101 protein-coding genes and 1 riboswitch (2 of these 102 only partly in view) are annotated in these 112231 nt (G+C 68.1%); of the genes, 59 read left to right on the plus strand and 42 right to left on the minus strand.

Annotated features, from left to right (window positions below; genetic code table 11):
- On the plus strand, positions 1 to 870 hold the 3' portion of the coding sequence (gene gntK / locus SFB74_RS02700; protein WP_432729129.1) for a gluconokinase. The gene continues 690 nt to the left of window position 1, outside the view; the window shows 870 of its 1560 coding nt (coding positions 691–1560); its start codon lies beyond the left edge, outside the window; it ends in the stop codon at positions 868 to 870.
- Positions 871 to 934: 64 nt separating this feature from the next.
- Positions 935 to 1936 (plus strand): helix-turn-helix domain-containing protein, encoded by a 1002-nt coding sequence (locus SFB74_RS02705; RefSeq protein ID WP_432729130.1) that lies wholly within the window; start codon positions 935 to 937, stop codon positions 1934 to 1936.
- 39 nt (positions 1937 to 1975) lie between these two features.
- Here the strand turns inward: SFB74_RS02705 and SFB74_RS02710 are convergent, their stop codons facing one another.
- The 3 genes from SFB74_RS02710 to SFB74_RS02720 form a co-directional block, all read right to left on the minus strand.
- Positions 1976 to 2980 (minus strand): sodium:calcium antiporter, encoded by a 1005-nt coding sequence (locus tag SFB74_RS02710; RefSeq protein WP_432729131.1) that lies wholly within the window; start codon positions 2978 to 2980, stop codon positions 1976 to 1978.
- Positions 2981 to 2998: 18 nt separating this feature from the next.
- Positions 2999 to 3200, minus strand: a riboswitch (yybP-ykoY riboswitch).
- A 60-nt stretch (positions 3201 to 3260) separates the two neighbouring features.
- On the minus strand, positions 3261 to 3671 hold the full coding sequence (locus SFB74_RS02715) for a GFA family protein (protein ID WP_432729132.1): 411 nt from the start codon (positions 3669 to 3671) through the stop codon (positions 3261 to 3263).
- A gap of 2 nt (positions 3672 to 3673) precedes the next feature.
- Entirely contained in the window at positions 3674 to 4387 is a 714-nt protein-coding gene (locus tag SFB74_RS02720) for a YebC/PmpR family DNA-binding transcriptional regulator (protein ID WP_432729133.1), read from the minus strand.
- A gap of 105 nt (positions 4388 to 4492) precedes the next feature.
- On the opposite strand from SFB74_RS02720, the gene SFB74_RS02725 reads away from it, so the two are divergent.
- A complete protein-coding gene (locus SFB74_RS02725; RefSeq protein WP_432729134.1) occupies positions 4493 to 6196 on the plus strand; it encodes a M14 family zinc carboxypeptidase in 1704 nt (567 codons plus the stop codon).
- Between the two features lie 7 nt (positions 6197 to 6203).
- Here the strand turns inward: SFB74_RS02725 and SFB74_RS02730 are convergent, their stop codons facing one another.
- A complete protein-coding gene (locus SFB74_RS02730) occupies positions 6204 to 7121 on the minus strand; it encodes a LysR substrate-binding domain-containing protein (protein WP_432729135.1) in 918 nt (305 codons plus the stop codon).
- Positions 7122 to 7225: 104 nt separating this feature from the next.
- Between SFB74_RS02730 and SFB74_RS02735 the strand changes: the two genes are divergently transcribed.
- The 7 genes from SFB74_RS02735 (at position 7226) to SFB74_RS02765 (ending at position 15191) form a co-directional block, all read left to right on the plus strand.
- A complete protein-coding gene (locus SFB74_RS02735) occupies positions 7226 to 8635 on the plus strand; it encodes an aspartate aminotransferase family protein (RefSeq protein ID WP_432729136.1) in 1410 nt (469 codons plus the stop codon).
- Complete coding sequence (locus SFB74_RS02740) at positions 8632 to 10971, plus strand: N,N-dimethylformamidase beta subunit family domain-containing protein (RefSeq protein ID WP_432729137.1); 2340 nt, start codon at positions 8632 to 8634, stop codon at positions 10969 to 10971. Before SFB74_RS02735 ends, SFB74_RS02740 begins: the two co-directional genes overlap by 4 nt.
- The gene (locus SFB74_RS02745) at positions 10968 to 12266 is read left to right on the plus strand and encodes an MFS transporter (protein ID WP_432729138.1); all 1299 of its coding nucleotides are present in this window, start codon (positions 10968 to 10970) and stop codon (positions 12264 to 12266) included. The genes SFB74_RS02740 and SFB74_RS02745 overlap by 4 nt, the downstream gene beginning before the upstream one ends.
- 80 nt (positions 12267 to 12346) lie before the next feature.
- Positions 12347 to 13183 (plus strand): isocitrate lyase/PEP mutase family protein, encoded by an 837-nt coding sequence (locus tag SFB74_RS02750; RefSeq protein WP_432729139.1) that lies wholly within the window; start codon positions 12347 to 12349, stop codon positions 13181 to 13183.
- A gap of 42 nt (positions 13184 to 13225) precedes the next feature.
- Positions 13226 to 13972, plus strand: a complete 747-nt coding sequence (locus tag SFB74_RS02755; protein ID WP_432729140.1) for an energy-coupling factor ABC transporter ATP-binding protein — start codon at positions 13226 to 13228, stop codon at positions 13970 to 13972.
- Complete coding sequence (locus SFB74_RS02760) at positions 13965 to 14558, plus strand: energy-coupling factor transporter transmembrane component T family protein (protein ID WP_432729141.1); 594 nt, start codon at positions 13965 to 13967, stop codon at positions 14556 to 14558. Before SFB74_RS02755 ends, SFB74_RS02760 begins: the two co-directional genes overlap by 8 nt.
- A gap of 39 nt (positions 14559 to 14597) precedes the next feature.
- Complete coding sequence (locus tag SFB74_RS02765; RefSeq protein WP_432729142.1) at positions 14598 to 15191, plus strand: biotin transporter BioY; 594 nt, start codon at positions 14598 to 14600, stop codon at positions 15189 to 15191.
- A 10-nt stretch (positions 15192 to 15201) separates the two neighbouring features.
- Here SFB74_RS02765 and SFB74_RS02770 read toward each other — a convergent pair whose 3' ends face one another.
- A complete protein-coding gene (locus SFB74_RS02770; protein WP_432729143.1) occupies positions 15202 to 15690 on the minus strand; it encodes a DUF6314 family protein in 489 nt (162 codons plus the stop codon).
- Between the two features lie 189 nt (positions 15691 to 15879).
- Between SFB74_RS02770 and SFB74_RS02775 the strand changes: the two genes are divergently transcribed.
- Positions 15880 to 16260, plus strand: a complete 381-nt coding sequence (locus SFB74_RS02775) for a helicase SNF2 (RefSeq protein WP_432729145.1) — start codon at positions 15880 to 15882, stop codon at positions 16258 to 16260.
- Positions 16261 to 16345: 85 nt separating this feature from the next.
- On the opposite strand, the gene SFB74_RS02780 is transcribed toward SFB74_RS02775, so the two are convergent.
- Positions 16346 to 17002 carry a hypothetical protein gene (locus SFB74_RS02780; protein ID WP_432729146.1) on the minus strand — a complete coding sequence of 219 codons (657 nt, stop codon included), beginning with the start codon at positions 17000 to 17002 and terminating at the stop codon, positions 16346 to 16348.
- A gap of 265 nt (positions 17003 to 17267) precedes the next feature.
- On the opposite strand from SFB74_RS02780, the gene SFB74_RS02785 reads away from it, so the two are divergent.
- The 5 genes from SFB74_RS02785 to SFB74_RS02805 are packed head-to-tail and all read left to right on the plus strand — an operon-like array spanning position 17268 to position 23060.
- Positions 17268 to 17873: a DUF6891 domain-containing protein gene (locus SFB74_RS02785; RefSeq protein WP_432729147.1), complete on the plus strand. Its 606-nt coding sequence runs from the start codon at positions 17268 to 17270 to the stop codon at positions 17871 to 17873.
- Positions 17870 to 19678: a VanW family protein gene (locus SFB74_RS02790; RefSeq protein WP_432729148.1), complete on the plus strand. Its 1809-nt coding sequence runs from the start codon at positions 17870 to 17872 to the stop codon at positions 19676 to 19678. Before SFB74_RS02785 ends, SFB74_RS02790 begins: the two co-directional genes overlap by 4 nt.
- 13 nt (positions 19679 to 19691) lie before the next feature.
- Positions 19692 to 20288, plus strand: coding sequence for a hypothetical protein (locus SFB74_RS02795; RefSeq protein WP_432729149.1), 597 nt, complete (start codon positions 19692 to 19694; stop codon positions 20286 to 20288).
- A 45-nt stretch (positions 20289 to 20333) separates the two neighbouring features.
- Positions 20334 to 22022 carry an FxLYD domain-containing protein gene (locus tag SFB74_RS02800; RefSeq protein ID WP_432729150.1) on the plus strand — a complete coding sequence of 563 codons (1689 nt, stop codon included), beginning with the start codon at positions 20334 to 20336 and terminating at the stop codon, positions 22020 to 22022.
- A 45-nt stretch (positions 22023 to 22067) separates the two neighbouring features.
- Entirely contained in the window at positions 22068 to 23060 is a 993-nt protein-coding gene (locus SFB74_RS02805; RefSeq protein ID WP_432731864.1) for an LLM class flavin-dependent oxidoreductase, read from the plus strand.
- A 6-nt stretch (positions 23061 to 23066) separates the two neighbouring features.
- On the opposite strand, the gene SFB74_RS02810 is transcribed toward SFB74_RS02805, so the two are convergent.
- A complete protein-coding gene (locus SFB74_RS02810) occupies positions 23067 to 24803 on the minus strand; it encodes a long-chain-fatty-acid--CoA ligase (protein ID WP_432729151.1) in 1737 nt (578 codons plus the stop codon).
- Positions 24804 to 24991: 188 nt separating this feature from the next.
- Here SFB74_RS02810 and mnmA point away from each other — a divergent pair, with 188 nt between their 5' ends.
- Positions 24992 to 26104, plus strand: a complete 1113-nt coding sequence (mnmA, locus tag SFB74_RS02815; protein ID WP_432729152.1) for a tRNA 2-thiouridine(34) synthase MnmA — start codon at positions 24992 to 24994, stop codon at positions 26102 to 26104.
- A 22-nt stretch (positions 26105 to 26126) separates the two neighbouring features.
- On the opposite strand, the gene SFB74_RS02820 is transcribed toward mnmA, so the two are convergent.
- From SFB74_RS02820 to SFB74_RS02830, 3 genes are all read right to left on the minus strand, one after another.
- The gene (locus tag SFB74_RS02820) at positions 26127 to 26615 is read right to left on the minus strand and encodes an NUDIX hydrolase (RefSeq protein ID WP_432729153.1); all 489 of its coding nucleotides are present in this window, start codon (positions 26613 to 26615) and stop codon (positions 26127 to 26129) included.
- A gap of 11 nt (positions 26616 to 26626) precedes the next feature.
- Positions 26627 to 27055, minus strand: coding sequence for a DUF4019 domain-containing protein (locus SFB74_RS02825; protein WP_432729154.1), 429 nt, complete (start codon positions 27053 to 27055; stop codon positions 26627 to 26629).
- Positions 27056 to 27141: 86 nt separating this feature from the next.
- On the minus strand, positions 27142 to 27855 hold the full coding sequence (locus SFB74_RS02830) for a response regulator transcription factor (RefSeq protein ID WP_432729155.1): 714 nt from the start codon (positions 27853 to 27855) through the stop codon (positions 27142 to 27144).
- A 455-nt stretch (positions 27856 to 28310) separates the two neighbouring features.
- Here SFB74_RS02830 and SFB74_RS02835 point away from each other — a divergent pair, with 455 nt between their 5' ends.
- The 10 genes from SFB74_RS02835 to SFB74_RS02880 all read left to right on the plus strand — a co-directional run bounded on the left by SFB74_RS02835 (position 28311) and on the right by SFB74_RS02880 (position 39547).
- Complete coding sequence (locus SFB74_RS02835) at positions 28311 to 29441, plus strand: Re/Si-specific NAD(P)(+) transhydrogenase subunit alpha (protein WP_432729156.1); 1131 nt, start codon at positions 28311 to 28313, stop codon at positions 29439 to 29441.
- 23 nt (positions 29442 to 29464) lie between these two features.
- On the plus strand, positions 29465 to 29794 hold the full coding sequence (locus SFB74_RS02840; protein ID WP_126022260.1) for an NAD(P) transhydrogenase subunit alpha: 330 nt from the start codon (positions 29465 to 29467) through the stop codon (positions 29792 to 29794).
- A complete protein-coding gene (locus tag SFB74_RS02845) occupies positions 29791 to 31215 on the plus strand; it encodes an NAD(P)(+) transhydrogenase (Re/Si-specific) subunit beta (protein ID WP_432729157.1) in 1425 nt (474 codons plus the stop codon). The genes SFB74_RS02840 and SFB74_RS02845 overlap by 4 nt, the downstream gene beginning before the upstream one ends.
- A 99-nt stretch (positions 31216 to 31314) precedes the next feature.
- Positions 31315 to 32994, plus strand: a complete 1680-nt coding sequence (locus tag SFB74_RS02850; RefSeq protein ID WP_432729158.1) for a long-chain-fatty-acid--CoA ligase — start codon at positions 31315 to 31317, stop codon at positions 32992 to 32994.
- Between the two features lie 63 nt (positions 32995 to 33057).
- The gene (locus SFB74_RS02855) at positions 33058 to 34062 is read left to right on the plus strand and encodes an ABC transporter permease subunit (protein ID WP_093203740.1); all 1005 of its coding nucleotides are present in this window, start codon (positions 33058 to 33060) and stop codon (positions 34060 to 34062) included.
- Positions 34063 to 34070: 8 nt separating this feature from the next.
- The gene (locus SFB74_RS02860; protein ID WP_432729159.1) at positions 34071 to 34985 is read left to right on the plus strand and encodes an ABC transporter permease subunit; all 915 of its coding nucleotides are present in this window, start codon (positions 34071 to 34073) and stop codon (positions 34983 to 34985) included.
- Positions 34986 to 35004: 19 nt separating this feature from the next.
- Positions 35005 to 36030 carry an ABC transporter ATP-binding protein gene (locus SFB74_RS02865; protein ID WP_432729160.1) on the plus strand — a complete coding sequence of 342 codons (1026 nt, stop codon included), beginning with the start codon at positions 35005 to 35007 and terminating at the stop codon, positions 36028 to 36030.
- Entirely contained in the window at positions 36027 to 37067 is a 1041-nt protein-coding gene (locus tag SFB74_RS02870; protein WP_432729161.1) for a dipeptide ABC transporter ATP-binding protein, read from the plus strand. The genes SFB74_RS02865 and SFB74_RS02870 overlap by 4 nt, the downstream gene beginning before the upstream one ends.
- Positions 37068 to 37128: 61 nt before the next feature.
- Positions 37129 to 38763, plus strand: coding sequence for an ABC transporter substrate-binding protein (locus SFB74_RS02875; protein WP_432729162.1), 1635 nt, complete (start codon positions 37129 to 37131; stop codon positions 38761 to 38763).
- Between the two features lie 40 nt (positions 38764 to 38803).
- On the plus strand, positions 38804 to 39547 hold the full coding sequence (locus tag SFB74_RS02880; protein WP_432731865.1) for a 5'-methylthioadenosine/adenosylhomocysteine nucleosidase: 744 nt from the start codon (positions 38804 to 38806) through the stop codon (positions 39545 to 39547).
- On the opposite strand, the gene SFB74_RS02885 is transcribed toward SFB74_RS02880, so the two are convergent.
- Together SFB74_RS02885 and corA are read right to left on the minus strand one after the other, a co-directional pair.
- Entirely contained in the window at positions 39540 to 40304 is a 765-nt protein-coding gene (locus SFB74_RS02885) for a YoaK family protein (protein ID WP_432729163.1), read from the minus strand. The two genes, SFB74_RS02880 and SFB74_RS02885, sit on opposite strands and share 8 nt — an antisense overlap.
- 75 nt (positions 40305 to 40379) lie before the next feature.
- Positions 40380 to 41366 carry a magnesium/cobalt transporter CorA gene (gene corA / locus SFB74_RS02890; RefSeq protein ID WP_057593823.1) on the minus strand — a complete coding sequence of 329 codons (987 nt, stop codon included), beginning with the start codon at positions 41364 to 41366 and terminating at the stop codon, positions 40380 to 40382.
- Positions 41367 to 41606: 240 nt separating this feature from the next.
- On the opposite strand from corA, the gene SFB74_RS02895 reads away from it, so the two are divergent.
- From SFB74_RS02895 to hprK, 4 genes are all read left to right on the plus strand, one after another.
- Entirely contained in the window at positions 41607 to 43727 is a 2121-nt protein-coding gene (locus tag SFB74_RS02895) for an ATP-dependent helicase (RefSeq protein ID WP_432729164.1), read from the plus strand.
- 364 nt (positions 43728 to 44091) lie between these two features.
- Positions 44092 to 44421, plus strand: coding sequence for a ribosome hibernation-promoting factor, HPF/YfiA family (hpf, locus tag SFB74_RS02900; RefSeq protein ID WP_125948955.1), 330 nt, complete (start codon positions 44092 to 44094; stop codon positions 44419 to 44421).
- Positions 44422 to 44610: 189 nt separating this feature from the next.
- Positions 44611 to 45078, plus strand: a complete 468-nt coding sequence (locus SFB74_RS02905; protein WP_019655574.1) for a PTS sugar transporter subunit IIA — start codon at positions 44611 to 44613, stop codon at positions 45076 to 45078.
- A gap of 96 nt (positions 45079 to 45174) precedes the next feature.
- On the plus strand, positions 45175 to 46134 hold the full coding sequence (gene hprK, locus SFB74_RS02910; protein ID WP_126022249.1) for an HPr(Ser) kinase/phosphatase: 960 nt from the start codon (positions 45175 to 45177) through the stop codon (positions 46132 to 46134).
- Between the two features lie 63 nt (positions 46135 to 46197).
- On the opposite strand, the gene fur is transcribed toward hprK, so the two are convergent.
- Positions 46198 to 46617 carry a ferric iron uptake transcriptional regulator gene (fur, locus tag SFB74_RS02915; RefSeq protein WP_019655576.1) on the minus strand — a complete coding sequence of 140 codons (420 nt, stop codon included), beginning with the start codon at positions 46615 to 46617 and terminating at the stop codon, positions 46198 to 46200.
- Between the two features lie 95 nt (positions 46618 to 46712).
- Here fur and SFB74_RS02920 point away from each other — a divergent pair, with 95 nt between their 5' ends.
- The 4 genes from SFB74_RS02920 (at position 46713) to SFB74_RS02935 (ending at position 49490) form a co-directional block, all read left to right on the plus strand.
- On the plus strand, positions 46713 to 47282 hold the full coding sequence (locus SFB74_RS02920) for an outer membrane protein assembly factor BamE (protein ID WP_432729165.1): 570 nt from the start codon (positions 46713 to 46715) through the stop codon (positions 47280 to 47282).
- A gap of 222 nt (positions 47283 to 47504) precedes the next feature.
- A complete protein-coding gene (gene dapB, locus SFB74_RS02925; protein WP_218088291.1) occupies positions 47505 to 48269 on the plus strand; it encodes a 4-hydroxy-tetrahydrodipicolinate reductase in 765 nt (254 codons plus the stop codon).
- A gap of 27 nt (positions 48270 to 48296) precedes the next feature.
- Positions 48297 to 48992 carry a MotA/TolQ/ExbB proton channel family protein gene (locus SFB74_RS02930; protein ID WP_432729166.1) on the plus strand — a complete coding sequence of 232 codons (696 nt, stop codon included), beginning with the start codon at positions 48297 to 48299 and terminating at the stop codon, positions 48990 to 48992.
- Positions 48993 to 49016: 24 nt separating this feature from the next.
- Complete coding sequence (locus SFB74_RS02935; protein ID WP_125948961.1) at positions 49017 to 49490, plus strand: ExbD/TolR family protein; 474 nt, start codon at positions 49017 to 49019, stop codon at positions 49488 to 49490.
- Between the two features lie 104 nt (positions 49491 to 49594).
- Here SFB74_RS02935 and SFB74_RS02940 read toward each other — a convergent pair whose 3' ends face one another.
- The 6 genes from SFB74_RS02940 to SFB74_RS02965 all read right to left on the minus strand — a co-directional run bounded on the left by SFB74_RS02940 (position 49595) and on the right by SFB74_RS02965 (position 61627).
- Positions 49595 to 52078 carry a glycogen/starch/alpha-glucan phosphorylase gene (locus tag SFB74_RS02940; RefSeq protein WP_432729167.1) on the minus strand — a complete coding sequence of 828 codons (2484 nt, stop codon included), beginning with the start codon at positions 52076 to 52078 and terminating at the stop codon, positions 49595 to 49597.
- The gene (gene glgA, locus SFB74_RS02945) at positions 52075 to 53568 is read right to left on the minus strand and encodes a glycogen synthase GlgA (RefSeq protein WP_432729168.1); all 1494 of its coding nucleotides are present in this window, start codon (positions 53566 to 53568) and stop codon (positions 52075 to 52077) included. The genes SFB74_RS02940 and glgA overlap by 4 nt, the downstream gene beginning before the upstream one ends.
- Positions 53569 to 53578: 10 nt before the next feature.
- A complete protein-coding gene (gene glgC, locus SFB74_RS02950; RefSeq protein ID WP_432729169.1) occupies positions 53579 to 54901 on the minus strand; it encodes a glucose-1-phosphate adenylyltransferase in 1323 nt (440 codons plus the stop codon).
- Positions 54902 to 54992: 91 nt separating this feature from the next.
- Positions 54993 to 57086: a glycogen debranching protein GlgX gene (gene glgX / locus SFB74_RS02955; RefSeq protein ID WP_432729170.1), complete on the minus strand. Its 2094-nt coding sequence runs from the start codon at positions 57084 to 57086 to the stop codon at positions 54993 to 54995.
- Positions 57087 to 57762: 676 nt separating this feature from the next.
- The gene (gene glgB, locus SFB74_RS02960; RefSeq protein ID WP_432729171.1) at positions 57763 to 59934 is read right to left on the minus strand and encodes a 1,4-alpha-glucan branching protein GlgB; all 2172 of its coding nucleotides are present in this window, start codon (positions 59932 to 59934) and stop codon (positions 57763 to 57765) included.
- Positions 59935 to 59953: 19 nt separating this feature from the next.
- Entirely contained in the window at positions 59954 to 61627 is a 1674-nt protein-coding gene (locus SFB74_RS02965) for an alpha-amylase family glycosyl hydrolase (RefSeq protein WP_432729172.1), read from the minus strand.
- Positions 61628 to 61758: 131 nt separating this feature from the next.
- Between SFB74_RS02965 and SFB74_RS02970 the strand changes: the two genes are divergently transcribed.
- Genes SFB74_RS02970 through SFB74_RS02980 form a run of 3 tightly spaced genes read left to right on the plus strand, consistent with a single transcriptional unit; the run spans position 61759 to position 64350 of the window.
- Positions 61759 to 63234, plus strand: coding sequence for an NAD(P)-binding domain-containing protein (locus SFB74_RS02970; RefSeq protein WP_432729173.1), 1476 nt, complete (start codon positions 61759 to 61761; stop codon positions 63232 to 63234).
- Positions 63235 to 63247: 13 nt separating this feature from the next.
- A complete protein-coding gene (locus tag SFB74_RS02975) occupies positions 63248 to 63751 on the plus strand; it encodes a CMD domain-containing protein (protein WP_432729174.1) in 504 nt (167 codons plus the stop codon).
- Positions 63748 to 64350, plus strand: coding sequence for a peroxidase-related enzyme (locus tag SFB74_RS02980; protein ID WP_432729176.1), 603 nt, complete (start codon positions 63748 to 63750; stop codon positions 64348 to 64350). The genes SFB74_RS02975 and SFB74_RS02980 overlap by 4 nt, the downstream gene beginning before the upstream one ends.
- Here the strand turns inward: SFB74_RS02980 and SFB74_RS02985 are convergent.
- Positions 64342 to 65424: an NAD/NADP octopine/nopaline dehydrogenase family protein gene (locus SFB74_RS02985; RefSeq protein ID WP_432729177.1), complete on the minus strand. Its 1083-nt coding sequence runs from the start codon at positions 65422 to 65424 to the stop codon at positions 64342 to 64344. The genes SFB74_RS02980 and SFB74_RS02985 overlap by 9 nt on opposite strands.
- Positions 65417 to 66391, minus strand: coding sequence for a Bug family tripartite tricarboxylate transporter substrate binding protein (locus SFB74_RS02990; RefSeq protein WP_432729178.1), 975 nt, complete (start codon positions 66389 to 66391; stop codon positions 65417 to 65419). Before SFB74_RS02990 ends, SFB74_RS02985 begins: the two co-directional genes overlap by 8 nt.
- 160 nt (positions 66392 to 66551) lie before the next feature.
- Between SFB74_RS02990 and leuS the strand changes: the two genes are divergently transcribed.
- The 7 genes from leuS (at position 66552) to gshB (ending at position 76785) form a co-directional block, all read left to right on the plus strand.
- Complete coding sequence (gene leuS / locus SFB74_RS02995) at positions 66552 to 69182, plus strand: leucine--tRNA ligase (RefSeq protein WP_432729179.1); 2631 nt, start codon at positions 66552 to 66554, stop codon at positions 69180 to 69182.
- 40 nt (positions 69183 to 69222) lie between these two features.
- On the plus strand, positions 69223 to 69744 hold the full coding sequence (gene lptE / locus SFB74_RS03000; protein WP_432729180.1) for an LPS assembly lipoprotein LptE: 522 nt from the start codon (positions 69223 to 69225) through the stop codon (positions 69742 to 69744).
- Between the two features lie 22 nt (positions 69745 to 69766).
- The gene (gene holA / locus SFB74_RS03005) at positions 69767 to 70840 is read left to right on the plus strand and encodes a DNA polymerase III subunit delta (RefSeq protein ID WP_432729181.1); all 1074 of its coding nucleotides are present in this window, start codon (positions 69767 to 69769) and stop codon (positions 70838 to 70840) included.
- An 81-nt stretch (positions 70841 to 70921) separates the two neighbouring features.
- Positions 70922 to 72223 (plus strand): glutamate-5-semialdehyde dehydrogenase, encoded by a 1302-nt coding sequence (locus tag SFB74_RS03010; RefSeq protein WP_432729182.1) that lies wholly within the window; start codon positions 70922 to 70924, stop codon positions 72221 to 72223.
- Between the two features lie 102 nt (positions 72224 to 72325).
- Positions 72326 to 73651, plus strand: coding sequence for a glutamate--cysteine ligase (gene gshA, locus SFB74_RS03015; protein WP_093203815.1), 1326 nt, complete (start codon positions 72326 to 72328; stop codon positions 73649 to 73651).
- Between the two features lie 171 nt (positions 73652 to 73822).
- Positions 73823 to 75691, plus strand: coding sequence for a potassium transporter Kup (locus SFB74_RS03020; protein ID WP_126022227.1), 1869 nt, complete (start codon positions 73823 to 73825; stop codon positions 75689 to 75691).
- Positions 75692 to 75825: 134 nt separating this feature from the next.
- Positions 75826 to 76785: a glutathione synthase gene (gene gshB, locus SFB74_RS03025; protein WP_432729183.1), complete on the plus strand. Its 960-nt coding sequence runs from the start codon at positions 75826 to 75828 to the stop codon at positions 76783 to 76785.
- An 18-nt stretch (positions 76786 to 76803) separates the two neighbouring features.
- Here the strand turns inward: gshB and SFB74_RS03030 are convergent, their stop codons facing one another.
- The 12 genes from SFB74_RS03030 to SFB74_RS03085 all read right to left on the minus strand — a co-directional run bounded on the left by SFB74_RS03030 (position 76804) and on the right by SFB74_RS03085 (position 90143).
- Complete coding sequence (locus SFB74_RS03030) at positions 76804 to 79023, minus strand: TonB-dependent receptor (protein WP_432729184.1); 2220 nt, start codon at positions 79021 to 79023, stop codon at positions 76804 to 76806.
- A gap of 113 nt (positions 79024 to 79136) precedes the next feature.
- Positions 79137 to 79904 carry a class II glutamine amidotransferase gene (locus SFB74_RS03035; protein WP_432729185.1) on the minus strand — a complete coding sequence of 256 codons (768 nt, stop codon included), beginning with the start codon at positions 79902 to 79904 and terminating at the stop codon, positions 79137 to 79139.
- A 45-nt stretch (positions 79905 to 79949) separates the two neighbouring features.
- Positions 79950 to 81068, minus strand: coding sequence for a class II histone deacetylase (locus SFB74_RS03040; RefSeq protein WP_432729186.1), 1119 nt, complete (start codon positions 81066 to 81068; stop codon positions 79950 to 79952).
- A complete protein-coding gene (locus SFB74_RS03045) occupies positions 81065 to 82120 on the minus strand; it encodes a branched-chain amino acid ABC transporter permease (RefSeq protein WP_432729187.1) in 1056 nt (351 codons plus the stop codon). The genes SFB74_RS03040 and SFB74_RS03045 overlap by 4 nt, the downstream gene beginning before the upstream one ends.
- 12 nt (positions 82121 to 82132) lie before the next feature.
- Positions 82133 to 82999, minus strand: coding sequence for a branched-chain amino acid ABC transporter permease (locus tag SFB74_RS03050; RefSeq protein ID WP_432729188.1), 867 nt, complete (start codon positions 82997 to 82999; stop codon positions 82133 to 82135).
- Positions 83000 to 83015: 16 nt separating this feature from the next.
- Positions 83016 to 83714, minus strand: a complete 699-nt coding sequence (locus tag SFB74_RS03055) for an ABC transporter ATP-binding protein (protein WP_125948984.1) — start codon at positions 83712 to 83714, stop codon at positions 83016 to 83018.
- Positions 83701 to 84462: an ABC transporter ATP-binding protein gene (locus SFB74_RS03060; RefSeq protein WP_432729189.1), complete on the minus strand. Its 762-nt coding sequence runs from the start codon at positions 84460 to 84462 to the stop codon at positions 83701 to 83703. The genes SFB74_RS03055 and SFB74_RS03060 overlap by 14 nt, the downstream gene beginning before the upstream one ends.
- A 19-nt stretch (positions 84463 to 84481) precedes the next feature.
- The gene (locus SFB74_RS03065) at positions 84482 to 85792 is read right to left on the minus strand and encodes an ABC transporter substrate-binding protein (protein WP_432729190.1); all 1311 of its coding nucleotides are present in this window, start codon (positions 85790 to 85792) and stop codon (positions 84482 to 84484) included.
- Between the two features lie 117 nt (positions 85793 to 85909).
- Positions 85910 to 86893 carry a Bug family tripartite tricarboxylate transporter substrate binding protein gene (locus SFB74_RS03070; protein WP_432729191.1) on the minus strand — a complete coding sequence of 328 codons (984 nt, stop codon included), beginning with the start codon at positions 86891 to 86893 and terminating at the stop codon, positions 85910 to 85912.
- A gap of 40 nt (positions 86894 to 86933) precedes the next feature.
- Positions 86934 to 88403 carry an amidase gene (locus SFB74_RS03075; protein WP_432729192.1) on the minus strand — a complete coding sequence of 490 codons (1470 nt, stop codon included), beginning with the start codon at positions 88401 to 88403 and terminating at the stop codon, positions 86934 to 86936.
- A gap of 85 nt (positions 88404 to 88488) precedes the next feature.
- Positions 88489 to 89496 (minus strand): helix-turn-helix domain-containing protein, encoded by a 1008-nt coding sequence (locus tag SFB74_RS03080; RefSeq protein WP_432729193.1) that lies wholly within the window; start codon positions 89494 to 89496, stop codon positions 88489 to 88491.
- Positions 89497 to 89615: 119 nt separating this feature from the next.
- Positions 89616 to 90143: a MarR family winged helix-turn-helix transcriptional regulator gene (locus tag SFB74_RS03085; RefSeq protein WP_432729194.1), complete on the minus strand. Its 528-nt coding sequence runs from the start codon at positions 90141 to 90143 to the stop codon at positions 89616 to 89618.
- A gap of 147 nt (positions 90144 to 90290) precedes the next feature.
- Between SFB74_RS03085 and SFB74_RS03090 the strand changes: the two genes are divergently transcribed.
- From SFB74_RS03090 to SFB74_RS03120, 7 genes are read left to right on the plus strand one after another with little or no spacing between them, the layout of a single operon-like run.
- Positions 90291 to 91733 (plus strand): NAD-dependent succinate-semialdehyde dehydrogenase, encoded by a 1443-nt coding sequence (locus tag SFB74_RS03090; protein WP_432729195.1) that lies wholly within the window; start codon positions 90291 to 90293, stop codon positions 91731 to 91733.
- A gap of 30 nt (positions 91734 to 91763) precedes the next feature.
- Positions 91764 to 93143, plus strand: coding sequence for an aminotransferase class III-fold pyridoxal phosphate-dependent enzyme (locus SFB74_RS03095; protein ID WP_432729196.1), 1380 nt, complete (start codon positions 91764 to 91766; stop codon positions 93141 to 93143).
- Positions 93140 to 94390: a Tm-1-like ATP-binding domain-containing protein gene (locus SFB74_RS03100; RefSeq protein WP_432729197.1), complete on the plus strand. Its 1251-nt coding sequence runs from the start codon at positions 93140 to 93142 to the stop codon at positions 94388 to 94390. The genes SFB74_RS03095 and SFB74_RS03100 overlap by 4 nt, the downstream gene beginning before the upstream one ends.
- Positions 94387 to 95058 carry an HAD-IA family hydrolase gene (locus tag SFB74_RS03105; RefSeq protein ID WP_432729198.1) on the plus strand — a complete coding sequence of 224 codons (672 nt, stop codon included), beginning with the start codon at positions 94387 to 94389 and terminating at the stop codon, positions 95056 to 95058. The genes SFB74_RS03100 and SFB74_RS03105 overlap by 4 nt, the downstream gene beginning before the upstream one ends.
- A gap of 11 nt (positions 95059 to 95069) precedes the next feature.
- Positions 95070 to 96461, plus strand: a complete 1392-nt coding sequence (locus tag SFB74_RS03110; RefSeq protein ID WP_432729199.1) for a transaminase — start codon at positions 95070 to 95072, stop codon at positions 96459 to 96461.
- Positions 96458 to 97252 (plus strand): SDR family oxidoreductase, encoded by a 795-nt coding sequence (locus tag SFB74_RS03115; RefSeq protein WP_432729201.1) that lies wholly within the window; start codon positions 96458 to 96460, stop codon positions 97250 to 97252. Before SFB74_RS03110 ends, SFB74_RS03115 begins: the two co-directional genes overlap by 4 nt.
- The gene (locus SFB74_RS03120; RefSeq protein ID WP_432729202.1) at positions 97249 to 98019 is read left to right on the plus strand and encodes an SDR family NAD(P)-dependent oxidoreductase; all 771 of its coding nucleotides are present in this window, start codon (positions 97249 to 97251) and stop codon (positions 98017 to 98019) included. The genes SFB74_RS03115 and SFB74_RS03120 overlap by 4 nt, the downstream gene beginning before the upstream one ends.
- 3 nt (positions 98020 to 98022) lie before the next feature.
- Here the strand turns inward: SFB74_RS03120 and SFB74_RS03125 are convergent, their stop codons facing one another.
- Together SFB74_RS03125 and SFB74_RS03130 are read right to left on the minus strand one after the other, a co-directional pair.
- Positions 98023 to 99162 (minus strand): ABC transporter substrate-binding protein, encoded by a 1140-nt coding sequence (locus SFB74_RS03125; RefSeq protein ID WP_432729203.1) that lies wholly within the window; start codon positions 99160 to 99162, stop codon positions 98023 to 98025.
- A 65-nt stretch (positions 99163 to 99227) separates the two neighbouring features.
- A complete protein-coding gene (locus SFB74_RS03130) occupies positions 99228 to 100739 on the minus strand; it encodes a DHA2 family efflux MFS transporter permease subunit (RefSeq protein ID WP_432729204.1) in 1512 nt (503 codons plus the stop codon).
- A 134-nt stretch (positions 100740 to 100873) separates the two neighbouring features.
- On the opposite strand from SFB74_RS03130, the gene SFB74_RS03135 reads away from it, so the two are divergent.
- Positions 100874 to 102175 carry a zinc-binding metallopeptidase family protein gene (locus SFB74_RS03135; protein ID WP_432729206.1) on the plus strand — a complete coding sequence of 434 codons (1302 nt, stop codon included), beginning with the start codon at positions 100874 to 100876 and terminating at the stop codon, positions 102173 to 102175.
- On the opposite strand, the gene SFB74_RS03140 is transcribed toward SFB74_RS03135, so the two are convergent.
- On the minus strand, positions 102166 to 102396 hold the full coding sequence (locus SFB74_RS03140; protein WP_432729207.1) for a cysteine-rich CWC family protein: 231 nt from the start codon (positions 102394 to 102396) through the stop codon (positions 102166 to 102168). The two genes, SFB74_RS03135 and SFB74_RS03140, sit on opposite strands and share 10 nt — an antisense overlap.
- Entirely contained in the window at positions 102393 to 103652 is a 1260-nt protein-coding gene (locus tag SFB74_RS03145) for a 6-phosphofructokinase (protein ID WP_432729208.1), read from the minus strand. The genes SFB74_RS03140 and SFB74_RS03145 overlap by 4 nt, the downstream gene beginning before the upstream one ends.
- A gap of 349 nt (positions 103653 to 104001) precedes the next feature.
- Between SFB74_RS03145 and SFB74_RS03150 the strand changes: the two genes are divergently transcribed.
- Together SFB74_RS03150 and SFB74_RS03155 are read left to right on the plus strand one after the other, a co-directional pair.
- Entirely contained in the window at positions 104002 to 104448 is a 447-nt protein-coding gene (locus tag SFB74_RS03150) for a pilin (protein WP_432729209.1), read from the plus strand.
- A 217-nt stretch (positions 104449 to 104665) separates the two neighbouring features.
- Complete coding sequence (locus SFB74_RS03155) at positions 104666 to 105073, plus strand: tetratricopeptide repeat protein (protein WP_432729210.1); 408 nt, start codon at positions 104666 to 104668, stop codon at positions 105071 to 105073.
- 425 nt (positions 105074 to 105498) lie between these two features.
- Here the strand turns inward: SFB74_RS03155 and SFB74_RS03160 are convergent, their stop codons facing one another.
- Both SFB74_RS03160 and SFB74_RS03165 read right to left on the minus strand, forming a co-directional pair.
- Positions 105499 to 106308, minus strand: coding sequence for an enoyl-CoA hydratase-related protein (locus SFB74_RS03160; RefSeq protein WP_432729211.1), 810 nt, complete (start codon positions 106306 to 106308; stop codon positions 105499 to 105501).
- 32 nt (positions 106309 to 106340) lie between these two features.
- Positions 106341 to 106694 (minus strand): DUF2917 domain-containing protein, encoded by a 354-nt coding sequence (locus SFB74_RS03165; RefSeq protein WP_432729212.1) that lies wholly within the window; start codon positions 106692 to 106694, stop codon positions 106341 to 106343.
- An 82-nt stretch (positions 106695 to 106776) separates the two neighbouring features.
- On the opposite strand from SFB74_RS03165, the gene SFB74_RS03170 reads away from it, so the two are divergent.
- The gene (locus SFB74_RS03170; protein WP_432729213.1) at positions 106777 to 107712 is read left to right on the plus strand and encodes a LysR substrate-binding domain-containing protein; all 936 of its coding nucleotides are present in this window, start codon (positions 106777 to 106779) and stop codon (positions 107710 to 107712) included.
- Positions 107713 to 107719: 7 nt separating this feature from the next.
- Here SFB74_RS03170 and SFB74_RS03175 read toward each other — a convergent pair whose 3' ends face one another.
- Positions 107720 to 108235, minus strand: a complete 516-nt coding sequence (locus SFB74_RS03175) for a fasciclin domain-containing protein (protein ID WP_432731866.1) — start codon at positions 108233 to 108235, stop codon at positions 107720 to 107722.
- A gap of 477 nt (positions 108236 to 108712) precedes the next feature.
- Between SFB74_RS03175 and SFB74_RS03180 the strand changes: the two genes are divergently transcribed.
- The 3 genes from SFB74_RS03180 (at position 108713) to SFB74_RS03190 (ending at position 110228) form a co-directional block, all read left to right on the plus strand.
- A complete protein-coding gene (locus SFB74_RS03180; protein WP_093203900.1) occupies positions 108713 to 108940 on the plus strand; it encodes a hypothetical protein in 228 nt (75 codons plus the stop codon).
- On the plus strand, positions 108933 to 109712 hold the full coding sequence (locus SFB74_RS03185) for a hypothetical protein (protein WP_432729214.1): 780 nt from the start codon (positions 108933 to 108935) through the stop codon (positions 109710 to 109712). Before SFB74_RS03180 ends, SFB74_RS03185 begins: the two co-directional genes overlap by 8 nt.
- A 78-nt stretch (positions 109713 to 109790) precedes the next feature.
- Complete coding sequence (locus SFB74_RS03190) at positions 109791 to 110228, plus strand: EamA family transporter (RefSeq protein ID WP_093204267.1); 438 nt, start codon at positions 109791 to 109793, stop codon at positions 110226 to 110228.
- Here SFB74_RS03190 and SFB74_RS03195 read toward each other — a convergent pair.
- On the minus strand, positions 110218 to 111492 hold the full coding sequence (locus tag SFB74_RS03195) for an MFS transporter (protein ID WP_432729215.1): 1275 nt from the start codon (positions 111490 to 111492) through the stop codon (positions 110218 to 110220). The genes SFB74_RS03190 and SFB74_RS03195 overlap by 11 nt on opposite strands.
- Before the next feature lie 139 nt (positions 111493 to 111631).
- A protein-coding gene (locus tag SFB74_RS03200; RefSeq protein ID WP_432729216.1) for a malate synthase G crosses the window boundary here: on the minus strand, positions 111632 to 112231 show its final stretch. Its footprint extends 1575 nt past the window's final position; 600 of the gene's 2175 nt are visible here — the last part of the coding sequence; the start codon falls outside the window, past its right edge; it ends in the stop codon at positions 111632 to 111634.

The following is a 112231-nucleotide window of genomic DNA, read 5'->3' on the forward strand; positions in this document are numbered from 1 at the left end:
CGCGACACGCCTTTCGTGATCGGCGCCAACGACGGCGTGCTTTCCAACCTCGGCGTGAACGCGATGGCGCCCGGCGAGGTGGCCGTGACCATCGGCACCAGCGGCGCGATGCGCACCGTGGTCGACCATCCCATGACCGACCCCGAGGGCCGCACCTTCTGCTACGCGCTCGCCGAGCGGCGCTGGGTGGTGGGCGGTCCGGTGAACAACGGCGGCATCATCCTGCGCTGGGTGCGCGACGAGTTCGCCTCGGCCGAGGCCGAGACTGCCAAGCGCCTTGGCATCGACACCTACGAGGTGCTCACGCGCATCGCCGAGCGCGTGTCGGCCGGCTCCGAAGGGCTGGTGTTCCACCCCTTCCTCACCGGCGAGCGCGCACCCTACTGGAACGCCGACCTGCGCGGCTCCTTCTTCGGGCTGGGCATCCACCACCGCAAGGAGCACATGATCCGCGCGGTGCTCGAGGGCGTGATCTTCAACCTGCACAGCATCCTGCCGGCGGTCGAGTCGATCGCAGGGCGCAGTGCCCGCATCAAGGCCACCGGCGGCTTCGCGCGCTCGGGCATGTGGCGCCAGATGATGGCCGACGTGTTCGATCGCGAGGTGGTCGTGCCCGAGAGCTTCGAGAGTTCGTGCCTCGGCGCCGCGGTGCTCGGGCTCTATGCGCTGGGCCACGTCGATTCGCTCGACGCGGTCGCGGGCATGGTCGGCGCCACCCATCGCCACACGCCCAACGCCAAGAACGCCGCGCTCTACCGGCAACTGCTGCCGGTGTACCTCTCGCTGCCGCGCAAGCTCGGCGAGGAATACAGGCTGCTCGCTGCGTTCCAGCAGCAGACGGCCGTGCCACCGCCGGCGCGGCGAAGCTGACGGCCCGCGGGTCGTCGTTGTCCATCGGAGATTTGCTGGAGGAAAACCGGTCTTGCTGAACACGATGACACCCGCTTCCGTCCCTCGCGCGCATCCGCATGCGAAAGCCGCACGGCCTGCGTCGCCGCTGCAGAGGCACGGCTCGCGCGGCATGGAGGCGATCGCATGGCGCATGCCGGCGTCCCCGACGCCAGCCCGCGCGGGGGAAACGAGCGACATCTCCGCCACGGTCCGATGCGAGCCGGCCACCGCACCTGCGGCCCATGCGAGCACGACGCAATGCCTGCACGATCACGAGCTGCACCTGATCGGCACCACGCCCGCGCGCCTGCGCATCGGCAGCGGCGCGGACGAAGAGACGCACAGCTTCGCGCCCGGCACCGTCGTGCTTCTCGGCCCCCGGCTGCCGCGCAGCCTCGCTTTCGAGCATCGCATGCAGCTGGGCAGCGATGGCGGACTGGTGCTTCGCTTCAGCGACGAGCCTCTGAGGCGCGGCATGGCGCTCTTTCCCGAACTCGCCGACGCAGGGCCGCTCTTGGCCCGTGCGCGGCTGGGCGTGCAGTTCGTCGGACTGGAGGCGGGCACGCTCGCGCGCCTGCGCCGCATCGAAGCGCTGCGCGGGCTCGCACGCTTTGCAGAATTCGCCGCGCTGCTGGACGAGCTCGCGCAGTGGAGCGACTACCGCGTGCTCTCCGGCGTTGCCCTGGCCGGCGAAGGCCTCGGCGACGACGCCCGCGCCTTGCGCATGCACAAGGCGATCGACCACATCCGCGACAACTACGCCGAAGACCTGTCGCTGGCCGAAGTGGGCGCCATCGTGGGCATGCGCGAGAACGCCTTTTCGCGCAGCTTCCGCCGCAGCACCGGGCAGACCTTCACCGACTTCGTGATCGGCCTGCGCGTGGCCAGGGCCTGCCGGCTGCTGGCATCGACGCGCCAGCATGTGAGCAGCATCTGCTACGAGGTGGGCTTCAACAACGTCTCGAACTTCAACCGGCACTTCCGGCGGATCGAGGGGATGACGCCAGGCGAGTTTCGCGCGCGCCATCCGGGAGCCGCCGGCTGAAGCGCCGCGCGGTGCTCGCGGGAGCCTTCGACCAGGGGCTCACCGGAAGTACCAGACGACGTAGCCCACGAACACCAGGTACAGCGGGCCGGCGCAGACCAGCAGGCGGCTGTCCATGACGCCTTTGCGGAAAACCGACCACAGGAAGGCAACGGCCAGCATCGTGACCAGCGCGGCCACCATCAGCGGGCCGTCGAACAGCCACGGCGTGAAGAAGAGGCCCAGCGCGCTCGGGATCGTCGCCTGGATCATCATCGCGCCGGAAATGTTGGCCAGCGCCAGCCGCTCCTTGCCCTGGCGGACCCAGATCAGCGCGTTCATCACTTCCGGAAGCTCCGTGGCCACCGGGCTCAGCAGCAGCGCCACCATGTGCGCCGGCATGCCGAAGGCGGTGCCCAGCGATTCGAGCTGCATGACGAAGATGTGCGAGGCGAATGCGACCACGCCCAGCGCGGCCGCCGTCTGCAGCACGACCCAGGACATGGCCGGGCTGGTGTCCCGGGGCCTGATCTTCAGCGGCTCGAAGCCCGCCGGGCCTTCGCTGGGGCCGCCCCGGAGTTCGCGCCAGACGTAGATTGCGTAGGCCAGCAGGAACAGCACGCCGAGCCACGGCTTGACGGCGAAGACGAGGAGGCCGAGGCCGGCCTTGACCACGAAGATCGCCATGAACCAGGCCTGGTCCCGGCCCAGCCTCTTCTGGTCGACCTCCACCACGTGCCCGCGACCCGCGCCACCCGGCTTGCGGCGATTGGCGAGCAGCGCGGCTCCCACCACGGCATACGCGAGGGTCGCGAGCACCAGCGGGCCACCCAGCGCCGCGCCCACGCCGATGTCCTTTTGCGCGGGCGTGCTTCCCATCACCACCGCGGTGAAGGTGACGGCGCTTTCGGGCAATGCCGTGCCGAATGCGGCAAGCACGGTGCCGGTGGCGGTGGCACTGAGATTCAGCCGGTGGCCGAGCCACTCGACGCCGTTGACGAAGTATTCGCAGGCGAAGTAGATCGCTGCCGCGGACAGGACGAACAGAGCTGCTGTGAGGAACATGGACGTGGGGCGCCGGACAAGCAATGAACCGATGGCACAGCAGCGTGGCTCGTCCGGCTGACGGAACACGCTGTGGCCAAAGGTCTCGCTGGTCGGTCCGGAAGCCAGGCTGAAGCTGGTCCGGATCGCTGCCCACGCCATGGGATTCGTCGAATCCCAAGAATGTTGACGTGAGCTCCTTTCGCGAACGAAAGGCTGGCTACTCCCCAATGACAGGAGCCGCGATTCTCCCAGACGTCGCGGCGAAAGAAAAGCAGAAAGCGGCCGGTGGGTGCGCCGCTCAGGCTTGCGCCGGGGGCGCAGGCACGTGCGCCTCGTGCTGCGGCAGGTCGTCCGTGATCGTGAACCACGGCGCCTTCGAGCCCACGAAGATGTGCGCGCTCGGGCGGATGGAGGGCGCATCGACCAGCGTGCCCAGCGTGACGTGCACGAACTGCCCGTCGCGCACCACCGAGCAAAGCAGCGAGCCGCACTTCGCGCAGTGCAGGTCGCCCGCGTCGGGCTTGCCGTAGATCGTGAGTCCGTCCCCTCCCTGCGTGATGGCGAACTTGCCGCGCTCGATGCCCGCGAAGGGCTTGAAGGCAGAGCCGGTCGCGCGCCGGCAGTCCGCGCAGTGGCAGTTCAGCGAGTAGCCGAATTCATCCGCCACCTCGTAGTGAACGGCGCCGCACAGGCACCTGCCGGCAAGCATGCTCAACCCGCGAGGCTCACGAACACGTTCTGCACGTCGTCGTTCGCGTCGATGGCAGCGAGGAAGCTCTCGACTTCTTCCAGCGCCTCGGCGCTCAGGCTCGCCGGATCGACGGGGTTCTTCGGCTTGTAGCCCAGCTTGGCCGACAGCACGGTGAAGCCCTGCGCCGGCAGGGCGCGGCTCACGAGGTCGAGGTCGGTGGGGTCGGTGAGGAAGACGGCGGGGTGGTCTTCGCCGGCCGGCTCGAAGTCTTGCGCGCCGGCCTCGATGGCGGCCACTTCGGGGTCTGCGTCGGGCTTCGCGGGTTCGGCCTCGATCATGCCGACGTGGTCGAAGTCCCACGACACCGAGCCCGAGGTGCCCAGCTGGCCCTTGCGGAACAGTACGCGCATTTCAGGCGCGGTGCGATTCACGTTGTCGGTGAGGCATTCGACCATCACGGCCACGCGATGCGGTGCGAAGCCTTCGTAGATCACGTGTTCGTAGTGCACGGCCTCGCCCGTGAGGCCCGCGCCCTTCTTGATGGCGCGGTCGAGCGTGTCCTTGGGCATCGAGACCTTGCGGGCCTGTTCCACCACCAGCCGCAGGCGCGCGTTGGAGGCCGGGTCGGCGCCGTTGCGCGCGGCCACCACGATTTCCTTGACGAGCTTGCCGAACAGCCGGCCCTTGGCGTTGGCCGCGATGTCCTTGTGTTTGGCTTTCCATTGGGCGCCCATATGCGTTTCCTTGAATGAATATGTATTGCTTGCGGCCTTGTCTGGCTCTTTTGAAGAAAGAAGGGCTGGATGACCGGGAGGGGCGACTACTGTAGCCTTCTTCCCATGACCGCTCCACAAGACACTTCCTACGTCACGCCGTTCGAAGCCGGCAACGGCAACCAGACCGCCACCTGGGCCGAATGCATCGCCTTCTACGAGCGGCTGGCCAGAGACTTCCCCGGCGTGCTGCGCTGGGGCGAGATCGGGGTCTCGGACACCGGCGTTCCCCTTCACGCCGGCGTGGTCACTTCGGACGGCGTGTTCGACCGCGAGACGCTCGCGCGGCAGGGGCGTCCGGTGTTCTTCAACAACAACGGCATCCATCCCGGCGAGCCCGAGGGCATCGACACCTGCATGGCGCTGGTGCGCGACTTCTGCACGCAGCCCGAGAAGCTGGCCGCGCTGGGCCGCACGGTGTTCCTCTTCATCCCGGTCTACAACGTGGACGGCTGCATCGACCGGCAGAACACCTCGCGCGTGAACCAGCTCGGCCCCGAGTCCTTCGGCTTCCGCGGCAACGGGAAGCACCTGGACCTGAACCGCGACTTCATCAAGTGCGACAGCCTCGCGGCGCAGGTCTTCAACCGCTTCTTCACCGCGTGGGACCCGGACGTGATGGTCGACACCCACACCTCCAACGGCGCCGACTACAGCTACACCATGACGCTGATCCCGACCCAGCCCGACAAGCTGGGCGGCGGGCTGGGTGCCTTCCTGCGCGAGAGCATGCTGCCCGCGATCTACGGCGGCATGTCGCAACGCGGCTGGCCCACCTGCCCGTACATGAACCTGCTGGCCGAGACGCCCGACGACGGCATCGAGGACTTCCTCGACACGCCGCGCTTTTCCACCGGCTACGCCGCGCTGCACCACACCATCGGCTTCATGCCCGAGACCCACATGCTCAAGCCCTTCGCCGATCGCGTGGCCTCGATGCGGGCGCTGGTCGAGACGGTGCTCGACTTCAGCATCGCGAACGCGGCGCGCATCCAGCAGCTGCGCAGCGAAGCGAAGGCCGCCGCCGCACGGCAGGCCCGCTGGCCGCTGACCTGGCGCAACGACCGCAGCCGGCCCGCCGGCCTCCGCTTCAAGGGCTATCGCGCAGTCCGCAAGCCCAGCCTGCTGGGCAGCTACGAGCGCCTGGCCTACGACCGCAGCCAGCCGTGGGAGAAGGACATCGTGCATTTCGACCGCTGCATCGTGGGAGAGACGGCCGCCGCGCCCAGGGCTTATCTCGTGCCCCGGGCATGGCGCGAGGCGATCGAGCGGCTGGAGTGGAACGGCGTCGAGCTGAAGCGGCTCGACGAAGACCGGCTCTTCGACGCGGCGCGCGTGTACCGCATCCGCAGCGTGACTTCGCGTCCCACGGCCTATGAAGGCCACATGTTCCACGACGAGGTCGAGCTCGCCGAGAGCACCGAGCCGTTCCAGGCGCGCACGGGCGACGTCCTGGTTCCGCTGGACCAGCCCCGTGCCCGCTACGCGGTCGAGACGCTGGAGCCGCAGGCCCACGACAGCTTCTTCCGCTGGGGCTTCTTCAACAGCGTGCTGGAGAAGAAGGAGAACTTCTCGCCCTACGTCTTCGAGGACACCGCGCTGCGCATGCTGGAGGAAGAGCCCGAACTGAAGCAGCGCTTCGAGCAATGGAAGCTCGATAACCCGGCGCTGCTGGGCGACGAGCGCGCGGTGCTGGGCTTCATCTTCGCGCACGGCCGCCGCCATGCGGAGATCGGGTGGCGCCGCTATCCAGTGGTCGCGCTGATGTAGCCGGGGCTCACGCCGCCGGCCTGAACCCCGGCAGCGCATGCATGCGCCGCCGCAGCGCCTCCACGAAGGCCGTGACCCTCGCCGGCCGGTACAGCCCCGGCGGCAGCGCGACGTGCACGCCGATGGGCTCCAGCCACCAGTTGGGCAACACGCGCTTCAGGCGGCCGGCCTGCATGTCTTCATGGCACATCCATGGCGCGGCAGCGCCGATGCCCGCGCCGTTGAGGATCGCGCGGTAGCTCGCGAGCAGGCTGTCGGTGCGGATGGGGGTGTCGAGCGGCACGATGCGCGAGCGGCCCGCGCGGTTGATGAGCCGCACGTTGCCAGTCACGTACGGGATCAGGCCCACGCACGGCAGCTGCGGCAGCCGCGCCAGCGTGACGGGGCCTGTGCGCTTCAGCAGCTCGGGCGTGGCGATCAGCACGCGCTCCATGCGGCCCACCGTGCGGCAGACGAGGCCGGGGTCGCGCACCTCGCCCACGCACACCCAGCATTCGGCGCCGGAGGCCGCGAGGTCGACCACGCGGTCGGTCAGCGTGAGTTCCACGCGCAGCTGCGGATGCTCTGCGCGCAGGTCGGTCACCGTGTCGGTGAGAAAGCCGGTGCCGTAGCCGGAGGGGCCGATCACGCGCAGCGTGCCCTCGGGCCGGCTCTGCCCGCCCTGCAGCCGCTGCGACAGGCCCGACCAGCGGTCGGTGAGGTCGTGCGCCTCGGCCAGCAGCGAGCGGCCTTCGTCGGTGAGCGAGAAGTTCGCGGTGTTGCGGATCGCCAGCTTGCAGCCCAGCAACCGCTCCAGCTCCAGCAGGCGGCGGCTCACGGTGGGCTGTGTGGTGTCGAGCAGGCGCGCCGCCTTGCTGAGCGATCCGCTCTCGCCGATGCGGATGAAGGTGTGCAGCAGGTCGAGCCGGTCGTGGGTGTTCTTCATGCGCCAGACGTATAGCACTTCATCGGCCCATACGTCTACCCGCGGCGGCGGGCTCTGCCTATCGTCGTGGCCGTTCAAGACCTGCGATGAATGGATATTTCCCGATGAGCGCCTCGATCGAAGACACCCCCCGCACCGTGGGAGACACGCCCAAGGGCGGTTCCGTGCTCGGCTTCTATGCCGCCAAGGGCACGCCGCGGCCGCCGCGCATCGCGCACGGCGAAGGCATCTACCTGTGGGACACGGGCTGCCGCCGCTTCCTCGACGCGACGGCCGGTGCGGTGGTCGCGAACATCGGCCACGGCAATCCGCGCGTGCTGGCGGCCATGCAGGAGCAGGCGGCGCGCGTGACCTTCGCCTACCCGCGCTTCTTCGAGAGTGAGCAGAGCATCGAGCTGGCCGACCGCGTCTGCGCGCTGGCGGGCGAGGGCTTCGACCGAGCCTTCTTCGTCTCGGGCGGCTCGGAGGCCAACGAGTCGGCGATCAAGCTGGCGCGGCAGTACGCGGTGGTCACGGGCCAGCCGCGCCGCGTCAAGGTGATCTCGCGCAACCCGAGCTACCACGGCTCCACGCTGGGCGCGCTGGCGGTGACGGGCGATGCGCACACCCAGTCGATCTACGGGCCGATGGTGCGCGAGATGCCGAAGGTGAGCGCGCCGCTGTCGTACCGCGTGCCCGCCGGCCACACCGCCGAGAGCCACGCGCTGGCCTGCGCCGACGAGCTGGAGACCACCATCGTGCGCGAGGGCGCCGACACGGTGCTGGCCTTCATCATGGAGCCGATCGGCGGGCTGTCGACCGGCGCGGCGGTGGCGCCCGCCGTGTACTTCGAGCGCGTGCGCCAGATCTGCGATCGCCACGGCGTGCTGCTGATCTATGACGAGATCATGAGCGGCGCGGGCCGCACCGGCGCCTTCCTCGCGGCTCACCACTGGGCCGGCGCGCGGCCCGACCTGGTCACGCTGGCCAAGGGGCTGGCGGCGGGCTACACGCCGCTGGGCGCGCTGCTGGCGCCCGACCGCATCGTCGACGCGGTCGCGGGCAGCGGCGGCTTCGTGCACGGCCACACCTACTTCACGAACCCGCTGTCGTGCGCGGTGGCGAACGCGGTGCTCGGCGAAGTCATCCGGCAAGACCTGGTGAACCGCGCGCGCGACATGGGCGAACTGTTGATGGCGCGCCTGCGCGAAGTGGCGGCGCGCTCGCCCATCGTGGGCGACGTGCGCGGCAAGGGCCTCTTCACCGCCATCGAGATCGTGGCCGACAAGGCGACGAAGCGGCAGCTGCCGGCAAGCTTCAACGCGCCGGCGCGGCTCACCGAGCACGGGCTGAAGCACGGTATCGCGCTGTACAACCGGCGCGCCAACCTGGGCGCCTTCGGCGACTTCCAGATGATCACGCCGCCGCTGACCATCACGCCGGCCGAGATCGACGAACTCGCCGACCTGCTCGAACGTTCGCTGCACGGCCTGGCCGACGAGATCGCGGCCAAGGGCCTGGCCACCGCGGCATGACGATGCAACAGCAGAAGATTCTTCCGCCCCACCGCAGCCTGCAAGTGCCCGGCGTGCACGGCTACACCGACCGCAAGAGCGTGGCCGCCGGCGAGGTCGTGCGCTTCCATCTCAGCAGCGACGTGCCCTACACGCTCTCCGTGTGCCGGCTCGGCCCCGACACCGAGGGCCGCACGGCCGACACGGTGCTGCACGCCTTCGAGCCTTCGCCCGCGCGCGTGCATCCGATCCACCCGGGCTCCTATGTGCTGGTGGAGCGCGGCCTCGGCCATCCGTTGCGCGCGCTCACGCTGGAGTGCTGGGTGCAGGTGTGGAGCGTGGGCGCGCGCCAGAGCGTGATCGGGCAGTTCGACCTGCCCGCCGCCTGCGGCTACGGCCTCTTCGTCGACGAGGCGGGCCGCGCTGTGTTTCATCTGGGCGACGGCGGCGCCTTCCGTCCGGAAGGCGAGCTCGCGGGCGGCTCGCTGGTGCCGAAGCGCTGGCATCACATCGTCGCCACCTGGGACGGGCGCGAGACGGTGCTGTGGATCGATGGCGAGGCCGTCGCGCGCGGCCGCTTCGACGGCCTGGTGCAGCCGGGCAGGGCACCTCTGCGCCTTGGCGGCAGCGGCATCGACGGCCTGGCGGACGCGTTCCTCGAAGGCGACATCGTCATGCCGGCGATCTACTCCCATGCGCTGGAGGCCGATGAGGTGAGGGCGCGTTTCGCCGACCGCGGCCTGCGCACGCCGCGCGGCCGCACCGTGCTCGCCTGCTGGCCGTTGCGCGAGGAGCGCGGCGACGTGGTGGCCGATGCCAGCGGCCACCAACGCACCGGCCGCATCGTCAACCACGGCACCTGGATGATCGTCGGCCCGGCCTTCGAACCGGCGCGCGTGAACGAGTTTTCCGACGACGGCTACGACCCGCTGGCCGACCCCACGCGCGGCCACGGCCTGCGCCTGGCGAGCGACGATCTCTACGACTGCCGCTGGCCCGAGAGCCATGCCTTCCGCATTCCGGCGGACGCGAAGTCCGGCGTGTACGTGGGGCGCGTGCGCTTCCTGCTCGAGGGCAGGCCCGCCGAGTACGACATCGCGTTCATCGTGCGCCGCGCCGCGCAGCGCGCTCCCGCGCCGGTGCTGGTGCTGTGCGCCACCAACAGCTGGCTGGCCTACGCCGCCACGCCCTTCGCGAAGAACACCGCGAGCGACCCGGTGTGGCCGCGCCGCTCGGCGGGACTGGAGAACAGCCATCCCGAGGCGCCGGCCTTCTGCAGCTACACCTACCACCGCGGCGGCCAGCCGACCTACCAGGTGGGCCTGCGCATGCCGTGGCCCAACGCCAGCCCCAACGCGCTGTACGACCCCGCCGATGCGGGCTTCAGCCAGTGGACCCGGCTGGAGCGTCGCCTGCACGTGTGGCTCGATCGCTGCGGCTACGACTACGACGTGGTGAGCGATCTCGACCTGCACCGCGACCCGGGCCTGCTGAAGGCCTACGAGACGGTGTTCATCAACGGCCACAGCGAATACTGGTCGCAGCCTGCCTGCGACGGGCTCGACGACTACCTGTCGGACGGCGGCACCGCCATCGTGCTGTCGGGCAACACCATGTACCTGCGCGTGAGCTACGACGAAGACTGCACGGTAATGGAGCAGCGCAAGGTGCGCGGACCGGGCGACGAGGACGGCGCGGAATCCGTGGAGCTGCGCCCGCCCGCCGGCCCCTACGGCGAGCAGTACCACTCGCAGGACTGGGCGCGCGGCGGCCAGTTCAGGCAGGCCGGGCGCTCCTGCGCCGAGCTCATCGGGCTCGAATCGGCGGGCTGGGCCTTCGCCGACGGCGACGACTTCGGCGTGTACCACGCGACGCAGCCGAAGCACTTCCTGTTCACGCAGCCGCACGCGCTGGGCATGACGGAAGGCGCCACCTTCGGCCACGCGCCGGGCGGCGGCCTGCCGCGCGCCATCGGCCACGAGTGGGACCTGAGCGTCGCGACGCTGAACCGCATGACGCGCAGGCTGCCCGCCGGAGAGAGCCTGCCAGAGCCGCAGCGCGGCATCCAGGTCATCGCTGAGGGGCGCAGGCAGCGCCCCGGGCGCCTCGACGCGTACCTCGACTACTACTCGCAGCCGACCGACTCGCTGGACGGGCTCTCGGCCGAGATGATCTATTGGGAGCGCCCGCAAGGCGGCCGCGTGTTCAACGCAGGCGCCGTCGGCGCGAGCTGGGTGCTCGGCGCCGACCCCTGTTTCGAAGGGCTGCTGCGCAACGTGCTGCACCACTTCGGCGTCCGGCCTACGACTGGCGCGGACCTTGCAGTTCAACCACCCCTGGAGCACGCAGCACCATGAGCACAATCGCCCCACGCACGGCAGCCATGTCCGATTCCGCCGAACCATCAGCCACAAGGCAGAGCACGCTGCGGGTCATCACCGCCATCTCCATCGGCAATGCGCTGGAGTGGTTCGAGATCGTGATCTACGGCTTTCTGGCCGTGACCATCTCCAAGCTGTTCTTCCCGGCCGAGAACGACACCGTGTCGCTGCTCATCACGCTTGGCACTTTCGGCGTGACCTTCGTGATGCGCCCGGTCGGCTCGCTGGTGCTGGGCGCGTATGCCGACGCGCGCGGACGCAAGAACGCGCTGACGCTGTCGATGGCGCTGATGCTGTGCGGCACGCTGCTGATCGCGGTGGCACCCACCTTCGCGCAGATCGGGCTGTGGGCGCCGGGGCTCGTGATCCTCGCGCGGCTGCTGCAGGGCTTCGCGGCGGGCGGCGAGTTCGGCAGCGCCACCGCGCTGCTGGCCGAGCAGGACCCGCGCCGGCGCGGCTTCTTCTCGAGCTGGCAGTTCGCGAGCCAGGGCATCACCACCTTCCTGGCAGCGGGCTTCGGCATGGGGCTCAACGCGCTGCTCACGCCCGAGCAGCTGCTGTCGTGGGGCTGGCGCATCCCGTTCTTCTTCGGCTTGCTGATCGGCCCGGCGGGCCTGTACATCCGCCGCCACCTCGACGAAGGCGTGGAGTTCAAGCGCGCCGCGCAGGAAGCCACGCCGGTGCGCACCACGCTGGTGGACCAGCGCGGGCGCACGCTGGCGGCGATGGGGCTCATCATCCTCGCGACCATCGTGGCCTACACGGGGCTCTTCATGCCCACCTTCGCGGTGCGCCAGCTGGGCCTGCCGCCTTCGATGGCCTTCGCGGGCACCTTCTGGTTCGGCGTGCTGCAGTTCGCGCTGGTGCCGCTGTTCGGCAGCATGTCGGACCGCGTGGGGCGCATTCCCGTGATGCGTGCCGCGGCGCTGGTCATGCTGGTGATGATCGTGCCGCTGTTCTACCTGCTGGTGAACCATCCCTCGGTGCCGGCGCTGATGCTGGCGCTCACCGCGATGGGCGTGGTGGCTTCCGCCTACTGGGGGCCGATCTCGGCGGCGATGTCGGAGCTGTTCCCGGCGGCCACGCGCGGCACGGGGCTCTCGGTGAGCTACAGCTTCGGCGTGGCGATCTTCGGCGGCTTCGCGCCCTTCATCAGCGCCTGGCTCATCACGGCCACGGGCAGCAAGATCGCGCCGGCGTTCTACGTGGGCTTCGGCGTGGTGGTGAGTCTGATCGCGCTGCGCGCGGCGCGCGGCTACGGCGTGAAATGAAATAGCAGTTTTTTCCAAGCCGGGGTGGCGCGCCGCTCCTAAGCTGCGGCCATTCCTCAACTCCCTTGGAACGGATGGCCATGCGATCGAGCGACGCGCAGCAGAAGACAGAAGATTTCCACCGGCTTCATGCCGGCCCCGGACCGCTGGTCCTGGTGAACGCATGGGACGCCGCCAGCGCCCGCATCGTCGAGCGTGCCGGCGCCACGGCCATCGGCACCACCAGCGCGGGCATGGCCTGGTCGCTGGGCTACGCGGATGGCGAGCGCATGCCCGTCGGCGAACTGATCGCGGCCTGCGCGCGCATCTGTCGCGTGGCGGGCGTGCCGGTGAGCGTCGACATCGAAAGCGGCTTCGGCGAGAGCGTCGCAGCGGTGCGCGAGGTGGCGGCTGCGCTCGTCGACATGGGCGCTGCCGGCATCAACATCGAGGACGGCACCCGCCCCGGCACGCGCGAACTGGCATCGCCCGAGCTGCTGCGCGAGCGCATCGCCGCCATCCGCGAGCTCGATTCGCGCTTCTTCATCAACGCACGCACCGACGTGTACTTCGTGCCCTGGGACGACCCGGCCGCGCGTTTCGAGGAGGCGCTGCGCCGCGCGAAGCTCTACGCAGCGGCGGGCGCGGACGGCATCTTCGTGCCGGGCATGTCCGATCCTGACGAGATCGCGCGACTGTCCGGCGCGCTTGGGCTGCCGCTGAACGTGTACGCGGGCTATGCGGGCGCGCCGACGGCAGATGCCTTCGCGCGGGCCGGCGCGCGGCGCATCAGCCTCGGCTGCGGCCCGCTGCAGTCGGCCCTGGGGCTGGTGAACCGCATCGCCGCCGAGGCCTTCGGGCAGGGCCGCTTCGCAACGATGGGCGAGGGGATGCTGTCGGTCGGGGAGCTCAACGCGCTCTTTCCCGCCCCGGCCTGAGCCCTGCGTCGGCCGGGCGGGTTCGGGTACAGTGGGCGCCCCTTGCCGCAGCCCAGCCCGTCCGAAACCGTCTCTTCGCACAGCATCCGCCTCGATGCGGTGACGCTGGTGCGCGGCAGCCACCAGGTGTTCGAGGGGCTGACGCTGAGCCTGCAGGAGAAGCGCATCGGCCTGGTCGGCGACAACGGCGCGGGCAAGAGCAGCCTGTTCCGCCTCATCAGCGGGCTCGACCAGCCGCAGCAGGGGCGTGTGGTGGTGCATGGCTGCGACACGCAGGCCGACCGCAGGCAGCTGTCGAGGCACGTCGGGCTGATGTTCCAGAACCCCGACGACCAGATCATCTTTCCGACCGTGGCCGAGGAACTGGCCTTCAGCCTCACGGCGCGCGGCGAGACGCGGCAGGCGGCGCGCCAGCAGGCACACGAATTCCTCGCGCGGCGCGGGCTCGAGGCCTGGGCCGGGCGCGCAGTGAGCGAGCTGAGCCAGGGCCAGCGCCAGCAGGTGTGCCTGCTGGCGCTGCAGATCAGCGAGCCCGCCACGCTGCTGCTCGACGAGCCCTTCGCCAGCCTCGACCTGCTGAGCCAGGCACGGCTGGCCGCGCAGCTGGAAGAAAGCGATCACCAGATCCTCGTGTCCACCCACCTGCTCGAGCACGTCTACGACTTCGAGCGCGTGCTGTGGCTCGAGCAGGGCAAGGTGCGCGCCGACGGGCCGGGCCGCGAGATCTGCGAGGCCTATGCCGAGAACGTGCGCGAGCGCGCCGCGCTGGAGCGGAGCCGCCGTGCGTAGCCTCTATTCGGAACAGCCGACCTGGCTGCACGCGATCGCGGCGTGGGTGAAGCTCGCCGTGCTGTCGGTGTGCGGCACGCTGCTGGTGCTGGTCGAGCGGCCCGCGTACCTGGCCGCCGCCTGCGCGATGGTGCTGCTGGTTTTCGCCTCGCTCGGGCAGCCGGCGTGGCGCCGCGTGCGCATGCTGCTCGGCGTGGCGGTCGCGGGCGGGCTGATCGTCGGATTCCACTGGGCGATGGGCACCACCGCGCTCGGCGTGGCGAGCGCGCTGCGCCTGGCGAGTGCGGCCACGCTCGCGCTGATGCTCACGCTCACCACCCGCTTCGAGGACCTGCTGGCGGTGCTCGAGGCCGTGCTGCACCCGCTGCAGCGCCTTGGCGTGCCCACGGAGCGCATCGCGCTCGGCCTTGGCCTGATGCTGCGCTTCGCCGAAAATTTCTATGTGCAGTGGCAGCGCCTCGACGACGCCTACCGCGCCCGCTCCGGCCACGGCGGCGGCCTGCGGCTGCTGGCGCCGCTGACCATCCGCACGCTGCAGACGGCGGAGCGCGTGGCCGATGCGCTGGCCGCGCGGCTCGGGCGCTGATCTTCTTTTTCGTCTTTCATCTTCTCGATTGCCATCGCCATGACCACCACTTCAGGCTCCCTCGCTTCCTCCCGTTCGCTGGCGTACATCGCGCTCTTCGCGGCGCTGATGGCGGTGTTCGGCCTGATCCCCAAGATCGACCTGCCCTTCGGCGTGCCGATCACGCTGCAGTCGCTGGGCGTGATGCTCGCTGGCTGCCTGCTGGGGCCGCGCCGTGGCTTTTTGGCCATCGCGCTGTTCCTGCTGGCGGTGGCGCTCGGGCTGCCGCTGCTGCCGGGCGGCCGTGGCGGCTTGAGCGTGTTCGTGGCGCCGGCCGGCGGCTTCCTGTTCGGCTGGATGTTCGGCGCCTTCGCCTGCGGCCTGCTGATGCGCCTTGCGGCGCGCCGCATCGGTGGCGCCACCGGCCTTCCGCTGCTGGCGGCGGCGTTCCTGTCGGCGCTGGTCGGCGGGATCGGCGTGGTCTACGCCTTCGGCATCGTCGGGCTTTCGTGGATCGCCCACATGTCGCTGTCGCAGGCCGCGCTGGCGATGCTGGTGTTCATTCCGGGCGACCTCATCAAGTGCGGCATCTGCGCGATGCTCGTGCAGACGGTGATGCGCGGCATGCCGGGCTGGCGGCTCGACCGCGACTGAGCGGCTTCCTTCAGCCGGGTCGCCTCAGGACGGTGGCCGACACGTAGTCCTTGCGCGGGCCGTGCACCACGTGGCGGATGGTGAAGGAGCCGTCCGGCAGGAAGCGGTAGCTGCTGTCGTAGGTGTCGGGCGTGCACAGGTGCGTGGCCGAGCCGGCGAGCACGTCACCGTCACCCTTGCCGTCGCGCACGATGGCAATGGCGTGGAAGAGGCGCGGCGGCGTTTCGGAGAAGTGCACCGCGAAGCCGCCGGGCGCGCGCTCGAAGATGTATTCGCGGTGCCCGTCGAACTCCTTGCCGTCGGCCAGGCGGATGCGGCCTTCCTCGCGGTACTTGAGCGTTCCGGCTTCCAGCGGCGTGAAGGTGGCGACGCCGCTCATGGTGGCCTGACCCTCGATGTTGCGCTGCAGGCTCCATTCGCCCGCGAGCCGGTCGAACACGGTGTCGGGGCTGCCCCAGGGGGACAAGGGCGGAGAAGGGGCGGGGGCCGGATCGCTCATGCGGGGGACTCTACGACAGGCGGTGATCTGCCTTCCTGGCGGTTGATTGTTTCCATGGTGTGAACACCGTGGTTCCATTGTCTAAGGGTTTTTACTTAGATGACGGGCGCACAATTCTTCCCATGGACCAGCCCTTCAGCTGATCCAGACCAAGAAACAAGAACCGAACCAATTGAAGGACCAATCCAAATGACCGCCTCGAAGCTCCTCTCCGCCGTTTCCCTCGCCCTGCTGGCCGTTGCCGGCGGTGCCCACGCCGAAACCTATGAAGGCGTGCACCAGCTGACCTCGGCCGCCAGCCGCGCCGAAGTCGCCAGCCAGGCCGTTGTTGCCGCCCACAGCGCCAACCCCTACGCCACCGGTGCCAACGCCGGCCCGGCTCAAGTGATCGTCTCGACGGCCAGCCGCTCCGCCGTTCGCGCCGATGCAGTGGCCGCCGCCCGCAGCGGTGACCCGTATGCCGAAGGCGCTTCGTCGGGCGTGGCCCCGATCGTGGCCAGCTCGGTGGATCGCGCAGCGGTTCGCGCCGCAGCCCGCGCTGCCGCTCACGGCGACGCACTGCCGCTGTAATTCGCTGCAGAGCTGAAGACATAAGGCCGGGCCATGCGGAATGCATGGCCTGGCCTTTTTGCGTCTGGCGTGTGGTGGTGGGGTGTCAGCGATCAGGCAGCCGCCGCAGCGCGGCGGTGAGGATGGGCGTGCCGATGTCGTCCGCCGCGTCGCGCAGTTCGACCGACCACCGCGGGGCATCGAGCCCGGAGTCCGCGCGCAGCTCGCAGGCATAGAGCACCCGGCCGTCGCGTGCTTCCTCGCGCGAGGCGATGGCTTCGCCGCAGCATTCGCTGGCTGCGTCGAGGGTGCGGTGCCGCATCAGCCGCACGGCGATGCGCTGCGGCGCCACCGTGCGTTCGCCTTCCTGCGCGGTGGGCACCGTGGCGCGCAGGCGCAGCTCCAGTGGCTCGCCGGCGCGAAAGCCTTCGCCGCGTTCCAGCGACATGTTCTCCAGCGCCACCCGCACCCGGCGGCGCTCGCGCAGCCTCGTGACGACGGCCATCACCGCCAGCACCGAGAAGACGCCGAAGAACGGCAGCCCCACCAGCATCCAGAGCCAATGCCAGCCGCCGGCCAGCGACCAGCGCATTGCCTGCAGGCCGAACACCGCCATGAACACCAGCACCGCGAGCGCGACCAGCCAGGCGAGCCAGTCGGCGGCCGGCTTCGGCGCGCGCTCCGTGGCCTGCGGCATGCCGGAGGTCCACGCGGTGGGCAACTGATCGTCGATCGGCGGGGCTGGAAGAGGGGGCTGGTGCATGAAGAGCCGCGAGCATAGCCAGTCGCATGGCGGCTTCGCGCCGGTGCCGCCCGCAGGCCGTCCGGCAGAGCCGGCTTCGCCATAAGTCGCATTGCCTTGCCATGACGCATCCTTCATGATGCTGCGGTGCGAAAGGGTGGCTGGAAGGACATCATGCTTTCGCATTACTGCGCCACCGTGGTGCGCCCGGGTGAAAATACGAACACGCTTCCGCCAGGAAAAAAGAAAGCATGACCCGTTGCCGCGAGGCGGCAGCCCAACACGCATGGCCCTTACTCTCGACCCCGAAGACACGCGCGGACGCATCCACGACCTGGTGTGGAGCGGTTTCCATCCCGATGCCGATGTCGAGTGGATGATCACCGACGAGTACCTCGACCCCGACGAGATCACCTACGAGGACCGCGCCTGGGTCAAGGCCGAGGCCGAGAGCGCATGCGCCGCCAAGCGCGCCGCCGAATCCGGGTGGCCCGCGCAGACCGAATACGACAGGCTCGAAGCCGTGTTCGCGCAGCTGCGCAGCGAGAAGATCATCGCCCTGCACCGCGCGGGCAACACGCTTGCCGACGGCCACGACGACGTGCGCGAGCAGTGGCGCGCCGCGGGCCGCATGGACTCGGGCATCCGCGGCTGCTGCTTCTATCACGCGCAGGATCTCGAACGGGCCGTGCGCACCGGCCGCCTGCACCTGGCCTTCAGCGGCGGGATGATTCCCGAGATCGAGCAGCGCGAAGCGAACACCGTGGCCGTGGGCCACCGCATCGTCGAGCTGCTGCGAGCGGCCGGCTTCGGCGCGCAGTGGAGCGGCAGCATCGACGAGCGCATCGAGGCCGACCTCGGCCAGTGGCGCAAGAGAGGCCCCTCCGCGTGAGCGTGCAGGCCTGGCAGCCGCCGCGCCGCATCGACGCGATCGATTTCTGGCTGCGCTCGCGGCTCCTGGCCACGGCCCACGCACTGCGCGAAACGCTGCGGCCCTCGGCCCGGCGATGGAATGCCGGCAGCCACGCACTGGCCGATGCGCCCGTGCTCGCGCAATACCGCTCTCCCCTGTGGACCGATGGCCGCGCGGACGAATTCCCACTCGTCGCCGGCAAGGTGCAGAACCTGCGCGTGGCGCGGCGCGCCTTCGATGCCGTCGAGGTGCCGGCCGGTGAAGTGCTGAGCTTCTGGCGCCAGCTGGGCAGGCCGGGCGCATGGCGCGGCTTCGTGCAGGGCCGCGAGCTGCGCGGCGGCTGCGTGGTGCCTACGCTGGCCGGCGGGCTGTGCCAGCTGTCGAACGCGCTCGCCACCGTGGCTGCGCGCGCGGGCTTCGAGCTGGTGGAGCGGCATGGGCACACCGCGCGCATCGAGCAGGCCGGCGAGCCGGGCACGGATGCCGTCGACGCGACCGTGTTCTGGAACTACATCGATCTCAAGGTGCGCGCCAAGCACGCATGGCGGCTCGAAGTGGAGCTGACCGGCGCGGAACTGGTGCTGCGTATCCGAGGCCGTGGCATGCCTGCGGTGCCTCTCGCGCCCGTCACGGTGCGCCGTGCGAACGACGACGCGAACGCCGCGCTGCCGGTGGCGCGCGGCTGCCTCAGTTGCGACCAGACCGCGTGCTTCCGCCATCGCCCGCAGGTCGATGTCGGCCCGGAAGGGCTCACCGCCGCACTGCTCGACGGATGGACGCCGGAGTTCGCGCGCTACCTGCGGGAAGAGCATCCGCGCGCTCGGCGCATGCAGCCGGTGCCGATGCGGCTCGCGTTCTGGCGTCGGCCCGCAGCGGGCTGGCATCGCGAGCCGGTCGCCGACGGCGTTGCGCCCGCGCTGGCACCGTGGGCCGCGAGCCTGCGGCGCGCGCTGTGGCAGCGGCTGTGGGCACGGCAGGCGGAACGGCGGCAGGCCAGCCTGATCGATGGCCAGCGCTGGCTCGCGCAGGCTTTCGCGGCGCGGCTGAAGCCGGAGCACACGCAGCTGGTGGTCGAACAGTCGTTGTTGCCGCATCTGCAGCGCCTCGGTGCGCTCGACGGCCGACGTGTGATCGTGCTGGCCAGCGCGCTGCCGATGGCCGACATCGAGCAGCGGCTCGACGATGCTTCGCGGCGCTGGCCCGATGACGCCACCTTGCGCGACTTCCGCGCCGATCCGTCGCTGGTGCGTGCCGAGTCGCAGGCGCTTGCGCGCGCGTCGGTCATCGTCACGCCGCATGCCGAGGTGGCGCGGCGGCTGGCGGCGCTTGCTCCGCAGGCGCTGCTGGAGCGGCTCGAATGGGTGCTGCCCCAGTCCAGGACAGCCATTCGCGCCGATGCCCGGGATGCCGGTCTTCCTCTCGTCGTCTTCGCCGCGAGCGCGCTGGCGCGCAAGGGTGCGCGCGAACTCGCGGCGGCGCTGCAAGGCTGGCCGTGCCGGCTGCGCGTGCTGGGCTCGGCTTCGGACGACGCGCGGCTCTGGCAAGGCATCGGCCGCGTCGAGCACATGAACTGGCGAGGCGACTGGCTGGCCGGTGCCGATGTCGTCGTGCTGCCCGCGCACGTCGAGCATGCACCGCGTGCGCTGCTGAGCGCCGTGGCGGCGGGCGTGCCGGTCGTTGCATCGACGGCGTGTGGCCTGGGCGCCCTGGGCGGCGTACGCGAGATCGCGCCCGGCGACGTGGAAGCGCTTCGCGCCGCGCTGCGTGCGGCCTGCGCTGCCTGAACGGAGAACACACTTGGCATCGATAGAACAGGCTCGCGCAGCCCTGGCTCCGCATGGCGCGCTGCAGCCGCAGCTCGCGGCCGACCATTGGCGCGGCGAAATCCCGCTGCCCGAAGCCGTCGCGGTCTTCTACGAGCAGGTCGGGCCGCTCGGCAACTGGATCAACGAGCGCGTGGGCCATGCGGGGCTTACCGTGCCTACCGCTGGCAATCCCTTCAGCATCCCGCCGCTGTCGCGCCTGTGGCAACTGCAGGCCGGCTATCGCTGGCACGGCATCACCGGCGAGCGCCTCGCCGCGTGGCCCGGCCACTGGCTGGTGGTGGCCGACCAGGGCGCCGACCCGTTCATCCTCGACCTGAACACCGGCGCGATACAGTTCGCCCGGCATGGCGCGGGCGCCTGGGAAGAAGACGAACCGCTCTTTGCCGACATCCTGGAGATGGCCGCGTGCCTCGGCACCATCGGCCAGGTCTGGGACGAGGCGGGCGACGACATCTTCACGGACGACTATTCGGTCAACCCGGTGCACCGCGTGCGCCTGGTCGAGCGGCTCACGCCGCTGGTCGGCGCGAACCGGGCCGACGATCTCGCGGATGCCTTCGACTGGTAGAAGGCAAGCCACGGCAGAAGAAAAAACGGGAGCAGCATTTCAGACATGACCATCGATCTCCAGACGCTCAAGTGCGGCGAGTGCGGCAGCAGCGTGCTCAAGCGCACCGGCCTCAACGAATACACCTGCGAGCACTGCGGCTCCGTCACGCTGGTGGAGGACAACGTCTCCGATCGGCTGGAGCGCGTGCTCAACCAGGTGAAGAACGAAGCCGGCCGCCGCCTCGCGGCTGAAGAAGCGCGCAGGCAGGCGCTCATGATGCGCAAGGTCGGCATCGGGGTGGCCGTCGCGGTAGGCGCGGTGCTGCTCTTCAGCGTGGTGGGCGTGTTCCTCGGCAGCCGCAATGCCGACACGCGCGGCGCGTCCGCCTCGCAGCGCGTGGTGGCCGCGGTCGACCGCACCATTCCCACAGACGGCCTCAAGCTCGACGAGCCGCGCCAGGTGCTCGTGGGCAGCGGCAGCTCGGCCAGCCCCAAGCTGCTGGTGGTGGCGCGCAACGAAACCGGCAAGCCGCTGTCGCGCGCCGGCGTCCGCGCCGTGTACTTCGACGGCGACAGCAAGCTCGACGAGCGCAGCGAGATGCTGCCCGTGGCGGTGCTGGAGCCCGGCGAGAGCGCACCGGCGCTGATCGACATGCCCAGCGGCAAGAACGTCACGCGGCAGGAACTGCGCGTGCAGAAGCTGGCCGAGCCCTACAGCGCGGTGAAGGGGCCGCGCATGGTGTTTTCGCGCGTGCGGCTGGTGCAGCAGGGCGACCGCGTGCGGCTGGTGGGCCGCATCGTCAACGACCGCAAGGACGCCACCGTGCTCGGTGGCTTCGAGGTGCTGGCCACGCTGTACGACGACGCGGGACAGGTGATCGGCTTCGGCCATGGCTACGGGCAGGCCAACGAGATACAGCCCGGCGGGCGGACCTCGGTGGACGTGAGCATCGCGCGCTTCGGCCGCGCGGCGGCCATCGCGGCATGGGACTACCGCATCGGCTACAGCACGGTCGAGGCCTCGGGCTCGCGCACGCCGGTGCTGAGCAGCGGCGACCGCGTGATCCGCACCGCGGGCGGTCCGGAGTCCTTCAATTCAGAGCTGCGCCTGGGCACCGACGACCTGCTGGCCGAGGACAGCGAGCGCTTCGACGACAAGCTGCTCGAGCTGCTGCCGCTCGTGGACGGGCGCAACAACATCCAGCAGCGGCTCTTCCTGGGCGAACTCGTCAATCGCAGTGCCGACGCCGTAGTGCTCGCGCCGGGCGGCGTGATCTCGCGCTTCAGCGGCAACAAGGCGCACGGCACGACCACCATCGCGGGGCTGGCATACCTGTACCCCGGCGAGCGCTTCCCCATCTACCTGGAGCCGCAGGACATGGAGCGCATCACCGACACGCGCATCGAGTGGAAGCCGATGCGCCGCGCCGCCTTGCCCGGCCCGCGCAAGCCTCTGGAGGTGAAGGTGACGGGTACCAAGGCCGAGATCGGCAGCGTGCTGCTCAACTTCAGCCAGCGCTTTTCGTACAAGTACGTTGTGGTCAGCGGCAGCGTGAAGAACCCCGGGACGGGCATCGTCGGCAAGGTGCGGCTTTGGGTGAGCCTGCGCGACCGCAACGGGCAGCTCACCGGCTTCAAGCTGGTGGACAACCTGCCGGCCATCGCGCCGGGCGAGAGCGTGCCCTTCCAGGCGAGCGTGGAGCAGAACGGGCGCGACTTCGCGAGCGTGACCACGCTATACCAAACCGAATAGCCCCTCGGGCGACGGAATTGGGCGGTTCGCGCCATGATCGCGCCCATGATTCCGTTCTCCATCCTCGACCTTTCCCCGATCACCGAGGGCAGCGACGCCGCGCAGTCGTTCCGCAACTCGCTCTCGCTGGCGCAGCATGGCGAGAAGCTGGGCTACACGCGCTACTGGCTGGCCGAGCACCACGGCATGCCGGGAATCGCGAGCGCGGCCACCGCCGTGCTGCTGTCGTACGTGGGCGCGGGTACATCCACCATCCGCATCGGCGCCGGCGGCGTGATGCTGCCGAACCACTCGCCGCTGGTGATCGCCGAGCAGTTCGGCACGCTCGAGTCGCTGTACCCGGGGCGCATCGACCTCGGCCTGGGGCGTGCGCCCGGCTCCGACCAACGCACCGCGCGTGCCCTGCGGCGCAACCTGGAATCGGACGCCGACCAGTTCCCGCAGGACGTGATCGAGCTGATGGACTTCATGTCGAAGAGCCCGCAGCAGCCGGTGCGGGCCGTGCCCGGCGCGGGGCTCGAGGTGCCGGTGTGGATCCTCGGATCGAGCACCTTCGGCGCGCAGCTCGCGGCGCACCTGGGCCTGCCCTATGCCTTCGCTTCGCACTTCGCGCCGCAGCAGATCATGCAGGCCATCCAGATCTATCGCGAGACTTTCAAGCCTTCGGCGCAGCTGCAGAAGCCGTACGTGATGCTGGGCTTCAACGTGTTCGCGGCCGACACCGACGAGGAGGCCGAGTTCCGCGCCACCTCGTGGCAGCAGGCCTTCGTGAACCTGCGCAGCGGACGGCCCGGGCGCCTGCCGCCGCCGGTGGAGAACTACCGCCAGAAGGTCGGGCCGGCGGAGAATGCGCTGCTCGACTCGGTGCTGTCGTGCTCCGTGGTGGGCTCGGTCGAGACGGTGAAGAAGGGCGTGGAAGCCTTCGTCGCGCGCACCGGCGCGGACGAACTCATGATCACCTCGCAGGTGTTCGACCACGTCGCCCGGCTGCGCTCCTACGAGCTGCTCGCAGAGGCCTTCGGGCAGAAGAAGCCGTAGAGGGTTTCAGGCCCGCTTGCGGGCTTCTTCATCGACAAGATCCTTCTTCGAAAGCTTGCCCACCGGCGTCTTGGGCAGCTCTGCGCGGATCTCCAGGGCACCGATCATCTCGTGCTTGCCGAGGCGGTTCTTCAGGAATGACTTGAGCTCGTCGAGCGTCAATTCGGGAGCGCCATCCTTCAGCTTCACGAAGGCCTTGGGCGACTGGCCGCGGTACTCGTCGGGAATGCCGATCACGCAGACCTCGGCCACCGAGGGGTGCTCGTACACCGCCTCCTCCAGCACGCGCGGGTAGACGTTGTAGCCGCCGCACAGAAGCATGTCCTTGGTGCGGTCGACGATGTAGAGGTAGCCGTCGGCGTCCATCTTCGCGACGTCGCCGCTGCGGAAGTAGCCGTCGGCCGTCATCGACTCCGCCGTGGCCTTGGGGTTGTTCCAGTAGCCCTTCATCACGTTCGGGCCCTTGATGCAGAGTTCGCCCGCTTCGCCGAAGGCGGTGATGTCCTGCGTCGGGTCGTCCAGGCTCACGAGCTTGATGCGCACCCGCGGCAGCGGCATGCCGCACGAGCCCGCCTTGCGCAGGCCGCGCGCGGGCGTGAAGGTGCCCACGGGCGAGGTCTCGGTCATGCCCCAGCCCTCGTTGAGGTGGCAGCCGGTGAGCTCGAAGAAGCGCTGCTCCACCTCCACCGGCAGCGGCGCGCCGCCGGAGCCGCAGAACTTGAGCGATCGCAGGTCCATCTCCTTCGCCTTGGGGTGCGAGAGGATCGCGGTGTACATCGTCGGCACGCCGGGGAACACGCTGATCCGGCTGGCGGCGAGCTCGTTCATCACTGCGTCGACGTCGAAGCGCGTGTGCAGCACCAGAGCCGCGCCAAGGCGCACGCCGAGCAGCATCGCCGCGCTGAGCGCGAAGATGTGGAAGAGCGGCAGCACCACCAGGAAGCGCTCGGTGCCTTCGGCCAGGATGGGCGGATCGCCCTTGGTCGACTCGTAGTACTGCGCCGAGGCCGATGTGAGGTTGGCGTGCGTGAGCATCGCGCCCTTGGGCAGGCCGGTGGTGCCGCCGGTGTACTGCAGCACGACGATCTCTTCGGCGAGGTCGCCCAGCGGATGGGTCTTGTGCGTGCCTTCGCTCTTGAGCAGATCGGCGAAGCGCACGTGCCGTTCGTCGATGGGCACCGGGGCGATCTGGCCGGCGCCCTGCAGCTGGGCCTGCACCTTGTCGCCCATGGCACCGTAGTCGCCGAGGCTGCCGACCACCAGCGTCTTCAGGCGCGAGTTGTCGAGCAGGCGCGCCATCTGCGGGTACAGGTTGACGAGGTCGAGCGTGACGAGGATGTCGGTGCGGCTGTCCTCTATCTTGTGGGCCAGCACGCGTTCGGCGTCCAGCGGCGAGTAGTTCACCACCGTGCCGCCGGCCTTCAGCACCGCGAAGAAGGCGATCGGGTAGTGCGGTGTGTTCGGCAGGTAGAGGCCGACGTGCACGCCGGGCTTCACGCCCATGTCCTGCAGGCCCTTGGCGGCGCGCTCGACCGCGGCGCCGAACTCGCGGTAGGTGATGGCCTGGCCCATGAACTCGACGGCAGACCGGTCGGGCCAGCGCTCGACGGCCTCGTCGAGCATCTGCTCCACCGGCTTCACGGGAAGCTCCGCGTCCCAGCGCATGCCGGGCGGATAGGCGCGTGTCCAGGGAGTGCTGTCGCCGAAGGATGCGGCGGGGGAAGCTGGGGAAGGGGTGGCCATGCGTCTTGTCTCCGCTGGTTGTTGTCTGTTGCAAATCGCCTGGCGGATCTGTGCCGCCTTCATGCGGAGTCACTTTAGCGCCGGCCTTCTCGCGGCGAACCGGGCTGCTGACAAACCGGCGACACGGGTTTTCCCGATTTCCCACACGCCGGAAGCCCCTTCCACGGGGCTGGGACAATAGGGGGCTTATGGCAAAGCATCGGATCGTTGTGGGACTGAGCGGCGGAGTGGACTCCGCGGTGACGGCGCACCTGCTCAAGCAGCAGGGGCACGAGGTGGTCGGCATCTTCATGAAGAACTGGGAAGACGACGACGACAGCGAGTACTGCTCGTCGAACATCGACTTCGTGGACGCCGCCAGCGTGGCGGACGTGCTGGGCATCGAGATCGAGCACGTCAACTTCGCGGCCGACTACAAGGACCGTGTGTTCGCCGAGTTCCTGCGCGAATACAAGGCCGGCCGCACGCCCAACCCGGACGTGCTTTGCAACGCGGAGATCAAGTTCAAGGCCTTCCTCGACCATGCGATGCGCCTGGGCGCCGAGAAGATCGCCACCGGCCACTACGCGCGCGTACGGCTGAACGAAGAGACCGGCAAGCACGAACTGCTCAAGGGGCTCGATCCCTCGAAGGACCAGAGCTATTTCCTGCACCGCCTGAACCAGGCGCAGCTGTCGAAGACGCTGTTCCCGGTCGGCGAGCTGCACAAGACTGAGGTGCGCCGCATCGCCGAGGAAATCGGCTTGCCCAATGCGAAGAAGAAGGACTCGACCGGCATCTGCTTCATCGGCGAGCGGCCATTTCGCGAATTCCTGAACCGCTACATCTCCAAGGAGCCGGGCCCGATCAAGGACGACCGCGGCCGCAAGCTGGGCGAACACCAGGGACTGAGCTTCTACACGCTGGGGCAGCGGCAGGGGCTGGGCATCGGCGGCGTGAAGGAAAAGGGCGCGCAGCGCGGCTCGGGTGACCACTCGCCGTGGTTCGTGGCGCGCAAGGATGTCGAGAAGAACACGCTGTGGGTGGTGCAGGGGCACGACCACCCCTGGCTGCTGTCGTCTCAGCTGAAGGCGGACGACGCGAGCTGGATCGCTGGCGAGGCGCCGGTGCCGGGCGGCTATGGCTCGAAGGCGCGCTACCGGCAGGCCGATGCAGCCTGCGAGATGGATGCGGTGGATGGCGGTGCGAACCCGGCCGTCTTCGGCTTGCGCTTCGGCGACCCGCAATGGGCCGTGACGCCGGGACAGTCGGCGGTGCTCTACGACGGCGAGCGCTGCCTCGGCGGCGGCGTCATCGTCTGAACACGGCCTCGTTCTTCTTTCTTCAGGGCTCTGATCGCACCGATTCGTCGACGTGGACCACGTCGAGCGGGTGGCGCTTGCCGGCCAGGTAGTCTTCGATGCACTGCAGCAGCAAGGGGCTGCGGTGACGCGCCACGCTCGCGCGGATCTCGTCGGCCGTCATCCAGACGGTGCGCACGATGCCTTCGTCGAGTGCGCGGCCTTCCTCGAACGCTCCCAGCAGGCCCGCGAAGGCGAAGCGCATGTAGGTGGTGTCTTCGCCGCGCTCCGCCAGCGGGCGGGAGCGTGCCATATAGATGCCGATGAGCGCAGTTGGCGTGAAATGATGGGCTGTTTCTTCCAGCGTCTCGCGCGCGCAGCCTTCGGCTGGCGATTCGCCGGGGTCGAGATGGCCGGCGGGCGTGTTGAGCCGCAGGCCATCGGCGGTCTGCTCCTCGACCAGCAGAAAGCGCCCGTCGCGCTCGATCACAGCGGCAACGGTGACGTTGGGCTTCCAGCGCGGACTTGCCATCTTTTACCCTCTTATTTCAGAACATAGCCGCTGAAGCGCCAGACGCGGTCCTGGTCGAGGTGGAAGCTCACGAGTTCGCGCACGGTGCCGCCGGGCTTGTTCGCGAAGCGGGTTTCGTACTCGACGCTGATGTACTGGCCTGCGGTGTCGGCGTCCGGATCCGCGACGACCTGGCGATTGACCGCCACCCAGGTGCGCATCTGGGGCGCGCCGATGGGGGCACGGCTTCGGGCGACCTGGCTGGTGAAGTCTGCGCGCGTCACCCGCTTGCGGGTGGCCGGGGTGGCTCCGTCCCATAGTTCGCCGGCCCGGCCCTGGTCGATCATCTGGATCGCCAGCATGCCGCCGCGCACCATGTCGCTGGCCTCGACTTCCTCCGCAGCGGTGGCAGGGCTCAGCCAGCTCCAGAGCAGTGTGATAGCAAGCAGCAACCGGATCATCGGGTTCATTCGTCTCGTTCCTTGGTCGGTAAGCGCATGGCGCAGGCCGTTGGAGAGACTACCCCAGCTCGGCTGGAATTCCTGGTTCAGCGTGCGCCGGCCCCGGACAGCGCATCGGCCTCGATGGTTTCGAGCCGGTAGCCCAGGCCGTAGATGGCCAGGAGCAGGAAGCCGTTGGCCGGGCGCAGATCGAGCTTGGTCCTCAGGCGCGATATGTGGGTGTCGAGCGAGCGCGACAGCGCCTCGATGCCGAGGCCCCAGACGGCCTCGTGCAGATGTTCCCTCGAAAGCAGTCGGCCGAGGTTCTGGAACAGGAAGAGTGCGAGCTCGTATTCCCGATTCTTCAGTTCGACCTGTACGCCTCGTACTTTCAGGACGCGTGAAGGCGGATAGAAGTGATAGGGGCCGAAGATCAGTTCGTTTTCGTGCTGGGCCGGGTATGAGCGGCGCAGCAGCGCGTTGACACGGGCTTCGAGCTCGCCGGCGCGCGCGGGCTTGGCCATGAAGTCGTCGGCGCCTGCATTGAGGCCCTCGACCATGTCGGCCTCGCCGGGTTTGTCGGACACGAAAAGAATGGGAAGGCGGCTGTTGAGATCCCGGCGGATGGTCGTTACCACCTCGGGGCCCTTCATGTCGGGGAGATTCCAGCCGAGTATCAGCAGGTCGAAGGTCTGGCGGCGCATGGCCTGCAGCAGCGCCTTGCCTTCCGTGTAGGGATGGCACTCGTGCTCGAGTGCCGTCATGGTTTGGTTGATCCGCTTGAATTGATCTATACCGTCGTCGAGTACCGCGATTCGCATTCCAGCCCCTTTTTTCCTCCCTTCGTCAGCTTCCGTGAACTGGCGATTGATTAAGCAGAAGTGTATCTATCTGCGACTAAGGTAAAGTTTTTGGGATTGCAACTAATGCACGCAAATCTGGGTTTTCTGTTTGCTTGTTAACGAAGTTGGCAGCAGTTGGATACAAATGGAGATTTTGATTGACGAGCTTCCGTCAGTCATTGGCAGTACCTTGCCGGGCAATCCGGCTGGAATCTGTCCGGGACACCCTCGGGAACACGCTGCGGTCCTCCCTGCGAGCCGCTATCGAATACCCGAATTCGCTATCAATTGAATAGCTGAAGTTATAGTATCCATAAGCTCCTCGAAGCTTTGGGATGAAAACGACAGAGCACTCCGGCGACAGCGATCGGCTGTAATCTTGCTGTAAGCTCTGCGCGCATTCCCCCTGTGCCCCTTGCTCTGAGGAGATCTCTATGCTGATAGGCGTGCCCGCCGAGACACTGGCAGGCGAAACCCGCGTGGCTGTTACACCTGAGACGGTGAAGAAACTGGTCGCCTCAGGGCACACCGTACGGGTGCAGTCGGGAGCAGGCGTCGCGGCCAGCGTCACCGATGGCGCCTACCAGACCGCAGGCGCGGAGATCACCGACCAGGCGGGCGCCTTCTCCGCCGACATGGTCCTCAAGGTGCGTACGCCCACCGACGCCGAAACCTCGCTGCTGAAGTCCGGCGCCGTCGTCATCGGCATGCTCAATCCCTTCGACGCGGCCGGCCTGCAGCGCCTGGCCGCCGCCGGCGTCACCGGTTTCGCGCTCGAAGCCGCGCCGCGCACCACCCGCGCCCAGAGCATGGACGTGCTCTCGTCGCAGGCCAACATCGCCGGCTACAAGGCCGTGATGATCGCCGCCGACAAGTACCAGCGCTTCTTCCCGATGCTCATGACCGCGGCCGGCACGGTGAAGGCCGCGCGCGTCGTCATCCTGGGCGTCGGCGTGGCCGGCCTGCAGGCCATCGCCACCGCCAAGCGCCTGGGCGCCGTCATCGAGGCATCCGACGTGCGTCCGAGCGTCAAGGAGCAGATCGAGTCGCTGGGCGGCAAGTTCATCGACGTGCCCTACGAGACGCAGGAAGAAAAAGACGCGGCCGAAGGCGTCGGCGGCTACGCGCGGCCCATGCCCGCGAGCTGGCTCACCCGCCAGCAGGCCGAGGTCGCCAAGCGCGTGGCGCTGGCCGACGTGGTCATCAGCACCGCGCTCATTCCGGGCCGCGCCGCACCGACGCTCATCACGGAGGACATGGTCAAGTCGATGAAGCCGGGCTCCGTCATCGTCGACATCGCGGCCGGCAAGGGCCCCGACGGCGTGGGCGGCAACTGCCCGCTGTCGGAAGCCGACAAGACGGTCGTGAAGCACGGCGTGACCATCGTGGGCGAGACCAACCTCGCCGCGCTCGTGGCGGCCGATGCATCGGCGCTCTACGCACGCAACGTGCTCGACTTCCTCAAGCTCATCGTCACCAAGGAGGGCGCGCTGAAGATCGACCTCGAGGACGACATCGTCGCCGCCTGCCGCGTCACGCAGGACGGCCAGGTCACGAAGAAGTAACCCAGCCCGCCGAGGAGAAGAACATGGACATCGTCTCTCACACAGTCATCAACCTGATCATCTTCGTGCTGGCCATCTACGTCGGCTACCACGTCGTATGGACCGTCACGCCAGCGCTGCACACGCCGCTGATGGCCGTGACCAACGCCATCTCGGCCATCGTGATCGTGGGCGCCATGCTGGCGGCCGCGCTCACCGACACGCCGCTGGGCAAGACCATGGGCGTGCTCGCCGTGGCGCTGGCCGCGGTGAACGTCTTCGGCGGCTTCCTCGTCACGCGGCGGATGCTGGAGATGTTCAAGAAGAAGGACAAGAAGGCCGCACCGAAGGCTGAAGAGGGAGCCGCCAAGTGAGCATGAATCTCGTCACGCTGCTGTACCTCGTCGCCAGCATCTGCTTCATCCAGGCCCTGAAGGGCCTGAGCCATCCCACCACCTCGATCCGCGGCAACATCTTCGGCATGACCGGCATGGCGATCGCCGTGCTGACCACCGGCGCGCTGATCTACAAGCTTGCCAGCGGCAACCTCAACGGCCTGGCCTACGTGCTGGTCGCGCTGGTCGTCGGCGGCGGCTTGGGCGCCTACATGGCCAACAAGGTCGAGATGACCAAGATGCCCGAGCTGGTCGCCTTCATGCACAGCATGATCGGCCTGGCCGCGGTGTTCATCGCGGTGGCCGCAGTGGCCGAGCCGCACGCTTTCGGCATCGCGCTCAAGGGCGATCCGATTCCGAGCGGCAACCGGCTCGAGCTCTTCCTGGGGGCGGCCATCGGCGCCATCACCTTCAGCGGCTCGGTGATCGCCTTCGGCAAGCTCTCGGGCAAGTACAAGTTCCGCCTGTTCCAGGGCGCGCCGGTGCAGTTCGCGGGCCAACACATGCTGAACCTCGTGCTGGGTCTCGCGACCATCGGCCTGGGGCTGGTGTTCGTCTTCACCGAAAGCTGGCCGGCCTTCTTCGCGATGCTGGCGCTGGCCTTCGTGATGGGCGTGCTCATCATCATCCCGATCGGCGGCGCCGACATGCCGGTGGTGGTGTCGATGCTCAACAGCTACTCGGGCTGGGCGGCCGCGGGCATCGGCTTCAGCCTGAACAACGCGATGCTGATCGTGGCCGGCTCGCTGGTGGGCTCCTCGGGCGCGATCCTGAGCTACATCATGTGCAAGGCCATGAACCGCTCGTTCTTCAACGTGATCCTGGGCGGCTTCGGCGGCGACGCGGCCGCGGCCACGGGCGGCGCGAAGGAGCAGCGCCCCGTGAAGAGCGGCAGCGCCGACGACGCGGCCTTCGTGCTAGGCAACGCCGAGACGGTGGTGATCGTGCCCGGCTACGGCCTTGCCGTGGCTCGCGCCCAGCACGCGGTGAAGGAACTCGCGCAGAAGCTCGTCGAGAAGGGCATCACCGTGAAGTACGCGATCCACCCGGTGGCGGGCCGCATGCCTGGGCACATGAACGTGCTGCTGGCCGAGGCCGAGGTGCCCTACGACCAGGTCTTCGAGATGGAAGACATCAACGGCGAGTTCGGCCAGGCCGACGTGGCGATCATCCTGGGCGCCAACGACGTCGTGAACCCCGCCGCGCACACCAAGGGCAGCCCGATCTACGGCATGCCGATCCTGGAGGCCTACAAGGCCAAGACCGTCATCGTCAACAAGCGCTCCATGGCCGCGGGTTATGCCGGCCTGGACAACGAGCTCTTCTACATGGACAAGACCATGATGGTCTTTGGTGATGCTAAAAAAGTAGTGGAAGATATGGGCAAGGCCATCGAATAGGCCGAAGGTCCCCGTCCGCGCTGCGGACGAGCTCTTCGCGGCGCCACTTCGTGCGCCGTTTTCGTTTTCAACAGTCCGACTCCCGGAGGAGACAAAACAATGACCGATCGTCCCTGGCTCAGCAGCTATCCGCAGGGTGTGCCCGCCGATATCGACGCCTCGCAGTACCCATCGCTGGTCGCGCTCATGGAAGAGAGCTTCACGAAGTACGCCGACCGCACGGCCTACAGCTTCATGGGCAAGGACATCAGCTACGGCGAGACCGACAGGCAGAGCAAGTCCTTCGCCGGCTACCTCCAGAGCCTGGGCCTCGCCAAGGGCGACCGCGTGGCGGTCATGATGCCCAACTGCCCGCAGTACCCGATCGCGGTCGCGGGCATCCTGCGCGCCGGGCTGATCCTGGTCAACGTGAATCCGCTGTACACGCCGCGCGAACTCGAGCACCAGCTCAAGGACTCCGGCGCGAAGGCCATCGTCATCATGGAGAACTTCGGCACCACGCTGCAGCAATGCATCGCGAGCACGCCGGTCAAGCACATCGTGCTGGCTTCCATGGGCGACCGCCTCGGCTTCCTGAAGGGCGCGCTCGTCAACTACGTGGTACGCAACGTCAAGAAGATGGTGCCTCCCTTCAGCCTTCCGGGCACGGTGCGCTTCAACGACGCGCTGGACAAGGGCGCGGGCGTCACGCTCAAGCCCGTGGCCATCGGCCCCGACGACGTGGCGGTGCTGCAGTACACCGGCGGCACCACCGGCGTGTCGAAGGGGGCGGTGCTCCTGCATCGCAACGTGATCGCCAACGTGCTGCAGTCCGAGGCGTGGAACGAGCCGGTCATGAACAAGGTGCCGGCCAACGAGCAGCCCACCGGCGTTTGCGCGCTGCCGCTGTATCACATCTTCGCGTTCACGGTCGGCATGATGCTGAGCATGCGCACCGGCGGCAAGCTGATCCTGATCCCGAATCCGCGCGACATTCCCGGCGTGCTGAAGGAGCTGTCGAAGCACACGATCCACAGCTTCCCGGCCGTCAACACGCTCTTCAACGGGCTGGCGAACCACCCCGACTTCAACACCGTCAACTGGAAGAACCTGAAGGTCTCGGTCGGCGGCGGCATGGCGGTGCAGGCCGCTGTCGCGAAGCTCTGGCTCGAGAAGACCGGCTGCCCGATCTGCGAGGGCTACGGCCTCTCCGAAACCTCGCCCTCGGCCACCTGCAATCCGACCAACAGCACGGCCTACACCGGCACCATCGGCCTGCCGCTGCCGAGCACCTGGCTCAAGCTGCTCGACGACGACGGCAACGAAGTGCCCGTCGGCGAGCGCGGCGAGATCGCGATCAAGGGCCCGCAGGTGATGGCCGGCTACTGGCAGCGTCCCGACGAGACCGCCAAGGTCATGACGGCCGACGGCTACTTCAAGAGCGGCGACATCGGCGTGGTCGACGAGCGCGGCTACTTCAAGGTGGTCGACCGCAAGAAGGACATGATCCTGGTGTCGGGCTTCAACGTGTACCCGAACGAGATCGAGGATGTGGTCGCACTGATTCCGGGCGTGCTCGAGTGCGCCGCGGTCGGCGTGCCCGACGACAAGACCGGCGAGGCCGTGAAGCTCGTGATCGTCAAGAAAGACCCTTCGCTCACGGAGGCTCAGGTGCGCGAATACTGCAGAGCAAACCTTACGGGTTACAAGCAGCCGCGCATCGTAGAGTTTCGTACCGACATGCCGAAGACGCCGGTCGGCAAGATCCTTCGCCGCGAGTTGCGCGACGCCAAGAAGTAAGTGCCGGAATAAGGGTTCGGCCCGGGTGGGGCCGAGGCATCGATCTTGCATATTCGCGGGTCGATGCTCAGGTTTGTCTTTACCCGTTTGAGTCTGTTGGTGCCGACCTTCTTCGGCATGACATTGCTCGCCTTCTTCCTCATCCGGCTCGTGCCGGGTGATCCCATTGAAACCATGGCCGGCGAGCGCGGAATCGACCCCGCGCGCCATGCCGAACTGCGCACCGCCTACGGCTTCGACAAGCCGGTGATCGTGCAGTACGGCATCTACATCGCCCGCGTGCTGCACGGCGACCTCGGCAAGTCGCTCATCACGCAGGACACGGTGATGAGCGAGTTCCTCTCGCTCTTCCCGGCCACGGTCGAGCTCGCGGTGTGCGCCATTCTTTTCGCGCTGCTGCTCGGGCTGCCGGCCGGCATCCTCGCGGCGGTGCGGCGCAATTCCATCTTCGACCACGGCGTGATGGCCACCTCGCTCACCGGCTACTCGATGCCGATCTTCTGGTGGGGGCTGCTTCTGATCCTGTTCTTCTCGGTGCAGCTCGGATGGACGCCCGTGTCGGGCCGCATCGCGGTGCAGTACTACGTCGAGCCCGACACCGGCTTCCTGCTGATCGACGCACTGCGCGCCGGCGACACCGGCGCCTTCTGGTCGGCGCTGCACCATCTCGTGCTGCCGGCCGTGGTGCTGGGCACCGTGCCGCTCGCGGTCATCGCGCGCATGACGCGCTCTGCCATGCTCGAGGTGCTGGGCGAGGACTACATCCGCACCGCGCGCGCCAAGGGCCTGTCGCGCTTTCGCGTGGTGGGGCTGCATGCGCTGCGCAACGCGCTCATCCCGGTCGTGACCGTCATCGGGCTGCAGGTGGGCGTGCTGTTCACGGGCGCGATCCTCACCGAGACCATCTTCTCCTGGCCCGGTGTCGGCAAGTGGCTCATCGAGGCCATCGGCCGGCGCGACTACCCGGTGCTGCAGGGCGGCATGCTGCTGCTCGGCGGCATCGTGATGCTGGTCAATCTTCTCGTAGACGTGGCGTACGGCGTCATCAACCCGCGCATCAGGCGCTGAGCTTCCCCATGGCGACAACCACGCAAATCACCGTTTCCGACGGTGCGGGCAAGAGCACCGCACCTCCCGGCCCCTGGCGCGAATTCTGGACGGCCTTCTCGGCCAACCGCGGCGCGGTCATCGGGCTCGCCACCATCGTCGTGCTGCTGCTGGTCGCGCTCTTCGCACCGTGGATCGCGCCGCACGCGCCCAACGAAACCAACAGCGCCGCCTTCCTGCAGCCGCCGGCGTGGCAGCAGGGCGGTTCCATGAGCTACCTGCTGGGCACCGACGCCATCGGGCGCGACATTCTTTCGCGCCTGATGTACGGCGCGCGCCTGTCGCTGTCGATCGGCGTCGCGGTGGTGGCGCTGTCGGTGGTCGTCGGCATCGTGCTCGGCCTGATCGCCGGCTTCTTCCGCGGCGTGCTCGAGATCGCGATCATGCGGCTGATGGACATCGTGCTCACGCTGCCCAGCCTGCTGCTGGCCATCGTGATCGTCGCGATCCTCGGGCCGGGCCTCATCAACGCGATGCTCGCGGTGGCCATCGTGGTGCTGCCGCACTATGTGCGCATCACGCGCGCCGCTGTCATCGCCGAGGTCTCGCGCGACTACGTCACGGCCGCGCGCGTGAGCGGCGCCGGCACGCTGCGGCTGATGTTCCGCGAGGTGCTGCCCAACTGTGCTGCGCCGCTGATCGTGCAGGCTTCGCTCGGCATCTCCACCGCCATCCTCGACGCGGCGGCGCTCGGCTTCCTCGGCCTTGGCGCGCAGCCGCCTTCGCCCGAGTGGGGAACCATGCTGGCCGACGCGCGCGAGTTCGTGCTGCGCGCATGGTGGGTCGTCACCTTCCCCGGCATGGCGATCCTCGCGGCCGTGCTGGCCTTCAATCTTCTGGGCGACGGCCTGCGCGATGCGCTGGACCCGAAGCTCAAGCGCTGAAGCAAAGGAAGGAAGAAAGATGCCTTTGCTTGACATCAAGGATCTGCACGTCGAGTTCCCGACCCAAGGGGGCGTGCTGCACGCTGTGGACGGCGTAAGCCTCTCACTCGAAGAAGGCGAGGTGCTCGGCATCGTCGGCGAATCGGGCTCGGGCAAGAGCGTCACGATGATGGCGCTGATGGGCCTCGTCGGCTTCCCGGGCCGCGTGCGCGCGGAGCACATGCGCTTCGCCGGCAACGACCTGCTCGGCATTTCCGACAAGGCGCGCCGCGCCCTGGTCGGCAAGGAAGTCGCGATGATCTTCCAGGAGCCGACCACCAGCCTCAACCCCTGCTTCACCATCGGCTTCCAGCTGATGGAGACGCTGCGGCTGCACCTGAAGCTCGACAAGCGCGAGGCGAAGAAGCGCGCCACCGAGCTATTGGAGCAGGTGGGCATTCCAGCCGCCTCGTCGCGCCTGGGCAGCTTTCCGCACCAGCTCTCGGGCGGCATGAACCAGCGCGTGATGATCGCGATGGCCATCGCCTGCAACCCGCGCCTGCTGATCGCCGACGAGCCGACCACCGCGCTCGACGTGACCATCCAGGCGCAGATCCTCGACCTGCTGCGAGACCTGCAGAAGGAGCGCGGCATGGCGCTGGTGCTCATCACGCACAACATGGGCGTGGTCAGCGAGATGGCGCAGCGCATCGCCGTGATGTACGCGGGACAGGTGATGGAGCACCAGCGCGTCGACCGGCTCTTCGCCTCGCCGCAGCATCCCTACACAGAGGCGCTGCTCGCGGCGCTGCCCGAGCGCGCCGCGCCCGAGGGGCGGCTCGCCACCATCAGCGGCGTGGTCCCCGGCGTGCACGACCGGCCGGCCGGCTGCCTGTTCGCGCCGCGCTGCGGCTACGTCACCGAGCGCGCCTGCCAGGTGCGACCGGCGCTGCGTGAGTCGCACGGCGCCGAGGTGCGCTGCCACTTTCCGCTCGGCGATCCGGGGCGCAGGGAGGCGATCGCGAGCGATCCGCCGAAGCGGCAGGCAACGGAGGTGGCGGCATGAGCACGGCCTCCAGCAACGAAGTGGTGGTCGAGGCGAAGAACCTCCAGCGCACCTACGACGTCCGCCGCGGGCTGTTCCGCGCGCCTTCGCAACTGCGTGCGGTGGGAGACATCTCCTTCAGCATCGAGCGCGGCCGCACGCTGGCCGTGGTCGGCGAATCGGGCTGCGGCAAGTCGACGCTGGCGCGCATGGTCTCGCTGATCGAGAAGCCGACGGCAGGCCAGCTCACGCTGGTCGGCGCCGATGCGGTCGACACGCCCGCCGAGCGCAAGCGGGAGCTGCGCCAGGCGGTGCAGCTGGTGTTCCAGAACCCGTACGGTTCGCTCAATCCGCGCAAGAAGATCTCGACGGTGCTCGAAGACCCGCTGGCCATCAACACCAGCCTGGGCAAGCAGGAGCGAGCCGCAAAGGCGCGGGACATGCTCGCGCGCGTGGGACTGCGGCCCGAGTACGCCAACCGCTATCCGCACATGTTCTCGGGCGGCCAGCGCCAGCGCATCGCGATCGCGCGCGCCTTGATGCTGAGCCCGCGCCTGCTGGTGGCCGACGAGCCGGTGTCGGCGCTCGACGTGTCGATCCAGGCGCAGGTGCTGAACCTGCTGGCCGACCTGCAGGCCGAGCTGGGCCTTGCATATCTCTTCATTTCGCACGACCTCGGCGTGGTGCGGCACATCGCGCACGACGTGCTCGTGATGTACCTCGGCCATGCGGTGGAGCAGGGCCCGAAGTCGCGCATCTTCGCGCGGCCGCTGCATCCGTACACGCAGGCGCTGCTGGCCTCCACGCCGGGGCTCAGCAGCCAGCGCATCGTGCTCAAGGGCGAGCTGCCCTCGCCGCTGAATCCACCCTCGGGCTGCGTGTTCAGCACGCGATGCCCGCACGTGGAGCAGCGCTGCCGCGAAGAGCGGCCGCTGCTGCGCATGCTCGACGAGCGGCAGGTGGCCTGCCACTTCTCGGAGAAGTTCCTCGAAGGCGCGCCGCTGGTGCGCGCCGATGTTCCCTCCGCCGCCTCCATCGCGATGGCGACGAATCCCTAGCGTTCCCTCAGTTTCCGTTTTCGTTCTCGCAGTTTTTTCAACCGTGTATCAAGGAGTCCACATGAAGACCCAGCCCACCGTTTCGCGCCGCTCACGAAGCCTGGCGCTCCTGGCACCGACAGCGCTTGCGGCCCTTACCCTGGCCTGCGGCGCGGTGTCCGCCAAGACGCTGGTTTATTGCTCGGAAGGCAGCCCGGAGAATTTCTATCCGGGCATGAACACCACCGGCACCTCGTTCGACGTGACCACGCAGGTCTACAACACCATCGTCGAGTTCGAGCGCGGCGGCACCAAGGTCGTGCCCGGCCTCGCCGAAAAATGGGACATCTCGGCCGACGGCACGGTCTACACCTTCCACCTGCGCAAGGGTGTGAAGTGGCACACCACGAGCAAGAGCTTCAAGCCCACGCGCGACTTCAACGCCGACGACTTCATCTTCATGCTGGAGCGCCAGTGGAAGGAGAGCGACCCCTTCTTCAAGGTCACGAGCCAGAACCACTCCTACTTCAACGACATGGGCATGCCCAAGCTCTTGAAGTCGGTGGACCGCATCGACGACTACACGGTGAAGATCACGCTCAACCAGGCCGAGGCGCCGTTCCTCGCGAACCTGGCGATGCAGTACGCGGGCATCCAGTCGAAGGAATACGCCATCGCGATGCTGAAGGCCGGCACGCCCGAGAAGGTCGACCAGGACCCGATCGGCACCGGTCCCTTCTACCTCGTGCAGTACCAGAAGGACGCGATCATCCGCTTCAAGGCCTTCCCGCAGTACTGGGGCGGCAAGGCCAAGATCGACGACCTCGTGTTCGCGATCACGCCCGACGCCTCGGTGCGCTGGGCCAAGCTGCAGAAGGGCGAGTGCCACGTCATGCCCTACCCGAACCCGGCCGATCTCGACGCGATCCGCAAGGACCCGAACGTGCAGTTGCTGGAGCAGCCCGGCCTGAACGTGGGCTACCTCTCGTACAACACGACGAAGAAGCCCTTCGACGACGTGCGCGTGCGCAAGGCCATCAACATGGCGATCAACAAGAAGGCCATCATCGACGGCGTGTACCTGTCGACCGGCGTGGCCGCGAAGAACCCGATCCCGCCGACCATGTGGTCCTACAACGACGCGGTGAAGGACGACCCGTACGATCCCGAAGCCGCGAAGAAGCTGCTGGCGCAGGCCGGCTTCCCCGACGGCTTCTCGACCGACCTGTGGGCCATGCCGGTGCAGCGCCCGTACAACCCGAACGCCAAGCGCATCGCCGAGCTGATGCAGGCCGACCTCGCCAAGATCAACGTCAAGGCCGAGATCAAGAGCTTCGAGTGGGGCGAGTACCGCAAGCGCCTGCAGGCCGGCGAGCACCAGATGGGCATGCTGGGCTGGACCGGCGACAACGGCGACCCGGACAACTTCCTCTACACGCTGCTGGGCTGCGCCTCGGCGAAGTCGGCCAGCGGCAGCAACATCTCGAAGTTCTGCTACCAGCCTTATGAAGACCTCGTGGTGAAGGCCAAGAGCACCGTGAAGCAGGCCGACCGCGATGCGCTCTACAAGAAGGCGCAGCTGATCTTCAAGGAGCAGGCGCCGTGGTTCACCATTGCGCACGCGGTGCAGCTGAAGCCGGTGCGCAAGGAGGTCATCGACTTCAAGCTGAGCCCGTTCGGTCGCCACACCTTCTACGGTGTGGATATCAAGCAATAAGCGGAAGGTGACTGTCGCGCCCATCGCCATCGTGGCGGCCATGCACGAGGAGCTGGGTGCGCTCCTCGCGCTGATGCCCGACGAGCAGCGCGTGCGCGTCGCGGGCCGCGACTTCTGGGTGGGCCATCTGCATGGCTGGCCGGTGGTCGCGGTGCTGTCGCGCATCGGCAAGGTCGCTGCGGCCATCACGGCCACGGTGCTGCTGGAGCGCTTCGGCGCGCGGGCCATCGTGTTCACCGGCGTCGCGGGCGGGCTCGCGCCGGGCGTGAATGTGGGCGACGTGGTGGTCGCCACGCAGCTGCTGCAGCATGACCTGGACGCATCGCCGATCTTTCCCAGATACGAAGTGCCGTTGATGGGGCTGTCGCGCTTCGCGGCCGACACTGCCATCGGCGATGCGCTGGCCGCGGTTGCGCGGGAGACGCTGCGCGATCCGGTGGCCCTGGTGGGGCAGGAGGCCGTCGACGAGTTCGGCCTTCAATCGCCGAAGGTGCATCGCGGCCTGCTGGTGAGCGGCGACCGCTTCGTCTCGACCACCGCCGAGAGCGCGGCGCTGCAGCGGGCCTTGCCCGATGCGCTCGCGGTCGAGATGGAGGGCGCGTCGGTGGCGCAGGTGTGCCACGACTACGGCGTGCCCTTCGCCGCCATGCGGACGATCTCCGATCGTGCCGACGATGCCGCGCACGGCGATTTCTCGCGCTTAGTCGTCTCGGTGGCGAGCCGCTACAGCCTCGCGCTCGTCGATGCGTGGCTGGCTTCGTTGTCGCCGCAGGAGCTCAGCTGAGCGAAGGCGTGCGGCGGCGCGGAATGTCGCGCAGCAGCGGCGGGATCGACAGCGCGAGCAGCAGCGCTGCCAGCGGCACCACGCAGACGAAGCCCACGTACTTGAAGCCCAGAGCGCCCATTGCGCCGCCGAGCACGAACATGCCGACCAGCCCGCCGGCGCGGCGCATGCGGCTGCGGTCGTGGCGCACGATGAGGGCCGGCGCCGGTGCCGACTTCGAGCGGCGGTTCCAGTAGAGCATCTTGCCGATCTCGATGCCCATGTCGGTGATGTTGCCGGTCATGTGGGTGGTGCGGATGCTGCCGCCCGAGGTCTTGGACGCCACCGCGTTCTGCAGGCCCATGATGAAGGACAGCAGCAGCACGGTGAGGGGCACCGCGAAGGGCGTCGCCCAGGTCAGCGTGATGGCGCCCATGAGGCCGAAGGGAAACATCAGCGCCGCCTCGAGCATCAGCGGCAGGGCGTACACGCCGTGCATGCGGTGCTGGCGGCCCCAGTTCACGAGCACCGCGCAGACGGCCGCGCCGGTCACGAAGGCCAGGATCGCGCCCAGCGCATTCAGCAGCAGCTTGACGTTGCCCAGCACCATGCCGTCGGCCAGCTGCGAGGCGAAGCCGGTCATGTGCGAGGTGTACATGTGCAGCACGAGGAAGCCGCCTGCGTTGACGGCGCCGGCGTTGAAGGCCAGCAGCAGGCCGAGCGCGGCGTTGGTAGACGGCGCGCGGTGGCGGTGGGTGAGGAATCGAAGTCTGCGCAAGGTGGCTCTCCGGTCAGCGCCTGGCTGCCGGCCACTCTAGCACTCCGGGAAAAGCGCCCGGCGCGTTGCTTGCGCCTACTTCAGCCAGCCGCGCCGGCGGAAGTACCACATCGGCACCAGCGCGCTGGCCGCCATGAGCACGATGGCGTAGGGGTAGCCCATGGCCCAGTCGAGCTCGGGCATGAACTTGAAGTTCATGCCGTAGATGCTGGCGATCAGCGTCGGCGGCAGCAGCGCCACGCTGGCCACCGAGAAGATCTTGATGGTCTTGTTCTGGTTGATGTTGATGAAACCGACGGTCGCATCCATCAGGAAGTTGATCTTGTCGAAGAGGAAGGCCGTGTGGTTGTCCAGCGACTCGATGTCGCGCAGGATCTGTCGTGCTTCCTCGAACTGCTCGGCGTTGAGCATCTTGCTGCGCATCATGAAGCTGACGGCGCGGCGCGTGTCCATCACGTTGCGGCGGATGCGCCCGTTCAGGTCTTCCTGCCGCGCGATGGCGCCGAGCACCTCGCCGGCCAGCTCGTCGCTGACGTTGCCCGAGAGCACCTTCTTGCTGGCGGCCTCGAGCTCGTCGTAGATGTTCTCCAGCGAGTCGGCCGAGTACTCGGCGTCGGCGTCGAAGAGCTTGAGCATGACTTCCTTGGCGTCCTCGATCAGCCCCGGCGCACGGCGCGCGCGCATGCGCAGCAGGCGGAAGACGGGCACGTCCTCGTCGTGGATCGAGAACAGCACGCCGCGGCTGCGCAGGTCGGTGTTGTGCTGGTTGAGGATGAAGGCGACGCGCACCGCGCGCGGGGCTTCGTCGTCGTCGATCAGGAAGTCGGAGCGGATGTGCAGCTCGCCGTTGTCTTCCTCGTAGAAGCGGGCCGATTCCTCGATGTCCTCGTCCATCGCGTCCTCGGGGATGGACAGGCCGTAGTACTGCTTGATCCAGCGCTTCTCTTCGAGCGTGGGCGACTCGAGGTCGACCCAGATCGGCTGGAACCTGGAGAGCTCTTCGAGGGCCTCGATTTCTTCCTGGACTAGGCGGCCGTTGGCGAGCGTGAAGATGTTGAGCATGTGGCTCACTCCCGGGAATGACTGACTGGACGATGGGCGAGGGAGGGGGCGCTTTCAATTCCCCGGCCCGACGTGCGCGAGAGGCGCGAAAAAGGCGTCAGCGAAAGGGAGTTGAAAGCTGCCGAGACGGGGCGGTTTCCATTGGAAAAATCTCCGGGTTGCAGCGAGGCGCGATTATGTCACCGGCCACATGTCGGCGAGGTGGCTGGACTGGACGGGCATACAGTAAAGTCGTGCTCCATGCAGAGCACTGCGCTTCCCGTTTTTTCCGCCGCGCCGAAGACCCAGGCCGAACGCCTGGCGCAGGCGCTGGCTTCGCTCAACGAGGCGCAGCGCGCGGCTGTCGAGCATGGCGTGGGGGCGGCTGTCGCGGCGCCCGACGAGCGCCCGCTGCTCGTCATCGCCGGGGCCGGCTCGGGCAAGACCAGCACGCTGGCGCACCGCGTCGCAACCCTCATCGCCGGCGGCGTCGATCCGCAGCGCCTGCTGCTGCTGACCTTCTCGCGCCGCGCCGCGCAGGAAATGGAGCGCCGCGCCGGCCGTGTGCTGGCGCAGGTGCTGGGCCTGAAGTCCGAGGCGCCGCCCTCGCTGCCGTGGGCCGGCACCTTCCACGGCATCGGCGCGCGGCTGCTGCGCGAATACGCGCCGCAGATCGGGCTCGACGAGAACTTCACCATCCATGACCGCGGCGACGCCGAAGACCTGATGGGGCTGGTACGCCACGAGCTGGGGCTTTCTTCCACCGTCAACCGCTTTCCGCGCAAGGGCACCTGCCTGTCGATCTATTCGCGCTGCGTGAACACCCGCGCGCCGCTGGCCGACGTGCTCAAGGAGGCCTTTCCCTGGTGCGACGAGTGGGAGGCCGAACTCAAGAAGCTGTTCGGCGCGTACGTCGAGGCCAAGCAGCGGCAGAACGTGCTCGACTACGACGACCTCCTGCTCTACTGGGCCGAGATGGCCGCCGAGCCCGCGCTGGCCGCGCACATCGGCGCGCGCTTCGACCATGTGCTGGTCGACGAGTACCAGGACACCAACCTGCTGCAGGCCTCGATCCTGCTGGCGCTCAAGCCCGACGGGCGCGGCGTGACGGTGGTGGGGGACGATGCGCAGTCGATCTATTCCTTTCGAGGCGCGACGGTGCGCAACATCCTCGACTTCCCGTCGCAGTTCACGCAGGCCGCGCGGGTGGTCACGCTGGAGCGCAACTATCGCTCGACGCAGCCGATCCTCGACGTGTCGAACCGCGTGATCGCGCAGGCCGCCGAGCGGCACGCCAAGACGTTGTGGACCGACAAGCCCTCTGCGGGCAAGCCGTTGCTGGTGCTCGTGCCCGACGAGGCGGGGCAGGCGCGCTGGGTGGCCGACAAGGTGCTGGCGCATCGCGAGGGCGGGCTGGCGCTGAAGTCGCAGGCGGTGCTGTTCCGGACCTCGACGCACAGCGCGGCGCTCGAACTCGAGCTGGCCCGGCGCAACATTCCGTTCGTGAAGTTCGGCGGGCTCAAGTTTCTCGAAGCCTCGCACGTGAAGGACCTGCTCGCGGTGCTGCGCTTCGCGCAGAACCCGCGCGGGCGCATGGCGGGGTTTCGCGTGACGCAACTCATCCCGGGCATCGGGCCCGCCACGAGCGCGCGCCTGCTCGACGCGATGGAGCAGGCGGCCGACCCGGCCCGGGCCGTGCGCGAGTTCGTGCCGCCTGCTGCGGCACGCGCGCAGTGGGACGACTTCGCGAAGGCCTACGAGGCCCTGCGAGAGCCCGCGCTCAAGTGGCCGGCCGATGTCGAACTGGCGATGGACTGGTATCTGCCGCACCTGGAGCGCCTGTACGAGGACACCTCCGGCGTGCGGCGCGCCGACGTGGAGCAGCTCGCGCGGCTCGCGGCCGGGTATGCCTCGCGCGAGCGCTTTCTCACCGAGCTCACGCTCGATCCGCCCGAGGCCACCAGCGACCGCCCGGGGCCGCCGCTGCTCGACGAGGACTACCTGATCCTCTCGACCATCCATTCGGCCAAGGGACAGGAATGGAATTCGGTGCACGTGCTCAACGTGGTCGACGGCTGCCTGCCGGCCGACGTGGCGCAGAGCGCGCAAGAGCTGGAAGAAGAAAGACGGCTGCTCTACGTGGCGATGACCCGGGCGCGCGACCATCTGCACCTGCTGGTGCCGCAGCGTTTCTACGTCACGCAGCAGGCGGCGCGCGGCGACCGGCACATGTATGCCAACCGCACGCGCTTCATCGCCGATGCCGATCTGGAAGGCTTCGAGCAGCAGACCTGGCCGCCTCCGCCGGAGCGGCCGCCGGCCGTGCCGCCGCCCAGCTCGGTGATCGACCTGCGCAACAGGATGCGGGCGGCCTGGCGCTGAACGGGGAGGGCGAGGGTGAGGGCACGAACAGGCCCTTTCGCCGTCATGGTCACCACCTGGCCGCGCCTGGCCGCCGCTGAAACACTTGTTCCAGAAGTGCCTCATCGCCTGCCCCGTGCGTGCCAGCCGCTATCGATTCGCTAGCGTGTGAAAAGCTGCTCACGAAGCGGCAAAACCCCGGGCAACTCAGGTATTGCAATACCGTGACAGCTTGGGCATAGTGAATCGACCTTCCCCTCTTTCTCCTCTTCTTTCCTCCCCCCTCTTCTCCCTCTCGAACCCCCAAGAGAACTCCCGTTTCGCCGGCCAAACCGCATCCCGCGGCGCGGTCATTTCCCCAACCGTCAATTCCAGGAGGTCATTCATGAATTTGACGATCAGCGGTCATCACCTCGACGTCACACCTGCCTTGCGCACCTACGTCACGAGCAAGCTGGACCGGGTCATCCGACACTTCGACCAGGTGGTCGATGTCAAGGTGATCCTCACGGTGGAAAAGCAGAAGGAAAAGGAACGCCGCCAAAGGGCGGAATGCAACATCCACGTCAAGGGCAATGACATGTTCGCGGAGTCGAGCCACGCTGATCTCTACGCTGCGGTCGATGAACTGGTCGATAAGCTCGACCGCCAGGTGGTGCGCCACAAGGACCGCCTGCAGGACCACCATCATGCGGCACCCAAGCGCGTGATGTAGGAGCCCCCGGGCTCGCATCGCAAGGCCGCCTTCGGGCGGCGTTTTGTTTTCCGACTGCAGAACTAGGGCTTTTGGCAAGCGCCCAGAGGAGAGCACGAGGCCTCCGGGCAACATGTAGACAGAAAGTAAATAGGGGGACTGGGGGTTTTTACCAAGCGGGTGCATAATCGCCCCCGCTCTGCACCCACCATGAATCGCCTCGCGTCCATCCTGCCGCCCGCTCAAGTGCTCGTGAGCGTTGACGCTACCAGCAAGAAACGTGCTTTCGAAGAAGCCGGCCTGCTGTTCGAAAGCCTTCACGGTCTGGGCCGTGCCCTCATCACCGACAGCCTCTTCGCGCGCGAGCGCCTCGGCTCCACCGGCCTGGGCCACGGCGTTGCCATTCCGCATGGCCGCATCAAGGGCCTCAAGTCGCCGATGGCCGCTGTGTTCCAGCTGGCCAACCCGATCGGCTTCGACGCCCCCGACGAGCAACCCGTCGCACTTCTGATCTTCCTGCTGGTTCCCGAAGCGGCCACGCAGAAGCACCTCGAAATCCTCTCCGAAATCGCCGAGCTGCTGAGCGACGCCAGCCTGCGCGAGCAGATCAAGTCCAGCACAGACGCCACGGCCCTGCACGACCTGATCGCCGGCTGGCAATCCACCCAGGTCGCCTGAGCGCGTGGGTTGGCGCGCGGCTGCTGATAAGCTGCGCGGCTCCTTCTTCCCTCATTCCAACGCAATGCCGGCGCCCGCGCGCCGTCTCCTGAACGCATGAAGCCGACCGTCATCAGCGCCGATGCCATGTTCGAGGAGTTCCGTGGCTCGCTCCGCTGGGAATGGCTCGCGGGGCTGGGCGCGTCGGAGCGCCAGTTCGACGCGGAGGTCATCAGCCGGGCGCAGTCGGCCGCCGACCTCGTCGGCTACCTCAACTACATCCACCCGTACCGCGTACAGATCCTCGGCGCCCGCGAGGTGGCCTACCTGACGCGCGGCAGCGAGGAAGACTGCGCGCGGCGCATCGCCCGCATCGTCACGCTGGAGCCGCCGATGCTGGTGCTGGCCGACGGCCAGGCCGCGCCCGACGAGCTGCTGTCGATCTGCGAGCGCGCGCAGTTGCCGCTCTTCGCCACGCGCGAGTCGTCGGCCTTCGTGATCGACCTGCTGCGCGCCTACCTGTCCAAGCACTTCGCCGAACGCACCTCGATGCACGGCGTGTTCATGGACATCCTGGGCATGGGCGTGATGATCACGGGCGAGTCGGGCCTGGGAAAGAGCGAACTCGGCCTCGAGCTGATCTCGCGCGGCAACGGCCTCGTGGCCGACGACGCGGTCGATCTCTACCGCATCAACCAGAACACCATCGAGGGCCGCTGCCCCGACCTGCTGCTGAACCTGCTCGAGGTGCGCGGCATCGGCCTGCTGGACATCCGCGCGATCTTCGGCGAGACGGCGGTGCGCCGGAAGATGCGGCTCAAGCTCATCGTGCACCTCGTGCGGCGCGACAGCTTCGAACGCGACTACGAGCGCATGCCCTCGGCGCCGCTCACGCAGGACGTGCTGGGCATCCCGGTGCGCAAGGTCATCATCCAGGTGGTGGCAGGGCGCAACATCGCCGTGCTGGTGGAGGCCGCGGTGCGCAACTCGATCCTGCAGCTGCGCGGCATCGACACGTATGCCGACTTCGTGGCGCGGCACCACAAGGCGATGGAAAGCTCGCGCGACGGGGACTGATCGATCCCGGCGGGGGCGGCCGCCGCCGGGCTGCGTTTCCTTTTCCCGCTTTCTAGCTTCGTATCAGCGCTTCTTGGCGCAATCTCCGCAAAGGCCGTACAGCGACATGGCGTGATCCTGCAGGATCCAGCCCTTGTCTTTGGCGATCATCTGCTGGCGGCGCTCGATCTCGGCGTCGTAGAACTCCTCGACCTTGCCGCAGGAAGTGCAGATCAGGTGGTCGTGGTGGGTGCCTTCGTTCAACTCGTAGACCGCCTTGCCGCTTTCGAAGTGGCTGCGCTCCAGGATGCCGGCCTGCTCGAACTGGGTGAGCACACGGTAGACCGTGGCAAGGCCGATGTCGGAGTGCTCGTTGAGCAGCACGCGGAACACGTCTTCCGCAGTCATGTGCCGCTGGCTGCCGGTCTGGAAGATCTCCAGGATCTTCAGGCGCGGCAGGGTGGCCTTGAGGCCGGTATTCTTGAGTTCGTCGATGTTGGCCATGTTGGTTCCTGCACCCCTGGCGGGGCTGCGGCAAAAGGCCCCGAAAAGGCCAGCCGCTACAATGGCCGATCATATCGCTACCCCCTTTTCCTCCCATGCCTGCCATCTTCCAACGCCGGCCCTGGCTGCTGGCCGCCGCCGTCGCGGCAACGCTCGGCCTCGGTGCCTGCAGCGGTTTCACCGAGCGCACGCGTGGCGCGCTGGCCGCCGTAACCCCCTACAAAGTCGAGGTGGTTCAGGGCAATTTCGTGTCGAAGGAACAGGTCGCGGCGCTCAAGCCGGGCATGTCCCGCCAGCAGGTGCGTGAAATCCTGGGAACCTCGCTGCTGAACGACGTGTTCCATTCCAACCGCTGGGACTACGTCTTCACCATCCGCCGCCAGGGCGTCGATCCGCAGGAACGCCACCTGACCGTGTTCTTCAACGGCGAGTTGCTGGACCGCTTCGAGGGCGACGAGATGCCCAGCGAGGAAGAATTCGTCGCCACGCTCGACACCCGCAAGAAATCCGGCAAGGTGCCCAACCTCGAAGCGTCGGAAGACGATCTCAAGAAATACGCACCCAAGGACGACGGCAAGAAAACCGACGCCGACAACAAGGGCTCGGCCTCCGCTTCCCTGCCGCCGCTGCCGGCCGCCTACCCCCCGCTCGAAGCCGCGCGCTGAGCGCTTGCTGGAGCATCGGCGGCAGCGGGCGGTGCCGCCGAGCCGGCTCAGGCGGCGTCCGTTTCGTGTCGATCCATGCTCCCGGCCTTTCCTGACTGCCTCGGGCCGTTTCGAAAATCCTCGAAGACTGACTGAATCCGCGTGACCGAATCCACCTCCACTCCTTCCGCCAATTCCGCCTCCGAGCCGCGCCGCGTCGCCATCGCCGGGGCTTCGGGCCGCATGGGCCACATGCTGATCGAGGCCGTGCGCAACGCGCCCGACCTTCGCCTGGCAGGCGCCCTCGACATCGCCGGCAGCCCGGCCCTCGGCACCGACGCAGGCGCCTTCCTGGGCTTCGACAGCGGCGTGTCCATCGTGTCCGACCTGCGCGCCGGCCTGAAAGACGCGCAGGTGCTCATCGACTTCACCCGCCCCGAAGGCACGCTGGCGCATCTCGCGGTCTGCCGCGAACTGGGCGTGCAGGCCGTCATCGGCACCACGGGCTTCAGCGACGCGCAGAAGGCCGAGATCGCCGAGATCGCGAAGGACATCGCGATCATGATGGCCCCCAACATGAGCGTGGGCGTCAACGTCACCTTCAAGCTGCTCGAGATGGCCGCCAAGGCCATGGCGACCGGCTACGACATCGAGATCATCGAGGCGCACCACCGTCACAAGGTCGACGCGCCTTCGGGCACCGCGCTCAAGATGGGCGAGGTCATCGCCGACGCGCTGGGCCGCGACCTCAAGGACTGCGCCGTGTATGCCCGCGAAGGCATCACCGGCGAGCGCGATCCGTCCACCATCGGCTTCTCGGCCATCCGTGGCGGCGACATCGTGGGCGATCACACCGTGCTGTTCGCCGGCACCGGAGAGCGCATCGAGATCACCCACAAGTCGTCGAGCCGCGTCACCTACGCCCAGGGCAGCCTGCGCGCGGTGCGCTTCCTGGCCGGCCAGCGCGCGGGCCTGTTCGACATGTACGACGTGCTCGGTCTTCGCTGACCGCGCGGCACCAACCAAGGACCGCCGATGAGCGTGCTCGAACTGCTGGCCCACGGTGACGGCGTCAGCCGCTCGGTGGCCGCGCTGCTGCTCGCGATGTCGATCGCGAGCTGGGTCATCATCCTCTGGAAGGCGTGGCTGCTGCGCGGCGGCACGCGCGACGTGCTGCGCAGCATCGCGGCGTTCTGGCAGTCGTCCACGCTGGCCGACGCCGAGCAGAAGCTCAAGGCCTTCGACCGCGCGACGCTCGTGTCGCCCGCCGTGTCGGCCATCCGCAGCGTGGCCGCGGGCGAGCCGGCCGGCACGCTGGGCGCCACGGTCGACCGCAACCAGCGCCTCACGCGCGTGCTGCGCGACGCCCTGCACGGTGCGCTGCGCCGGCTGCAGGCCGGGCAGATCCTGCTGGCCACGGTCGGCGCCACCGCGCCTTTCGTCGGGCTGCTGGGCACGGTCTGGGGCATCTACGGCGCGCTGACGGGCATCGCCGGCCAGACCGGCGGCTTCACCATCGACAAGGTGGCGGGCCCGGTCGGCGAGGCGCTCATCATGACGGCCTTCGGTTTGGCCGTGGCCATTCCGGCCGTGCTGGCCTACAACGTCTTCGGCCGCGTCATCGGCCGCATCGAAGCCGAGCTCGAAGGCTTCGCGCACGACCTGCTGGGCAGCTTCGGCGCCCCGGCCGCGCCTGCCGCGCCGCCGCCCGCGCGGCCGATGCCGGTCTGAGAGCAGCCAGGCAGAGCCGCAACCATGGCCTTCGGTCGCACATCACTGGGCAGCGCCACCGGCGGCGGCGGGCGCGCCATGGGCGCGGGCGCGCAGCGGCCGCTGTCCGACATCAACGTCACGCCGCTGGTCGACGTGATGCTGGTGCTGCTGGTGATCTTCATCATCACCGCGCCGCTGATGGCCAGCTCGATCAAGCTCGACCTGCCGCAGACCGACGCCGGCCAGCCCAACGACGCGCCCAAGTTCGTGAGCCTCTCGGTCGACGCATCGGGCAAGGTCTTCCTCAACGACAAGGCCGTGACCGACGAGGAACTGGCGCAGCAACTCGAAAAGGCAGCCGCCGACAGCAAGGACACCGAGGTGCAGCTGCGCGCCGACCAGACCGTGCCTTACGGCAAGGTGGTGGCGCTGATGGGCATCGCGAACAAGGCCGGGCTCAGCCGCATCGGCTTCGTGACCGAGGCGGAGGCTGCGCCGCAGAAGCCACCTCGCTGATCTGACTCTTTTTTCGTGGACACCGCGGAACCGGCTTTGCCGGGCCGCAGGTGTCGCCCCCTGCAAGGGGGTGGGCGGCCACACGAAGTGGGCAAGCCTGGGGGTTAGCCAAGTACTACTGGCTTGGTGTGCCAGATCTCGTGCGCGTACTGCGCAATCGTGCGGTCCGACGAGAACCCCCCCATTCCCGCCACGTTGAGGATCGCCATGCGCGTCCACGCGTCCGAGTCGCGGTACAGCGTATCGACTTCGGCCTGCTTCGCCACGTAGCTCGCGTAGTCGGCCAGCAGCAGGTAGTGGTCGCCCCAGTTCACCAGCGCGTCGTAGATGCCCTGGTAGCGCGACGGCTCGCCGGGCGAGAAGGCGCCGTCGCGGATCGCGTCGAGCACGCGCTTGAGCTCGGCGTTCTCCTCGTAGATTTCGCGCGGCTGGTAGCCCCGCGCGCGGATGTCGGCCACCTCGGGCGTGGTGTTGCCGAAGATGAAGATGTTCTCGGGACCCACGCTCTCGCGCATCTCGACGTTCGCGCCGTCCAGCGTGCCGATGGTGAGCGCGCCGTTGAGCGCGAACTTCATGTTCCCGGTGCCCGAGGCTTCCGTGCCCGCCGTGGAGATCTGCTCCGACAGGTCGGCCGCCGGCATGATGATCTCCGCCAGGCTCACGCTGTAGTTCGGCAAAAACACCACCTTCAGCAGCTTGCCCACGCGCGCGTCGGCGTTGATGGTGGCGGCCACGTCGTTGATGAGCCGGATGACCAGCTTCGCCATCGCATAGGCCGACGCCGCCTTGCCCGCGAACACCACCACGCGCGGCACCATGTCGATCGGCGTGCCCGCGGCCTGCGCATCGAGGATGCGGTGATAGCGCGTCACCACGTGCAGCACGTTGAGCAGCTGGCGCTTGTATTCGTGGATGCGCTTGACCTGCACGTCGAACATCGCGTCCGTGTCGATGTCGATCTTCAGGTGCTGCTCGACCCAGTTGGCCAGCCGCAGCTTGTTCTCGCGCTTGGCGTGGCGGAACGCGCGCACGAAGGCCGGCTGCGCGGCCATGGGCTTGAGCGCCTCCAGCTGCGACAGGTCGCGCCGCCAGCCCTTGCCGATGCGCTGGTCGAGCAGCGCCGCCAGCGGCGGGTTGGCCTGTGCCAGCCAGCGGCGCGGCGTGACGCCGTTGGTCTTGTTGTTGAAGCGCTCCGGAAAGATCTTCGCGAAGTCCGAGAAGATCGACTGCTTCATCAGCTCCGAGTGCAGCCCCGACACACCATTGACCGAATGGCTCGCGAGCACCGCCACGTAGGCCATGCGCACGCGGCGCTCGCCGGTTTCGTCGACCAGCGAGAGGCGGCGCATCAGCTCCACGTCGTTGCCCACCTTCTGCGTCACCGTGGCGAGGAACTTCGCGTTGATGTCGTAGATGATCTGCAGGTGCCGCGGCAGGATGCGCCCCAGCATCTCCACCGGCCAGGTCTCCAGCGCCTCGTGCATCAGCGTGTGGTTGGTGTAGCTGAACACCTTCTGCGTGTGCGCCCAGGCCACGTCCCACGCGAGGCCGTGCTCGTCGAGCAAGAGGCGCATGAGCTCGGGCACCGCCAGCACCGGGTGCGTGTCGTTCAGGTGGATGCTGACCTTCTCCGAGAGCTGGTCGAATGTCTTGTGGTTGCGCAGGTAGCGGCGCAGCAGGTCCTGCACGCTGGCGCTGCAGAAGAAGTACTCCTGGTGCAGGCGCAGTTCGCGGCCCGAGGGCGTGGAGTCGTCGGGGTAAAGCACGCGCGAGACGTTCTCCGAATGGTTCTTGCTTTCCACCGCCTGCATGTAGTTGCCGCGGTTGAAGGCCGAGAGGTCGATCTCCTCGGTGGCGCGCGCCGACCACAGCCGCAGCGTGTTGGTAGCCTGCGTGCCGTAGCCCGGGATGATGGTGTCGTAGGCCACCGCCAGCACGTCGTGCGTATCGACCCAGTCGGCCGCGCCGGGCGGCACGTTGGCTCCCTCGCGCTTCTGCACGTGGCCGCCGAAGCGCACGCGGTAGTTCACCTCGGGCCGCTGGAACTCCCACGGGTTGCCGCGCGTGAGCCAGTAGTCGGGCGTCTCCACCTGCTGGCCGTCGACGATGCGCTGGCGGAACATGCCGTACTCGTAGCGGATGCCGTAGCCCATGCCCGGCACGCCCAGCGTGGCCATCGAGTCGAGAAAGCAGGCAGCGAGGCGCCCCAGGCCGCCATTGCCCAGCGCCGCGTCGGGCTCGCGTTCGGACAGGGCCGCCATGTCCACGCCGAAGTCGGCCAGCGCCTCGCGCACTGTGTCGTACAGGTCCACCGCGAGCAGCGCGTTGGTGAAGGTGCGCCCGATCAGGAACTCCATCGACAGGTAGTAGACGCGCTTCAAGTCCTGCGCGTAGTTGGCGCGCGTGGTCATCATCCAGCGCTCGACCAGCTGGTCGCGCACCGCCTGCGAGGTGGCGTTGAGCCAGTCGTCCTGGCTGGCCGCGACAGGGTCCTTGCCGACCGCGTAGATCAGCTTGTTGGCCACGGCGCGCTTGAAGGCCGCGACGTCGCGGTCGGGGTGGTCGTAGGCGAAGTCCTTGATCGTCATGGGGCGCTCCCGGAAGAGGGTTGTTTCATGCTTTGCCGGTACACGTCGATGTACTGCGCGGCCGCCGTGGCCCAGTCGGCCGGCCGGCGCATGGCGTTGCCGCGCACGCGGCGCCAGTCGGGCGCGCGCTCGTAGAGCGCGAAGGCGCGGCGCAGTGCGCGCTCGTAGTCGGCGGCCTCGAAGCGATCGAACACGAAGCCGGTGGCATCGCCGCTGGCCAGGTCTTCCAGCGAGCTGTCGACCACCGTGTCGGCCAGCCCGCCGACGCGGCGCACCAGCGGCAGGCTGCCGTACTTGAGGCCGTACATCTGCGTGAGGCCGCAGGGCTCGAAGAGAGAAGGCACCAGCGTCACGTCGCCGGCACCGAAGAGCTGGTGGGCCAGCGTCTCGTTGTAGCCGATGGTCACGGCCACCGACTGCGGCGCGGCCGCCGCGCGCTGGCGGAAGGCTTCCTCCAGCCAGGCCTCGCCGCTGCCCAGCAGCGCGAGCTGCCCGCCCTGGGCCAGAAGCGAATCGAGCCCGCCGAGCACCAGGTGCAGGCCTTTCTGCTCGGTGAGGCGGCTCACGACGATGAAGAGCGGCGCGTCGGGCCGCTCGGCCAGCCCCAGCTGGTGCTGCAGCACCGACTTGCAGCGCGCCTTGCCAGCCATGTGGCGGCCTTCGGGCGTGTGATAGCCCTGGATGAGCGCCGTGTCGGTGGCGGGGTTCCAGACCTGGTCGTCCACCGCGTTGAGGATGCCGCTGAGCACCGCGCTGCGCTGGCGCAGCAGGCCGTCGAGCCCGCAGCCCTGCTCGGGCGTCTGGATCTCCAGCGCGTAGGTCGGGCTCACGGTGGTGAGCCGGTCGGCGAAATACAGGCCGCCCTTCATGAACGAGACCTGGCCGTGGTATTCGAGGCCGTTCATCTGGAACGCCGGGCCGGGCAGGCCGAGCTCCGGAAAGTGCCAGGGCGCGAAGATGCCCTGGTAGGCCAGGTTGTGCACGGTGAAGACGCTGCCCACGTGCGGGGCTCCGGCCTGCCGCGCGAAGTGCAGGTAGGCAGGCGCGAGCGCGGCGTGCCAGTCGTGCGCGTGCACCACCTCGGGCTGCCATTGCGGATCGAGCCCTTGCGCCAGCTGCGCCGCCGCCCAGCCCAGCAGCGCGAAGCGGCGGTGGTTGTCGCCGTAGGGCTGGCGGGAGATGTCCTCGTAGGGGTTGCCGGGCCGGCCGTAGAGCGCCGGCGCGTCGATCACGTAGGCCGGGATGCCGGGCGCGCCGTCGATGTCGATGTGCCCGAGCCGCAGGCCGAAGCCTTCGCCCCACGGCGCGTCGAAGGCAGCCACCGGCGCGAGGTCGCGCACGCCCGCCACGATGGCCGGAAAGCCCGGCAGGAGCACGCGCGCATCCTGCCCGGCGGCCATGAGCGCCAGGGGCAGGGCGCCGGCGATGTCCGCCAGGCCGCCGGTCTTGAGGAGGGGAAAGAGTTCTGCGCTGACCTGGAGGATTCGCATCGTGTTCGGATCAGGCTGCAGCCAGCCGTTTCAGCATCTCGCGGGTGACCAGCACCACGCCGTTCTCGGTGCGCTCGAAGCGCGCGGCGTCCGCCTCGGCATCTTCGCCGATCACCATGTCCTCCGGTATGACGCAGGCGCGGTCGATCACCACGCGGTTCAGCCGCGCGCCGCGGCCGACTTCCACGTCGGGCAGCAGCACGGCCTCGTTGATCTCGCAGAAGGAATGCACGCGCACGCCCGAGAAGAGCACCGAGCTGCTGACCTTGGAGCCCGAGACGATGCAGCCGCCGGAGACGATGGTGTTGACCGTCATGCCGTGGTGCCCGTTGCGGTCGAGCACGAACTTGGCCGGCGGCAGTTGCCGCTGGTAGGTCCAGATGGGCCAGTCCGTGTCATAGATGTCGAGCTCCGGGGTGATGGAGGCGAGGTCGAGGTTGGCTGCCCAGAATGCATCAATCGTGCCCACGTCGCGCCAGTAGGTCTTGGCCTCCGGCCCGCGCGAGGCCCGCGTGACGCACGACATGCCGAAGGGATGGGCCAGCGCGCGGCCCTGGGCCACGGCGCGGGGAATGATGTCCTTGCCGAAGTCGTGGCTCGAGTCGGGATTCGCGTTGTCTTCCTCCAGCAGCTGGTAGAGGTATTCCGAATCGAACACGTAGATGCCCATGCTCGCCAGCGCCGTGTCGGGCTTGCCGGGCATGGCGGGCGGATCGGCGGGCTTCTCGAGGAAGTCGGTGATCTGGCGGCCGTCGTCCACGGCCATCACGCCGAAAGCCGTGGCCTCCATGCGCGGCACCTCGATGCAGCCGACCGTACAGCCCAGGCCGTGCTCGGCATGGTCCTTCACCATCAGCGAGTAGTCCATCTTGTAGATGTGGTCGCCGGCCAGCACGACCACGTAGTCGTGCTTGGTGGAGCGGGTCTGGATGATGTCCAGGTTCTGGAACACCGCGTCGGCCGTGCCGCGGTACCAGTGCTCGTCGCCCACGCGCTGCTGCGCGGGCAGCACGTCGACCATCTCGTTGAGTTCGGCACGCAGGAAGCTCCAGCCGCGCTGCAGGTGGCGCATGAGCGAGTGCGACTTGTACTGCGTGACCACCGCCATGCGCCGGATGCCCGAGTTCAGGCAGTTCGACAACGCGAAATCGATGATGCGGAACTTGCCGCCGAAGTACACGGCCGGCTTGGCGCGGCGGTCGGTCAGCTGCTTGAGGCGGGAACCTCGCCCGCCGGCCAGCACCAGTGCGATGGTGCGGCGAACCAGTTGATGGGCCTGCAGCTCCTGCTGCTGAGGCTGCGGTAGCTGCGCTTGCGGTGTGAGGTTGTCCATCCTGAGTCTCCGTTTGTTGGTCGTTCGCGTGGCCGGGATCCGCCGTCAGAGTTTCTGCATCGAGACTAGCACCGCGCCGTGCGGCTGGCTTCTACGTTCTTGCAATCCCGATGCTCGAAAAAGGCACTTGTGCCGTGCCTTCCAGCGCCTGGGGGCTGTCGTCCGGATCGGCCTGCGGATCCGTGCAAAGGCAAAGGCGCCACGCACCCGGAGGCAGCGTGAACGACACGGTTTGCGGACCCGCGTTCACCATCAGCAGCCATGAGCTTCCATTGCCGACTTTTTCTTCTGCATGCCCGAAGTGGATTGCAAGGGCCGTGCCCGTGCTCCAGTCGGCGGGCGCCATCGGCTCGCCGTCGGGGCGCAGCCAGCGGATGCCGGCCGAGCCTCCGGCCGGGGGCTCGGCCGGCCACCAGCGCGTGCTGCGCAGGGCGGGGGCTTCGCGGCGCAGCGCGGCGAGGCGCGCGATGAACGCGCCCAGTCGAGCTGCGTCGCTGCCGGGGGCGGAGGTGCCTATCCACGCAAGCCAGGTGGTTTCGTTGTCCTGGCAGTAGGCGTTGTTGTTGCCCTGCTGGCTGTGGCCGAGCTCGTCGCCGGCCAGCAGCATCGGCGTGCCCTGCGACAGCATCAGCGTGGCGAGCAGCGCGCGCTGCAGGCGGGTGCGCAGGGCCAGCACCGCGGGGTCGTCGCTCGGGCCCTCTGCGCCGCAGTTGTTGCTCAGGTTGTGGCCATGGCCGTCGCGGTTGTTCTCGCCGTTGGCCAGATTGTGGCGCTCGTCGTAGCTCACCAGGTCGCGCAGCGTGAAGCCGTCGTGCGCGGTGATGAAGTTGACGCTGGCCGTCGGCGCGCGGCCGTGGTGCGCGAACTGGGCGCTGGAGGCCGCGAAGCGATGGGCGAAGTCGCCGGGCTTCGCCCTGTCGTCGTGCTCCTGCCGCAGCCAGAAGCCGCGCTGCGTGTCGCGGTAGCGGTCGTTCCATTCGAGCCAGCCCGGCGGGAACCCGCCGAGCCGATAGCCGCCGGGGCCGATGTCCCAGGGCTCGGCGATGAGCAGCGTGCGCGAGAGCACCGGGTCTTGCGCGATGGCGGCGAAGAAGGGCGCGCGCGCATCGAACCCGCGTTGCGCGTCGGCGCGGCCGAGCACAGGCGCGAGATCGAAGCGGAAACCGTCGACGCCCATCTCGCAGGCCCAGAAGCGCAGGCTGTCCATCACCAGCTGCAGCACGCGGGGCTCGCCGAGGTTCAGGCAGTTGCCGGTGCCGGCCCAGTTCTCATACAGGGCGCGGTCGTCGGCGCGCAGGTGGTAGTACAGGGCGTTGTCGATGCCGCGCATCGACAGCGTGGGGCCGAGCTCGTCGCTCTCGGCGCTGTGGTTGTAGACCACGTCGATCACCAGCTCCATGCCGCGCGCGTGGATCGCGTCGGCCATCGCGCGGAACTCGCCGGTGGGCGTGGTGCCGGGGCGGCCGCTCCAGTAGCGGGCTTCGGGGGCGAACCAGCCGATGGTGTTGTAGCCCCAGTAGTTGCTCAGGCCCATGCGGAGCAGGCGCTGCTCGTCGGCGCGGCGCTGCACGGGCATGAGGCTCAGGGTGGTGATGCCCAGGTGCTGGAGGTGGTCGAGCACTGCGGGTTCGGCGAGGCCGGCGTAGGTGCCTCTGAGTGCCGCTGGGACGGCGGGGTGGAGTTTTGTGTGGCCCTTGACGTGGAGTTCGTAGAGGACGCGGTCGCCGGGGGCGATGCGGGCGTGGCCTGCTGCGTGCCCTTGGTTGGTCGGTGCCGGCGCTACCCGGGCCTTGAGGGCGATGGCTGCGTTGTCTCGGGTGTCTCTCTTTTCTGGGTTCGCCGGGTCGTGGCCCAGGAAGAGGTCGCTGCCGTCGTAGGTGCCTACGATCTCGCGGGCGTATGGGTCGAGGAGCAGCTTCGATGGGTTGAAGCGCTGGCCTGCTTTGGGGTTCCAGGGGCCGTGGACTCGGTAGCCGTAGACGAGGCCTGGTTTGCCGCTTGGGAGGTGGGCGTGCCAGATGCCGTCTGTTTGTTCTTTCAGTCTTAGGCGTTGTTGTTCGTTCTTGCCTGTGGTGTCGAAGATGCAGAGGTCTACTGCTTCTGCTGTGGGGGCTGCTATTGCGAAGTTGACGCCCTGTTGCGAGGGGGTTGCGCCTAGGGGGTAGGGGTTGCCTGGGCTCAGCATCTTGCTTGCTCTCGATGGGGTTTGCTTCCCGAGGCCGGGTCTCGGCCCGGCAGCCGACCTACTTTTCTTTGCTTCGCCAAAGAAAAGTAGGCAAAAGAAAGGCGACCCCACTGTCTGCGACCCCTGCGCTTCGCTCCGGGGCAACCTGCGGTGCTCACGTTTCGCGGGGTCTCGCAGAACTCGCTTCGCTCAAACAGCTGCGAGCCCTGATCCGCGAAACGCTGCGCTCCTCGGCGCAGCCAGAGGGGAGGGGAGACGTACGGGCCATCGCGTTGCTCGGCCCCCAAGGCACTGCAGGCGCTTCGCGCCTGCAGTGCTTGGAATGAATCGTTGCTCTTGCTGGCGGCGCGGAAGTTGAACGCGTGGCCGAGCGAAGCGAAGGCCAGTCCAGGCTGTTCAGAAGGCCGAGCGCAGCGATGGCCTGCTCGGTCCCAAACTCCCTTCTGGCTGCGCCGAGGAGCGCAGACGTAGGAGGGATAAGGGCCGCAGCTGTTTGAGCGAAGCGAGTTCTGCGGACCCCCTCCTACGTCGAGCACCGCAGGTTGCCCGTAGCGAAGCGAAGGGACGCAGACAGTAGGGTCGCCTTTCTTTTGCCTACTTTTCTTTGGCGAAGCAAAGAAAAGTAGGTCGGCCGCCGGGCCGAGACCCGGCCCCGGGAAGCAAACAACCTCAAAGATCAAACCAGCACCCACATCAAGGTCCCCAGCGGCGGCACGCTAATAGACAAGGAGTCCGTCTTCCCATGCCAAGCCACAGGAGCACTCTCGACAACCCCATTCCCAACCCCACTTCCCCCATAGACAACCCCATCCGTATTGATGACCTCCCGGTAGGACCCGCTAGAAGGAACCCCCAGTCGATACCCATGCCGGGGCACTGGCGTGAAGTTGCAAACCACGACAACAAACGCCCCATCCCGAGCCCGCCGCACAAACGCAAACACCGACTGATCCGCATCGTCATGCACGATCCACTCGAACCCTCGCGCCTCATGGTCGAGCTCATGCAGCGCAGGAAAGTGCCGATACACGTTGTTCAGGTCACGCACCAGCCTCCGCACCCCCTGATGCGACGCATGCTCCAGCAGATGCCAATCCAGACTCCGATCGGCACTCCACTCCGCGTACTGCGCGAACTCCCCACCCATGAACAGCAGCTTCTTCCCCGGATAGGCCCAGAGGTACCCATACAGATTGCGCAGTCCCGCGAACTTCTGCCACTCGTCACCGGGCATGCGCCCGATCATCGATCCCTTGCCATGCACCACCTCGTCATGCGACAGCGGCAACACGAAGTTCTCGCTATGCGCGTACATCAGCCCGAAGGTGATCTGCCGGTGATGGTGCTTGCGGTAGACCGGATCGGTGCCGGCATACGCCAGCGTGTCGTTCATCCAGCCCATGTTCCACTTGTAGTGGAAGCCCAGCCCGCCGTCCTCGGGCGGCCGGGTCACGCCGGGAAAGCTGGTCGATTCCTCGGCGACCGTCATCGCGCCGGGCCGCTCGACGCCCACCACGCGGTTCATGCGGCGCAGGAATTCGATGGCCTCCAGGTTCTCGCGCCCGCCGAGCGCGTTGGGCACCCACTCGCCCGACTTGCGGCTGTAGTCGCGGTACAGCATCGAGGCCACCGCGTCCACGCGCAGGCCATCCACGCCATAGCGCTCCAGCCAGTACAGCGCATTGCCGACGAGGTAGTTACGCACCTCCGTGCGCGCGTAGTTGAAGATCAGCGTCTGCCAGTCGTTGTGGAAGCCCTCGCGCGGATCGGCGTACTCGTACAGCGCGGTGCCGTCGAAGCGGCCGAGGCCGTGCGAATCGGTGGGGAAGTGCGCGGGCACCCAGTCGAGGATCACGCCCAGCCCCGCCGCGTGCGCGGCCTCGACGAAATGCTTGAAGTCGCCCGGCGTGCCGAAGCGCGAGGTTGGCGCATAGAGGCCGATGGGCTGGTAGCCCCACGAGCCGTCGAAAGGATGCTCGCTCACGGGCAGCAGCTCGATGTGCGTGAAGCCCATGTCGCGCGCGTACGGCACGAGGGTGTCTGCCAGTTCGCGGTAGTCCAGCCACTCGTGGCCGTTCTTGCGGCGCCACGAGCCCAGGTGCACCTCGTAGATGCTGATGGGCGCGTCGCGCCCGTTCGCGGCGGCGCGGCCCTCGGGCATCTTCACCGGCGCGGGCAGGGGCTGCACCACGCAGGCGGTGTCGGGGCGCAGCTGCGCCGAGAAGGCGAAGGGGTCGGCCTTGCGCAGCACCTCGCCCTGCGCCGACAAAATCTCGAACTCGTAGCTGTCGCCCACGGACACGTGCGGCGCGAAGATCTCCCACACGCCGCACTCGCGGCGCAGCCGCATCATGTGGCGCCGGCCGTCCCAGTTGTTGAAGCTGCCGACCACCGACACGCGCTTCGCGTTCGGCGCCCAGACGGCGAAGGCCACGCCCTTCACGCCGTCCATCTCGCGCAGGTGCGCGCCCAGGCGCTCCCATGGCCGCAGATGCGTGCCCTCGGCCAGCAGCCACACGTCTGTTTCGCCGAGCACGAACGGAAAGCGGTACGGGTCTTCGAGTCGCGAGGTGTGCGTGTCCCAGTCGACCTGGAAGGAATAGCCCATGCGGGCCTCGGCGGCCGGAACGAGCCCGCTGAACAGGTCGGATTCAGGATGGCGCGCGAGTATCGACAGCGGCCAGCCGGTGCGCGAATGCACCACGGCCACGTGCTGGGCGCCGGGCAGCAGCGCGCGCACGACGAGACCCTCGGGCGTCTCGTGCGGGCCGAGCACGGCAAAAGGGTCGCCGTGCTCCGCGCGCATCAGCGCGTGGATTTCGGACTCTGGCAGCGGCTTCAGGGGCATGGTGGTCAGGGGCTCGGCTTCAACCTTCCCCGGCGGGCGTGCCGAAGAAGACGCCGTATGGCGCCAGTTGCAGCATGCGCTTTCCGTCTAAGGTGTGAATGACGGAAGTTGCCGCCAGCGGCTGTCCGACAAGAGGCGCCAGGCCCTCCGGCAGCGGCATCGACATCGGCTCGCCGCCGAAGTTGAAGATCGCCTGCATCGAGGACGCGCCGTCACCGCGCCGCTCGAAGTGCAGCAACCGTGGATCGAGGGTGTCGATGAAGCGGATGCCCCCGGTGCGCAGCAGCGGCTGCGTGCGCCGCCATGCCAGCAGGGCGCGGCTGAAGGCCAGCATCGAATCGGGGTCGGCGGCCTGTCGCTCGATGGCCAGCGGCAGGTGCGGGCCGTACATCGGCAGCCATGGCGTGCCGGTGGTGAAGCCGCCGTTGGGCGTCTCGCCGGTCCACGGCATCGGCGTGCGGCAGCCGTCGCGGCCCTTGAACTCGGGCCAGAAGGCGCGGCCGTACGGGTCCTGCAGCAGCTCGAAGGGCACCTCGGCCTCGGGCAGGCCCAGTTCCTCACCCTGGTAGATGCTGGCGCTGCCGCGCAGGGACAGCAGCAGCGCGAGCCAGAGCCGGTCGCGCCGGGTGTCGGGTGCGCCGCCGTCGCTCCAGCGCGTGGCGACGCGCGGCACGTCGTGGTTCGACACCGCCCAGCAGCCCCAGCCGGCGGTGTGCGCGAGCGCGGTGTCGAGCGCTTCGACCTGGTGGCGAAGGTGTGCGGTGCTGTGGTCGGCCGTCAGCAGGCTGAAGCTGTAGGCCAGGTGCAGGCGCTTGCCGAGCTCGGTGTACTGGGCCATCACCGGCGGCGCGTTCTCGTCGCCGACCTCGCCCAGCGCAACCGCGCCGTAGTCGTCGAGCAGCCGGCGCAGGGCTTCGAGGAACGCCAGGTTCTCGTGCTGGCTCTTGTCGTACAGGTGCTGCTGCATCGCATACGGGTTGTCGGCGCGCACCGTGCTGACCTCGCCGATGGACGCCAGCGAGGCCGGCGGGTTGTCGCGCAGCAGCGCGTCGTGGAACTGGTGGTTGCAGGCGTCGAAGCGGAAGCCGTCCACGCCGCGCTCGCACCAGAAGCGCACCTCGCCCAGCAGCGCCGCCTGCACCTCGGGGTTGTGGAAGTTGAGGTCGGGCTGCTCGGCCAGGAAGCTGTGCAGGTAGTACTGGCGCCGGCGCGAATCCCACTGCCAGGCGGGGCCGCCGAACACCGACAGCCAGTTGTTGGGCGGCGTGCCGTCGGGCTTCGGGTCGGCCCACACGTACCAGTCGGCCTTGGGGTTGTCGCGCGAGCCGCGGCTTTCGGCGAACCAGGCGTGCTGGTCGGAGGTGTGCGAGAGCACCTGGTCGATGACGAGCTTCAGGCCCAGCTCGTGCATGCGCGCCAGCATGGCGTCGAAGTCGTCCAGGGTGCCGAAGATCGGGTCGACCGCGCGGTAGTCGGACACGTCGTAGCCGAAGTCCTTCATCGGCGAGCGGAAGAAGGGGGAGACCCAGATGGCGTCGACGCCGAGGCTGGCTACGTGCTCCAGCCGGGACGTGATGCCCGGCAGGTCGCCGATGCCGTCGCCGTCGCTGTCCATGAAGCTGCGCGGGTAGATCTGGTAGATCACCGCACCGCGCCACCATTCGCTGTTGCTGCCGTCGGTTTTGCTGGCCATGCCGGTCCCTGTGGTCTGAAATCATTGTGGCATGCGAAATCCGGGCCAGTGATACGGGCTTGCGGGGCGGCGCAGCGTGGCGTGGGGGTTCGTGAAGCTTTCTACACTGAGCGCCGTTCCCGGTTTTCAAAATGACGATTCCTGATCCCGTTCCCCCTTCTTCCGCCTCCTCCCTGGCCGCGCTCGAGGCCCGGCTCGCCCAGGACCTCTCCTACCTCGGCTGGCCCGCCCGCAACTGGATGCCGCCGCGGCAGGCCGCCGGCGGCGAAGCCATGATCGACGTGGCCATCGTCGGTGGCGGGCAGGCCGGGCTGGCCGCCTCGGTGGCGCTGGCGCAGCTGGGCATCCGCGCCGTGATCTTCGACCGCTCGCCCGCCGGCAGCGAAGGCCCCTGGGCCACCACCGCCCGCATGGAGACGCTGCGCTCGCCGAAGGAGCTCACCGGTCCCGCGCTGGGGCTGCCCGCGCTCACCTTCCGCGCATGGTTCGAGGCCCAGTTCGGGCTGGAGGCCTGGACGGCGATGGACAAGATCCCGCGCCTGCAGTGGATGGACTACCTCGTCTGGTACCGCCGCGTGATGGGCGTGGACGTGCGCAACGGCATGACGGTGACCGCGATCCAGCCCCTGCCCGACGCGACGGGCGTCCGCCTCGAACTGCGCACGCCCGAGGGCGAGCTCAGCAGCGTGCTGGCCCGCCGCCTGGTGCTGGCCACCGGACGCGACGGTCTCGGCGGCCCGGCCGTTCCCGCCTTCGTGAACGCCCTGCCGCGCTCGAAGTGGGCGCATTCCTCCGACGAGATGGACTACGGCCGGCTCAAGGGCCTGCGCGTGGGCGTGATCGGCGCCGGCTCTTCGGCCATGGACAGCGCTGCCACCGCGCTGGAAGCCGGCGCCCAGAGCGTCGAACTGCTGATCCGCCGTACCGACCTGCCGCGCGTCAACAAGGGCAAGGGCGCCGGCGTGCCGGGACTCACGCAGGGGCACTACGACCTGCCGGACGAACTCAAGTGGCGCATCCGGCACTACATCAACGTGCTGAACGTGCCGCCGCCGCACGGCAGCACGCTGCGGGTGTCGCGCCATCCCAATGCCTTCTTCAACTTCGGCTGCCCGGTGCTGGCCATCGAGCCGAAGGGCGACGCGATGGTGGTGTCGACGCCCAAGGGCGATTTCGAATTCGACTTCCTGATCGTCTCGACCGGCTTCAAGGTCGACTGGCCCAATCGCCCCGAGTTCGACGGCATCGCCGCCCACGTGCGCACCTGGAAGGATCGCTTCCAGCCCGCCCCCGGAGACGAAGACCAGGAGCTGGACGACTCGCCCGACCTCGGCCCGGCCTTCGAATTCAAGGAGCGAGCGCCCGGCGAATGCCCGGGGCTCGGGCGCATCCACTGCTTCTGCTATCCGGCGGCGCTGTCGCACGGCACGGTGTCGGGCGACATTCCGGCCATCAGCGATGGCGCGAAACGACTGGCCAGCGGCATCGCCAGCCTGTTCTACCGCGAGGATTTCGACCATCACTGGGCCAACCTCGAGGAGTTCGCCGAGCCTGAGCTCTTCGGCGACGAATGGACGCCTGCCCTGCCGCCCAAGGAAAGAAATTGAGAAAAACCGAACCATGACAAGCACTACCGATGTGATCGATGCCGTCGTCCCCCTGACGCCGGACCAGCCCAGTTGGGCGCTGCGCCGCCAGCGCGAAAAGGTGCTCGCCGCGACGCAGGGCAGCTACGACGCGATGTTCTCGCCCACCGTCGAGGGCATCTCGATGACCGAGCGGCTTCTGGTGGCGCTGCATGCCTGCCGCGTCTCGAAGGCCGACAGCCTTGCCGTGCACTACCGCGACCGGCTGGCGGCCGAAGGCGCCGACGCCGCCGTGGTCGCGGCTGTCGATGCCGGCAAACCCGTGGCCGACACGCGCCTGCAGGCCGTGCTGGCCTTCACCGGCAAGCTGATCGAGCGCCCCATCGAAGGCGACAGGGCTGCCGTGCAGTCGCTGGCCGAAAGCGGCCTGTCGACGCCGGCCATCGTTGCGACGAGCCAGCTGATCGCCTTCCTGTCGTACCAGATCCGCGTCGCCGCGGGCCTGAAGGCGATGGCCGCGCTGGAGGTGTCGGCATGAGCGCCCCGATCCGCATCAAGGGCTTCACCAACGAAGTGCTCAAGTGGAAGCCGTGGCTCGACGTGGTGAACGTCGACACCGCCACGCCCGAGCAACTGGCGGCGCTGGACGAGATGAGCCCGCAGGCACGCACCTCGCCGTATTTCCTGGTGCTGGCGCACCAGCCCGAGATATTGCTGCAGCGCTCCATTGCCTTCAACGCGATCATGTTCGCGCCGGGCGGCATGCCGCGCGCCGAGCGCGAGCTGGGCGCCACGGTGGAGTCGCGCGTCAACGGCTGTGTGTACTGCGCCTCGGTGCACGCGCAGCGCTTCGAGCAGCTGGCCAAGCGCAACGACGTGATCTCGCAGGTGTTCGAGGAGCCGGCGGGCGCGGGCACCACGGCGCGCGAGAAGGCGATCGTCGAGTTCTCGATCAGGCTCGGCGCGGAGCCCGACAAGGTTTCGGCCGACGACATCCGCAAGCTGAAGGATGTCGGGCTGGGCGAGCTGGAGATCCTCGACCTGATCCACTCGGTGGCCATCTTCGCCTGGGCCAACCGGCTGATGCTCAACCTCGGGGAGCCGGTGTTCCCCGAGGAAGCCGACGGCTCAGCCTAGGCGCGCGAGCAGGCCTGCGACTGTCTCGTTCGCCAGGCCCAGAGGATCGATCAGGTCGTTTCCGCGGCGGTAGTCGACGCCGTTGACCAGCGAGGCCGCGTCCACGATGGTGCGGGTCGCTGGCGTGGGAACCCCGGCGATGGCGCCCAGCGCCTCGACGAAGGCCAGGCCGTAGGGCATGTCCTCGCTCACGTAGCGGGTGTCGGTCTGAGTGGGGCCCGGCGGGCCGCCGCGCTTGGCGTGCAGCTCGGCGGCGATGTCGGCGAGCTTCTCCGACTCGGTGCCGAAGGAGCGGGCGAAATGCGCCTCGATGGGGCCGAGCTCGATGCCGAAGGCGGCCGCCACGGCGCGGCGCTCGGTATCGAGCGCCTCGATTGCGCGCGCCACGCCGGGCGTCATGCAGTGGTACTGCGGCCAGTTCTCGGCGCGCTCGATGCGCGTCCAGTTGAAGACCGCGAGCGGCCCGTGCGACTGCGGATTGACGTTGGCCAGGGCGCTGGCGAGCGCGCTGCCCTGCGGGGAAAAGCCCTCGCCGAAAAGCTCCGTGCACAGCGCGACGGCTTCATCCACCCGGGTGCCGGGCAGGGCGGAGACGCCGACCGCCTTGCGCCGCGTCATCACCCTGACCTGCGTGCCCGATTCGCGGCGCGCGGTCAGCACGGTGGTGCCGAAGCTGGCGACAGTGATCCGCCGGCCGGCGCGCACTGCGGCTTCGTGCAGATAGAGCGACGACAGCGAGGCCATCGAGCTGACGATCACTGTCTGGCCGTCGCGCAGGAAGGGCAGCAGGGAGTCCATCACCTGCCTGTGGCCGTTGACGGGCAGGGCGAGCAGGAGCACGTCGGAGGCGGCGCAGAGCCCGGCCGCGTCGTCGGCTACATCGACGCTCACCGAGAACGACTGGATGCCGCCGGCTTCCAGCGGCTGCGTGCGCAGCGCGTCGGCGCCTCGTCCACCGGGCGACCAGACGGTGACGCCGTGGCCGGCCTGCCGCAGCCAGGCCGCGCTGCCCAGCGCGATCGCCCCGGCGCCCGCGATGCCGACGCGGTATTTGTGGCCCGCGGGCTCAGTCAACCTTGATTCCGCCTTGCTTGATGACCTTGGCCCAGCGCTGGCTGTCCTCGGTCACGACCTTGCCCAGAGCCGCCGCGCCGCCGCAGGTATTGACCGCGCCAAGCTGGGCGAAGCGCTGCTTCGTCTCCGGCAGGTTGCAGACCTCGACCAGCGCCGCCGAGAGCTTCTCGATGCTCGCCGACGGCATGCGCGCCGGCGCCATCACACCGACCCAGACCGGCACTTCCATGCCCGGCAGGCCCGTGGCCTCGCCGATGGTCGGGGCCGAGCCCATGCTGGGCAATGCCGCGCGCGAGAAGGTGCCGAGCACGCGGGCCTTGCCGCTGGCGACCATGGGCTCGATCGAGGCCACGCTGGTCACGATGGTCGCCACCTGCCCGCCCAGCAGGTCGGTGAGGGCCGGCGCGGCGCCGCGGTAGGGCACATGCAGCAGGTTCACGCCGCTGGCCTGGGCCAGCAGCGCACCGGTCAGGTGCGAGACGGTGCCGTTGCCGGTCGAGGCGTAGGTGACCTGGCCCGGCTTGGCCTTGGCGTCGCGCAGCACGTCGGCCACCGTCTTGTAGGGGCTTTCGGCGCGCACCGACAGCGTCATGGGGGTGTCGGCGACCAGGGCGACCGGCACCAGTTCGTGCACCGGGTCGTAGGGCAGCTTGGCCTGCAGGTGGGGCGCGATGGTGACCGCGCCGCCGGTGGCCAGCAGCACCGTGGCCCCGTCGGTCGCCTTGGCCACCGCGTCGGCGGCCACGATGCCGCCGGCGCCGGCCTTGTTGTCGATGATGACCGGCTGGCCGAGCTTGTCGGTCAGCTTGGCGCCCAGGTAGCGGGCGATGACGTCCTGGGCGCCGCCGGTGGCGAAGGGCACCACGATGCGCAGGGGCTTGTCGTTCTGCTGGGCCCAAAGAGGCGTGGCGGCGAGGCCGGCGGCGACCGCGAGGGCCAGGGCGAGGTGTTTCAGGCGCAATTTCATGGTGCTTCAGGCGGTGCGGAAAGCCTGCCGGGCGGCAGGCGTTACCCGCGCAACACGCAGGTTACGTGCCCCGAGTCTAGAGTCTGCGGGCCGGGCCTTCGCCCGGGCGCGATAATCCCGCGTTCCCGGCCGCTCCGAGCCGGGCTCTTGCCGAACCGCCATGAATCCCAGCTACAAACCCAGCGACGTCGAGTCCGCTGCCCAGGCGCAATGGAGCGCCGCCGATGCCTACCGCGTCACCGAGGACGCGAGCCGCAAGAAGTACTACGCCTGCTCGATGCTGCCGTACCCCAGCGGCAAGCTGCACATGGGCCACGTGCGCAACTACACGATCAACGACATGCTCACGCGCTACCTGCGCATGAGCGGCTACAACGTGCTGATGCCCATGGGCTGGGACGCCTTCGGCCTGCCGGCCGAGAACGCGGCGCTGAAGAACGGCGTGCCGCCGGCCAAGTGGACCTACGAGAACATCGCCTACATGAAGGGCCAGCTCCAGGCCATGGGCCTGGCCATCGACTGGAGCCGCGAGATCGCCACCTGCGACCCCAGCTACTACAAGTGGAACCAGTGGCTGTTCCTGAAGATGCTCGAGAAGGGCATTGCCTACCGCAAGACCCAGGTCGTGAACTGGGACCCGGTCGACCAGACCGTGCTGGCCAACGAGCAGGTGATCGACGGCAAGGGCTGGCGCACCGGCGCTACGGTCGAGCGCCGCGAGATCCCGGGCTACTACCTGAAGATCAGCGACTACGCCGAGGAACTGCTGGAGCACACCCAGCACAAGCTGCCGGGCTGGCCCGAGCGCGTCAAGCTGATGCAGGAAAACTGGATCGGCAAGAGCGAGGGCGTGCGCTTCGCCTTCACGCACGACATCAAGGGCGCCGACGGCAAGCTCATCCAGGACGGCCGCATGTACGTGTTCACCACGCGTGCCGACACCATCATGGGCGTGACCTTCTGCGCCGTGGCACCAGAGCATCCGCTGGCCGCGCACGCCGCCACGCTCGACCCCAAGGTCGCGGCCTTCATCGAGGAGTGCAAGAGCGGCGGCACCACCGAGGCCGAGCTCGCCACGCAGGAGAAGAAGGGCGTGCCCACCGGCCTGACGGTGACGCACCCGATCACCGAGGAGCAGGTGCCGGTGTGGGTCGGCAACTACGTGCTGATCGGCTACGGCGACGGCGCCGTGATGGGCGTGCCCGCGCACGACGAGCGCGACTTCGCCTTCGCCAACAAGTACGGCATCGAGATCATCCAGGTGGTGCTGGTCGACGACGAGCCGCACTTCGACTATCACAAGTGGCAGGACTGGTACGGCGACAAGCAGCGCGGCGTGACCATCAATTCCGACAACTTCAGCGGCATGACCTACAAGGAGGCCGTGGCCGCCGTGGCGCATGCGCTGGGCCAGAAGGGCCTGGGCGAGCTGCAGACCACCTGGCGCCTGCGCGACTGGGGCGTGAGCCGCCAGCGCTACTGGGGCACGCCGATTCCGATCATCCATTGCGAGGAGCACGGCGCGGTGCCGGTGCCCGAGAAGGACCTGCCCGTGGTGCTGCCCACCGACTGCGTGCCGGACGGCTCGGGCAACCCGCTGCACAAGCACGAAGGCTTCCATGCCGGCGTGGTCTGCCCCGTGTGCGGCAAGCCCGCGCGGCGCGAGACCGACACGATGGACACCTTCGTCGACTCGTCGTGGTACTTCATGCGCTATTGCGACCCGAAGAACGACGAGGCGATGGTGGCCGGCGGCGCCGACTACTGGATGCCGATGGACCAGTACATCGGCGGCATCGAGCACGCCATTCTTCACCTGCTGTACGCGCGCTTCTGGACCAAGGTGATGCGCGACCTCGGCCTGGTGAAGGCCGACGAGCCGTTCAGCAAGCTGCTGACGCAGGGCATGGTGCTCAACCACATCTTCTATTCGCGCAACGAGAAGGGCGGCAAGGACTACTTCCCGCCCTCCGAAGTCACGCCGGTGCTCGACGCCCAGGGACGCATCGTCGGCGGCACCGCCGCCGACGGCACGAAGGTCGAATACGGCGGCGTCGGCAAGATGGGCAAGAGCGAACGCAACGGCGTCGACCCACAGGACCTGATCGAGAAATACGGCGCCGACACCGCGCGCCTGTACACCATGTTCACCGCGCCGCCCGAGGCCACGCTCGAGTGGAACGATGCGGCCGTCGAGGGCAGCTACCGCTTCCTGCGCCGGGTGTGGAACTTCGGCGTGTCGCAGGCCGACGTGGCCCCGGTGGCCCTCGCCGGCCAGTCCTTCGGCAAGAACGCCCAGGCGCTGCGCCGCGAGGTGCACACCGTGCTGCGCCAGGTCGACTACGACTACCAGCGCATGCAATACAACACGGTGGTGTCGGGCGCGATGAAGCTGCTCAACGCGCTGGAAGGGTTCAAGCCCGACGGCAGCGCGGGCGACGCGGCGGCGGTGCGCGAAGGCTTCGGCATCCTGCTGCGCTGCCTCTACCCGGCCACGCCGCACATCGCGCAGCAGCTGTGGAATCAACTCGGCTACGACAAGGACATGGGCGGCCTGCTCGACGCGCCCTGGCCCACGGTCGACGTGGGCGCGCTGGTGCAGGACGAGATCGAACTCATGCTGCAGGTCAACGGCAAGCTGCGCGGCAAGCTCAGCGTGCCGGCCGGCGCGTCGAAGGACGAGATCGAGAAGCTCGCGCTGGCCTGCGACGACTTCGTGGCCTTCGCCGAGGGCGCGTCCGCCAAGCGGGTGATCGTGGTGCCGGGCCGCCTGGTCAACGTGGTCATCTGAACCGAACCGCCGAACGAACGACTCAATCAACCAAGCAAGCATGAACACTCGCAATGTCTCGCTGCCGCGCCGCGGCTTCCTTCTCGGGCTGACGGCGGCCAGCGCCTCGCTGGGCCTGGCCGGCTGCGGCTTCGAGCTGCGCAAGGCGCCCGTCTTCGCGTTCAAGTCGCTGTCGGTGTCGGGCAACTCGGCCATGATCAACCAGATCCGGCGCGAGTTGCGGGCGGCGGGCACTGTGACGGTGATGTCGGCCGAGGATGCGTCCAAGGCCGATGTCGTGCTCGAGATCCTGAGCGAGGACCGCAACCGCATCGTGATCTCGACCAACTCGGCCGGACTGGTCCGCGAGTTGCAGCTTCAGCTGCGTGTGCGTTTCAAGCTGCGCACGCCAGGCGGCAAGGATCTGCTGCCGCCCACCGACGTCTCGCAGACGCGCGACCTGAGCTTCAACGAGACCAACGCGCTGGCCAAGGAAGGCGAAGCCGACCTGCTGTTCCGCGATATGCAGTCGGACATCGCGCAGCAGCTGATGCGCCGGCTGGCGGCGCTCAAGGAAATCTGAGGCCGGCTCCTTCTTCTCTTCCATGCAACTTGCCAGCGCCCAGCTCGGGGCCCATCTGCAGAAGGGCCTGAAGCCGCTCTACACGATCCACGGCGACGAGCCGCTGCTCGCGCAGGAGGCGGCCGACGCCATCCGCGCCGCCGCGCGCGCGCAGGGCTACACCGAGCGCAGCTCGTACACCGTGGCCGGCGCGCATTTCGACTGGAGCGCGGTGCTCGCGGCCGGCGGCTCGCTTTCTCTCTTCGCCGACAAGCAGATCGTCGAGATCCGCATTCCCTCGGGCAAGCCCGGCAAGGACGGCAGCGCGGCCCTGCAGCAGCTGGCCGAGTCGGCGCCCGGCAACGACAGCACGCTCACGCTGGTGATGCTGCCCAGGCTGGACAAGGCCACGCGCACCGGCGCCTGGTTCTCGGCGCTGGAGAACAACGGCGCGAGCATCCAGGTCGACCCCATCGATCGCAGCGTGCTGCCGCAATGGATCGCACAGCGTCTGGGCCAGCAGGGCCAGCGCGTGATGCCCGGCGACGAGGGCCAGCGCACGCTGCAGTTCTTCGCCGACCGCGTGGAGGGCAACCTGCTCGCTGCGCACCAGGAGATCCAGAAGCTCGCGCTGCTGCATCCGGCCGGCGAGCTGAGCTGGGAGCAGGTGGAGGGCGCGGTCAACAACGTGGCGCGCTACGACGTGTTCAAGCTCTCCGAGGCCGTGCTTGCGGGAAATCCGCAGCGGGTGGCGCGCATGCTCGACGGCCTGCAGGCCGAGGGCGAGGCCGAGGTGCTGGTGCATTACGCCATTGCCGAAGACATCCGCGCCCTCAAGCGCGTGAAGGACGCCATGGCTTCCGGACGCCCGCTGCCGATGGCGCTGCGCGAGAACCGCATCTGGGGCCCGCGCGAGCGTGCCTTCGAGCGCGTGCTGCCACGCCTGGACGACCGCATGCTGACCCGGCTGCTGCGCGCCGCGCACGTGGTGGATGGCATCGTGAAGGGGTTGAAGCAGCCCGACTGGCCCGCCAGCGGCTGGCAGGCCCTGCAGCGGCTGGCGCTGATGCTGTGCCGGGCTTGCAGCAGCGCAGGCGGCGCCCCGCGGCGCGCCTGAGCCCATCGGTCCGGCTGGCGGCTCCAGCCGCCAAAAGGCCTGCGCCAGCCGGGCCGCGGGCCGGCGTGGGAAAATAGCCCGATGAACGCGTTCAACGTAAGCGAACACATGCAGACCCTGGGTCTGCAAGCCAAGACCGCCGCATTCCTCATGGCCCGCGCCGATGCGGCCAGCAAGAACAAGGCACTGAAAGCGCTGGCCCGCCGCCTGCGCGAAGCCGGCCCGGCACTGGCCGTTGCCAACCAGAAGGACCTGGAGCGCGCCACCGCCGCCGGCCTGCCGGCCCCGATGGTCGATCGCCTGAAGCTCACGCCCAAGGTCATCGAGACCGTTGCCCAAGGCTGCGAGCAGCTCGCCGGCATGGCCGACGTCATCGGCGAGATCATCGGCATGAAGCAGCAGCCCAGCGGCATCCGCGTGGGGCAGATGCGCGTGCCGATCGGTGTCTTCGGCATGATCTACGAGAGCCGGCCCAACGTGACCATCGAGGCCGCGAGCCTGGCCATCAAGAGCGGCAACGCGGCCATCCTGCGCGGGGGCTCGGAAGCCATCGAGTCGAACAAGGCGCTGGCGTTGCTGGTGTCCGAGGCGCTCGGCGAGGCCGGCCTGCCGGTCGAGGCGGTGCAGCTGGTGCAGACCACCGACCGCGAGGCCGTCGGCCAGCTGATCGCCATGCCCGAATTCGTCGACGTGATCATTCCGCGCGGCGGCAAGGGCCTGATCGAGCGCATCAGCCGCGATGCCAAGGTGCCGGTCATCAAGCACCTGGACGGCAACTGCCATGTCTACGTGGACGACACGGCCGAGTTCGAGATGGCGCTGCGCATCGTCGACAACGCCAAGACCCAGAAGTACAGCCCCTGCAACGCCGCCGAAGGCCTGCTGGTGTCGGCCGCGGTGGCCGAGGATTTCCTGCCCGAAATTGCCGCCATCTTCGCCGCCAAGGGCGTGGAAATGCGCTGCGACCCGGCGGCCGCGGCCATCCTGCGCGAGAGCGAGGCGCTGGGCGCCGCCAACCCGGCGGCGAAGATCACCGACGCGGTCGAGTCCGACTGGTACGAGGAATACCTCGCCGCGGTCATCAGCATCAAGGTGGTGGCCGGCGTGGACGAGGCCATCGCCCACATCAACCGCTATTCGAGCCACCACACCGACGCCATCGTCACGCGCGACCACGTGCATGCACAGCGCTTCCTGCGCGAGGTGGATTCGGCCAGCGTGATGGTCAATGCGAGCACACGCTTCGCGGACGGTTTCGAATTCGGGCTGGGTGCCGAAATCGGCATCAGCACCGACAAGTTCCATGCGCGCGGCCCGGTGGGCATCGAAGGACTGACCTCGCTCAAGTACGTGGTGCTGGGGCAGGGCGAAGTCCGGACCTGATCCGGTCCGATGCGCCCGCGCGTGGTCTTGTCATTGGGGCGACCAGCCCCAAATCCTACAATTCCACTCCACCTTTAAGCACAAAACCAACAAGGCCGCTGCATGGTTCCGCATCTAGTCACCGCCCTGACCGGCCCGATCAACGAACTGGAGCAGCGGGTGCTCGACTCGATGCCCGCCATCGAGCGCTGGTTCCGGCTCGAATGGATGGAGCACACGCCGCCCTTCTACAGCGCCGTGGACATCCGCAACGCCGGCTTCAAGCTGGCTCCGGTCGACACCAACCTGTTTCCGGGCGGTTGGAACAACCTCACCAAGGAAATGCTGCCGCTGGCAGTGCAGGCCGCTCAGGCCGCCATCGAGAAGATCTGTCCGGAGGCGCGCAACCTGCTCGTCATTCCGGAAAATCACTCCAAAAATACCTTTTATCTCGCCAACGTCGCGCAACTCGTGCGCATCTTCCACATGGCGGGGCTCAATGTGCGCATCGGGTCGATCGATCCGGCCATCAAGTCGCCCAAGAAGATCGAACTGCCGAACGGCGAGACCGTGACGCTCGAGCCGGTGGTGCGCAGCAAGCGTCGTCTGGGGCTGAAGAACTTCGATCCCTGCACAATTCTGCTCAACAACGAGCTTTCTGCAGGAACGCCCGGCATCCTCGAGGATCTGCACGAGCAGTACCTGCTGCCGCCGCTGCACGCGGGCTGGTCGGTGCGGCGAAAGAGCAACCACCTGCACAGCTATGAAGAGCTGTCCAAGCGCTTCGGCAAGCTGCTGGGCATCGACCCGTGGCTCATCAATCCGATCTACGCCCGCGCCGAAGGCGTCGACGTGGCCGAGGGGCGCGGCATCGACGTGCTCACGAGCCATGTGGATGCGGTGCTGACCAAGGTGCGCCGCAAGTACAAGGAATACGGCATCAACGAGAAGCCCTTCGTGGTCGTCAAGGGCGGCCACAGCGGAAGCGGCAGTCCGGGCGTGGTGACGGTTCGTGACGCCAAGGACGTCGAGGCGCTGATCGGCAAGCCGCGTACCGGCGCCGCCAGCATTGCCCCTGCCGCCAGGACGGGCGCCGGCCGCGACCTGCGCGAGCCCACGGAGCTGATCGTGCAGGAAGGCGTGCTCACCAACGAGCGCGTGCACAACGGCGTGGCCGAGCCGGTGGTCTACATGATGGACCGCTACGTGGTCGGCGGCTTCTACCGCGTGCATTCCGAGCGCGCCGCCGACGAGAACCTGAAGCTGCCGGGCGCCAGCTTCGTGCCGCTTGCTTTCTCTGAAAGTGCGCACTTGCCACAGCCGGGAGCCAAGCCTGGCGCCAGTGCACCCAACCGCTTCTACATGTATGGGGTGGTCGGCCGACTGGCCATGGTGGCCGCCAGCTACGAGATGGAAGCGACCGATCCGGACGCCGAAATCTACGAATGATTGCCGGGGGCGGCTTGCCTAGGCGGCGGGCAACGGCAAAATAGCGGCCCCACAGCAACGGAAACAAAAGGGCGGGAGGGCGAAGAAGGTGGACTAAAGTTCACCTTTCGCACCCCGGCGTGCCTGACTGACGCGTCGATTCCAGCAGCCTGTCCTTTTCCCATCGACCTCGTGTCAGCCCCCAAAAATCTCTCAGCCGGCCTGATCGTCGGCGCCATCGGCGTCGTCTATGGCGACATCGGCACCAGCGTGCTGTACGCCGTCAAGGAAGTGTTCGGCCACGGCCACGTGCCTTTCACCGTCGAGAACGTCTACGGCATCCTCTCGATGTTCTTCTGGACGCTCACCGTCATCGTGTCCATCAAGTACGTCGTGCTCGTGCTGCGCGCCGACAACGAAGGCGAAGGCGGCCTGGTCGCCATGCTGGCGCTGGCATCCCGCGCGGTGGCCGACAAGCCCAGGCTGCGCCACCTGCTGCTGGTGGTCGGCATCTTCGGCACATCGCTCTTCTACGGCGACGGGGTCATCACCCCGGCCATCTCGGTGCTCTCGGCGGTCGAGGGCCTGGAGGTGGTGTCGCCGCACTTCACGCACTACGTCATTCCGCTCACGCTGGTCGTGCTGTTCTGCCTGTTCGTGGTGCAGAAGCGTGGCACCGCGGGCATCGGCAAGTTCTTCGGGCCGGTCACGCTGACGTGGTTCATCGCCATCGCGGTGCTCGGCGTGTCGCAGATCCTGCACCACCCCGAGATCCTGAAGGCGCTGAATCCGTTCTACGCGCTGAAGTTCATGTGGGACAACCCGGGCACCAGCTTCATCCTGCTGGGCGCCACCGTGCTGTGCGTGACCGGCGCCGAGGCGCTGTACGCCGACCTCGGCCACTTCGGCAAGAGCCCGATCCGCATCGCCTGGTTCTCGGTAGTGATGCCGGCGCTGACGCTCAACTACTTCGGCCAGGGCGCGCTGCTGCTGGAGAACCCCGAGGCGGTGAAGAACCCGTTCTTCATGATGGCGCCCGAGTGGGCGCTCATTCCGCTGGTGCTGCTGGCTACCGCCGCTACCGTGATCGCGTCGCAGGCCCTCATCACCGGCGCCTTCAGCGTCACGCGCCAGGTCATCCAGCTGGGCTACCTGCCGCGCCTGAACATCGAGCACACCAGCGTGCGCACGGCGGGCCAGATCTACATTCCGCTGGTCAACTGGGGCCTTTTCGTGGCCATCGTGCTGGCGGTGGTCATGTTCCGCTCGTCGAGCAGCCTGGCCGCGGCCTACGGCATCGCCGTGACCACCGACATGCTGATCACCACGGTGCTGACCTTCTTCGTGATCCGCTATGCGTGGAAGCTGCCACTGGCGCTCTGCATCGCCTCGACCGCGGTCTTCTTCGTGGTCGACTTCCTGTTCTTCGCGTCGAACCTGCTCAAGCTCTTCGAGGGTGGCTGGTTCCCGCTGCTGATCGGCGGCTTCGTCTTCACGCTGATGATCACGTGGAAGGAAGGCCGTCGCCTGATGGGCGAGGCGCAGCACGCCGATGCCATCGACCTGAAATCCTTCCTCGACTCCGTGTTCGTGAGCCCGCCCGCGCGCGTCGACGGCACGGCCGTATTCCTCACGGCCGAGCCGGGCGTGGTGCCGAATGCGCTGCTGCACAACCTCAAGCACAACAAGGTGCTGCACGAGCAGAACATGTTCGTCACCGTGCGCAATCACGAGGTGCCGTGGATCCCGATGGACAAGCGCATCGAGATCGAGGCGCTGGGCCACCACTGCTGGCAGATCATCGTGCACTACGGCTTCAAGAACGACATCGACCTGCCGCGCGCGCTCGAGAACGCCCGCATGCGCGGCTGCCAGCTGGAGCAGATGACGACCAGCTACTTCCTGTCGCGCGACGTCGTCATTCCGACGCTGGGCAGCGGAATGGCGCCATGGCGCGAGAAGCTGTTCGCGCAGATGCACCACAACGCGAGCGGGGCGGCGGCCTTCCTGGGGCTGCCCAACAACGCGGTGGTGGAGCTGGGGTCGAAGATCGAGATCTAGCGGAGGGGCGGCGGGGAAGGAAAAGAAAAGGCCCCCGCCGGCAAGGACATCGCCGCTTCCGGCAACATCGCGCCCGTTACCCCGGCAGCGGCAACGACAGCCGCCGCCGGCACAGCAGCAAGAAAGAACGCCTGATGAAAAACCTGCTCTTCGTTGCCGATCCGCTCGATCACTTCAAGATCTACAAGGACACGACCTTCTCGATGATGCGCGAGGCGCAGCGCCGCGGCTACCGCATCGCTGCCTGCCTGCCGCAGGACATCCAGTGGAAATCGGGCGGCATGGTCACGGCCACGGTGCAGCAGATCACGCTGACCGGCGACGCCAGGGACTGGTATCGCATCGACATCACCGAGGCCAAGGCGCTGAAGGATTTCGATGCCGTGCTCATGCGCAAGGACCCGCCCTTCGACGCCGAGTACATCTACGCCACGCACCTGCTGGAGCAGGCCGAGCGGGAAGGCGCGCACGTGGTGAACAAGCCGCGCGCGCTGCGCGACCATCCCGAGAAGCTGGCGATCATGGAGTTTCCGCAGTTCGTCACCCCCACGCTGGTGACGCGCAGCGCGCAGGCCGTGCGCGACTTCCACGCGGAGCACGGCGACATCATCCTGAAGCCGCTCGACGGCATGGGTGGCATGGGCATCTTCCGCGTGAAGCAGGACGCGCTGAACCTCGGCTCCATCGTCGAGACGCTCAACAAGGACGGTGCCGAAACGATCATGGTGCAGCGCTTCGTGCCCGAGATCTCGCAGGGCGACAAGCGCATCCTCATCATCGCCGGCGAGCCGGCGCCTTTCGTGCTGGCTCGCATTCCGCAGGGCACCGAGGTGCGCGGCAACCTGGCCGCGGGCGGCAAGGGCGTGGCGCAGCCGCTCACGCCGCGCAACCGCGAGATCGCCGAGACCGTGGGCCGCGCGCTGGCGCCGCGCGGGCTGCTGCTGATCGGGCTCGACGTGATCGGCGACTCGGTCACCGAGATCAACGTGACCAGCCCGACCTGCTTCCAGGAAATCACCGAGCAGACCGGCTTCGACGTGCCGGCGATGTTCATCGACGCGCTGGAAGCGACCCTGCGCCAGCAGGGCCGCTGACGCTACCTCAGCGTTCGATCAGAAGTCGATCGTGCCGCTCACCGCGAAGGTGCGCGGCGCACCCAGCACCAGGTAGTTGCTGCCCTGCGTGCCGCCCACCGAAGCCCAGTACGACTTGTTGAAGAGGTTGTCGATGCGCGCGCGCAACGTGAGCAGGCGGCCGTTGCCGAGGTCGACCAGGTAGCGCGCGCCCACGTCGACGCGCGTCCACGACGGCACCGACTGCGTGTTGGTGGCGTTGGCGTACTGCTTTGAGGTGTAGAGCACGCGGGCGTTCAGCGACAGGTTGCGCATGCCGGGCACGTCCCATTCGGCGCCGATGTTGGCCTGCTGCTTGGCCACGCCGATGGCGGTCAGGCCGTCGGTGGCGCCGCCTTGCGTGTTCTTCTGCTTGGCGTCGAGCAGCGTCAGGCCGCCGAGCAGGCGCAGGCCCTTGGTGGGCTGGCCGAAGACCGAGAACTCCAGGCCCTGGTTGCGCTGCTTGCCGTAGAGGCCGTAGGTCTGGCCCGAGTAGTAGTAGGTGGGCTGGTCGGTGGTGAAGAACGCCGCGCTGGCACCGAGCGTGCCGCCGTCGTACTTGACGCCGATTTCCTTCTGCTTGGCCTGGTAGGGCGCGAAGATTTCGCCGGCATTGGTCACCGGGCGGTTGTTCACCGTGGTGCCCGCGACATTGCCCTTGACCAGGCCTTCGATGTAGTTGGCGTAGGCCGAGACGGTCGGCGTGATCTTGAACACGACGCCTGCGACCGGCGTGGTCTTGCTCTTGTCGTAGGTGCTCGTTTCCTTGAGCGTGTTGTAGGCGTAGCTGGTCTGCTCGATGGTCTGGCGGCGCGCGCCGAGCGTGACGAGCAGGCGGTCGTCCATGAACGACATGGTGTCGGCGATGGCCACGCTCGAGGTGTCGATCCTGTCGGTCAGGCGCGGGTTGTCCAGCGTGTTGCCCACGAATGCGCCGTTGGCGACCGGGTAGGGCGACGCGTACGGCGTGTAGATGTTGTTGCGCACGCTCTGCGCCGAGATGGCGTAGGCGTTGTCGCGGTCGTTGCTGTACTTGGCCGCCGAGACCACCACCGTGTGCTTCACCGGGCCGGTGGCGAAGTTGCCGCGCACGCCGATCTCGGCGGTGCCGATGCGGTCCTTGCGGGTGTTGCTGAAGCGCGTGTTGCTGGTGTTGCCGAAGGCGTCGGTGAGCGTCGGGTTCGACAGCACGTTGTCCTCGCTGCTGCGGCGCACGCCGCCGGCAGCCCAGGCCGTGATGTTGTCGGTGATGTCGACTTCGCCGCGGAAGGTGGCGAACTTGTCCTTTTCCTTCGAGTAGGTCCAGGGCTGGGCGAAATTGGTGCGGGCGTCGGGCGCGCGCGGGATCGGCAGCGTCGACGAAGGCGTCAGGCTCGGGCGGCCGTCCTTCAGGTCGTAGTCCTGGTAGCCGAAGTCGGCCGACAGGCGCACGTTGCGGTTGTGCCAGTCGAGTCCGATGCCGAAGGCGCTGAGCTGCTGGTTCTCGTTCTTCACGCCCGTGCCGCCCTCGCGGCGCACCGCGTTCACGCGAACGCCCAGGCTGTCGTCGGGGCCGAAGCGGCGTGCCAAGTCGAGGTTGACGTAGCCCTGGCCGCCGGTCTGCACGCCGAAGCCGACGCGGGTGAGTGGCTCGTTGGGCGCGCGCTTGGGCAGCAGGTTGATCGCGCCGCCGATGCCGCTGCCGCCGGGGGCGGCACCGTTGAGGAAGGTGTTGGCGCCGCGGAACACTTCCACGCGCTCGAAGAATTCCGAGGCGATGTACTGGCGCGGCAGCATGCCGTAGAGGCCGTTGTACGACACGTCGTCGGAGTACACGGGGAAGCCGCGCACCACGTAGAGCTCCTGGAAGTTGCCGAAGCCCCGGGCCTGGCGTACCGACGGGTCGTTCAGCAGCACGTCGGCCACGCTCTTGGCCTGCTGGTCCTGGATCAGCTCGTTGGTGTAGTTGGTGCTGGAGAACGGCGTGCTCATCATGTCCTGGTTGCCCAGGATGCCGACCCGCCCGCCGCGCGAGACCTGTCCTCCGGCATAGGGCTTGGTCAGGCCCTCGGCCGATGCGTCGGCGCTGGCCTCGACGGTCACGGTGGACAGCGTGCCGCCGCTCGACACCACCGGGGCCGCCGGCTCCGCTGCGGTGGTCTGGGCCAGGGCTGCGGCGGCATTCAGCGCGAGCAGCGTTGCGACCACGGTCGGCCGGAGATGGAAGAGGGAAGCGGGCATGAACGGTCCAAATATGCAAATGAGAACCGTTATTGTTTACTTGTATGAGCCTGTCCGCCGATACTTTCTTGCAATGTTGCGAAAAAGTGTCAGTCTAAAGACTGACACCGGCTTCAGCGGGCGACGCGCTGCCCGTCCACGAACACCTGCAGCTCGCCCGGAGCGAACTGGGTCCACGTTTCGTTGGTGGTCAGCGGCGCGGTCACGACCACGGCGACGCGGTCGTTGGGCGTGGTGTGCTGCGCGAAGTCGATTTCCAGGTCTTCGTCCGACAACTGCGCCGTCACGAAGGGGTGGCGGCGCTCCACGTACCAGAGATTGGTCGAGGCATGCGCCCACAGCGCCTGCCCGTTGGACAGCATGAAGTTGAAGGTGCCATGGCCCGCGAGCTGCGGCGCCAGTTCGCGCAGCGTGAGCGTCAGCTCCTCGATGCTCGGCACGCCCGCGTGCGACTTGGCCAGCTCCTGCATGATCCAGCAGAAGGCGTGCTCGCTGTCGGTGTTGCCCACCGGATGGAAGTTGCCGTGCAGGCGCGGGCGGAATTCCTTCAGGTCGCCGTTGTGGGCGAACACCCAGTAGCGCCCCCAAAGCTCGCGCACGAACGGATGGCAGTTCTGCAGGTTGACCTCGCCCTGCGTCGCCTTGCGGATGTGCGCGATGACGTTGCGGCTCTGGATCGGGTAGCGCCGGATCAGGTCCGCCACCGGCGATTCGCTCGCCGGCTGGTGGTCGACGAAGTGCCGCAGCCCGCGATCCTCGAAGAACGCGATGCCCCAGCCGTCGGCGTGGTGGTCGGTGCGGCCGCCGCGTTGCGCGAACCCCGTGAAGCTGAAGGTCACGTCGGTCGGCGTGTTGCAGTTCATCCCTAGCAATTGGCACATGACTGCGATTAGACCGCGATTCGCGCGCCCGCCGCGCCGCTGCATTCAGATACCGTGCAGCGCCGCCATCTCGTCGATGAGCCCCCGCTGGAACGCATCGAAGCGCGCCGAAGGCTGCTGCAGGCCGAAGAACTCGCTGAACGGATCTTCCACCTCCGTGCGATGCCCCGACAGCTCCTCCACCACAGCCAGCCCGCAGAAGGGCACGCAGGCTTCCGAATAGCCGCCCTCGTGCACCACCACCACCCGCCCGTCGCAATGGCGGGCCGCCAGCGCGTTGACCTGCCGCATCATCTGGCGGAACGATTCGGGATGCAGCTGCATCCGCGCCAGAGGATCCACGCCGTTGGCGTCCAGCCCGCTCGCCACCACGATCAGCTCGGGCCTGAAGCGGTCGATCACCGGCGCCACCATGCGCTCGAAGGCGTACATGTAGGCGTTGTGGCCGCCGCCGGGCTGCAGCGGAATGTTGACGTTGAAACCCAGCCCCTCGCCCTCGCCTCGGTCTTCCGCGCCGCTGTAGCCGGGCGGAAAGCAGTTCTCCTGGTGCAGCGACAGCGTCAGCACGTCGGGGCGGTCGTAGAAGATTGCCTGCGTGCCGTTGCCGTGGTGCACGTCCCAGTCGATCACCGCCACGCGACCGAGCTTGTGGCGCGCCTTCATGGTCTCGATGGCCACCGCGATGTTGTTGAACAGGCAGAAGCCCATGCTGTGCTCGCGCAGGCAATGGTGGCCAGGCGGGCGCGTCAGCGCGAAGGCGTTGCGGTGGCGGCCCTGCAGCACGCTGTCCATCGCGGCGATGGCCAGGCCGGTGGACAGCTTCGCGATCTCGTAGCTGCCCGGCCCGAAGGGCGCGACCTCGCCCAGGTCGCCGCCGCCGGCGTCGCTGGCGGCCTTGAACTTCTCCAGGTAGCTCGCGGGGTGCACGCGCCGCAGGTCTTCCTCGGTGGCCATCGGCGCGCCCAGCAGGTCGAGCCGGGCGCTCAGGCCGGACACGTCCATCAGCGACTTGATGCGGCGCTTGGAGTCGGGCGACTCCGCCATGCCGCTGCCGGCCATGGGCTGCACCCAGCCGCCCACGGGCAGGAACAGCGCATGCAGGCCGCCCGGCACGTGCCAGAAGGTGCGTTCGTCGTGAAAGAAGGCGGTGGTGGCGGTCTTCATGCGGTGCGTCCTCGCGTGGATTCGGAAGTGAGGGAAGAAGAAAGATCGGAAGCAGAAGAAGGCGAAGTGTGCTCGCGCGACGGCGGATGGCGCTGCACGCTCAGCCCGCGCCAGCCCCAGCGTTCGCGCGCCAGGCCCCACAGGCCGCGCGGCGCCAGCAGCATCACCGTCACCGCGATGCAGCCCATGGCGATCAGGTACCAGCCGCCCGACATCGCGAACCAGGTGTTGAACAGCTCGCGCAGCCCGAAGTAGATGACCGCGCCGATCAGCGGCCCCTCGATGGTGCCGATGCCGCCGATGATGACGATGAACATCGCCGTCACAACCCAGTTGATGTCGAAGGCCGAGTCGGGCGAGACGAACATCGTGCCCATGAAGTGTGCCGCGCCCGCCAGCCCGAAGCCCAGCCCCGAGAGCACGAAGGCGATGAAGCGGTTGCGCCACACGTTCACGCCGATGCTGGTGGCCGCCAGCTCGTTGTCGCGCACCGCCATCAGCCCGAGGCCGAAGGGCGAGCGCATCAGCAGGTAGACCCCGGCCACGGCGGCGAGGCCGATGGCGCCAGAGATCCAGAACGCGTTCTGCTGGAAGCTCTCGGCCTCCACCAGCCGCACCGCCTGCAGCGGCACGCCCGACTCGCCGCCGAAGAGCGGAAACTTCGCCACCAGCAGCCGCACGATCTCGGCCAGCACCCACATGCCGATCGAGAAGTAGGCATCGCGCAGCCGGAACATCAGCGGCGCGACCACTGCAGCCAGCAGCGCAGCGCCCGCGCCGGCCACCGGCACCATCCAGTAGGGCGAGATGCCGAGCCGGTCGGAGGCGATGAACAGGAGATAGGCTCCGATGCCCACGAAGGCCTGGTGGCCCATCGACACCAGCCCCGTGTAGCCGGCCAGCAGGTTCCACATCTGTGCCATGGCCAGCGTGACGAGCACTTCGCTCAACAGGCGCAGCGTGCCGCCGTCGGCCACCGTGGGCGCGAAGGCGATGGCCGCCGCGGCGGTGGCGAAGCAGATCCAGGGAACGGGAGAAGAACGGTCACGCATGGAGTTCGCCGATCAGGAGCGTGGGCCCGCGAGGCCGTTGGGACGCACCATCAGCACCACGAAGAACAGCAGGTGCGCATACAGCGCGCCTGCATTGGAGTCGAGCCGCTGCCCCGCGAGCTGCGCCACGCCCAGCGCGATGCCGCCCACGAGTGCGCCCCGGAAGGAGCCCATGCCGCCGATGATGACCACCTCGAAGGCACCCAGCAGCCGCTCCACGCCCGAGAACGGCGTGAACGAGGTGCGCAGCGCGAGCAGCAGCCCGGCCACCGACGCGAAGGCCAGCGACAGCCCCATCACCACGCCGTACACGTGGGCCGGCCGCACGCCCATCGTGCGTACGATCTCGCGGTGGTCGGAGGTGGCGCGCACGATCAGGCCGAAGCGCGAGCGCTGCAGCAGCCACTGCAGCGCGCCGAAGGCCAGCACCGCGAGCACCAGCACCAGCACCGGATACCAGCCGATGCGCAGCCCGCCGATCTCGAAGCCGGCCGTGGCCAGCGCGCCGCCGTCGAGCGCGCGCGGATCGGCGCCGAAGAGCTCTGCCATCAGGTTGCGCAGCACCACCGCGATGCCGAAGGTCACCAGCACCGGCGTGAGCGGATCGTCGGTGGCGACGGCGCGGTTCAGCAGCAGCCGCTGCAGCAGGTAGCCGGTGCCGAAGGCCGCCAGCCCCACCGGCACGATGAAGAGCAGCGGCGACACGCCCGGAAACTGCGCGGCCAGGAACACAGCGAAGTAGGCCGCGAGCACCACGAACTCGCCATGCGCGAGGTTGACCATGCGCATCACGCCGAAGACCAGCGCCAGCCCGAGGCCGAAGAGCGCATAGAGGCCGCCGAGCAGCACGCCGTTGATGATGGTTTCGATCCAGGCCACGACCGCTCTTTCTTCTTCAGTGTCCGAAGTACGCGTTGGCGATCTGCTGCGCGCTGAAGTCGCTCGCGCGCCCCGCCAGCGTCACGCGCCCCTTGAGCAGGCAGTACACGCGCTGCGCGATGCGGCAGGCGCGAGTCACGTCCTGCTCCACGATCAGCAGCGCCGTGCCCTGCGCGCGGATGTCGACGAACGCGCGGTAGATCTGCTCGATCACCACCGGCGCGAGGCCCAGCGAGATCTCGTCGCACAGCATGAGGCGCGGATTGGCCATGAGCGCGCGGCCGATGCTCACCATCTGCTGCTGGCCGCCTGAGAGCTGCGTGGCCGGCCGATGGCGGAACTCGCGCAGGATCGGGAAGAGCGCATAAACCGTCGCCAGCGACCAGTGGCCGGGCCTCTGGCTCAGCGCACCCATGCGCAGGTTCTCCTCCACGGTGAGCGAGGGAAACAGCATGCGCCCCTCGGGCACCAGCGCGATGCCGCGGTGCGCGATGCGCTCGGCCGGCTCGGCCTCGATGGCCTGCCCGTCGAAGCGGATGGCGCCGCGGCTGCGACGGCCCAGGCCCGCGATGGCGCGGATCAGCGTCGACTTGCCCGCCCCGTTGGCACCGATCAGCGCGGTGGCCTCGCCTTCGCCCACGTCGAGCGACAGGTCGAACAGCGCCTGCAGGTCGCCGTAGTGGCTGCACAGCTCGCGCACCTCAAGCAGCGGCATGCCCGGCCTCCGCGCGTTCCGTGGCTTCTTCTTCTCCCACGCCCATGTAGATCTCGCGCACCTCGCGGCTGTCCATCGCGGCGGCGGGCGCATCCTCCAGCAGCTTGCGGCCGAAGTTCAGCACCATGATGCGGTCGGCCACCGCCATCAGCGCCTGCGCGATGTGCTCGATCCAGATCATCGCCACGTCCTTCTTGAGCTCCAGCACGAGCGCCACCAGCACCTGCACCTCGGCTTCGGTCAGGCCGCCGGCGATCTCGTCGAGCAGCAGCAGGTGCGGCCGCGCCGCGAGGCCCTTGGCCAGCTCCAGCCGCTTGCGGTCCAGCAGCGGCAGGCGGCCGGCGGGCGTGTCGGCGCGATCGGCCAGCCCGGTGCGTTCCAGCACCGCCCGGGCCTCGCGCTCGGCCTGCGCGCGCGGCAGCCGCGCGGCGAAGCTGGCGGCTGCCAGTGCGTTCTCGTAGGCGCTCAGGTGCGCGAAGGGCTGCGGGATCTGGAAGGCGCGTGCCACGCCCAGCCGCGCGCGCACGTCGGCGCGCAGGCCCACCAGTTCGCGGCCCTCGAGCTTGATGCTGCCGGCATCGGGCACGGCCACGCCGGTGATCAGGTTGAAGAGCGAACTCTTGCCCGCGCCATTGGGCCCGACCACGCCAAGGCACTCGCCGCGCGCGAGCGAGAGCGAGACCCCGTCGGCCACGACGATCTCACCGTAGCGCTTGCACAGGCCTTCGATGACGAGGCAGCTGGTCATGCGAGTGTGTTGTGGAGGCTCAGGCGGACTTGAGCTGCGACAGCAGCTTCAGCTCGTCTTCCACCGGAATCTGCGTCGCCGTGCTGTTGTGCGTGATGACCAGCTCGTACGGAAACTTGGCGCCGGCCTTCGTCTTGCGCCACTGGCCCGCCACCATCGGCGTGACGGCCACGCTCTTGATCGGGCTGCCCTTGAAGTCGATGCGCCCGACGATCGAGTCCAGCTGCAGGTTGGCCAGCGCGTCGCGCACCGCCTTCTTGTCCTTCGGATTGCTCGCGTTCTTCAGCGCCGCAATGCCCACTTCGAAGAGCGCGTGGCCGTAGCCGATGGGCTGCGTCCACTGCTTGCCGGTGCTGCTTTCCCAGTCGGCCGCCAGCGCCTTGGCGCTCTGGCCAGTCAGCGACGACTTGAACGGGAAGCTCGGCGTCCACCAGATCTCGGTCGACATGCCGTTGCCCGCCGCGCCCAGCGATTCGACCGCGCTCGGGAACAGGAAGGCCGCCGCCATCGTCACCACCTCGGGCCGGTAGCCCGCCTGCTGCGCCTGCTTCCAGAAAGTGGCGAAGTGGTTCGCGTAGGCGAAGCCCGAGACGATGTTCGCGCGCGCCGCCTTGAAGCTGGAGACCTGGTTGCTGAAGTCGTCGGTCGCGATCTTGAAGAAGCCGCCGTTGGTCTCCTTGTAGCCGCGCTGCTTCGCGCCGTTGGGGATGCCGTTGGCCGGATCGGCGAAGGCGTGGCCCGGGCCGTTGTCGATGTAGAGCGTGCCCAGCGTGCGTTCCACCTTCAGCGGCTCCCACATGCCGAAGAAGTTCTTCAGCACGTCGTCGGCGCCCCAGAAGAAGTGGAACGAGAACGGAAAGCCCTTCTGCGGCGTGGAGCCGCGCCCGAAGGTGATGGCCTGCCACGGGCCCATGGTGGAGACCATCGGCACGCCGTTGACGTCGCAGAGCTGGCCGGCGGCCAGCGCGGCGTCGCTGTCCTGCACCAGCAGCAGGTCGACCTTCTCGCGCAGCAGCAGCTCGCTCGACATGGTGGCGCCGCGGTTGGCGTCCGACTGGGTGTCGCGCACCACGATCTCGACCTTGTAGTTGGTGCCGCCGATGGTGAGCCCGTCCTTCAGCGCGGCGCGCACGCGCTCCAGGCTCCACGGATCGGCCTCGCCGAAATTGGCGCGCACGCCCGACAGCGTGGTGAGGTAGCCGATCTTGATCGTCTTCGATTGCGCATTGGCCAGCACGGGCACGCCGGCCAGCGCGGCCGCGCCGCCGCCGATGACGAGTTGGCGGCGCGTGAGCGCGCCGGAGGCTTCGCGGAAAGAGTCGGCGGTCATGGTGGTGTTCTCCTTGGCGTGTGGAGGATGGACAGCAGGGCAGGGTGGCATCGTCTCTCCGCACCGGCGCCATGCGTTATCGAAAACTGGCAAAAGGCAGGCAGCAGTCCGCGCGCCTCACTCGGGCCGCAGGTTCACCGACTTCGCGATCGCCCGATAGCGCTCCACGTCGGCCTGGTAGGCGCGGCGCAGCTCGGCCAGCGGCTGCTCGGGCGGCACCTTGCTGCCACCGAGCTCGATGCCGCGGCGGATCTCCGGCTTCTGCATCATCTGGTTGAAGGCCGCGTGCAGCCGCTGCTGCGTTTCCTCGGGCACGCGCTGCGACACCTGCACGCCCGACCACAGGCTGTAGACGAAGTCCTCCAGCCCCTTGCTGTTGCGCATCAGCGGAATGGCGGCGAAGCGCTCGTGCGGCACGGTGGCCGCGAGGCCCAGTGCCTTGACCTTGCCGGCGTCCAGCAGGTCGGGCACGTTGCCGGCCAGCGGCATGAACACCAGGTCGATCTGTCCGCCCAGCAGGTCGTTGACCACCGGCGCCATGCCCTTGTAGGGCACGTGCAGCATCTTCGTTCCCGTCTGCTGCGTGAAGCGCTCGCCCAGCAGGTGGTAGAGCGAGCCCGGGCCGATGCTGCCGTAGCTCAGCTCCTTCGCATCGGGGCGGCGCAGCATCGCGACCAGCTCGTCGACGCTGCCCACGCCCAGGTCCTTGCGTGCCAGCAGCACCATCGAGGTGACGGCCATCACGCCGATGGGGCGGAAGTCCTCCGCCTTGTAGCGCGCACTGGCCAGCGTGAGCGGCGTGAGCATCAGCTCCATCGGCGAGCCCAGCAGCAGCACCGAGCCGTCGGCGGGCGCGTTGGCTGCCTTCATCACGCCCAGCGATCCGCTGGCGCCGGGCACGTTGTCGACGATGGCGGTCTGCCCCAGCAGCCGCGAGAACTCGGGCGCGGCCAGTCGCGCGTTGATGTCGGAGCCGCCGCCGGCGGGGTAGGGAACGATCAGGCTCAGGGTCTTGCCCGCCGGGCCCTGGGCTGCGGCGAGCCCGGTCAAGGTGGAGAGGCCGGCGGCAAGGCCGGCGCCGATCAGTGAACGTCTGCGCATGGGTTGTCTCCTCGTGTCGTTTGTTGTCGGGGTCCGGAATTCAGTGCGCGTTCTGCAGCGGCGGCGGGCGCACATCCGCGAAGGGCGTGGCCTTGTGCCAGCCGTGCGCCATGCGCAGCACCTCCAGGTCGGCGCCGGGCCTGCCGATGAGCTGCAGCCCCATCGGCAGGCCGCGAGTGCCGGCCTCCTGCGAGAAGCCGGCCGGTATCGCCATCGCGGGCAGGCCGGCGAGCGAGGGGCCGATGGTCACTTCCATCCAGCGGTGGTAGGTGTCCATCGCGCGGCCACCTACTTCGCGCGGCCAGTGCTCGTCGGCGGAAAGCGGAAACACCTGCGCGGCCGGCAGCACCAGGAAGTCGAAGCGCTCGAAGAGCTTCAGCAGCGCGCCATGCCACTGCGTGCGCGTGACTGCGGCCTCATGCAGCATCGCCGCGCTCAGGCGCTCGCCCTGTTCCACTTCCCAGCAGGCCTCGGGCTTGAGTTGCGCGCGCGTGATGGGGTCGGCATGCAGGCCGCGCAGCGCGCCCGCGACGATGAAGCCGCGCAGGCGCAGCCATGCGGTCCACAGCGCGTCGAAGTCGAAATCGGGAATAGTGGCGTCGACGCTGCAGCCCAGCGTGTCGAAGTGCCGCAGCGCCGATTCGCACAGCGCCATCACGCCCCGCTCCATCGGCAGATGGCCGCCGAGGTCACCCAGCCACGCGATGCGCCGGCCGCGCAGCTCGGCGTCGAGCGGCTGCGCGAAGACTTCGCCGTCGCCCGCGAGGCTCAGCGGCGAGCGCTCGTCGTGGCCGGCCTGCACCGACAGCAGCCATGCCACGTCCTCCGGCGTGCGGCCCATCGGCCCTTCGCAGCCGAGCTGCTGGAAGAAGAGTTCGGGCCCCGGCCCGGTCGGCACGCGGCCCAGCGAAGGGCGCAGGCCGTAGACGTTGTTCCATGCGGCGGGGTTGCGCAGCGATCCCATCATGTCGCTGCCGTCGGCCACCGGCAGCATGTGCAGCGCGAGCGCCACCGCGGCGCCGCCGCTGCTGCCGCCGGCCGCGTGGTCCGTGCTCCATGCGTTGCGCGTGGTGCCGAACACCGTGTTGTAGGTGTGCGAGCCGAGGCCGAATTCCGGCGTGTTGCTGCGGCCGACGAAGATGGCGCCCGCACTGCGCAGGCGCTCGACCATGATCGCGTCGTGCGCCGTGACCTGCTTCGCGAACACCGGGCTGCCCATGGTGGTGGGCATGCCGGCGGTGGCGACGAAGTCCTTGGGTGCCATCGGAAAGCCGTGCAGCCTTCCCACCGCTTCTCCGCGAGCGAGGCGCGCATCGCAGGCGTCGGCCTGCTGCAGCAGCTGTGCCGTGGGCTGCAGCGAGACCAGTGCGTTGACGGCCGGGTTGAAGCGCTCGATCTGCGCGAGGCAGGCCTGCATCAGTTCGCGGCATGAGAGCTCGCGGCGCTGCAGGGCGGTGGCGAGCGCGCGGGCGCTCAGCGTAGTCGGCGCGGTCGAAAGGGAGGCGGACATATGGCGGTCAACGATAGCGACCGCCTCGCCAAGCCAGTATCGAAAAACGGCAAACTTCGCGCGCCCGCCGCGCGCGGTGGCTGCCTCAGTGGTGCGTGACCGCCGCGTTGCGCAGCGTCTGCGAGGGCAGTTCGCCGAACTGGCGGCGGTAGTCGGTGGCGAACTGGCTCAGGTGCCAGAAGCCCCAGTGCGCGGCGATGTCCTGCACCGCGCGCGATTCGGGCCGCTTGAGCGCGCGGCGCACGCCATTGAGGCGCAGCGCCCGCAGGTAGCGCGCCGGGCTCAGGCCCAGCGTTTCCTGGAAGCAGTAGTTGAGCTTGCGCTGGCTCGCGCCGATGCGGCTGCACACCTCCAGCATCGACATCGGCTCGTCGGGCCGCGACATCATCAGCTCGCAGGCGCGGCGCACCACGCGGCGATGCGCCTCGGTGGAGCGCAACTCGCGCAGGTCGATGTCCTCGGGCAGCGCGCTGAGCCAGGCCAGCAGCACGTCGTCGCGCAGCTGCATCGTGGCGACGGGGTCGTCGAGCAGGGCGGGCATGTCGTCGAGCGCGGTGAAGGTGCCCCGCAACGTGCCGCGCAGCGACTGCATCGTCGCGTCGTCGAAGTGCAGCACCACGCGGCGTTCGAGCCATGCAGGCGGCGCGCGATCATTCAGGCGCTCGGCCAGCGACTGCAGCAGCCCGTTGTCGACCACGATGCCCGTCAGCTCGAAGCCCGCGGGGCTGCACAGGTCGAGCTCGTCGCAGCGGCCGACCATCACCGATTCCGTGTCCAGCCGCTGGCCCGAGAAGCGGGCCTCGCCGTCCTGACGGCATGTGAGCGCGAAGCCGCAGCAGTCGGGATTCATCTCGCCATGCTGGCGCAGCGCGCGGTTGGTGGTCTCGCGCACCAGCCGCAGGCCGGGCAGCTGCACGTGATCGAGAAAGCCCGCGAAGCTGCCGCCGGAGAGCATGTCGCACTCCAGGTGCCAGCCGTTCTGTCCGCTGGCATAGGCGTCGATGTCGTGCGTGTTGAGGGTCCAGCGCTCTACGGCGGGCTGATGATGTTGGGAGGAGGCGGTCTGGCAGTTCATGGCGGTCCGGCGGGTCATCGGCAAGGGTGTGCGTGGCCCTCCCTCAAGCAATCTCCAGACCAGATTGTTTCGTTGACAACGATTTCAAAGTGACAGGACAAACCCCTAAGCGCAAGGGGCGAGTGCCTGTGCGCAGGCTATTCGAGCTCGCCGCTGGGCTCGAAGCCGGTGGTGCTGTCGAAGAGCTTCTGCACGATGGTCTGCAGCACCTGCTGCTCCTCGGGCGTGAGTTGCGCGAAGAGGCGCTGCGCGGTGTCGTGCGCGAGCGGCACCATGTCGCGATACAGCGCGAGGCCTTCTTCTTCCAGCGACACGATGACCTTGCGGCGGTCCTCGGCCGATGGATGCATGTTGGCCAGACCCAGGTCCACCAGCCGGTGCTGCGCGCGGCTCACGCGGGCCTTGTCCATGCTCGTCTTCTGTGCGATCTCCAGCGCCGAGAGCGCACCGTACTTGCCCAGCACCACGACGATGCGCCACTCCGGAATCTGCAGCGAGAAGCGGCTGGCGATCGACTGGCCCACCGTCTGGCTCACACGATTGGCGACCACCGAAAGCTGGAAGGGCAGGAAGGTCTCGAGGTCGAATGCATCGACGCTCGCGTTGCTGCGCGCGCGCGTGGAGGTTTTGGAGCTTGGCCGTGAGGGAGTGCGTGAACGGGGCACGGTGCGAGTGTGTGGTGGGTGTGCGTGTCGTCGATGGATCGGAGCGAGGAACAGTATAGGAAGGCCTTCGCGCATCGCGAACAGGGCCGCGCGAGGTTTGCCAGTTTTCGATAACGCCGCATGCGGGTCGCTACCTATCGTGCAGGCATGGACTACCCCGAACTCGCACTGCACATCGCCGGCCGGTGGCGCACGCAGACCCAAGGCGGCCGCCGCGCCGTGATCGACCCCGCCACCGAAGAAACGATCGCGCACCTGCCGCTCGCAGGCCGCGAGGAGCTGGCCGAGGCTGCCGAAGCCGCGCGGCGCGGCTTCATTCAATGGCGCGCGAAGAGCGCGCTCGAGCGCTGCAACATCCTGCGCACTGCAGCGCAGAAGATCCGCGAGCAGGCGAAGACCATCGCGCAGGTGCTCACGCTCGAACAGGGCAAGCCGCTGACCGAGTCGGTGCGCGAGGTCACGCTGTCGGCCGACATCGTCGACTTCCAGGCGGAGGAGGCCAAGCGCCTCTACGGCCGGCTGGTGCCGCCGCGCGTCGAGGGCATTCTTTCGCAGGCCGTGGTGCGCCGGCCGGTGGGGCCGGTGGCGGCCTTCACGCCGTGGAACTTTCCGGCCAACCTGCCGGCGCGCAAGCTGGCGAGCGCGCTCGCCGCGGGCTGCAGCGTGGTCATCAAGCCCGCGGAGGAAACGCCGGGCACCTGCATGCTGCTGGTGCGCGCCTTCCTCGATGCGGGCGTGCCGCCCGAGGCGCTCAACATGGTTTGCGGCGAGCCGGCCGAGGTGTCTTCGTTCCTCATCGACCATCCGGCGATCGCCAAGGTGTCGTTCACCGGCTCGGTGGCGGTGGGCAAGCTGCTGGGCGAACAGGCGGCGCGCCACGTCAAGCGCTTCACCGGCGAGCTCGGCGGCCACGCGCCGGTGATCGTCTGCGAGGACGCCGACTTTTCCTTCGCGCTCAAGAGCTCCATCGCCGCCAAGTTCCGCAACGCGGGGCAGGTGTGCGCTTCGCCGATCCGCTTCTACATACCGCGCAGCCGCTTCGGCGAATGGAGCGAAGCCTTCGTGCAGGCCGCGCGCGCATTGCGCATGGGCCCGGGCACCGATGCTGCCACGCAGATGGGCCCGCTCGCTCACTCGCGGCGCATCGAGGACATGCAGCGCTTCGTCGACGACGCCGTCGAGCGCGGCGCGCAGCTGCTGTGCGGCGGCCAGCGTGCGAAGTGGCCCGGCTACTTCTTCGAGCCCACCGTGATCGCCAACGCGCCGCCAGACAGCCGCGTGATGCGCCAGGAGCCCTTCGGCCCCATCGCGGTGCTGCAGCCCTACGACACGCTCGACGAAGCCATCGCGGGCGCCAACGCCTTGCCCTACGGACTCGGCGCCTACGCCTTCACGCGCGACCTGCAGACCGCGCACCGCCTCGGCGAGGCGCTGGAGGCCGGCATGGTCGGCATCAACCACTTCGGCGTCTCGCAGCCCGAGATGCCCTTCGGCGGCTGGAAGGAAAGCGGCATCGGCCAGGAGATGGGCGCCGAAGGCCTGCTGCACTACACCGAAGTCAAGACCCTCACCGTCGGCGTGCCGGCCTGAGCACGCAATGCAAATTTCCGGAGACAACGCATGACATCGACCGATGCCGCCGCAGTGGCGGCACTCAAGCGCGACAACGCCCAGTACCTGTGGCACCCCATGGCCCATCCGCAGGCCATGCAGAAGACGAAGCCGGACATCATCGCGCGCGGCGAGGGCTGCTGGATCTGGGACGTCGACGGCCACAGGATGCTCGACGGCGTCGGCGGCCTGTGGGCCGCGAACCTCGGCCACAGCAACAAGGCGGTGCGCGACGCCATCGTCGCGCAGCTCGACGAGCTGCCCTTCTACAACGTGTTCCGCGGCACCACCCATCCGCGCGCCATCGAGCTGTCGAAACGCATCGTGCAGACCATGGAGCCCGACGGCGTGGCGGCGGTGTTCTTCAGCAACGGCGGCTCCGACGCGGTGGAAGGCGCGCTCAAGCTCGCGCGCCAGTACTGGAAGCTCAAGGGCCAGGCCGATCGCCACAAGTTCATCGCGCTGCGCCAGGGCTATCACGGCGTGCACTTCGGTGGCATGAGCGTCAACGGCAACCTCAACTTCCGCCGCGCCTACGAGCCCCTGCTGCCCGGCTGCTTCCACGTTGACACGCCATGGCTGTACCGCAACCCGTACACGCAAGACCCAGAGGAGCTGGGCGAGATCTGCGCCACGCTGCTGGAGCGCGAGATCCTCTTCCAGGGCCCCGACACCGTCGCAGCCTTCATCGCCGAGCCGATCCAGGGCGCGGGCGGCGTGATCGTGCCGCCGCCCAACTACTGGCCGCGCGTGCGCGAGATCTGCGACAGGTACGGCGTGCTGCTGATCGCCGACGAAGTCGTCACCGGCTTCGGCCGCGGTGGCGCGATGTTCGGCACGCGGCTGTGGAACGTGAAGGCCGACCTGTGGTGCCTCGCGAAGGGCATCTCCTCGGGCTACGTGCCGCTGGGCGCCACGGCCATCGGAGCGAAGGTGGCCGAGGCGTTCATGGACGACCCGACGGGGCAGGCCGCGGTGGGCCACGGCTACACCTACAGCGCGCACCCGGTGGCGGCTGCTGCCGCGCTGGCCACGCTCGACCAGATCGAGGCGCTCGACGTGCCGGGCAACGCCGCGCGCGTGGGCGCGCATTTCCAGGCACGCGTGCGGCCCTTCGTGGATCGCTTCAGCTTCGTCGGCGACGTGCGCGGCATGGGCCTGATGCTCGGCATCGAGATGGTGGCCGACAAGGCCACGCGCGCCACGCTGCCGCGCGGCAACCCGGTCGCGGCGAAGGTGGCGCAGGCCGCCTACCGGCGCGGGCTGATGGTGCGCATCTCGGGGCCGAACCTGATCCTCTCGCCGCCGCTGGTCATCACGCGCGAGGAGGTCGACTTCATGGTCGATGCGCTCGAAGGCGCGTTCGCCGAGGTGGAAGCGACGCTGTGACACCGACCGTTCCGACCATCCTCCTGATCGGCACCGCCGATACCAAGAGCGCCGAGCTGCTCTTCATGCGCGAGTGCATCGAGGCCGGCGGCGGCCGCGCGGTGGTGATGGACGTGGGCGTGCTCGACGGCGCGCCCTTCGTGCCCGAGATCACCCACGTCGAAGTGGCAGCGGCCGCAGGCAAGACCGTCGCCGAAGTCGCGGCCAGCGGCGACGAGAACACCGCGATGACGCTGATGGCTCACGGCGCCGCGAAACTTGCAGCCCGCTGGCAGGCCGAGGGTCGCATCGACGGCATGCTGGCGCTGGGCGGCACCATGGGCACCGACCTCGCGCTCGACGTGGCGCAGGCGCTGCCGCTGGGCGTGCCGAAGGTGCTGGTCTCGACGATCGCCTACTCGCACCTGCTGCCGCCCGAGCGCATTCCGCCCGATCTCATCATGGTGCTGTGGGCCGGCGGTCTCTACGGCCTCAACAGCCTGTGCCGCTCGGCCCTGAGCCAGGCCGCTGGCGCGGTGCTGGGCGCTTGCCGCCAGGTGCGCGCGCCGGCCTTCGGGCGGCCGCTGGTGGGCATGACCTCGCTGGGCTCCAGCGCGCTGACCTACATGAAGACGCTCAAGCCCGCACTGGAGTCGCGCGGCTACGAGGTCGCGGTGTTCCACACCACGGGCATGGGCGGGCGCGCCTTCGAGGCGCTGGCCGCCGAAGGCCGCTTCTGCGCGGTGATGGACTTCAGCCTGCAGGAGCTGGCCAACCAGCTCGGCGGCTCCTGCGTCAACGCAGGCCCCGACCGGCTGCTGGGCGCCGGCCGCGCGGGCACGCCGCAGATCGTGGCGCCGGGTGCGATCGACATGCTCGACTACCCCGCGTGGCAGCCCATGCCCGCGGGGCTCGAAGGCCGGCCAGCGCACATGCATAACCGGCTGCTGGCCTCCGCGCTGAGCGCGCCCGATTTCCGTCGTGGCGTCGCGGCCGAGATCGCGCGCCGGCTGGCCCGTGCCGAAGGCGCCACCTGCGTGCTGATGCCGCTGCAGGGCATCGAAGGCTGGGACCGCCCCGGCGAGCCGCTACACGACCCCGAGGGCCTCGCGGCCTTCACCGACGGCCTGCGCGGCAGCATCGGCAATGTCACGCGGCTGATCGAGCTGGACGCGCACATCAACGACGACGCCTTCTGCGACGCCGCGCTGCGCGTGTTCGACGCATGGGTGGCCGACGGCACCGTGCCCGAGGGGAGGCCCGCATGAGCCACGGCACGCAGGCACTTGTGCTGGACTTCGGCGGCGTCATCAGCCGCACGCTGTTCGAGACGCACGCGCTCACCGAGGAGGCGCTCTCGTTGCCGCGCGGCACGCTGACATGGCGCGGCCCCTTCGACATCGCGAGCGATCCGCTGTGGCGCGACATGCAGGCCGACAGGATCTCCGAGCGCGACTACTGGATGGCGCGTACCCGCGAAGTCGGCTCGCTGGTGGGCGAGCGCTGGGACCGCATGGAAACCTTCGTGCAGCGCGCGCGCGGCGCCGACCCGGAGGCGGCGATCCGGCCCGAGGCGATCGCGGCCATCGACGCGGCACGCCGCGCGGGCTGCAGGCTAGCGATCCTCTCCAACGAGCTCGACCTGTTCTACGGCGCCGACTTCCGCAAGCGCCTGCCCTTCATGTCCGCCTTCGACGTGGTGGTGGACGCCACGCACACCGGCATCCTCAAGCCCGACGCGCGCGCCTACCGGCAATGCATCGAGCAGCTCGGCCTGAGCGCCGATGCCTGCGTGTTCGTCGACGACCAGCTGCGCAACATCGCCGGCGCCGAGCGCGTGGGCATGCGCACCGTGCACTTCGACGTGATACATCCGGGCGCGAGCTATGCGAAGGCCCTGGCCTTGCTGGGTGTCGCTTCTTCCTCTCTCGATTGATCTTTCTTCCGATGACACCGACCTTCGAACCTACCGTGCCGCGCGAGCGCGTGCAGGCCCTGATGCAGGCCGAACAGGAGCGCTACGCGCGCACCCACGCCCGCTCCGGCGAACTCTATGCCCAGGGCCAGCAGGCCTGGCTCTACGGCGCGCCCTCGCACTGGATGCGCCGCTGGATCGGCGGCTGGCCGCTGTACGTGCAGGACGCGCAGCTGCCCTACGGCGCGCGCTTCGTGGACGTGGACGGCAACGGCTATGCCGACTTCTGCCTCGGCGACACCGGCGGCATGTGCGGCCACGGTCATCCCGCCATCGTCGAGGCGATGGCGCGGCAGGCGCGCGTGGGCACGTCGCTGATGCTGCCGAACGACGATGCTGCCTGGGTCGGCGAGGAGCTCGCGCGCCGCTTCGGCCTGCCGTACTGGAACCTCACGACCTCGGCCTCGGACGCCAACCGCGCCTGCATCCGGCTGGCGCGCATGGTCACGGGCCGGCCGCGCGTGCTGGTGTTTTCGGGCTGCTATCACGGCTCGGTGGAAGAGGCGCACGTGGAGCTGCGCGACGGCGCGATCGCGATGCGCAACAACATCCATCCCAACGGTTTTCCGCACGACAAACTTTCGGCCGTGGTCGAGTTCAACGACCTGCCGGCGCTGGAGCGCGCGCTGCGCGCCGGCGACGTGGCCTGCGTGCTGGCCGAGCCCGCGATGACCAACTACGGAATGATCGCGCCCGACCCCGGCTTCCACGAGGCGCTGCGCCGCCTCACGCGCGAGACCGGCACGCTGCTCGTCATCGACGAGACCCACACCATCTCCAGCGGCCCGGGTGGCTACACCCGCGAGCACGGGCTCGAGCCCGACATGTTCGTGATCGGCAAGGCCATCGCGGGCGGCATCCCGGCCGCCGCCTTCGGCCTGAGCGCGGAAACCGCCGAACGCGTCTGGCAGGTGCTGCCCAAGCTGCATCCCACGCAACGCCAGTCGGCGCATGCAGGCTTCGGCGGCACGCTGGCAGGCAATGCGCTCACCGTGGCCGTGATGCGCGCGGTGCTGTCGCAGGTGCTGACTCCGGAAGCCTTCGAGCGCATGCGCACGCTCGCGCAGCGGCTGGCCGATGGCGTCAACGCCAGCATCGCGGAAGCGGGCCTGCCGTGGCACGCCACCAAGGTCGGCGCGCGCGTGGAAACGCTCTTCTGCTCCGACGCGCCGCGCAACGCCGCCGACGTGCGCCGCACGCGCGACGGCGATCTGGAGGCACTGCTGCATCTCTACCTGATGAACCGGGGCGTGCTCATCACGCCCTTCCACAACATGATGCTGTGCTGCCCCGGCACCACCGAGCGCGAGGTGGATGAGCACAACGCCGCGTTCGCCGACTTCGTGCGGGAGTGCAGGGGATGAGCGCGGGCGACGCGTTCGGCCTCGAAGGCAAGGTCGCGCTCGTCACCGGCGGCGGGCGCGGCATCGGCGCGGCCATCGCGCAGGTGTTCGCCGAGGCCGGTGCCTCGGTACTGATCGCCAACCGCACCGGCAGCGCGGGCGAGGCGGTGGCGGCCGCGCTGCGCGAGCGCGGCCTTCGCGCACAGGCGCTCGCCTGCGACATCGGCCGGCGCGACGAGGCCGAACGTGCCGTGGCCGAGGCGGCGCGCATCTTCGGCGCGCTCGACATCGTGGTCCACAACGCCGCCGTCAATCCCTGGGCCGCGATCGACGCGATGACTGATGAGCAGCTCGAGCAGACGCTGGCCGTGAACCTCAAGGCCTGCTTCTGGCTCGCGCAAGCGGCGGTGCCGCACATGCGCGCGCGCGGCGGCGGGCGGCTGCTGGTCACCTCGTCGGTGACGGGGCCACGCGTCGCGATGCCGGGCAGCGCGCACTACGCGGCGAGCAAGGCGGGCGTGAACGGCTTCATCCGCACTGCTGCGCTGGAGTACGCGCGCGAGGGCATTACCGTCAACGGCGTGGAGCCGGGCTACATCGCCAAGCAGGGCGGCTCGCTGCTGTCCGACCCGGTGAAGGCGGCGCGCATCGCGCGGCACATCCCGGCCGGCGAACTCGGGCGGCCTGAGGACATCGCCTACGCGATGCGCTTCCTGGCCAGCCCGGCGGCGCGCTACATCACGGGGCAGACCATCGTGGTCGATGGCGGCTCGACGCTGCCCGAGAACCCGTTCTTCGCGGAGCAGGCATGACAGGGCGCCTGCAGGGCAAGGCCTGCCTGGTGGTCGGTGCGGCCACCGGCATCGGTGCCGCCGTGGCTGCACGCTTCGCTGCCGAGGGCGCGCGCGTCGCGGTGGCCGGCTGGCCGAAGCCGCAGCCGGTGGGCGATGGGCCGGCTTTCGATTGCGACGTGACCGACGACGCGGCCGTCCGTGCCGCCGTGACAGCGGTGCAGGCCGCCTTCGGCCGCATCGACGTGCTGGTGAACTGCGCAGGCATCGTGCGCAACGACGACGCGGCCGACATCGACGACGACGACTGGCTGCGCCTGCACGAGGTTAACCTCGGCGGCACCATGCGCTGCCAGCGCGCGGTGCTGCCCGGCATGGTGGCTCAAGGTGGCGGCGCCATCGTCAACATCGCCTCGGTCGCGGCATTCAATGCCGGAGCAGGCATGGCTAGCTACGCCGCGAGCAAGGCCGGCGTGGTCGCGCTCACGCGTTCGGCGGCGCAGGCCTACGGGCCGCAGGGCGTGCGCGTGAATGCGCTGTGCCCCGGCTGGGTCGATACGCCGATGAGCCGGCAGGAGATGCGCGACCTCGCAGCCGAGCGCGGCATCGACGAGAGCGCCGCGCACGCCCAGACGGTGGCGCGCATCGCGCTGGGCCGCATGGCCACGCCCCAGGAGATGGCGGCCGTGTGCCTGTTCCTCGCCAGCGACGAGGCTTCATTCATCACCGGCGCTGCGCTGGTGGCCGACGGCGGCGCGCGGGTGCCGGCATCGGCGCGGGCCGCGTGAGCCCTAGCGCAGGAACTTGCCTTCCTTCGTCACCCGCACCATTTCGATGAAGCGCGAGCCGGTGTTGCTGGCGCCGGTGAAGTCGATCTCCATGTTGCTCATGCGCAGCTTCATGGCTTTCAGCGTGGCGTGCAGCTTCGCGCGCGTGAGGTCGCGGCCCGTGCGGCGCAGCGCCTCGATCATCACCATCGCGTTCACGTAGCCCTCGTAGCTCAGGTAGCCGATGTCCACCTTGGCGCGCTCGGCGAGTTGGCGGTATTCCTTCGCGCCGGCGTCGACCTCGCTCCACGGGTAGGGCACGATCTGCGAGATGGCCAGGCCACTGGTCTTGTCGCCCACCAGTTTCGCGGTGACGTCGCCCGGCACGATCGACATGCCGTAGAACATCTGGCGCCCGCCGGCGGTCCATGCGGCCTTCATCACCTCGCCGCCGATGCCGCCGCCCAGGTACATGATCACCGCTTGCGCCTTGCTGTCGGCCAGCGCCTTGCCGGCGGCCTCGTTGGTGCTGCCGTCGCCCTTCACCGCCACCGCCGCCTCGGGCTTGAGCTTCAGCGCGGTCAGCGCCTCTCCGACGAGCCTGGCGACTTCGGCGCCGCCGGGGTTGTCGAGGTAGGCCACCGCGATGCGCGAGACGCCGATGGTCGTCAGGTGCTGCACCAGCGCCTGCGCCTCGCGCGCGAAGGTGGCGCGAACGAAGTAGCCCGAGCCGCCGACCTTTTCGCGTGCCGAGTCGGACACCGCATACGCGCCCACCAGCGGCGCGCCGCTCTGGCTCAACACCTTGGCTGCGGCCGCCGTGGTGCCGGAGCCCACGCAGCCGAAGAAGGCGAAGGCGCGATGCTCGCCCAGCAGTTTCTCGTAGTTGGCGACGGCCTTCTCGGGCTGCAGCTCGTCGTCGAGCGACACCAGCCTGATCTTGCGGCCCGAGAGCCCGCCCTGCGCGTTGACGGCGTCGAAGGCCAGCCCCGCGCCGGCCATCACCACCTTGATCGGCACGCCCAGCGGGCCGCTCAGGATGCCGGTGTGGCCGAGGACGATCTCGCTGTCGGTGACGCCGTTCTCGGCGGCCAGGGAGGATGAAAACGGGCCAAGGCTGGCCACTGCCGCAGCCGAGGCGGCGATGAAGTTTCTACGGTGCATGGGGGCTGATTGCGATACAACTTATAACAATTGAATGCGAAAGCCCCGTCTTCCGCCGCCGGGGTTTACCCCGTGTTGCGCGGCGACCCCGCCTGTTCTCCAGACCCCTGGCGCAGTTGCCACGCCGCGCAGATGGCCAGCGCGCAGAGCCCGGCCAGCATCGCGAACACCTCGTCGAAGGCGGCCAGCCGCGCCGGGCTGCTCATCGGGTTGGCCAGCGAATCGCCGTGCGCCGCGAGGCGCCACTCGAGCACGATGGCGCACAGGCTCACGCCGGCCGCGCCGCCGAGCATGCGCACGAAGTTGATGGCGCTCGCGCCCTGCGGAATCAGCGGCTTGGCCAGCGGCCGCATCGAGCCCAGGTTGAGCGAGGGCAGGATGAAGCCCAGCCCGATGCGCCCGATGATCGCGAAGGCCACCAGCAGCCACAGCGCGCTGTCGAGCCGCAGCACCATCATCAGCGCGAACGAGGCCGCCAGCAGCGCGAGGCCGATGGTCACCAGCACCCAGGTCGGGTGCTTGTCGGCCAGGCGGCCCACGCCGGCGATGGTGAGCGCCAGCACGATGCCCGCCGGCAGCAGGATGGTGCCTACGTGCGACGCCGACAGGTGCAGCCCCACCTGCATGTACACCGGCAGCAGGTAGGTGGAGCCGAACAGCGCCGTGCCGTAGATGAAGGCGACCACGCTGCCCATCGCGAACTGCCGGTAGCGGAAGAGCGCGAGGTTCATCAGCGGCGTGCCGCCCGAGGCCGCGAGGCGCCGCTGCCACCACACGAAGATGCCGCCCGAGGCCAGCGCGCCCGCGAGCAGCAGCGCCGCCTGCAATGGCGAATCGCCGCGCAGCGCCACCAGGCCGTTGAGCAGGCACAGCGTGCCGACCGTGCCCAGCGCCAGTCCGCGCGCGTCGAGGCCGTCGCCGCGCGTGGCGGCCACGCCGCCGGGCGCGGTCTTGGGCACGAACTTGTAGGCCAGCCAGAGAGAGGCCAGGCAGAACGGCACCACCATGAAGAAGATCGAGCGCCAGCCGAACAGGTCGACCAGCACCCCGCCGATGCTCGGCCCCACGGCCGGTGCCAGCACCACGCCCATGCCGAAGATGCCGCTGGCGCGCCCCTGCTCGTGCGGCTCGAAGGCGCGCAGGATGATGATGGCCGGAATGGGCTGCACCACGCCCGCCGCCAGCCCCTCGGCCACGCGCGCGAACAGCACCAGCGAGAAGTCGTTGGCCACGCCGCCCACGATGCCGCCCACCAGCAGCAGGAGCATCGTGCCCACGTAGGTGCGCCGGTAGCCGTAGCGCGACAGCAGCCATGGCGTGGTGAGCATCGACACCGTCATCGCCACCATGAAGCCCGAACTCACCCACTGCGCGCGCTCCTGGCCGAGCGAGAAGTGATGGCTCATGCCGGGGATCGCCACGTTGACGATGGTCGAGGACATGATCGATGCCATCGTTCCCACCATCACGGAAAGCAGCAGGTACCAGCGGTAGCGTTCGCCATAGCGCTGGCGCATCGTGCCGATGGAGGGCGGGGCCGGCGTGGTCGCGGCTTCTTGGGGCTGTGGGGAGGTCATGGGGCGGCGGAATGTCTCGGGTCCGTCGTCCTACAAGCATATCGGGCTTTGCGCGGCGGCAAATGAAAGGGACGGCCGCAAAATCGGTCCGCTGTCCCCTCCGCGTCAAGAAGATCGATCAAGACAACTGCCGCATGAACGCTCCATCCGACGATCAAGCCAACGCCCAGCCGGTTGCTGCCGGCGAAGCGGAAGGCGCGCCCACGCTCGCGGCCGAACTGGCCGCGCCCACCGTCAGCCGCGCCTACCGCTGCCAGTGCGACCGCCCCGTGTTCCTGCGCAACAGCGAGTGCCTGGCCTGCCACACGCCGCTGGGCTACGTGATCGAGCGGCTCGGCGTGATGCCGCTCGCGCCCGCGGAAGGCGGGGGCGCGCAGCCCGACACCTTCACCGTGTTCGGCGATCCGAATGGCAAGACCTACCGCCGCTGCGTGAACTTCATGACCCCGGCCGGCTGCAACTGGATGGTGCCCGCCGCGCGCGAAGGCGAGCAGCTGCCCCCCGACACCCAGGGCCTCGCGCCCGGCTACTGCCTGGCCTGCAGCGTCACGCGCACCATTCCCGATCTTTCGGTGGAAGGCAACGGCGAGCTGTGGCTCAAGCTCGAGACCGCCAAGCGCAGGCTCATCTCGCAGCTGCTGGCGCTGGGCCTGCCGGTGGTGAGCCGCCACGCCGATGCCGTTCACGGGCTGGCCTTCGACTTCCTGAGCAACACGCCGGGCGGCCCGCACGTCATGACCGGCCACCAGCACGGCGTGATCACCCTCAACGCGGAGGAGGCCGAGGACGCCGTGCGCGAGCGCATCCGCGCCGAGATGCGCGAGCCCTACCGCACGCTGCTGGGCCACTTCCGCCACGAGATCGGCCACTACTACTGGGACCTGCTGGTGCAGCCCACGCAGTGGATCGACGACTTCCGCACCCTCTTCGGCGACGAGCGCGCCGACTACGCCGCCGCGCTGCAGACGCACTACGAGCAGGGCCCGCCGCCCGACTGGGCCGATCGCTTCGTGAGCAGCTACGCGAGCACCCATCCGTGGGAAGACTGGGCCGAGACCTGGGCCCACTACCTGCACATGGCCGACACGGCGGACACGGCGATGAGCTTCGGCGTGGACGCGACCAATGTCGAGCTCGCGAGCGATCTCTTTACGCCTGCCAACCTGTGGCAGCCCGACGACCCCGACGCAGGCAAGTTCCTCGACTTCGTCAACGGCTGGGTGCTGCTCACCAACGTGCTCAACGAGCTGTCGCGCAGCATGGGGCAGCCTGACTACTACCCCTTCGTGATGCCGCGCGTGGCGGTGGGCAAGCTGCAGTTCATCCACCGCGTGGTCACGCAGCAGCGGCCGGGCGATGCGCCGACGATGGTGGTCGCGGCCGACGTGGCCGAGCAAGCGGCACCGGAGCCGCAGCAGGACCCCGGTCAGTCCTGAGGCGCAGCGCCCGTCGCGCAGCGCATGCAGATGCATGCCAGCCCGCGCATCTCTTCCGGCAGGTTGGTGAGCGGCGCCTTGCTGAAGTCGACCTGCATGCACCAGCACGGCGGCTGCGCCTGCCCGGTCTCGCGCTCGATCTCCATCGCGCAGCGGTTCGCCTCGCCGCACAGCGGGCAGCGCGTGGCATCGATCAGGCCGGGGACGGCCTCGGTGGTCATCGTGAAATCTCGAAGGCTGGCAGCTTCTTCGCGACGATGTCGTTGCGCAGCGCCGCGTACACCGGCAGCCCGCCGCTGTAGGCGGGGTAGTCCTCGCCCTCGATCAGCGGCAGCAGGTAGCGGCGGCACTTCTCGGTGATGCCGTAGCCGTCGTCGGAGATGAAGTCGCGCGGCATCGGCTTCTCGACGTTCGCGACCGATTCGAGCGGCGCGCTGCCGATGCGGTATGCGTACGGAACGTCGGAGATGCGCTCGATGGTCGGCATCACCGCGTTGCGGCCTTCCAGCGCGAGTTCGACCGCGCGCTGCCCGAGTTCGTAGGCCTGCCGCACGTCGGTGGCCGATGCGATGTGCCGCGCGGCGCGCTGCAGGTAGTCGGCCACGGCCCAGTGGAACTTGTGGCCCAGCGCTTCCTTGATCATCTGCGCCACCACCGGCGCGGCGCCGCCCAGCTGCGCATGGCCGAAGGCATCGCGCGTGCCCTGCTCCGCGAGGAAGGTGCCGTCGGGGTGATGGCAGCCTTCGGACACCACCACCGAGCAGTAGCCGTGCTGCTTCACCAGCTCGTCGACGCGCGCGAGGAAGCGCGCCTTGTCGAACTCGATCTCGGGGAAGAGCACCACCACCGGAATGCCCTGGTCCGAGGCCAGCCCGCCTGCCGCGGCGATCCAGCCCGCGTGCCGGCCCATCACCTCGAGCACGAACACCTTGGTGGAAGTGGCCGCCATCGAGCGCACGTCGAACGAGGCCTCGATGGTCGACACCGCCACGTACTTGGCGACCGAGCCGAAGCCGGGGCAGCAGTCGGTCAGGGGCAGGTCGTTGTCGATGGTCTTTGGCACGTGGATCGCCTGCAGCGCATAGCCCATCGACTGCGAGAGCTGGCTCACCTTGAAGCAGGTGTCGGCCGAGTCGCCGCCGCCGTTGTAGAAAAAGTAGCCGATGCCGTGCGCCTTGAACACCTCGATCAGCCGCTCGTACTCGCGGCGGTTCTTCTCCAGCGACTTGAGCTTGTAGCGGCAGGAGCCGAAGGCGCCCGATGGCGTGGTGCGCAGCGCCGCGATGGCCTCGGCCGATTCGGCGCCGGTGTCGATCAGTTCCTCGGTCAGCGCGCCGATGATGCCGTTGCGCCCTGCGTAGAGCTTGCCGATGCGGTCGGGATGCCGGCGCGCCGTCTCGATCACGCCGCAGGCCGAGGCGTTGATGACCGAGGTGACGCCGCCCGACTGGGCGTAGAAGGCGTTGGGGATGGACATGCGCATCGAGTGAACTCTGGGGCAGTGGGCTTGGTAGCAGCGGCGCACCGCGCCCAAAACCGGTAGTTGAAGCCTGCGATTCTGCGACGGCGGCAAATTGCTAGCAAATGGCGTTGCTGCAGTAGCTCTGCTGCTCCTGCATGGCCTGCAATTGCCCCTGCACTTGGCACAGCATGGCACAGGTACTTTTGAGACATGACACACCCAATGTCGCGCCGAAAGCGTCAATTTTCAGCATTAAATGTCAAAAAATGTAGATCAATAAACAAAGGATAATCGGCACACCTGTTGCTGAATTGAATAGAGCTCCGCAGTTGGAGTTCATTTTCATATTCAAAAGGTAATTTTTATGAACTATTCCAAGGTGATCGCCGCGCAAAAAGGTTTTACACTGATCGAACTCATGATCGTTGTTGCGATTATTGGTATTTTGGCGGCTGTAGCGCTTCCCGCCTATCAAGATTACACGGCAAAGGCACAAGTTGCGGCCGCGCTGGCCGAAATTACACCTGGCAAAACAATTGTTGAGACAAAGATTACTGACGGCGTGGCCGTCACTGCCGCGGCCACAATCGGCCTGCAGGCCTCCACAAAACGCTGCTCCGCCATTACTCCCACATTCGCTGTAGCTAATCTTGGAGCCGGAACCATCGTATGCACGATGATTGGCGGCTCACAAGTGAGTGGTAATACAATTACTTGGACACGATCGGCGGACAACGCAAACACCAATCCGGGCTCTTGGACGTGTACGACCAACGTTGATGCAAAGCTAAAACCAAAGGAATGCTCCTAATTAAAAACTCCGGATGGCAATGGCGGGTTTCTTTCGTCATTGCCATTTAATTAATGTGGAGTTAAAAATAAATATTTCAAATATTTTAAGATAATGAAAAAAATGGGAGTTCTGCTTCATGAAGGGTTTACCTATCAGTGTGGCTACGTGCGTTGTTCTCACAGAGCGTAGTCGGCGCACTTGGTGGCGGCGAATTGCGGACGGGAGGGTGACACGTTTGGCCGACGACGCAAGGGGTCGAGCCATGCTTAGTCTGGAAGAGGTCGCGCCATTCATTTGCGTGCCGCTTAACCAATTGGACTTCGATTTTCTCGTGCTAGCCGACGAGGGCAATGCGGATGCACAGAACGACATGGGGCAGTTGTTTTCGAACGCTGGCAAGCCAAAAATTGCGTTGTACTGGCTCGAGCAAGCTGCACGGCAAGGTCACGCAGATGCCATGCAATGGTTGGGGCGCTGCTACATCGGGGGCGAGGGTGTCCCTAGAAATAAAAACATTGGCTTGATGTGGATAGCCAAGGCAGCTGCGCACGGTCACGTCATTGCACAAGCCCAAATGCGGGATTCGTTTCGTATTTCGCCGGTAATCGATGGCGGACTTAACTCATCGCTGCACTTTCGTTGAAAAGCGCAGCGCAGAGCACTGAAAATCTGCGTTACGCACAGCTCGGCACTGCAATCATTTGCCATCTCAGTGAGCGGCTATTCGGGTAGGACAAATTTCATGCACCTATCCCGAACATCTATGTTGTGCTGTAGCCATTCTTCCCCGATGCTATGCGAGGCTGGCGAAGATGGGATCCCTCAAACGCCTACATGGAAAGGCTTGGATGCCATGATCACAGGTGCGGTATTCGCTCCAGTGATAAATGTTTGTCGCCGGTCAGCAGCTGGCGTCCCAAGCTGATATACCTTGGCTTAACACCATCTTTGAAGAGCTTGAAGAGCCGCCGAGTGGGCGCTCTGTATAGCCTTGGCTTCCCGTCCCCCTTGCCCGTTACGAGAGGCTCGGCGGTTGACGCTGAAGAAATGCGTTTGGTCACTGTTTTATCAGGGGAACACCGGCGCGCGCTTCTGCAGAAAGGCGCTTACGCCTTCGCGGAAGCTGGGCCGGTCGATCAGCTCGCGCTGGCGCTCGCTCTCATAGTGCAGCTGTTCCTTCAGCGTGTGGTGCTCGGAGGCCTCGAAGGCTTCGCGCGCCTCGATCACCGCATGCGCCGGCAGGCGGGCGAGGCGCTGCGCGATGCCCCTGGCCTCTTCGAGCAACTGCTCGTCGTCCACGCAGGCCCAGATCAGGCCCCACTGCACCGCGCGGCCCGCGCCCACGCGCTCGTCGAGCAGCGCCATGCCCATGGCGCGTGCACGGCCGGCGCGGCGCGGAATGGCCCAGGTGCAGCCCAGGTCGGGCACGATGCCCAGCTTCGGCAGGAAGGGCAGGTAGAAGTAGGCGCTGCGCGCGGCGATGGTCACGTCGGCCGCGAGCGCCAGGCCCACGCCCGCGCCAGCGGCCGGGCCGTTCACCGCGGCGACAACCGGCACCGGCAGCGTGCGCAGCGTTTCGATCAGCGGGTTGCTCAGGCTCTGCATCCACTCGGCGGTCTGCGTGCCGAGCGACTTGCCTTCCTCGGGCGGCGTCATCGCGCTCAGGTCGGCGCCCACGCAGAAGGCCTTGCCGGCGCCGGTGAGGATCACGGCGCGCACCGAGTGGTCGTCGCGGATGCGCTCCAGCGCGTCGCGCAGCTCGACCTGCAGGTCGCGCGCGATGGGGTTGAGCTTGGCGGGCAGGTTCAGCGTCAGCGTCGCGATGCCGTCGGCCTGCTCCTGGAGGATGAAAGGTTGTGGGGGCGTGTCGGAACTCATGGCATCGATGGTTCGATGCGCATGGGGGTCGGTCAAGCCGGGGACAACCCGTGGGGCAGCAGTCGCCATGGCGACCATGCGCGAGAGCGCGTCCGCAGCGGCATCGCAGCCGGTTGCGCATCCGACACGGTGATGCACGACGACTCCAGCGCCGACACCAGCACGCGCCGGTGGTCGGCGCTCTCGAAGCGCTCCCCGGGCTCCAGCACGATGTCGCGCGTGTCGCTGTCGAGGGTGACCCACACCGAACCGCTGCGGCATTCGATGCCCACGCCCGCGCCATCGGGCACGGCGAAGACGGAACGCTTCGGCAGGCTCACGTGGAAGCGCGAGGTGCTGGAGGAGAACGTGATCGAGGGCGAGTCGGAGGCGGAAGAGGTACTCATGGCAATCTCCATTGCATTCGTCATGCGAATGAATATAGTGAGCCACTCCCTTCATTGCACACGGTCATTCGGAACTCGTTGCATGCATCCAGAGAATGCGAAAGCCCCCGGAGCCATGAGCGGCGAGTTGCCTCCGCTGGAGCTGCTGCGCAGTTTCGAGGCGGCCGCACGCCGGCTGAGCTTCACGCTGGCGGCCACCGAGCTGCACCTCACGCAGTCGGCCGTGAGCCGGCAGATCCAGCAGCTCGAAGCAAGCCTGGGCGTGCTGCTGTTCGAGCGCCGCCACCGCGCGCTGTCGCTCACCGAGGCCGGCGGTGTGCTGCAGCGCGCCGTCACCGACAGCCTCGAGCGCCTGCGCGACGCCACGGCGCGGGTGCGTGCGAGTTCGGCGCCGCGCCAGGTGGCGATCACCACCACGCCGGGCTTCGCGTCGATCTGGCTTATTCCGAAACTGGCGCGCTTCACTGGCAGCCATCCGCAGGTTGATGTGCGGGTTTCGGCGACGCTCGACGTGCTCGACCTGGAAAGCAGCCGCATCGACCTGGCGGTGCGCTTCGTGCCCATCGGGCGTGGCATCGGCCCGGCGCTGTTCGAGGAGTCGGTGATCCCGCTGTGCTCGCCGCAGGTGGCCGCATCGCTGCGCCAGCTCTCCGACTTCTCGAAGCTCACGCTGCTCACCGTCGAGTACCCCGATCACAGCGAGGCTCCCACAGCCGACTGGGAGCCGTGGCTCAAGGTGATGGGGCTCGAAGACCTGCGCATGAAGAGCACGCTGCGCTTCACGCAGTACGCCGATGCCGTGTCTGCCGCCGTGGCGGGGCAGGGCGTGGTGATCGGGCGGCTGCCCTTGCTGAGCGAGCTGGTGCGCGATGGCCGGCTCGTGGCGCCGCTGGGCGAGGGCGCAGCCTCGCATCGCGGCTACTTCATCGAGATGTCCAGGCGCGCCGCGGGCAACCGCGACGCGCAGGAGTTCGCGCAGTGGCTGCGCGACGAGGCCGAGGCCGCGCGGCAAAGCTGACTGAGGATCAGCCCGGCAGCAGCACCTTGTTCACGACGTGGATCACGCCGTTGGACTGGTAGACGTTGGCGATCGTCACCATCGCCGTGCCGCCCTTGGCGTCGGTCACCATCACGTTGCCGCCGCTCATCGTCGCGGTGAGCGTGCCGCCGCTCGCGGTCTTCAGCATGGCCTTGCCGCCGCCTGCGTTGATGGCGCTCATGAGCGCCGCGCCATCGAGCTTGCCGGGCACCACATGATAGGTCAGTACCTTGGTCAGCGTGGCCTTGTTCTCGGGCTTGAGCAGCGTGTCGACAGTGCCTGCGGGCAATGCGGCGAAGGCCGCGTTGGTGGGCGCGAACACGGTGAAGGGGCCGGGGCTCTTCAGCGTGCCGACGAGGTCGGCGGCCTTCACGGCGGCGACCAGCGTGGTGTGGTCCTTCGAATTCACGGCGTTGTCGACGATGTCCTTCGTGGGGTACATCGGCGCACCGCCGACCATCGGGTTCGACATGCCGCTGCTGCTGTTGCCACTCATGCCCATGCCGCCCGCGCAGGCTGCGAGAAGGACGGAGACACTGGCGGCGATCACGAGTTTCTTCATGGAAATCTCCTGGAAGGATGGTTTGGTTTTCGAGGCTCTCTGTGGAAACCGCCAACAGCTCGGAGGCGCGACGCGCTTGAATGGGATACGCCACGTTCGCGCAACCGGATTCACCAAATCCAAGAAAAGAAGCGCGTAGGCTTTGCGCCACAGCCGCTTATGCGGTGCTTGCGCATCGCATGCGCGATCGACAGAATCCGCCCTTCGTTTTTCAGCAACAGTCTTTGCTCCCTTCGCGCCCGGTGACGACCAACCTCCCTGGCGACACATCAATCCAATGAACCGTTACCTGAACACCTGATCCGCACACCGACCGCCCCGGCCGGATGTGCATGCCATGCACCCGCCCGCGGCCAGTCGACAAAGGCCCCGCGCAGCCATTCGCCGGGGCTTTTTTGTTTTTCGGAGTGTGTGCACATGAGTGCTCAACGAAAGGCCCGCGACGACGACAAGCGTCTGGGCCGGTTCTATTTTTCGGTGCCGAATGCGGCACCTCGCAATCCCGTGGTGGCCGCGCTGGCACGTCGCGAAGCAAGCCAGAAGGCGGGCCGCCATCTGCGCACCCACAGCGCCGAGCGGCGCGCGCAGAAGGTGGCGCTGCAGAAGGCAGCGCGCGACTTCAGGGGGAGGAGCGACGATGCGTGACGACATGGACAAGGTCATCGTCGAGCGGCCGCGCCGCGGTGGCGGCGTGCAGGGCGATGGGCGCAAGTGGCGCAACAGCAAGGAGCGTGGCTCTCGCCTGGGCATGACGCATGGCTACACATACCCAAAGGGCCTCAACGAGAACCTCTCGCCCCTTAAGCGCTGGCTGCACAAGCAGGTGCACCGGCCGTGGGACAAGGTGTATGCGGAGCTGTGCAGCGGCATCGACAAGCGCAGCACGGTGCAGGCGCACATCTTTGAACACATCGACGACTTCGTCGAACGCGCAGCGGTGCTGCGCGATGGCGAAGTGTGGGTACGGTCACGCTGGTGGAACGACGGCAGTCGCGCGCCGTTGAATCAGGCTTCGCATGTCGAGCTGTTCGTGCATCCGGTCACCGGCATCCTGCTGCCCAACCGGCGTCTCGCCCAGGCCCGGCGATGGGCTCGCGGCGAAAGCGATGAGCGGAGCGGCAAGAAGACGCACGCGTCCTTCATCGTGATCGACGACCTCACGCAATGGCACCGCGTGGACGGCTACTGGTACGAGATCACGCTGGCGCCCACGCCGCCGATGAAGGCTCCGGGCGTCTGGGACAAACGCTTCGACGTGCTGCGGCGCTGTTTCGTCAAGACCACCTGTACATGGGGCCGGCCGGAGTTCGGCGTATCGAGCAACCAAGCCATGTACGGACGACCGGATGTCTATGCCGCGACCAAGCGCCAGTTGAGCCGCAAGGAGATCCGGGCGAGGCTGGGTGAAGAAACCTGATGCCGCTCGTCAGGTAGAGACAAGGGCGCATCGCGCATGATGGAGACGCCCGCGTCGTCGTCGATGAAAGAAAGCACCATGAATCTCACCGCCTCCAACTGGTTCCTCTGGGCCGTCCTGTCGGCCGTCTTCGCAGCGTTGACGGCCATCCTCGCCAAGCTCGGCCTGGCCGGCGTCGATTCCGACATGGCCACGCTGGTGCGCACCGTGGTGATCTTCGCTGTGCTCCTGGTCTTCGTGAATGCCACCGGCAAGTGGACGAACCCGCTGCAGCTGTCGCCGCGCACCTGGCTCTTTCTTGTTCTCTCGGGGCTCGCGACGGGCGCGTCGTGGGTCTGCTACTTCCGCGCGCTGAAGATGGGCAATGCCTCGCAGGTGGCGCCGGTGGACAAGCTCAGCGTGGTGCTGGTGGTGCTCTTCGCGGTGATGTTCCTCGGCGAGCGCCCCTCCGGCCGCGAATGGGCCGGTGTCGCGATGATCGCCGGCGGCGTGCTGATGCTGGCGATCAAGCGCTGAGCTGCGCAGCTGCCCGCGCGGGTGCGCGCGGCAGCAGGAAGAACGCCGTGGTGCCGGCGGCCAGCATGCCCGCGACGGTGAGGAACACCGCGCGGAACGGCTCGACGCCATTCGCCACAGCCCACGACGCGGCCACGCCGGTGGTCCACTGCATCAGCGAGACGCCGAGGAACATCGCCATGTTCATCAGCGCCATCGCGCGGCCCGTCATGGCGGCCGGGTAGGCGTTCTTGGTGTACGCGTACTGCAGCACGCTGTAGCCGGAGAGCAGGCCGTAGACGATCGGCAGGCCGATGTCGACCGCACGCGAGTGCGTCAGCGCCATCGCCCCGAACATCAGCGTGCCGGCGAGCGCGCAGCCCATCATCCAGCGCGTGCGCCGCGCGCCTCCCGGGTCCATGCGGCCGAAGAGCGTGGGGCTGATCATGCCGGCGACCGTCATCACCAGCGCGACGTTGCCGCTCGCCACCAGCGAGAGGCCGTGGCGGTCGTGCAGCACCGGGCCGAGCCACAGGCCGCGCAGCGTGATGAAGGCGGCGTACGACACGCAGGCGAAGCACAAGAGCCCCAGCGTGTGGGGCATGGCGAACAGCGGCAGCAGTTCGCGCACGGCCTTGCGCAGCGACTGGCGCTCGCCGGTCTGCGTGCCGAGATCCGCTGCGGCCGCGCGTGCCGGTTCGCGCACGCGCCAGAAGATGAGCGCCCACGAAAGCACCGCGAACGCCGCCAGCACCGCATAACCCACACGCCACGACGAAGCCTCGATCAGCAGTGCCAGCGGCGTGCCCGTGAACAGGATGCCCATGCCGGCGAGGCTCATCACCAGGCCCGACATCGCGGTGAAGCGCGAAGCATCGAAGTGCCGCGCGATGAACACCGTGCAGGCCAGGAAGGCCGGCGCGCATCCCACGCCGATCAGCGCCTGCCCCAGCAGCAGGGCGTGGAAGTTGGGCGCCATCGCGCACAGCACCGCGCCCGCGATGGCCAGCGGAAAAGCGGTCAGTACCGTGCGGCGCACGCCGAACATGTCGATCGACACGCCCATCGCGAGCTGCATGATCCCGAACATGAAGTGGAAGGTGCCCGCCCAGGTGCCGAGCTGCTGCGGCGTGAGGCCGAAGTGGCCGGCGAGCGGCGTGGCCATCATGGCGCCGACGGTGCGGAAGGCCTGGCTCAGTGCGAAGGCGGTGGCCAGTGCCACGAGCATGGCGGCCGCGGAAGAGGACCAGCGCGGCGGAGGCGGCGATGCCGCGTTCGTGTTCATCGGAAGGGGAGGGGCGGGAAGCGGAGGGAGAACCCCGTCGATGCTAACGGCATGCCGCCCATCATGCAGAACGGCGCCCGAGGGCGCCGTTCTTCTTGCATGCTTCAAGCCCGGCGCGGTGCCGGGCCTGCGGAGGCGATCAGGCCTCGCCCTTCACCTTCAGGCGCCATGCGTGCAGCAGCGGCTCGGTGTAGCCGCTGGGCTGCTCGATGCCCTTGAACACCAGGTCCTGCGCAGCCTTGTAGGCGGCCGAGGTCGCGAAGTTGCCGGCCATCGGCTGGTACAGCGGGTCGCCCGCGTTCTGCTCGTCGACCACCTTGGCCATGCGCTGGAAGGTCTCGTCGACCTGCGCCTTGGTCACCACGCCGTGCAGCAGCCAGTTGGCGATGTGCTGGCTGGAGATGCGCAGCGTGGCGCGGTCTTCCATCAGGCCGACGTTGTGGATGTCGGGCACCTTCGAGCAGCCCACGCCCTGGTCGATCCAGCGCACCACGTAGCCGAGGATGCCCTGCACGTTGTTGTCGATCTCCTGCTGGCGCTCTTCGGCGGTCCACTTGGCTTCGGCCGCGATCGGCACCTGCAGCAGCGCGTTGAGGATGTTGTCGCGCTCGGCGTCGGCGTCGATCTTCTCCAGCTCCTGCTGCACCGCGGTCACGCTGACCTGGTGGTAGTGCAGCGCGTGCAGCGTGGCGGCGGTGGGCGAGGGCACCCAGGCGGTGTTGGCGCCGGCCTTGGGGTG

It is taken from the genome of Variovorax xiamenensis, from assembly GCF_050916385.1.
GTDB lineage: Bacteria > Pseudomonadota > Gammaproteobacteria > Burkholderiales > Burkholderiaceae_C > Variovorax.

Excerpts from the sequence above, each read along its gene's own strand:
- SFB74_RS02705 (WP_432729130.1), top strand. The coding sequence starts at position 935 with ATGACACCCGCTTCCGTCCCTCGCGCGCATCCGCATGCGAAAGCCGCA.
- SFB74_RS02710 (WP_432729131.1), bottom strand. The coding sequence starts at position 2,980 with ATGTTCCTCACAGCAGCTCTGTTCGTCCTGTCCGCGGCAGCGATCTAC.
- SFB74_RS02715 (WP_432729132.1), bottom strand. The coding sequence starts at position 3,671 with ATGCTTGCCGGCAGGTGCCTGTGCGGCGCCGTTCACTACGAGGTGGCG.
- SFB74_RS02720 (WP_432729133.1), bottom strand. The coding sequence starts at position 4,387 with ATGGGCGCCCAATGGAAAGCCAAACACAAGGACATCGCGGCCAACGCC.
- SFB74_RS02725 (WP_432729134.1), top strand. The coding sequence starts at position 4,493 with ATGACCGCTCCACAAGACACTTCCTACGTCACGCCGTTCGAAGCCGGC.
- SFB74_RS02730 (WP_432729135.1), bottom strand. The coding sequence starts at position 7,121 with ATGAAGAACACCCACGACCGGCTCGACCTGCTGCACACCTTCATCCGC.
- SFB74_RS02735 (WP_432729136.1), top strand. The coding sequence starts at position 7,226 with ATGAGCGCCTCGATCGAAGACACCCCCCGCACCGTGGGAGACACGCCC.
- SFB74_RS02740 (WP_432729137.1), top strand. The coding sequence starts at position 8,632 with ATGACGATGCAACAGCAGAAGATTCTTCCGCCCCACCGCAGCCTGCAA.
- SFB74_RS02745 (WP_432729138.1), top strand. The coding sequence starts at position 10,968 with ATGAGCACAATCGCCCCACGCACGGCAGCCATGTCCGATTCCGCCGAA.
- SFB74_RS02750 (WP_432729139.1), top strand. The coding sequence starts at position 12,347 with ATGCGATCGAGCGACGCGCAGCAGAAGACAGAAGATTTCCACCGGCTT.
- SFB74_RS02765 (WP_432729142.1), top strand. The coding sequence starts at position 14,598 with ATGACCACCACTTCAGGCTCCCTCGCTTCCTCCCGTTCGCTGGCGTAC.
- SFB74_RS02770 (WP_432729143.1), bottom strand. The coding sequence starts at position 15,690 with ATGAGCGATCCGGCCCCCGCCCCTTCTCCGCCCTTGTCCCCCTGGGGC.
- SFB74_RS02775 (WP_432729145.1), top strand. The coding sequence starts at position 15,880 with ATGACCGCCTCGAAGCTCCTCTCCGCCGTTTCCCTCGCCCTGCTGGCC.
- SFB74_RS02780 (WP_432729146.1), bottom strand. The coding sequence starts at position 17,002 with ATGCACCAGCCCCCTCTTCCAGCCCCGCCGATCGACGATCAGTTGCCC.
- SFB74_RS02785 (WP_432729147.1), top strand. The coding sequence starts at position 17,268 with ATGGCCCTTACTCTCGACCCCGAAGACACGCGCGGACGCATCCACGAC.
- SFB74_RS02800 (WP_432729150.1), top strand. The coding sequence starts at position 20,334 with ATGACCATCGATCTCCAGACGCTCAAGTGCGGCGAGTGCGGCAGCAGC.
- SFB74_RS02805 (WP_432731864.1), top strand. The coding sequence starts at position 22,068 with ATGATTCCGTTCTCCATCCTCGACCTTTCCCCGATCACCGAGGGCAGC.
- SFB74_RS02810 (WP_432729151.1), bottom strand. The coding sequence starts at position 24,803 with ATGGCCACCCCTTCCCCAGCTTCCCCCGCCGCATCCTTCGGCGACAGC.
- mnmA (WP_432729152.1), top strand. The coding sequence starts at position 24,992 with ATGGCAAAGCATCGGATCGTTGTGGGACTGAGCGGCGGAGTGGACTCC.
- SFB74_RS02820 (WP_432729153.1), bottom strand. The coding sequence starts at position 26,615 with ATGGCAAGTCCGCGCTGGAAGCCCAACGTCACCGTTGCCGCTGTGATC.
- SFB74_RS02825 (WP_432729154.1), bottom strand. The coding sequence starts at position 27,055 with ATGATCCGGTTGCTGCTTGCTATCACACTGCTCTGGAGCTGGCTGAGC.
- SFB74_RS02830 (WP_432729155.1), bottom strand. The coding sequence starts at position 27,855 with ATGCGAATCGCGGTACTCGACGACGGTATAGATCAATTCAAGCGGATC.
- SFB74_RS02835 (WP_432729156.1), top strand. The coding sequence starts at position 28,311 with ATGCTGATAGGCGTGCCCGCCGAGACACTGGCAGGCGAAACCCGCGTG.
- SFB74_RS02840 (WP_126022260.1), top strand. The coding sequence starts at position 29,465 with ATGGACATCGTCTCTCACACAGTCATCAACCTGATCATCTTCGTGCTG.
- SFB74_RS02850 (WP_432729158.1), top strand. The coding sequence starts at position 31,315 with ATGACCGATCGTCCCTGGCTCAGCAGCTATCCGCAGGGTGTGCCCGCC.
- SFB74_RS02855 (WP_093203740.1), top strand. The coding sequence starts at position 33,058 with ATGCTCAGGTTTGTCTTTACCCGTTTGAGTCTGTTGGTGCCGACCTTC.
- SFB74_RS02860 (WP_432729159.1), top strand. The coding sequence starts at position 34,071 with ATGGCGACAACCACGCAAATCACCGTTTCCGACGGTGCGGGCAAGAGC.
- SFB74_RS02865 (WP_432729160.1), top strand. The coding sequence starts at position 35,005 with ATGCCTTTGCTTGACATCAAGGATCTGCACGTCGAGTTCCCGACCCAA.
- SFB74_RS02870 (WP_432729161.1), top strand. The coding sequence starts at position 36,027 with ATGAGCACGGCCTCCAGCAACGAAGTGGTGGTCGAGGCGAAGAACCTC.
- SFB74_RS02875 (WP_432729162.1), top strand. The coding sequence starts at position 37,129 with ATGAAGACCCAGCCCACCGTTTCGCGCCGCTCACGAAGCCTGGCGCTC.
- SFB74_RS02880 (WP_432731865.1), top strand. The coding sequence starts at position 38,804 with ATGCACGAGGAGCTGGGTGCGCTCCTCGCGCTGATGCCCGACGAGCAG.
- corA (WP_057593823.1), bottom strand. The coding sequence starts at position 41,366 with ATGCTCAACATCTTCACGCTCGCCAACGGCCGCCTAGTCCAGGAAGAA.
- SFB74_RS02895 (WP_432729164.1), top strand. The coding sequence starts at position 41,607 with ATGCAGAGCACTGCGCTTCCCGTTTTTTCCGCCGCGCCGAAGACCCAG.
- hpf (WP_125948955.1), top strand. The coding sequence starts at position 44,092 with ATGAATTTGACGATCAGCGGTCATCACCTCGACGTCACACCTGCCTTG.
- SFB74_RS02905 (WP_019655574.1), top strand. The coding sequence starts at position 44,611 with ATGAATCGCCTCGCGTCCATCCTGCCGCCCGCTCAAGTGCTCGTGAGC.
- hprK (WP_126022249.1), top strand. The coding sequence starts at position 45,175 with ATGAAGCCGACCGTCATCAGCGCCGATGCCATGTTCGAGGAGTTCCGT.
- fur (WP_019655576.1), bottom strand. The coding sequence starts at position 46,617 with ATGGCCAACATCGACGAACTCAAGAATACCGGCCTCAAGGCCACCCTG.
- SFB74_RS02920 (WP_432729165.1), top strand. The coding sequence starts at position 46,713 with ATGCCTGCCATCTTCCAACGCCGGCCCTGGCTGCTGGCCGCCGCCGTC.
- dapB (WP_218088291.1), top strand. The coding sequence starts at position 47,505 with ATGGGCCACATGCTGATCGAGGCCGTGCGCAACGCGCCCGACCTTCGC.
- SFB74_RS02930 (WP_432729166.1), top strand. The coding sequence starts at position 48,297 with ATGAGCGTGCTCGAACTGCTGGCCCACGGTGACGGCGTCAGCCGCTCG.
- SFB74_RS02935 (WP_125948961.1), top strand. The coding sequence starts at position 49,017 with ATGGCCTTCGGTCGCACATCACTGGGCAGCGCCACCGGCGGCGGCGGG.
- SFB74_RS02940 (WP_432729167.1), bottom strand. The coding sequence starts at position 52,078 with ATGACGATCAAGGACTTCGCCTACGACCACCCCGACCGCGACGTCGCG.
- glgA (WP_432729168.1), bottom strand. The coding sequence starts at position 53,568 with ATGCGAATCCTCCAGGTCAGCGCAGAACTCTTTCCCCTCCTCAAGACC.
- glgC (WP_432729169.1), bottom strand. The coding sequence starts at position 54,901 with ATGGACAACCTCACACCGCAAGCGCAGCTACCGCAGCCTCAGCAGCAG.
- glgX (WP_432729170.1), bottom strand. The coding sequence starts at position 57,086 with ATGCTGAGCCCAGGCAACCCCTACCCCCTAGGCGCAACCCCCTCGCAA.
- glgB (WP_432729171.1), bottom strand. The coding sequence starts at position 59,934 with ATGCCCCTGAAGCCGCTGCCAGAGTCCGAAATCCACGCGCTGATGCGC.
- SFB74_RS02965 (WP_432729172.1), bottom strand. The coding sequence starts at position 61,627 with ATGGCCAGCAAAACCGACGGCAGCAACAGCGAATGGTGGCGCGGTGCG.
- SFB74_RS02970 (WP_432729173.1), top strand. The coding sequence starts at position 61,759 with ATGACGATTCCTGATCCCGTTCCCCCTTCTTCCGCCTCCTCCCTGGCC.
- SFB74_RS02975 (WP_432729174.1), top strand. The coding sequence starts at position 63,248 with ATGACAAGCACTACCGATGTGATCGATGCCGTCGTCCCCCTGACGCCG.
- SFB74_RS02980 (WP_432729176.1), top strand. The coding sequence starts at position 63,748 with ATGAGCGCCCCGATCCGCATCAAGGGCTTCACCAACGAAGTGCTCAAG.
- SFB74_RS02990 (WP_432729178.1), bottom strand. The coding sequence starts at position 66,391 with ATGAAATTGCGCCTGAAACACCTCGCCCTGGCCCTCGCGGTCGCCGCC.
- leuS (WP_432729179.1), top strand. The coding sequence starts at position 66,552 with ATGAATCCCAGCTACAAACCCAGCGACGTCGAGTCCGCTGCCCAGGCG.
- lptE (WP_432729180.1), top strand. The coding sequence starts at position 69,223 with ATGAACACTCGCAATGTCTCGCTGCCGCGCCGCGGCTTCCTTCTCGGG.
- holA (WP_432729181.1), top strand. The coding sequence starts at position 69,767 with ATGCAACTTGCCAGCGCCCAGCTCGGGGCCCATCTGCAGAAGGGCCTG.
- SFB74_RS03010 (WP_432729182.1), top strand. The coding sequence starts at position 70,922 with ATGAACGCGTTCAACGTAAGCGAACACATGCAGACCCTGGGTCTGCAA.
- gshA (WP_093203815.1), top strand. The coding sequence starts at position 72,326 with ATGGTTCCGCATCTAGTCACCGCCCTGACCGGCCCGATCAACGAACTG.
- gshB (WP_432729183.1), top strand. The coding sequence starts at position 75,826 with ATGAAAAACCTGCTCTTCGTTGCCGATCCGCTCGATCACTTCAAGATC.
- SFB74_RS03030 (WP_432729184.1), bottom strand. The coding sequence starts at position 79,023 with ATGCCCGCTTCCCTCTTCCATCTCCGGCCGACCGTGGTCGCAACGCTG.
- SFB74_RS03035 (WP_432729185.1), bottom strand. The coding sequence starts at position 79,904 with ATGTGCCAATTGCTAGGGATGAACTGCAACACGCCGACCGACGTGACC.
- SFB74_RS03040 (WP_432729186.1), bottom strand. The coding sequence starts at position 81,068 with ATGAAGACCGCCACCACCGCCTTCTTTCACGACGAACGCACCTTCTGG.
- SFB74_RS03045 (WP_432729187.1), bottom strand. The coding sequence starts at position 82,120 with ATGCGTGACCGTTCTTCTCCCGTTCCCTGGATCTGCTTCGCCACCGCC.
- SFB74_RS03055 (WP_125948984.1), bottom strand. The coding sequence starts at position 83,714 with ATGCCGCTGCTTGAGGTGCGCGAGCTGTGCAGCCACTACGGCGACCTG.
- SFB74_RS03060 (WP_432729189.1), bottom strand. The coding sequence starts at position 84,462 with ATGACCAGCTGCCTCGTCATCGAAGGCCTGTGCAAGCGCTACGGTGAG.
- SFB74_RS03065 (WP_432729190.1), bottom strand. The coding sequence starts at position 85,792 with ATGACCGCCGACTCTTTCCGCGAAGCCTCCGGCGCGCTCACGCGCCGC.
- SFB74_RS03070 (WP_432729191.1), bottom strand. The coding sequence starts at position 86,893 with ATGCGCAGACGTTCACTGATCGGCGCCGGCCTTGCCGCCGGCCTCTCC.
- SFB74_RS03075 (WP_432729192.1), bottom strand. The coding sequence starts at position 88,403 with ATGTCCGCCTCCCTTTCGACCGCGCCGACTACGCTGAGCGCCCGCGCG.
- SFB74_RS03080 (WP_432729193.1), bottom strand. The coding sequence starts at position 89,496 with ATGACCCGCCGGACCGCCATGAACTGCCAGACCGCCTCCTCCCAACAT.
- SFB74_RS03090 (WP_432729195.1), top strand. The coding sequence starts at position 90,291 with ATGGACTACCCCGAACTCGCACTGCACATCGCCGGCCGGTGGCGCACG.
- SFB74_RS03095 (WP_432729196.1), top strand. The coding sequence starts at position 91,764 with ATGACATCGACCGATGCCGCCGCAGTGGCGGCACTCAAGCGCGACAAC.
- SFB74_RS03105 (WP_432729198.1), top strand. The coding sequence starts at position 94,387 with ATGAGCCACGGCACGCAGGCACTTGTGCTGGACTTCGGCGGCGTCATC.
- SFB74_RS03110 (WP_432729199.1), top strand. The coding sequence starts at position 95,070 with ATGACACCGACCTTCGAACCTACCGTGCCGCGCGAGCGCGTGCAGGCC.
- SFB74_RS03115 (WP_432729201.1), top strand. The coding sequence starts at position 96,458 with ATGAGCGCGGGCGACGCGTTCGGCCTCGAAGGCAAGGTCGCGCTCGTC.
- SFB74_RS03120 (WP_432729202.1), top strand. The coding sequence starts at position 97,249 with ATGACAGGGCGCCTGCAGGGCAAGGCCTGCCTGGTGGTCGGTGCGGCC.
- SFB74_RS03125 (WP_432729203.1), bottom strand. The coding sequence starts at position 99,162 with ATGCACCGTAGAAACTTCATCGCCGCCTCGGCTGCGGCAGTGGCCAGC.
- SFB74_RS03130 (WP_432729204.1), bottom strand. The coding sequence starts at position 100,739 with ATGACCTCCCCACAGCCCCAAGAAGCCGCGACCACGCCGGCCCCGCCC.
- SFB74_RS03135 (WP_432729206.1), top strand. The coding sequence starts at position 100,874 with ATGAACGCTCCATCCGACGATCAAGCCAACGCCCAGCCGGTTGCTGCC.
- SFB74_RS03140 (WP_432729207.1), bottom strand. The coding sequence starts at position 102,396 with ATGACCACCGAGGCCGTCCCCGGCCTGATCGATGCCACGCGCTGCCCG.
- SFB74_RS03145 (WP_432729208.1), bottom strand. The coding sequence starts at position 103,652 with ATGTCCATCCCCAACGCCTTCTACGCCCAGTCGGGCGGCGTCACCTCG.
- SFB74_RS03150 (WP_432729209.1), top strand. The coding sequence starts at position 104,002 with ATGAACTATTCCAAGGTGATCGCCGCGCAAAAAGGTTTTACACTGATC.
- SFB74_RS03160 (WP_432729211.1), bottom strand. The coding sequence starts at position 106,308 with ATGAGTTCCGACACGCCCCCACAACCTTTCATCCTCCAGGAGCAGGCC.
- SFB74_RS03165 (WP_432729212.1), bottom strand. The coding sequence starts at position 106,694 with ATGAGTACCTCTTCCGCCTCCGACTCGCCCTCGATCACGTTCTCCTCC.
- SFB74_RS03170 (WP_432729213.1), top strand. The coding sequence starts at position 106,777 with ATGCATCCAGAGAATGCGAAAGCCCCCGGAGCCATGAGCGGCGAGTTG.
- SFB74_RS03175 (WP_432731866.1), bottom strand. The coding sequence starts at position 108,235 with ATGGGCATGAGTGGCAACAGCAGCAGCGGCATGTCGAACCCGATGGTC.
- SFB74_RS03180 (WP_093203900.1), top strand. The coding sequence starts at position 108,713 with ATGAGTGCTCAACGAAAGGCCCGCGACGACGACAAGCGTCTGGGCCGG.
- SFB74_RS03185 (WP_432729214.1), top strand. The coding sequence starts at position 108,933 with ATGCGTGACGACATGGACAAGGTCATCGTCGAGCGGCCGCGCCGCGGT.
- SFB74_RS03190 (WP_093204267.1), top strand. The coding sequence starts at position 109,791 with ATGAATCTCACCGCCTCCAACTGGTTCCTCTGGGCCGTCCTGTCGGCC.
- SFB74_RS03195 (WP_432729215.1), bottom strand. The coding sequence starts at position 111,492 with ATGAACACGAACGCGGCATCGCCGCCTCCGCCGCGCTGGTCCTCTTCC.